This is a genomic window from Paraburkholderia sediminicola (genome assembly GCF_046026895.1).
Classification (GTDB): Bacteria; Pseudomonadota; Gammaproteobacteria; order Burkholderiales; family Burkholderiaceae; genus Paraburkholderia; species Paraburkholderia sediminicola_C.
This window is the reverse complement of record NZ_JAQQEU010000027.1, coordinates 1-105336: the sequence shown is the minus strand read 5'-3', so window position 1 is coordinate 105336 and position 105336 is coordinate 1. Positions and strand designations below refer to the sequence as shown.

The window sequence follows — 105336 nt, the reverse complement described above, 5'->3', positions numbered from 1 at the left end:
GTCACCGTTTCCTGCGCTTTAAATGTGCCGTCGTCCACGTTGGCATGCGAGGTGTTTAGCAAACGGGTCATCAAGGCGCTGTGATTTGCATTACTCCGGGATTCCATAACTTCCTCGCATAGCATAAAAGGTCAGTTCACTGCATACGGGCGGTCTCTGTCCGCTCGCCAGGCGGTCGGTCGTATGTTCACAGGTTAACAGTCGATTCAGATTGAGCTCGCTACCAGACGCCCTTGACGAACTACCAATTGCTCTATATCGCAGGAAGATGCCGTCGGCACATCCAATTCTACGAATTACGTAGAGATTCGGCAAGCGAATCCTACGATATTCGTAGAATGACAATCCAACAATCAGCCTCACTTTTCGGTCGGCGACTTCGGGGTGCCCGGCGTCAGGCGGAAATTCCACAAGACAAATTGGGCATCCAAATTGGGCTTGATGAACATACGGCGAGTGCTCGCATTAGTCGTTATGAGACAGGCGTGCACGAACCACCGTTTGAAATCGCTATGAAGCTGGCCAAAGCGCTGCGCGTCCCAGTGGCGTATTTCTACTGCGAGGACGAGGACCTCGCGGAATTAGTGCTGGCTTGGGGCCGCTTATCAAAGTTGGAGCGTAAGCATCTTAGAAAACTGCTCGACACGCAGCGCGCTGAAGGTCTCACCAGATAAGACCTTAACGAACGAGCAGGTTCCAGACATGTCTCAGCGTGCGGCAGTGACGCCGTTTCGGCAGTTCCCCGTGTGCACAACTTCGCTGCCCACACCACAAGGGTGTGGACAGCCGCCCTAAGGGCGGTTCCGAAGTTGCACACACTTGAGACTGACGCGCCGGCTACGCCGGCTTGCCCAAGTTAAAGAAAATGAAAACGAACCCCACATTCAAATTGACAAGGTAGAGCTTGTAAACGCTGCAGAAAGCTAACTGCCCGAATTCGATCGCGTGGTCCTCGAAACGCTGCGCGAGCCCCTCGAAGCTGGCCGCATCACGATCTCGCGCGCCGCCTTGCAGGCGGATTTCCCGGCGGCCTGCCAACTGATCGCCGCGATGAACCCCTGTCCATGCGGCTGGCGCGGCGACCCAAGCGGCCGCTGCCGCTGTACGGCGGAGATCGCGGCACGCTATCTGCGCAAGCTGTCCGGCCCGCTGCTCGACCGGATCGACATCCAGCTCGAGATTCCGGCGCTCACGCCGGCTGAGTTGTCGGCGCGGGCGACCACGACGGGCGAAGCGAGCGCCGTCATCGCGCGGCGCGTCTGCGTCGCGCGCGAGCGGCAATGGCTTAGGCAAGGCAAAACCAATCATGAACTGGCCGGACGGGACGTGGACGAAGTCTGCCGTCCCGACCCGGCGGGTGAATCTCTGCTGCGCGAAGCCGGCGAGCGCTTCGGCTGGTCAGCGCGTGCTTACTACCGGGTGCTCAAGGTCGCGCGCAGCATCGCCGATCTAGCCGGTTCTGCGATGCCGGGCGCCGCGCAGATCGCGGAAGCGATCCAATATCGCCGGGCTTTTGGCTCGGGATGAAGAGAAAAATATGCTGTCAAGACTTGACTTATGCACATGTACGCCCTTCTGATAGATTTGGATACATCTGAAAGGCATATCGAAGGGCGCGCCAAAAAGGCTTTGATTTGATTGAGTTTTTTAAAACGACCCCAGCGGGCGGCCACTGACAGAAGGCCCACGGCATGGGCATCTACGGCAAATGGAGCCGAGTTCTCAACAGAGTTATCCACAGGCTCGTCACGGAAGCAGAAAACTTCAACGTAAACCGGGAATTAGCGCGTGATGCTGCGAAGGAACTTTCACTGCCTGTGGCAATCTATCGCGCGCCGAATCGGCCAAAAATGCCGATTTCAATAAAGCTGGAACGACGAAAAAAACTGGTCGACCTGTTCCTGCGGCAACGGTTTGGAAGCGATGATCGCCGCCTGGTAGACATGCCGTCCGTGCGCCGCGAGACGCGCGTAGACGGTACGCATTTCGTGCTGCAAGCCTGCCTCGCCAGTCAGCTTCATTTCCAGGCCCGGCACCTTGCCGCCTGCGGCCAGCGGGATTTGTATCGCATGCGGGTCCGGCGCCGCGCCTACGTTACGGGCGAGGCCGTCGCGCAGAAAATCGAGCGCGGCGCGCTGGGTGGCCTCGCGGTCGTCCGGCAACATCACCGTACCGACCGCGAACACCGCGTTGCCCGCCTCGGCTGTCTGCATCGCCATCTGCATCGGCGCGCCGTCGATTTGCACCGCGCGCTGATCGTTGCCCGGCTTCGCCGGGAAGTCGACGGTGTAGCCGTTGTCGTTGTTCATGATGGTGCGCCAGTCGAAGGTCGGCGAGCAGGCGCTCAGCGCGACGCCAAGCGCCAGCGTGCCGGCCGCCATGCCGAGCACCGCAAGCCCCCGCGGCAGTCGCGAAGAAGCGTCTGGAAAACCGGGCGGCCTCATCTCAGCGGACGGCTCAGGCCGGCAACGGCTACCCACGGCAAAACACAAAGCGATTCGGCACAGAAAACGGCAAACGCGGCGGCAAACGCGGCAAGGACCTAGGAACATGGGGACAGATCGGACTGACCAGAACGTAAAACCCTATTATCCGCTGCCGACCGCGCTCCTGCCGCCCTAGCGGAATGGAGCTACAATAGCGACGCCATTCAGCACCGGGGCTGGCGCCCCAACCGACCCACTGTCCCGCGCCGTCCGCGCGACTCCCGAGGTTCTGTTCATGAACTCCAATCCCTCCGCCGCGCGGCGCGCGAACCCGCTTCGCTACCTGATCGCGGCTGCCGTGGCCATCGCGCTGGCCGTCGCCGGGTACTTCGCGTTTGCCGGTCAACAGCGCGTGCCCGATGCGACCTTTACGCTGCTGTCCGGCCAGAAAGTCACGACCGCCGACCTCAAAGGCAAGGTGTATCTCGTCAACTTCTGGGCGACGAATTGCGACACCTGCATGAAAGAGATGCCGCAGATGGTGGAGACCTATAACCGCTTCAAGGGCCAGGGCCTCGAATTCGTCGCCGTCGCAATGAATTACGACGCGCCGATGTACGTGACCAATTACACGCAAACGCGCCAGTTGCCGTTCAAGGTTGCGATGGACGACGGCTCGGCCGCCAAGCAGTTCGGCAACGTCCAGCTCACGCCGACCACGTTCCTGATCGACAAGGACGGCAAGATTCTGAAGCGCTACGTCGGTGAGCCGCAGTTCGCAGAACTCAACCAGTTGCTGGAAAAAGCGCTGAAGGCGTAACGCCAGCCAGCCCATTCTGAACCGATCAGATTCAAACGCGCCGGCCTCGCCTCTCGTGCCGCCGGCGCCCTCACTCCTCAGCGCTCCCCTTCCCCTTTGGCCGCGAGGCCATATCGCTTGATCTTCTCGTAGAGCGTGGCTTTGCCAAGCTGCAGCTTGTCCGCCGCCACCGCGACCACGCCCCCCGCCTGCTCCAGCGCTTGCGCAATCATCGCCCGCTCGAATTGCTCGACGCGCTCCTTCAACGGCTGCGTGGCCGCGCTGTCATCGGCGAAAGACATGACCGGATCGTCGGCGACGCCGAGCACGAAGCGATCGGCGGCATTGCGCAGTTCCCGCACGTTGCCGGGCCAGTCGCGCTGCATCAGGCTCGCGCGCTGGCGATCGGTGAGGATCGGCGCGGCCCGCTGATAGCGCACCGCCGCATCCAGCAGGAAGTGTTCGAAGAGCGGCACGATGTCCTCGCGACGCTCGCCCAGCGGCGGCAACGCGATTGTCACCACATTCAGCCGGTACAGCAGATCGCGCCTGAACGACCCGTCCGCGACATGCTCGGCCATGTCGCCTTTGGCTGCGGCGACGATGCGGCAATTCACGCGAATCGGCTGGTTCGAGCCGAGCCGCTCCAGCACGCCGTCCTGCAACACACGCAGCAGCTTGACCTGCAACGCGAGCGGCGTGCTCTCGATCTCGTCGAGAAACAGCGTGCCGCCGGATGCATGTTCGAGCTTGCCGATCCGCCGTTTTGCCGCGCCGGTGAAAGCGCCCGGCTCGTAGCCGAACATCTCCGACTCGAACATCGGCTCCGGCAGCGCGCCGCAGTTCACCGCGATGAACGGCTTGTCACGCCGCGGCGACAACTCGTGCAGACTGCGCGCGATCAACTCCTTGCCCGCGCCGGTGTCGCCATTGATCAGCACGGACGCGTCGGTCGGCGCGATGTTCGCGATCAGCCTGCGCACCTGTTCGATCGCGGGACTGCGGCCGATGATCCGCGGCGCCACCGTGCCCTGCCCGGCCAACTCCCGGCGCAACGCAAGGTTTTCCAGCACCAGCTTGCGGCGCTCCAGCGCGCGTCGCACGGTTTCGATCAGCCGCTCGGACGCGAATGGCTTTTCGATGAAGTCATACGCGCCGTCGCGCATCGCCTGCACGGCCATCGAAATATCGCCGTGGCCCGTGACGAGGATCACCGGCACATCGGGCGCGCGCTCGTGGCACTGCGCGAGCAGATCGAGACCGCTTGCGCCGGGCAGGCGAATGTCGCTGACGATCACGCCGGAGAAATCCGCGCTGATCATCTTCGCCGCGGCCTCCACCGACGCATGGCCGATCACCTCGAAGCCCGCCAGTTGCAGACTCTGCACGCTGGCGCGCCGCACCAGTTCGTCGTCTTCGATATACAGCACTTGCAGGCCGTCGTTCATCGCGTTTTCCATCTTGATTCAGGTGCCGGTGGTCAGCGGGTCCGCCGGTGTGTTCGTCTGCACGCGCGCGCGGCGCAGCGTCAACACGAATAGTGCGCCGCCGTCCGACGCGTTGCGCGCGACCAGCGAGCCACCGCAATCGCGTGCGATCGACGAGGAGATGGCCAAACCGAGGCCCAGCCCCTGGCCCATCTCCTTGGTCGTGAAGAACGGTTCGAACAGGCGCGGCAGGACATCGTCGGGAATGCCGGGGCCGTTGTCGCTCACCGCGAACAACAGGTTCGCCTCCGCGACTTCGATGTCGACCACGATGCGCGGCGCGCTCATGCCGGCGGTCGCGTCGAGCGCATTGCCGAGCAGGTTGATCAGCACCTGTTCGAGCCGCAGATCGTCGCAATTCGCAATCAGTTCGGGATGGTCGTCGGCGAGACTGAGCGGTGTGCGCGTGCCGCTCGCCGCATCAAGCAAGGTGAACTCGACTTCGACACCCTGCAAGCGCTTCTGCAGCAATCCGACGACGTTGCGCAGCGCCCGCACGACCGGCGCGCGCGCATTGCGCGGCCGCGCCCGGCCGACGAACAGCTTCAACTGATTGGTGATCTTGCCCATGCGCTCGGTGAGCGCCGCGATCGCTTCGAGATTCTCGCGCGCCGACGCCTGGTCGCCGCGTTCGAGCAGCACCCGCGTGTTGTCCGAGAACCCGCGCAACGCGGCAAGCGGCTGATTCAGTTCATGCGTGATGCCGGCCGCCATCTGACCGAGCGCCGCGAGTTTGCTCGCCTGGATCAGCTCGTCGTGCGCGGCGCGCAATTCCTGTTCGGCGCGCGTGCGCTCGGCCACTTCCTTCTGCAACTGTTCGTTCGCCTCGGAAAGGTCCGCGGTGCGTTCGGCGACACGCTGGTTCAGTTCCGCGTAGGCCTTTTGCAGCAACGTGCGGCTGCGCATCACTTCGCGCACCCGAGCACGGCGCATGCGCCAGTAGAACGCGAGCAGCACGATCGAGATATAGCCGAAACCGGTGACGATGGTCGCCTTGCGCGCGTCGGCGTCGACCGGATCGACGGGCGACATCGTGATTAGATGCCAGTCCGGCTCGCCCATGCTGCGCCGCGACGCGAGATAGCGCGGCGCCTGGCGGCCGCCGCCGATGCGCACGATCTGCGCGTTGCCTTCGAGCGTGCGCTCGATCGTCACCGGCAGCGGAGCGATCGGCTGCTGCGCGTATTGACGCGCCTGGTAGATCGAATCGGCGACCGGCCCGGAGAGCGGCCGTATCGTGTGGTACTTCCACGCCGGCACCGAGGACAGAAAGATCACCCCGTGATCGTCGGTGACGACGAGCGGCTCGGACGCATCCGCGCCCTGAAACCATTCGAGATCGAGTTTCACCACCGCCACGCCGACGATCTCGCCGTTGCGCCGCACCGGCTGCGAGATGTAATAGCCCGGCGCCTGCGAAATCGTGCCGATGCCGAAAAAGCGCCCCACGCGGCCGTCGATCGCATCGAGAAAATACGGCCGGAACTGATAGCCCGCGCCGATGAAGCTGCCCGGCCCGCGCCAGTTGCTCGCGGCGACGCAGTAACCGTCGCGCGGAATGATGTACGTCACCGTCGCGCGCGCATGACGGTTGAGGTCTTCGAGATAGAGATTGGCGCGCTCGACGTTGGCCGCACTGGGATCGACGAGCACGTCCTGCACGATGGGATGCTCGGCGAGCAGATACGGCAGCGATTCGTAGCGCTCGAGCGTGCTCTTCAGCGCGCTGGCCGTGCGCTCGACGCGCACGGCGGCATTGCGCCGCAAGTTGTCGATCCCGCTTTGCCACGCGATGCTGTAGGTCAGCCAGCATGCCGCCGCGAGCCCGGCAGCGAGCGCGAAGAGGATCAGCAGGCGGCGCGTCACGTTGGTCATGTCCGTTCGGTAGGGATCGGACATTGTGGCATAAGGCGGCGCGCCGTCGGCGCCAGCTTCGCTGGCCGGCGGCGGCGCAGTGGATCGGCGCGGAGCACCCGGTTTCATGGCGGGCGTCCGCGGCCGTTACGGTGGGAGTCTGAACCGGCGCGCGGCTTAGGCGGCGCTGGCCGGTTCTTTGACCGCTACGTCACCGCGCAACGCGGCATTCAGCTTGTTGCGGTCCAGCTCCTTTTCCCACGCCGACACCACCACCGTCGCCACGCCGTTGCCGACGATGTTGGTCAGCGCGCGGCATTCGCTCATGAAGCGGTCGATGCCGAGAATCAGCACCATGCCCGACAGCGGAATGGTCGGCACCACCGCCAGCGTCGCGGCCAGCGTGATGAAGCCCGCGCCCGTCACGCCGCTCGCCCCCTTCGACGTCAGCATCGTCACCGCCAGCAGCGTGAGCTGCTGCATCCACGTGAGCTCGGTGTTGGTCGCCTGGGCGATGAACAGCACGGCCATCGTCATGTAGATGTTGGTGCCGTCGAGATTGAACGAATAGCCGGTCGGCACCACGAGGCCCACCACCGAGCGCGAGCAACCGAGCTTTTCGAGCTTCAACATCAGTTGAGGCAGCGCGGCTTCGGACGAACTCGTGCCGAGCACGATCAGCATCTCTTCCTTGATGTACGCAACGAAGCGCAGGATGTTGAAGCCCACGATGCGCGCGATGATGCCGAGCACCACCACCACGAACACGATCGAGGTCAGATAGAACGTGCCGATCAGCTTGAGCATCGGCAGCAGCGAGCCGATGCCGTACTTGCCGATGGTGAACGCCATCGCGCCGAACGCGCCGATCGGCGCCAGCTTCGTGATGATGCGCACGATGCCGAACAGGATGTGCGAGAGACCCTCGATGAAGTTCGTCACGACCTTGCCCTTCTCCCCGGCCGTCGCGAGCACCGAGCCGAACAGCAGCGCGATCAGCAGGATCTGCAGGATTTCGCCTTGTGCGAAAGCCGACGACAGCGTGTCCGGGATCAGATGCATCAGGAAGTCGACTGTTGTCTGGCCGTGCGCCTTCGCGGCATAGGACGCAACTGCCTTACCGTCGAGCGTGGCCGGGTCGATGTTGAAGCCGGCGCCGGGCCGCAGCACGTGCGTGGCGACGAGGCCGAGCACCAGCGCGAAGGTCGAGACGACTTCGAAGTACAGCAGCGCCTTGCCGCCCACGCGCCCAACCTTCTTCATGTCTTCCATGCCGGCGATACCCGTCACCACCGTGCAGAAGATGATCGGCCCGATCACCATCTTGATCAGCTTGATGAAGCCATCGCCGAGCGGTTTCATGTCGACGGCGAGGTTCGGGTAGTAGTGCCCGAGTGCAATACCGATGATGATGGCCACGATCACCTGGACGTACAGCACTTTATAGAAAGGTTTCTTCACGATGGTTCCTGCTGGGTGGAGATGAGCTCAAGGCCTGCCACACTGCGCATCACGCGAACGAGGATTCGTTACGCCCGTGCACGGCAATAGGCCGCGACAAGACGACGAATCTAGAAATACCGGGAAGGGAAATCGGACATCATTGTCTCCTTGCTTTAGTTGTCGGACCGTTGCGGCCGCGTGATCTATTTCGCAAGGTCGATGCCAGCTCGGTACCGAGACTATCTATTTGATTTCTATCATGTTTTTATATTCCAAAGGCGGATGCCGTCCGGGATTCCGGAAATCCGGACGGGCGCTGTCGGGGAATCCGGAATTCATCGAAGCGATGTCCCAGGGAAAACCCCGGCCGGCTTGAGCAGGCGTGCCCGGTGGGTCTGCCGCTGCGTTGGCATATCGACGACGCTCGGCACGCTGCGCCGGCTCGATCGACTCCGGCATTTCATGGACGCATGGCCAGCATGTCGTGCGGCAGCAGGTCGAGGCGATCCGTGCAGATCATATCGACGCCCCATTGTGCAAGCAGCTGCGCACGCGCCGGATCGTTCACCGTGTAGGCCAGCACACGCAGCCCAGCGGCTCGGATTTGCGCGACCAACGGCTCGCTCAAATACCGGTGGCTCGCGTGCAACGACACGCAGTCCAGTTCGCGCACGATCCGCAACCAGTCCGCCGGCACCTGTTCGAACAGCATGCCGCGCGGCAGCGACGGCGCGGCGTCGCGCGCCGCGGCCAGCGCGTCGAACGAAAACGCCGACAGCAGCGGTGGCGTTTGCCCTTGCCACAGTGTCAACGCGCCACCCGCCACCAGTGACCCGGTGAGTGCGTCGCGACCCGGACACGGCTTGATTTCGATGTTGGCGGCAATGCGGTCGCGCGCGCATCGCCGCGCCGCATCCGCGAGAGTCGCGAGGCGCGTGCCGGCGAATTGCGCTGCGCGCCAGGCGCCGGCGTCGAGCTCGGCGAGTTGCTGCCACGTGCGCTCGGCGGCGGCGCCGTGGCCGTTGGTGGTGCGGTCGAGCGTGTCGTCGTGCAACAGGAAGAGCTGGTTGTCGGCGGACAGCTTGGCGTCGAATTCGACCATCCGGTAGCCGTGGCGCACACAGGCGTCAAAGCCGGCCAGCGTGTTCTCCGGCGCCAGCGTGCCGCCGCAGCGATGCGCGACCAGGCGCGGATACGGCCATTGTGCGGATGAACCGCGATCAATCCCATTTGCCACGTCTCGTTACCTTCCAGTTAGAGCGGTTGAGTTTGCTCTCGACGCGTTGCCGGCCACCGCAATCACCATGGCTTCCAGCACGGCCATGCGTGATGCGCGCGCCGCGGCGTGCCGGTTTCACGCGCGAGTCCCGGCCGTAGTATCGCGCGTCGGCAAACGCGGCGATAGCAACCGCCGCGCCTCGATCCTTGAAATTCGGGCTGAATGCCAGCTTGAAATGGACAAAATCTACCGGCTGCCCAAAAATACAACGCAGACCACTTCCATACTGCACGGTATCCGGTCCGTTCGCCGCGGGCGTGAACGGGGTATGCGGTCCTGTTCCGCTCTCATAGCGATCTGAACAGCGGGCTTTTCGCCAACGCTTGCGCAGCGCCCGCACTGTCAGGGAACTTCTCCGTATAGATGTCGCGTTGGAACAGTTGCCCTCGCATCAGCGTTCTGATGGACGCTTCGATCATCACCGGCGGCCCGCACAGACACGCCTTATGGCCACGGAAATCGTTGGCGAAATGCGCTTTCACGGCTTCGTGAACGAAGCCGTGAAAGCCATCCCACGCGGAATCTTCAGCCCTCGCTGGAAAGCGCGGGGACGTTGGTGAAGTTCGCGTGCCGCGCGGTCAACTCGACGAAAAATTCGTGGTTGTAAAGCTCCGCCCGATCGCGCGCGACGGTCCTGTTTCTCGGCAGAGCGGCGTGGACAAGGAAGGATGCGCGCGCACGCTACACCGCATCAGCGCGTGCAGCAACGGTCCCTTCATCGCGGTCAACTGTGCCGCGATTCCGGAAGCACTGGTCGAGTCGGAATTGTTCGGCATTGAACGGGGCGACTTCACATCAGAGTGACGTCACCGGCTTTATCGGCCGTGCCATCGACGCGATGCTGAACTACGGCTGGCCCGGCAATATCCGCGAGATGGAAAACGTCGTCGAGCGCGGCGTGATTCTCGCGCCGGATGGCGGCGCAATCGATATCAGCCATCTTTTCACAAGCGGCGAAACGATCGACGCGCAGATGTTCGGCCTCGGCACCAACGGCGCGTTGACACCGACAGGTTCCTTGCTGGACCAGACAGCCGCCACGCCCGACGCGGAAATCGAGCGCGTCGCAAGAAAGGTGAACAGTCTGCTGATGGGGATCAGCGGCGATATCGAACCGACCTCGCTCGACGATATTGAAACGGCTTTGCTCAAGGCGTCGTGCAGCGCGCGCAAGGCAATCTGTCGGCTGCGGCGCGCACGCTGGGGATTACGCGACCCCAGCTTGTTTATCGGCTCAAGAGCCGAGGTCTGCGGATGTAGGTCATTGCGCCTACGATGCCGCCCGCGTCCGCAGCCTGCCTGCACCGAGTTCAGGTAGAAGCAGCGTGCTCACCACGCCGATCAACAGGCTGAACAGCACGTAGTACAACGGCGCGGCATTGCTGCCCGTCATCTTGACCAGCCACGTGTTGATGAACGGCGCGAGCCCGCCGAACAGCAGCACGGCCAGGTTGTACGTCAGCGCAGCGCCGGTCGAGCGCACGCCCACCGGAAATACTTCCGTCAATACAATAGGCACGGGCGCCCAGATAAAGCTCATGAAGAACGAGACGCCCACTTGCAACATCAGCAGCGATTGGAACGAAGGCGCAGCGATGAAATGGTGGAAGAAGAACCACGCAGCCACGCCGTAGCCGAGCATGCCGGGCAGCAACACCGCCTTGCGTCCGTAGCGGTCGGACAGATAACCCGCCAGCGGACAGCACAGCAGGATCACCGCCGTGCCGAGGAAGGTGGCGAGATTGGCGTCCGCCGCCGCGATGCCGAGCCGCTGCTTCGCGAAGATCGGCAGGAAGAACACGAACACGTACGCGGAGACCGTGCCCACCACGCAAATGCCGGTGCTGGAAATCATCTCGCGTGGATACTTTCGCACGAGGTCGCGCAGCGGCGTGCGCGTGGCCTTCTCTGTCGCAGTGATCGCGGAGCGGCGATAAGCGAGAAACTCCGGCGATTCGTCGACCTTCGAACGGATGATCCACCCCACCGGTCCGATCAGGATGCCGACCAGAAACGGCAGGCGCCAGCCCCAGCTTTCCAGTTGCGCCGCGTCGAGCCGCGTGGTGAGCAGATACGCCACCGCCGCCCCCAGCGAAAACGCCAGCGCCTGCGAACACATCTGGAAGCTGCCGAAGAAACCGCGGCGGTGAGCCGGTGCGAATTCCACCAGCATGGTGGTCGCGCCGCTAAACTCGCCGCCGGCAGAAATGCCCTGGATCATCCGCGCCAACACCATCAGAATCGGCGCGGCGACGCCGATTGCAGCATACGTCGGCAGCAAGCCGATCATGCCGGTGCCGACCGCCATTAGCGCGATCGTGATCGACAGCGCCTTCTTGCGCCCCACTCTGTCTCCATACAAGCCCAACAGCACGCCGCCGAGCGGACGCACGGCAAACCCGATGCCGAAGGTCGCCAGCGTCAGCATCAGGGAGGCGAGCGGATTGTCGGCCGGGAAATACAGCCGCGCGATGGTCGCCGCAAACAGCCCGTAGATGGCGAAGTCGAACCACTCGAACGCATTGCCGAGAATGGAGGCAATCACCACCTTTCTGACCATCGCCGGTGACGGCATGGGGTTTGTGGACATTCCTGTTCTCCTTGATGGGGTGATTGACACGCGGGTCTAACCCAGCCGACGCCGCACGATTTCGATGAACACCGCCGCGCCAGCCGGCGCGGTGTCGTCGTCGAAATCGAATTCCGGGTGATGGCAGGTCAAACCGTCGTGGCCCAGGAAGAAGTACGAGCCCGGGCGCTGCTGCAACATGAACGCGAAGTCTTCGGATGCCATCAGCGGCGCCACGTTTGGGATCACGTTGTCGACGCCCAGCACGTGTTGCGCGGCGGCTCGCACCACTTCGGTCTGCTCGGGCGTGTTGACGGTGGGGGGTGAGGTTTGCAGATGCTCGAATTCCACCGTGCATCCGTACATGCGCGCCGCACCGTCGCAGATGTCGCGCAGGCGCTTTAACGTCAACGCCTGCGCGGCGACCGATAGCGTGCGCACGGTCCCTTCCAGCACCGCCGTATCCGCGATCACGTTGATCGCGGTACCCGCGTTGAACTTGCAGACGCTGACGACAGCCGTATCCAGTGGATCGATATTGCGGCTCACGATGCTCTGAATCGATTGCACGATGGCCGCGCCGATCATCAGCGGATCGACCGACCGATGCGGCATCGCGGCGTGGCTGCCGACACCCTGAATAGTGATCCTGAAGAGATCGCAGGCCGACAGAATCGCCCCGCTGCGCACGCCGACCTTGCCCGTCGGCAGCGCGTTGTTGTTGTGCAGTGCGTAGATTTCGTCGCAATGAAAGCGCCCGAACAGGCCGTCGCGGATCATCTCCGAGCCGCCGCGCAACGTTTCTTCGGCGGGCTGGAAGATCAGATGGACAGTGCCGCGAAACGCGCGATGCGCCGACAGGTGCTTCGCGACGCCCAGCAGAATGGCCGTGTGGCCGTCGTGACCGCAGCCGTGGAAGATGTTGTCGTGCGTCGAGCGGTGCGCCACGGTGCCCTTCTCCTGCATCGGCAGCGCGTCCATGTCCGCGCGCAGCCCGATCGACGGACCCGCCCCCAGCGTGCCGCGAATCGTGCCGACCACGCCCGTGCCGCCGACCCCGGTCTTGACCTCGAGGTCCCAACCGGTCAGCAGGTTGGCAACCATTTCGGCGGTGCGATGCTCGTGAAAGCCAAGCTCCGGATGCCGGTGAATCTCGCGCCGCCACGTCCGCATCGATTCAGCGAGCGCACCCCACTCCACATTTGTCTGCATGCCTGCATCCCTTGAAACATGATGTACGTGGCTTCCCGCCCTCACCGTAGCGGGGCGAAACCCGTTTCACAAAGATACTTTAATAGTTGAAACTTTCAACTAGTGATTTTACGTACAGATCGCTACGGCAACGAAGGTTCGTCTATCATCGGGATTCATGCGGGCGCCAGCACGCGCGGCGCCCTGGACGCTCCCACCCACCCCGAACCGGATAACCCGAAGCGGTATGCCCTCTGCCAAACCGAAAACCAGCGTCGCTGCCCAAGACATGAAGTTTGCGCAATACCTCACGTTCAAACTGGACCTGATCAAGACCGAGATGATCAGCCGCGCCAATGCGGTGTACAAACCCGCGTGCGGTTTCGACGTGCGCTCGCTGCGCGTGCTGCGGATCATCTGCGATCAACCCGGCATCACGGCGACGGCCGTGAGGGAGCAAACCCTGATTGAAAAGACGCTGCTGTCCAAGGTGATGGCGGACCTGATCGAGCGCAAGCAGGTGCGGCGGACCATCCATCCGGACGATGCACGCCATTTGCAGCTATGGCCGACTGCCACCGGCAAGCGCACGCGCGCGGCCAGCGACGAACTGGGGCGGGAGCTGGAAGCGGAGTTGCTGTCGGTACTCAGCGACGACGAGCACGTGGCGCTCGACCAGATCGTCGACAAGCTTGTCGGAGCGTTTCGCGCTTCGGCTCAACGTGAAGGCGCAAAATCCGCCGACTGACGGATTCGCCGCGCGATAATTTCGGCTGGCGCACTCCGGGCAGAGACGCCGAGCCATAAAAAAAACCCGCACACGTGCGGGCCTTTTTGACACTTGAAGCAGCGAGTTAAACCCTTCAGACCACACCCGCTCCATGCGCCTGCAAATCGGCGTGGTAGCTCGAACGGACCATCGCGCCCACTGCCGCGTGCGTGAAGCCCATCTTGTACGCTTCTTCCTCGTACATTTTGAAGGTGTCCGGATGCACGTACGAGCGCACCGGCAGATGGTGTTCCGACGGCTGCAGATACTGGCCGATCGTCAGCATGTCCACGTTGTGCTCGCGCAGATCGCGCATCACTTGCAGGATTTCTTCCTCGGTTTCGCCGAGGCCGACCATCAGGCCCGACTTGGTGGCGACATCCGGATGCAGCGCCTTGAAGTCCTTCAGCAGCTTCAGCGAATGCGCGTAGTCCGAACCCGGACGCGCTTCCTTGTACAGACGCGGCACCGTTTCGAGGTTGTGGTTCATCACATCGGGCGGAGCCGCGTTCAGAATGCCGATCGCGCGATCCAGACGGCCGCGGAAATCCGGCGTCAGAATTTCAATGCGCGTGTCCGGCGACAGCTCACGCGTCTGCCGAATGCACTCGACGAAGTGCGCGGCGCCGCCGTCACGCAGATCGTCGCGGTCGACGCTGGTGATCACCACGTACTTCAGCTTCAGCGCGGCGATGGTAAGCGCGAGGTTGCCCGGTTCTTCCGTATCGAGCGGATCGGGACGGCCGTGACCGACATCGCAGAACGGGCAACGGCGCGTGCACTTGTCGCCCATGATCATGAAGGTCGCGGTGCCCTTGCCGAAGCATTCGCCGATGTTCGGGCAGCTCGCCTCTTCGCACACCGTGTGCAGATTGTGCTCGCGCAGAATCTGTTTGATTTCGTAGAAGCGGGAATTGCCGGTTGCCGCTTTGACGCGAATCCAGTCCGGCTTCTTCAGCTTTTCGATCGGGACGATCTTGATCGGGATGCGGGCGGTTTTGGCTTGCGCCTTCTGCTTCGCGGTGGCGTCGTAGGCCGGCACGCCTTCGGGCGCGGGAGAAGCTGCGAGGTTCGCGGTAACGTCAGTCATTCGTTCGGGTCCAGTCAGGCGGTGAGCGCACCGGCCTGTGATTGGGCGACGGCCTCGGGACTGCCGTCGAGGTTTGCGGTGAGGCATGCTGCCAGGGTGCGGGCCACGTCGTCCCAGCCGGCGGCGACGCCGAGCGTTGCCATGTCGACCGTTTCGAGCCCCGCGTAGCCGCATGGATTGATGGCCAGAAACGGCCGCAAGTCCATCTTCACGTTCAGGCTCACGCCGTGATAGCTGCAGCCGTTGCGGATTTTCAGACCCAGCGCCGCTATCTTGGCGCCGGCGTGGAGCCCGGCGGCCGGCCCTGGCGCTACGTAGATGCCGGGGGCGCCCGTCTTGCGTTCTCCGGCGAGATTATACGCCGCCAAGGTGTCGATCACGGCCTGCTCGATCCGCGTGACCATCTCGCGCACCATGAGCTTGCGGCGGCGCAAATCGAGCAGCAGGTAGGCCACCACCTGCCCGGGCCCGTGATACGTGATCTGGCCGCCGCGGTCGACCTTGACCAGCGGGATGCCGCTGTCGGCGGCCAGCAGGTGGGCCGGATCGCCGGCCTGGCCTAGCGTGAAGACGGGAGGGTGTTCGACCAGCCAGATTTCATCGGGGGTGTCGGCGGTGCGGGCGTCGGTGAACGCGCGCATTGCTTCGAAACTGACTTCGTAGGGTTCGCTGCCGCGCCAGCGCAGCGTAAGCGGCGCCGTGACGGGCAAGGGAGACGGGGAAACCTGGGTGGCGCACATGATCCCGGCAGTTTACCGAAAACTCGGAATCGGCGCCGGGCCGGACCGCATCGAGGGTGCCAGGCGGCGACGGCGGTGGCGCGGTGCGGGTTGACTAGCGTGCGGATGATGGGCGGGCGTTTCATGGCTGGGAAGACGCAGACGCGCGCCGCCCATGGCCACACTCGCCGCGCCGTCACACCGACCCGCGCGGCGCCGCCCGACCGCCTCAAACCGTGCGCCAGCCGCCTCGCAAGCGCATCATTAGCCGTTCGCCGATCCGCGCGAGCCAGTTCAGCGCGCGCTCGTCGCAACGCGTCGGCACGGAAAACGCGACTTTCGCGTGCGTGGTGCCCTCGGCGCTCAGCCAGAGCCGCTCGCCGCGCCGCAACCGCAGCGTGTGGCCGGGCTGCAGCCAGTAGTCTTCGACATCGTCGCTGCGCGTGACCCAGATTGCCCCGCCGTGCACGACCAGCTTGGTACTGCGGGCGACCTTCATCGGCAGCGTTTCGCCGTTACGGATTTCAAACGCGATGCTAGAGGAAATTTCTCGCATGATGCCCTCGCCAAAAATCGTTTCATGGCTACAATCGTAGGCGTAGCAAGGGTTGACGCAAAACGATCAATTTTCACCGCTATGTGAGAAATATTGCGATGGACCTCCGTCAACTTCCCGCGCTGAACGCGATCAAGGCATTCGAGGCCGCCGCCCGTCACGAGAGCTTCTCGCGCGCCGCCGACGAGCTGTTCGTCACCCACGGCGCGGTCAGCCATCAGATTCGCGCGCTCGAGGCCGAACTGGGCGTCTCGCTGTTCGCGCGCGACGGCAAACGCGTGCGGCTCACCGAAACCGGCCGGCGCTACGCCACGCACGTGCGCGGCGCGCTGATGGCGCTCGCCGACGCCACCCGCGAAATCCGCGCCGGCGATCGCGAACGGCGCCTCGTGGTGTCGATGCTGTCGTCGTTCGCCGCGCGCTGGGTGACGCCGCGCATCGGCAGCTTTATCGAGGCGCATCCGCAATGGGATCTCGAACTGCTCTCCACCAATGCGCTAATGGACTTCGCGCGCGACGACGTCGACGTGGCGATCCGTTTCGGCTTCGGCAAATATTCGGGGCTGCACGCGGAACTGTTACTGGAGGAGATTTTCTTTCCGGCCTGCGCGCCGAATTTCAACGGCGGCAAGCTGCCGAAAACGCCGGCGGATCTCGCCCGGGTCACGCTACTGCGTTCCGACGACGAACTCTGGCGCCCGTGGTTCGACGCCGCCGGCCTCAGCGACTGGCCGGAACCGAAGCGCGGCGTGCTGTACCAGGATTCGTCGAATCTGCTGCAGGCCGCGATCGACGGTCAGGGGGTCGCGCTCACGCGCCGCTCGCTGGCGATGCACGAGATCGCCGCGGGCCGCCTCGTGCGGCTATTCGATGTGGATGGCCCGAGCCCATGGCAGTACTACTTCATCTGCCCGCCGCAAATGCTGGAAACCGCCCGGGTCAAGGCGTTCCGCGACTGGGTGTTCGACGAGGTGGGAAGGTTCAAGCAGTTGTTCGACCGGGCTTGTGAGGCGGGGCCCGCCGCATGCGCCGGTCTCGCGGCGGACGCGTTGCGCGTCGCGCCGTGACACGGAATAATGCGCGCTGCGTTAGAGCACCACTTTGACCATCGGATGGCCGGTCAGCGCGCGATAGATATCGTCGAGATGCTCGCGGCTCGTGGCGCGCACCGTGACTGTCAGACCGGTGTAGTTGCCACCGCTGGACGGCCGCGTTTCGACGCGCGACGTGTCGACTTCCCCGTCGAACTGGCGCACCACCGTGATGATGGTTTCGGCGAACTCCGGGTGCGATTTGCCCATGATCTTGATCGGGAAATCGCAGGGGAAATCAAACAATGAGTCGTTCGCGGAATTCATTCTTTACTCCTTGCTGCGCTTGTTGCGCTTCCTTGGCCTTGGCTCGCTGATACGCCGAATACAGCGCCGCAAAGACCGAACCCGGCTTGCCCTCGCCAACCGGCTGGCCGTCGAGCCTCGTGACCGGCAGCACTTCCTTGGTGGCCGAACTGACGATGATCTCGTCGGCCGCGCGCAACTCGGCTTCGGCGATCTCACGCGCTTCGAAGCGGATCCCGCATTCGCCCGTCAGCTCTTCGATCAGACCGTAGCGAATCCCTTCGAGAATCTTGTAGCTGCGCGGCGGCGCCGACAGCACGCCGTCCTTCACCATCCACACATTCGACGACGACCCTTCGGTCAGCATGCCGTCGCGAAACTGGATCGTCTCGAACGCGTCGTTTTCGGCCGCGTATTGCGCCATCAATACGTTGCCCAGCAGCGACACCGATTTGATGTCGCAATTGAGCCAGCGGCGATCCTCGGCGCTCACGCAGGGAACCCCTTGCGCGCGCTGCCCGGCGTCAGGCAGATGCAGCGGCGTGACCATCACGAACACGGTCGGCTGGATGCCGGCCGGAAACGCGTGGCCGCGCTTCGCGACTCCGCGCGTTACCTGAATATAGGCAATCGCGTCCTGGTCTGCCGGCAAGCCGCCGTCCGCCTCGTTGGCCGCGACCACGCGCTCGATCAGTTCACGCCAGCCGGTGTCGTCGAACGGATTGGCGATGCCGATCTTGCCGACCGGACGCGCGAGCCGCGCGAGGTGCTGCGGGAAGCGAAACGCCGTGCGGCCGCCCGGATGCCCGAGCAGCGGTGCGTACAGCGGCGCGACTTCGTAAATACCGTCGCCGAAAATAAAGCCGCGGTCGAGAACCGGCACGCGCGCTTCGGACAACGGCACCAGCTCGCCATTCAGATAAACGATCGGGTCCAACGACACAGCGGAAACATCGGAAACAGCGGTCATTGCGAACGGGCTCTTACTTCTTCTTGTTGACCATCAGCATCAGCGAATCCCACACGCGACCCACCACGCCGGCTTGCGGCACGGCCTGCAACGCGACCACCGGGAATTGCGCGAGCACCTTGCCGTCGGCCACCAGCTTCGCGGTGCCGACCTGCTGACCGTTCGCGATCGGCGCGATCAGCGGATCGATCTGCTCGATCTGCGGCTTGATCTTGTCGGCCATGCCCTTCGGCACGGTGATGTACTGGTCGCCCTTCACTCCGATCTGCACGCTGTCCTGCGCACCCTTGTAGACGCGCGGCGTGCCGACCACCTGATTCGCCTTGTACAGCCGCACCGTGTCATATGCGGTGTAGCCGTAGTTCAGCATCTTCAGGCTGTCCTGCACGCGGTCGTGCTCCTTGGTCTCGCCCATCATCACCGAGACGAGGCGGCGCGACGCGTCGGTCGCGCCCGGCAGCGAACGCTTGGCGCTCGCGATCAGGCAGTAGCCCGCCGCTTGCGTGTGGCCGGTCTTCAGGCCGTCCACGGTCGGGTCGATCCACAGCAGACGATTGCGGTTCGGCTGCTTGATCTTGTTGTACGTGAATTCCTTGACCGAGAAGATGTTGTAGTAGTCGGGGAAGTCGCGAATCAGGCGCGCCGACAGCACCGCGAGGTCGCCCGCCGTGGTGTAGTGCTGCGCGTCGGGCATGCCGTTCACGTCGGCGAAATGGGTGTTCTTCATGCCGAGGCGCTGCGCTTCGGTATTCATCATGTTGACGAACTGCGCTTCGCTGCCGCCGACCAGTTCGGCCAGCGCGATCGCCGCGTCGTTACCCGACTGGACGATCATGCCGTACACCAGATCGTGCACGGTCACCGGCTTGTTCGCTTCGATGAACATGCGCGACTCGTCGGTGCGCACGCGGCGCACCCCTTCGCTCGGCATCACCGTCTGGTCCATCGTGATCTTCTTCGTCTGCAGTGCTTCGAAGACGAGATACGCGGTCATCAGCTTGGTCAGCGAGGCCGGCTCCACGCGCTCGTCGGCATTGCCGGACGCGAGCACCTGGTTGCTGGTGGCGTCGACGAGCACCCATGAGCGCGCGTTCACCGCCGGCGGCGGCACTTGCGCGAACGCGCTGCTGGCGGCGAGGGTCGCCGGCAGCAGGATGCCGAGGGTGACGGCGCGGCTAAACTTGACGGGAACGAAAGAAACAACTGACGGGAATGACGTGCGGCCGGTGGTGGAGAAACGCATAGGGTCGATTCGTGCGGAAAAATACTTCGCGCGCAGGGCGCATAGTTTGGAAGAGCCGGTCAGCGGACGTCTGGCCGTAAAACGGCGCGGCGCCCATTGGACTTCCGGCGACGCGATCGGTTCACGCAGCACGCCCCGCACCGGCACCGCTGCGCGCGAATAGCACGCTACACGACGCGCGAACTGCCGGCTGGGCGGCGCTGCGCCCAAAAAAGAGCGCTCATTATACGCGTGCTATTCCGCCAATCTTGCGCAACGGTCGGCGATTAATTTGAGATTTCGCGTACCTGTACCCCGGAAAACGTGCGCGGCGCCCGGCTCATCGCCATGCGTCGACGATGATCCGCTTCAGCACGTGCAACTTCCGATGCAGAAAATGTTCCGCCCCCGGAATCACGACCACCGGCAATTCCTGCGGACGCGCCCAGTCGTAAACGGATTGAATGGGAACCGTCTCGTCGGTTTCGCCGTGGATCACGAGCGTGTTTTCCGGCACGGGCGCGACGTCCCAACGGCTCGCCGCGGTGCCGACCAACACCATTCGCTCGATCTCCTGACCTTCCTCGCGGAGTTGCGCGGCCACATGCGACAGCACGAACGTGCCGAACGAAAAGCCCGCAAGCACGAGCGGCAAGTCGCTCTGCCCGGGTTCGGCGCGCATGTGATCCAGCACGGCGCGCAGATCGTCGCGCTCGCCGATGCCCGCGTCATGTTCGCCTTGCGTTTCGCCGACGCCGCGAAAATTCGAGCGATACGTCACGTAGTTCAACTGCACGAGCGTGCGCGCGAGCGTCTGCGCGACCTTGTTGTCCATCGTGCCGCCGAATAGCGGATGCGGATGCGCGACCAGCGCGATGCCGCGCGGCGCGGCGCCGTTCTCGCGCATCTCGTCGGGCAGATCCAGCGCGACCTCGATCTTGCCCACCGGGCCGTCGATCAGATATTTCTTCGTGTGTACGTTCATGGCAATGCTTATTGATCGATTTTCAGACGCTCGACGATCTTCCCGTTCGCGAGGTGCGAGTCGACGATCTCGTCGATGTCGCTCGCGTCGACATACGTGTACCAGACGCCTTCCGGATACACGACTAGGGTCGGGCCAAGCTCGCAGCGATCAAGACAGCCGGCCTTGTTGATGCGCACCTGACCGGGGCCGGCGAGGCCGAGTTTCTTCACGCGTTTTTTCGCGTACTCCTGCATCTCCTGAGCGTTGCAGTTCGCGCAGCTCGGGCGCTCGGCGCCGGGGTCGCGCTGATTCAGGCAGAAGAAGACGTGGTACTTGTAGAAGGAGTCCATGATGTCCGGGGGCGAGACTGTAAGGGAAGGCAACGGCGCTATCAGCACGCCTGGTGTGCGGACGATTATAGCGAGCGGGGCTGATGACCGCCGGCGCGGGCCAGGCCCGCGGTGCCGCTCAGGTGGGCTTCATGCGCGCTTCAAACGCGCGTCACGTACGCGTCACGCACATCTCACACGCACATCTCACACGCGCTTCGTGCGCCGCCTGAGCCACGCCTGCTCGACGACAAACGCGAGCCACACGAGCACCGTGTACGGCCAGATCCACGCGAGCCAGCGCGCCAGCCCGTTGAAGTGCAGATACCGCCCTTGCCGCCAGTCAGCCAGCACCACATCGAAATACGGATTCACCGGTAGCAGATTGACGAACACCAGCGCAACCGCCAACGCCACGCCCGCCAGCGCCGCGCGCGTCCTGCGCCGCAAAGGCAGCGCGACGAGCGCGCCCGCCGTGCCGCCCACCAGCCCCGCGAGCGCGCCAGGTGTCGCCCAGTCGAATGCAAGGCCTGACTGCGATTGCAGGAACGTGGCGCCCACCTTCACGCACAAGGTCATGACGATGAACAGCAGCAGCAGACGCACGCGCGGCGCATGGCGGCGCACCGGCAGCGACGCCAGCGCGAGCGCGGCGAATAGGTTGAGCGTGGTGATCACGGCTTCCCATGCGTCGTCGGGCAGCCACGCGGCGGCCAGCGCCGGCCATGCGCCGACGTGCCAGCCCGGTGGCGTCCACGTGAGCAGCGCGTCCTGCGTCGTCGTATCGAAACGCTGCCACAACGCGCGCGGCCAGTTGCCGAGACCGAACAGGAGCGGCGCCGGGTACATCGTCGCGAACGGCCATGCGGCAACCAGGCACGCGAGCGCCGCGTGGTCGCGCTCGAACCACAGCAGCCGCACGCGCCTCAGCAAGCCGCGATCGAGCAGCGCGCCGGTCGCCGGTGACATGATTGCCGCGCCGAGCAGCGCGCCGAGCGTGTTGGCGGCCAGATCGAGGTTGGAAGCGACGCGCGTCGGCAAATACGTTTGCACCGCCTCCATCGTGCCGGACAGCAGCGCGCCGAGCACGAACGCCGCCGCGACCGCCAGCGGACCACGCCAGCGCGGATAGACCGCGAGCACCACCAGCGCGCCGAACGGCATATAGCCGACCACGTTGGTGAGGACGTCGAACGCCGTCAGGTACTGCGGCATGGGATCGAACAGATAGGCGAACGGCGCGAGACCGAGCGAGCGCCAGCCCGAAAACGGATACCACGAACCGTAGACGATCAGCGCGGCATACAGCAGCAGCGCTTGCCGCGCCAGCACCGACGGACGGCGCAGCCAGGGTCTTTCGCTCATGCAGCGCTCCGTTGCGTGCGCTGCCGGCCGGTCATTGCGCGGCGACCGTCGCCTGCGCGCCGAGCCACGCCGCGATCTGCGCGACCAGATCGTCGCTGGCCGTGGCGAGCGCGCGCGCGCCGCCGAGCGCGTCGGCCGAAGCGGCAGGCGCGCGCGTGCTGAACGTGCGCTGGCCGACGACCTTGCCGCTACGCGTGAGGGTGGCGCGCGCGCTGATCGCCGCGTGGCTTTCCATCTGGCTGTCGAAAACCTGTTCGAACTCCATCAGATCGACTCTCAGCACCGGCGCGGCCACGCCGTCGGCGCCCGTCAACACGGTGCCATGCGAACCGAGCACGCCACGCAGACGCTGGGTCAGCAACTGCGACGGCATCATGGTCCAGTGGCTGTTCGCGTACGACGCCGTTTGCTGTGCGTCGACGTAGCTGAGCCGGTAGATGAGCCGGTCGGACTCAAGCACCGGGGGCGCGGTCACGTCGAGCACCTTCACGGCGGGCAGCGAATCTGCCGACGCCACCGCGCCCGGCGGCCCGAAATCGTAGCGAATGTCCGAGACCACCGCGGACCTGCCCGCGCAACCCGCAGCCAGCACGCCGAACGCGAGCAGCACCGCCGCAGCGGCGCCCGAGGACCACAACCGTTGAATCGAGCGTGACATGAGAACGTTCCTTTCTTCAAACCTTCGGATTCAGCGCGCGGCGCCGGCGGCGGGCCACGTGAAGCCGGCCTCGCCCGGGCCGGGCGCCGCAGCCGGCGCGCCGAACAGCACGCTGCGCGGACTGGTGCTGAACGTGTCCGCCGCGCGGTCCACCGAGCGGGCCGCCGAACGCACGTCCTCCGCGAGCGAGTTGACGCGCGGCAAGGTGTCGTAACCGACCCGCGCCGACAACTCCTGCAACGTGCCGTTCATCGACGTGAGCGCTTCGCCGGCCTGCTGCGCCGCCGTGCCGACCTTGTTCAGGTTGGTCTCCAACGGGCCGTTCGGGCGGTTCAGGCCGGTGACCAGCTGGTTGGTCGATGCCAGCGTGCGATTCAGTTGATCGATCGTCGCGGGCAGCTTGGCGGTGGCCGGCGCGATCTGCTGGGTCAGCGTGGCGACGCCGTCGGCGGCTTTCTGCAGGCTCGCCGCCGTGCCCCGCAACTGCGCGGCCATCTCCGGCGACAGCATATTGTTCACGTCGTCGGCAACCTTTTCGAGCTTGCGCAGCAATATGTCGCCGCGCTGCTGCAACTGGTCGAGCAGGCCGGGGCGCATCGGCAGCTGCGCCACATTGTGAATCGACGACGGCAGCGGCCGCGGATCGCGCCCGTTGTCATCGAGCTGGATGAAGGCGATCCCCGTCACCCCCTGGAAGCCCAGGCTGCCGAACGTCGAATGGGTGATCGGCGCGCGCGTATCGACGAGGATGCGGACCAGAATCTGGCCCGGATGACTCGGATCGAATTTGATCGACTGCACCTTGCCGACGTCGAGCCCGCGATAGCGCACGGCGGCATCGGCAAAGAGCCCGGTCACGTTGGTGCGCGCGATCAGATCGTAGGGCACCCGCACGGAACGGTCGACGTTGAACAGAAAAGCCGCCACCGCGATGGCCAGCAGCAGGACGATCGTGAACAGTCCGGCCCAGAAGGCGTGCGATTTGTTTTCCATTGTCAGTGTTCCTGGTTCACAGCGGCAATTCGGACGACGCCGGCGCGAGCGCCGCGCGCGGCAGCTTCGCGCGGCGCTCCGGCGGCAGCGCCTGCAACGCGCGGCGCCCACGCAGGCCGAGGAAATATTCGCGGATAAACGGATGATCGACGCCCGCCGCCTCTTCGACCGGCGCGGCGACCAGCACCTTGCGATCGGCCAGCACGGCGACGCGGGTGGACAGCGCCACCATCGTGTCGAGGTCGTGCGTGACCATCACCACCGTCAAACCCAGCGCGCGATGCAACGCGGAGATCAGTTCGACGAATTCATCGGATGCCTCGGGGTCGAGCCCGGCGGTCGGTTCGTCGAGGAACAGCAGTTCGGGTTCGAGCGCGATCGCGCGAGCAATGCCGACGCGCTTGATCATCCCGCCCGACAGCGCCGACGGCATCTTCGACGCATGCTTGCACGGCAGGCCGACCATCTCGAGCTTGAGCATCACGATGTCGCGCATCAGGTCTTCGGGCACCGTGCCGAGTTCGCGCACCGGCTGCGCGATGTTGTCGAACACCGACAGCGACGAGAACAGCGCGCCGCGCTGAAACAGCATGCCGGAGCGGCTGCGCATCAACAGCGCGGTTTCCGGCGAGACGGTCGCGAGGTCCTCGCCGAACAGCTTGATGGTGCCGGACGACGGCCGCTCCAGGCCGAGAATCTGCCGTATCAGCGTGGTCTTGCCGGAGCCCGAGCCACCGACGATCGACACGATCTCGCCGCGCCGCACGTCCAGGCTCAGATGCTGATGCACGATGTTGCGGCCGTAGCGCTTGGTGATGTCGATCACCTCGATCACCGGCTCGGCGATCGATGGCACGGGCTGGCCGCGCACGGCCTGGGTGAGTGGCGCGATCATCCGAGCCCCACTTTCTGGAAGAGAATCGCGAACACCGCGTCCGCGAGAATCACGATGGTGATCGAAGTCACCACCGAGGTCGTCGTGCCTTCGCCGAGACTCTGCGAGTTGGCCTTGATGCGGAAGCCGAAGTGACAGCCGGCGATCGCGATCAGCATGCCAAACGCGGCGCCCTTGCCGAGGCCGATCCACAGATTGGCGATCGGCACCACGCCCGGCAGCGCGCGCGCGAAGTAGCTCATGTCGATGCCGAGCACGATCTTGGCGGCGAGCGCGCCGCCCGTCAGCGCGATGATGTTGGTCCACATCACGAGCAGCGGCATCGCCACGCCGAGCGCGACCACGCGCGGCAGGATCAGGCGCAAGCCATGCGGGATGCCCATCACGCGCATCGCGTCGAGTTCCTCGGTCACGCGCATCACGCCGATCTGCGCGGTGATCGCCGAGCCCGAGCGGCCGGCCACCAGAATCGCCGAGAGCACCGGGCCCAGTTCGCGGATCACCGCCAGCCCGAGAATATTGACGATGAACTGGTTGGCGCCGAAGAGCCGCAACTGCTGCGCGGACAGATAGCTGAGCACGATGCCGATCAGGAACGCGACCAGCGCGGTGATCGGCAGCGCGCGGGCGCCGGCGTTGTAGATGTTCGCCGAGATTTCGGTCCACGGCGTGATTTTCGGCTTGCGCAGGATCGCCAGCAGATCGAGCACGACGCGCCCGAGCATGGCGACGCCGCCGTACAGGTGTTCGAAGAACGAGAAGATCCCGAGGCCCAGGCGCGTGAACGGGTCGTACTTGACCACCGGCTCGGCCTTCTCGCGCACCGTGTCGAGCAACGCGATGCGCTCGAAGATGTCGCGCTGCGTATCGTTGAGCGTGGTGTCGGGCGGCATCCTGCGGCCCCACACGCGCCACAGCGCCTGGCCGCCGACGTGATCCATCCGGTCGACCCGCGACAGGTCCCACTGGCCGATGCCCTCGGCGCCCGTCAGCGAGCGCAGCAGTGGGATCACATGCCCAGTGTCGCGGTCGCGCGCGAGCGCGAGCGCCGTCCACTGGCCCGAGAGCCGGACGATCTTGCCTTGGCTGCCGGCCACGACTTCAAGGCCAGGCGGAGTGTCGTAGTTCAAGGATCGCGAGAATCTGGTTATCGGTTTAGGGGCCATTGTAGCGAACGCGCGGCGGATAGGCCGTGCTCGAAACCTCAGGGAGTTCGCTGTCGCTACAATATGCGCTATGAACGCTTCCAAGACTCCATCCCAGGCCGCGCCCGCGGCTGCAACGGGCGCCGACTGGCGCATCGACCGCGAGCGCGCCGTCGCGCTGTTCGGCGCGCACGCGCATGACTGGCCGATCGAAATCGTCGAGGAAACCGGCTCGACCAACGCCGACCTGATGGCGCGCGTGAAGGCGCTGCCGCGTCGAGCCGGGGCGCTGCCGCGGCCGATCGTGCGGGTCGCGTATCTGCAAACCGCCGGCCGTGGCCGTCGGGGCCGTCCATGGTATGCGGAGCCGGGCAATGCGCTGCTGTTTTCGGTCGCGTGCGTGCTGCCGCGTCCGCTCGAAGGGCTGGCGGGCCTGAGTCTCGCCGTCGGGGTCGCGCTGGTCGACGCACTGCGCTCGCTGCCGGTCGCCGGCCCTGGCCAGATTGCGCTGAAGTGGCCGAACGACGTTCTGCTCGAAGGCGACAAGCTGGCCGGCATCCTGATCGAAACCGCGTGGAGCACCGACGACGCGAGCGCCGTGGTGATCGGCATCGGCACCAATGTGAAGGGCGCCGACGAGCTGGCGGCCAAGGTCGGCGCGCTGAACGCCGGCGCACCGCCGCACGCGCGCGGCACCGTGCCGACCGCGCTGCAACGGGCGCTGCCCAACGCCAATCTGACCGACACGCTCGCCGCCGAACTGAACGCGCTCGAACCGGCGCTGCAACGCTTCGGCGCGGAAGGCTTCGCGCCCTTCCAGGCGCGCTGGAACGCCGTACATGCGTACGCGGGCCGCGAAGTGGTGCTACTGGAACAAGGCGAGGAACTGACGCGCGGCGTGGCGTCGGGCGTCGACGAGCGCGGCCAGTTGCTGCTCGATACCGCCAGCGGCCGCCAGACCATTGCGACCGGCGACGTCTCGCTGCGCCTGTCCGACGGTGCCGCATGACGAGCGGCGCGCCTCATCTGCTGATCGACGCGGGCAATAGCCGGATCAAGTGGGCACTGGTGCGAGCCGACGGCACGCAGCTCGCGGCCGGCGCGCTCACCCATGTCACGCATGGCGGCGCCGATCAACCCGACTGGTCGCGCTTGCCGACGCCCGTCGGCGCCTGGTTGTCCAACGTCGCCGGCGAAGGCGTGGCCGCCCGGATTACGGCGCTGCTCGACGCGCACTGGCCGCAATTGCCGCTCACGACGATCCGCGCTCGCGCGCAGCAATGCGGCGTGACCAATCGCTACACCACGCCGCAGGCGCTCGGCAGCGACCGCTGGGCCGGCATGATCGGCGCGCACGCGGCGTTTCCCGGCGAACATCTGCTGATCGCGACGTTCGGCACGGCGACCACGCTCGAGGCGTTGCGGGCGGACGGCTGCTTTGTCGGCGGTCTGATCGCGCCTGGCTGGACGCTGATGATGCGTTCGCTCGGCGAGCACACCGCGCAACTGCCGACGCTCGACGCCGCCGCGGCCCGCGGCCTGCTCGATGACGGCAGTGCGCCCGACGCGTCGCGCCGCGGCCCGTTCTTCGCGACCGATACGCCGCGCTCCTTGTCCGCCGGTTGCACGCTGGCACAAGCGGGTTTGATCGAGCGGACCTGGCGCGACTTGCGGGATGAGTGGCAGGTGCCGGTGCGGCTGGTGGTCGGCGGCGGCGCGGTGGACGAAGTGGCGAGCGCGCTCAAAGTACCGCATACTCGCCACGATTCGCTCGTGCTGTCCGGCCTGGCGCTGATCGCCGCCGAACGCGCGACACAACACGGCGTCTGAGTCGCGGCCTGCGGACGGCAGCGGCTTACTTTTTTCTCGACGGGGACAACCGACAATGCTTCGCTGGCCGATCGCCATATTGTTACTTGCCAACATCCTGGCATTCGTCGCGGTGCGCGGCGTTTTCGGCCCCCCGCCCACCGCCGGAGGACGTGAGCCTGTGCACCTGAATCGCGAAGTTCACCCGGACTGGTTGAAAGTGCAAGCGGTCGCGACTGCGCAAGCGGCCGATCAGCCGGTGGTCGGTGGTCCGGCGCCGGCAGCGCCGATCGCGGCATCCGAATTGCCGCAGTAACGAGGCATGCGCGGCCAGGTTCGAGCGGGCGGCGTGGCACGCCCGGCCTCGGGCTCCCCTCTAGATGACGACGTGACGACATCGCCACAGCACGTCCGCAGCGGCGGCTAATCAGCCTTGCGCACGAACCTTCTTTAGCAGCGCGGTGGTCGAGCGATCATGCTCGAACGGAATGGCCAGCGCCTTGCCGCCCCAGCCGCGCACGATGGCCGACTCGGGCAGTGCGTCCATATCGTAGTCGCCGCCCTTGACCAGCACGTCCGGCCGCAGCGCCGAAATCAACTCGACAGGCGTCTTCTCGCCGAAGCACACCACGTAGTCGACACTCTCCAGCGCCGCCAGCAACGCCATCCGGTCGGCTTCGTTGTTGATCGGCCGGTCGTCGCCCTTGCCGAGCATGCGCACCGAAGCATCGCTGTTCACGCCGACGATCAAACAGGCGCCCAGGGCCTTGGCATCGGCGAGATATGTCACATGCCCGCGATGCAGGATATCGAACACACCGTTGGTGAACACGACTGGCGCGTTCAACGACGGACGCAGTTTCGCCAGTGCATCGCGCGTAAGAATTTTGCGTTCGAAAGTAGCAGCCATCACAGAGCGGAAGAAAGAGAGAAAATGCCGTCACGATACACGGCGCACGCCATCAAGCAAAACGGTCCGGCAAGCTCACGCCTGCCGGACCGTTTTCTGAAACCGCAAAAACCTTGCTCAGCGCGGCCGCCGAAGCGGGCCTGAGTTCCCGCACCCATCGCGCGAACTCACCCGCATCAATCGCCTCAAGCCAGTTGTTCCGCCGACTTCTGCTCCGCCTGCAAGCGCGTCACCACTTCCTTGCGATAACGGTTCAATTCCTGCGCGGTATTGAACGTGCGCTCGAACAGAATCGACAGATTGTGCAGAATGCGCTCGACCACCTTCTTTTCCCAACCGTCGTCGAAACGGATCTGCTCGTCGAGCCAGCGTTCGAGCCATTCCGGGTCCGGCAGGCGCGATTGGATCGTGTCGCGCGGGAACAGCGCCTGATTCACGTGCAGATTGGTGGGATGCAGCGGCTTTTCCGTGCGGCGCGCCGATGCCATCAGCACGCCGATCTTCGCAAACGCAGCACGCGCGATGTCGCCGGTTTGCGCCATCGCTTTCTTCATGTAGCGCAGATACGCGCCGCCATGCCGCGCTTCGTCGCGCGAAATGGTTTCGTAGATCTGCTTGATGACCGGCTCCGTGTGCCATTCGGCCGCGCGGCGGTACCAGTGATTCAGGCGGATTTCGCCGCAGAAGTGCAGCATCAGCGTTTCGAGCGGCGGCGCCGGATCGAACTCGAAGCGCACCGCGTGCAGTTCTTCTTCGGTCGGGCACAGTTCGGGCTTGAAGCGGCGCAGATATTCCATCAGCACCAACGAATGCTTCTGTTCTTCGAAGAACCACACGCTCATGAACGCGGAGAAATCGCTGTCGTGATGGTTGTCGCGCAGAAACATTTCCGTGGCGGGCAACGCCGACCATTCGGTGATCGCGTTCATCTTGATCGTCGCGGCCTGCTCGTCGGTCAATAGCGATGCATCGAACTTGTCCCAGGGAATGTCTTTCTCCATGTCCCATCGAACGGATTCGAGCGATTTATAAAGTTCCGGATAAAGCATGGTGTTCATAGTCCCACCCCTGTTCTGCGCATACTGTCTGTGTCTGTCACTACTACGTGTCGCAATTCTTGTTCACGACGAACGAAAAACGCCGTCTGTCGGCCAAGCGTTCAATTTTACGCGGTAATCGGCTGCCCAGATGCACCGGGCAGCAAAGAAGTCCGGGCGCGTGCGCCAGCGCGGTCAACTCTGGATAAGTTATGCGCTGGGCGGCCAACCGTGGGTGAGGGATACCCTATGCCTGAGGTCGAGCCAGTTTGCGATGAAAACCCGCACCGTCCAGCCCTGCGCCGGTGATTCCCGGCGTCGAATCAAGCGAGGGCGGCTGGAGTGGTTCTTTTCAGCGCACGCCCAAAAGCCAAATTAAGCTTACACAATGATAGCACGCTGACTTGTCCCAACCCGCGCGACAACGGCCGCAAATGCGCTAGTTGATTGACATTTTTCAACACATCGCGCGATCCGCGCAGTGTCGCGGACAAACGGGGGCAAAACCATGACACGCGGCCAACTTATCGTTTCGAGTCGTGCGGTTGCATGGCTTGCTCCCCCGCTTTTCGTTCTGACTTTCGTTCCTGCCGTTAAGTGGACTTTTTCGAGCCTGAACCGCTCGCGCTCGTGCTACCCGCGCGCTTGGCGGCTGCCGGCGCCCGCTTCGCAGCCGGTCGTTTCGTGGCGGCCTTCGCGTCGTCGGTCGACGCAGGCGAGGCGCCAGCCGCCGAACTGCCCGCCGGCGGCGCGCCCGCCGCATCTTGTGCGGCGTCCGTTGCCGACCGTCCACCCGCTGCGGCCACAGCCACTGACGGTTGCGTCACCGCGAATTGGGCGATCTGGTTGAACTGGGATTGCAGCAGGTTCCACCATGCGGACGCGTCGAACGCGGGCGTGGCGGGCGTCTCTTCCTCGCCGTTCCCGGCTGAAGCCTCGTTGTCCGCTTGCGGCGCGGCGCTTTCCGGCGACGCGGCACTTGGCGCGGCCGGAGCGGCCGGATGCGGCCAGCCCCTCGCCGGCGCCGGACTCGGCGCGGCGGGCACCGCAGCCGGCTGCGCCATCGATGACTGCGCGAACGCGCCGAACGCGCGCAGTGCCGCGAGCGTCGCGCGCTGCACTTCGAGCGCCTGGATCGCGGACTGCAGCATGCTCAGATTCAGCTTTAGCCATTGTTCGACCGCGCGCATGTCGGTGATGCGCTTGTCGAGTTCTTCGATGTTGGTGAGCGGCGCCATCATGTCGGACATCATCGACAGCGACGGCCCGAGGCTGCCGCCAGATTGCGCGCCGGTGAGCGCGGAACCGAACGGCGAGAGCCGCATCATGCCCCACATCTGATCGAGTATTTCAGCGGGCGGAAAACCCGGAAAGCCGGGAAACGGCGGCGTGGAATCAGTCGTGTCGGTCATGCTTGTCGCCTCGCTGCATAAGGGGAAGGAGTGAGCGCGATGCGCGCGCTGTTGAGTCGATCATACCTTGCGGAACACGGCGTCAGGGCCGCTCGTGGCTCGCTGCGCCGTTGTCGGCGCCGTTGTCGGGGCTGTTGTTTGCACCATTCCCCGGCGGTTGCTGCGGCGGTTCGCGCCACGGGTCGGTTGCACCAAAATCGGGGGCGCGGCGCTCGCGCAGTGAGTTCACGCCTTCGCGCACGTCCGGCCCGGCAAAACCCATGAATTCCAGCGCGAGCGACGTATCGAATGCGGGCCCCGCCGAACGCAGCCAGTTGTTCAACGCGTACTTGGTCCAGCGGATCGCCGTTTGCGAACCATTGGCGAGCTTGCGCGCGACTTCGAATGCCTTGGGCAGCAGATCGTTTTCATCGACGGCGAGCGACACCAGGCCGATCCGTTCCGCTTCTTCACCGCTCACCGGCTCGCACAGCATCAGGTAGTACTTGGCCTTCGCCATCCCGCACAGCAGCGGCCAGACGATCGCCGCGTGATCGCCGGCGGCGACGCCCAGACGCGTATGCCCGTCGATGATCCGCGCGCCCTTCGTCGCGATCGAAATATCGGCGAGCAGCCCCGCCACGAGTCCCGCGCCGACCGCCGGACCGTGCATCGCCGAAACGATCGGCTTGCTGCAGTTGATCACGTTGTAGACGAGATCGCGCGCCTCGCGCCACACGCGCGCGCGCACGTCGAAATCGGTCGCCATGTCCTCGACCAGTTGCAGATCGCCGCCCGCCGAAAAGCCCTTGCCCGCGCCGCGAATGATCGCGACCCGCGTGTCGGGATCGCGGTCGATGTCGCGCCAGATCTCGGCGAGTTCGAAGTGCATCCGCGCGTTGGCGGTGGCGAGCCCGCTTTTGTTCGCGCCCTCGCCGCTCATCACGACTTCGAGCACGCCATGCGGATGACGATGCAACTGGAGCGACTGGTAGTGCGCGTAATACGCGTCGTTACTGTATGGTGCGTGAGACATGATAAGCAATCCGTATGTTGCTGCGGCGGTTGAGCCGGTTGAACCGGGGCCAGGCCGGCAAGCGCATGGGCTGCGCATTCAACGCGGCTGATAAACCCACTTCGCGTTCCTGATTTCGACCATCACGCGCGCCCGTTGATCGAGCCCGAGATGATCGGTGGCGCTCATGTTGACCACGCCGTTGGTGTCCGCGAGTCCATGCGTCGCTTCGAGCGCGTCGCGCAGCGCGCGGCGAAATTCCGGCGTGCCCGGCGCGCCCGCCTTCAGCGCGATCGGCACGGCCTGGTTGAGCAACGCACCCGCGTCCGAGGTGTACGAGCCGAACGCCGACACGCTGCCCACTCCGCGCAGCGCCTCGAAGCGCGCGATGTAGTCGAGCGCGAGGCGCCTGGCCGGATGGTCCGCCGGCAATTGCGCGGCGACCAGCACCGGGCTCGCGGGCAGGAAGGTGCCGTTGCAATCGGCGCCGCACACGCGCAGGAAGTCGTTATTGCCGACCCCGTGATTGTGATAGATCAGCCCTTTGTAGCCGCGTTCGCGCAGTGTCTTCGGCGGCAGCGCGGCGGGTGTGCCCGCGGCGCCCACCACCACCGCATCGGGATGGGTCGCGAGGATCTTGAGAACCTGGCCGGTCACGCTCGGATCGGTGCGATTGAAGCGCTCGCTCGCCACCATGTCCATATGATGCAGTTGCGCAAACTTCGCGACTTCGGCGTAGAAGGTCTCGCCGAGCGCGTCGGCCTGGCCGATGAACGCAATGGTTTTGACGCCGTGCGTGCTCGCGTGTTCGGCGATCGCCGAGGCCATCATCGCATCGGTCTGCGGCGTCTTGAATACCCAGTGGCGTTTCGCGTCGACCGGCTCGATGATCTTCGCCGACGACGCCAGCGAGATCATCGGCGTTTGACCGTCGGCGACCACGTTGATCATCGCCAGCGAATTCGGCGTGATCGACGAACCGATGATCGCATCGACGTGATTCTCGGAGATCAGCTTCTTGGTGTCCTGCACGGCCTGGGTGGTGTCGGAGGCGTCGTCGAGCACGATGTACTCGACGGTCTGTCCGCCGATCTGTTTGGGCAGCAACGCGACCGTGTCGCGTGCGGGAATGCCGAGTGACGCGGCCGGTCCGGTGAGCGACAGCACGAGGCCGATCTTGACCTGGGCGGACGCCATCAGGGGCAATGCGCAAGCGAGCGCCGCGCACAGCGTGGCGGCGCGCCGCGCGAGCCGGCCGCGCGGCAGGCCCGCACTCGCGTTCGCGCGCACGTTTCCAGATTCAAGAGATTCCAATCGCGGCATGCTGTCTCCTCACGTCGGTTTTTCGTTTTGATGGACTGCCGATGCCCGCTCACGGCCCGCTGGTCGCGGGTCTCGGGTCTTGGGTTTCAACGGGTCTGAAGCGGGTTTTTCCAACACCCAGCGGCCAGCCACCCCGGCCCTGCCGCCGCGCAAGTCAGTGTAGCCGCGCGCCGGGGCGGCGGCATCGGGCGAAACCCTTTCGCCCGTACGAGGGTTTGCGTCGAGGTTCGCGCGGATGCGCTCACCGGTCGCATGCCCCGTTGCGCCCGACAAGCCAGCTTCAAACCCGGCCTCAAGCCCAACTTCAATCCAGCGGCGCGATGCCCTGCTCGATCGACCCGAAAATCGACTTGCCCGCGTCGTCGAGCATTTCGATCTTCACGACATCGCCGTACTTCATGAACTCGGTTTGCGGCGCACCGTGCTCGATGGTTTCGAGGCAGCGCTTCTCGGCGATACAGCAGTAGCCGCGCTTCGCGTCCTTGTTCGACACCGTGCCCGAGCCGACGATCGCCCCGGCGCGCAGGTTGCGCGTTTTCGCCGCGTGCGCGATCAGTTGGCCGAAGTGGAACACCATGTCGGTGCCAGCGTCCGGCTGGCCGACCTTTTTGCCGTTCCAGTGCACGATCATCGGCCGGTGGACGCGGCCTTCGCGCCAATGCTCGCCCAGTTCGTCGGGCGTGACCGCGACTGGCGCGAACGACGTGGCCGGCTTGCTCTGGAAAAAACCGAAGCCCTTCGCGAGTTCGGCGGGAATCAGATTGCGCAGCGACACGTCGTTGGCGAGTGTGATCAAACGCACGCTTCTGAGCGCCTGGTCGGGCGTGACGCCCATTGCCACGTCGGCGGTGATCACGGCGACTTCCGCTTCGAAGTCGATGCCGAACGCTTCGGATGCGCACACCACGTCGTCTTTCGGACCGATGAAGTCGTCGCTGCCGCCCTGGTACATCAACGGGTCGGTCCAGAATTCCGGCGGCATGTCGGCGCCGCGCGCGCGCCGCACCAGTTCGACATGGTTCACGTACGACGAGCCGTCGGCCCATTGAAACGCGCGCGGCAGCGGCGCCATGCATTCCTTCGCGTCGAAAGAAAAGGTGTTGCGCGCACGGCCCTGATTGAGCGCGTCGTACAGGTCCTGCAGTTGCGGCGCGTAGAAGGCCCAGTCATCGAGCACGCGCTGCATGGTGGGCGCGATCGCGTCGGCGATGCCCGCGGTGTGCAGGTCGCGGGACACGACGATCAGTTGGCCGTCGCGCGTGCCGTCCTTCAGCGTGGCAAGTTTCATAGAGGAGTGAACCGTGTTAGTGACGATAGAGGGAATCTATTCTACGATGGTGAATCGGCGTGACCCAAGTGGACGAGGGCCTGTGCGGGTAGAGGCGGCTGCGGCGCGCAGGCTACGAGTCGTGCGTTGCCAGGCGTGATGGCAGGCGCGCTCGCGAGTGTCGCTGCGCGGCTGCGCTTGCCAACCCTGGTTGTTGACCACGCGTGTAAGCCCGCTTGCAAGCCCCCTTGTCACGCGCAGCCACTCATTTCTTTCCGTCATTTTTTGAACGCGCTCGATGCGCCCTGCTCATGCCCTCAACTGCCCGCTCCGGCGCGATCCGCCCCTCCGCCGACAACGCCACCGCTGAACCGCTCGACGTCCGCGAAGCCGACGACGAAAGCATCGAGGCTGGCGAAGAGAAACTGCGCTCGGGCATCCAGTCGATCGAGGTCGGTTTCAGACTGCTCGACGTGCTGACCCGCGAACCGCGCGCCATGATGCTGCGCGATCTTGCGCAACGCGCCGGCATGAGTCCGGCGAAAGCGCATCGCTATCTGGTGAGTTTCCTGCGCCTCGGCGTGGTCGCGCAGGACCCGCTGTCGGGCCGCTACGAGTTGGGCGGCTTCGCGTTGCAACTGGGGCTCGCGCGGCTTGCGCGCGTCGATGGCGTGAAGCTCGCGCGTATCGCGCTCGCCGAACTGCGCGACCGGCTCGATCTGACGGTGGGCATCGCGGTATGGGGCAATCAGGGGCCGACCATGGTCCACTGGATGGAATCGAGCCATCCGGAGAAGGCATCGTTGAAACTGGGCGACGTGATGCCGCTGCTCAGTTCCGCCACCGGCCTGCTGTTCGCCGCGTATCTGCCGGCAAGCAAGACCGCCGCGATGCTCGAGCGCGAACTGGCCGACTCACGTCGCTCGTCACACATGAGCGGCCCGCGCACGCGTGAGGAGGTGGACAAGGTTCTGGCCGAGGTGCGCGAGCACCAGGCCGCGCGCGTGGAAGGAATGTTGCTGCCGACCATCCACGCGTTCTGCATGCCTGTGTTCGACTCAACCGGCGAACTCGCGCTCGGGCTCGTCACGCTTGGTCAGGAAGGCGTGTTCGATATCAGTTGGGGCGGCGAGATGGACAGGGCGCTGCGTGAATGCGCGGAAAAGCTTTCGTACGAGCTGGGGTATAGTGCCGCGCCGCGTCACGCGGATTGAGTCGCGGTCGCGCCCCGGTCAAAGGCGTTGAAACTTGAAGCTGGCGGCACTACGCAGTACGTGCCGTGCAAACGTTTGGCTTGCGCGCGTTTTCGCCGGCGCGGAACATCGTGCGTGACCAGGCGGTCGAAACCGTTCGCGGCAAGATCACGCGCCCGATCACGTGCTAGCGCATCGGATCAGGCGGCTTTTGCGGGCAACCGCTGCAAGCGCGCCACGCTCAGCAATCCCAACCCTTTCGGTCCCACACATTCAATCGCCGATGGCCACTGCTTCCACCACACGCCGTACCAATCGACCGCCGCCCAACGGGCCGCGCGATGGTTCGCGCACATGGCGGTGGCTTGCGGTACTCGCGGCGGTGGCCGTTGTGCACTGGATCGCCGCGCAGTGGTTCGAGCGCAACCGCGCGACCCTAAATCCTGCGGACCATGGGCGCGTGCCGGTGCAAGTTGCGCTGTTGACGCCCGAGCGGATCGACACCCAACCCGCCGCCGCCGCGCCGCCCAAGCCTGCCCCGGCGCCGGCGCGCAAGGCCGTCGCGAGTCCGCCGCGCGAGCATGTGCTGACCGCGCTACAGCCGGCCACGCAAGCCGCGCCGCCGGCTGTAGCGGCATCGGACGCGGCGGCCAGTGCGCCGCCGGCCGCGACGCCCGGACCCGATGCGAACGCTGGGGCCAATGCGGCCGCCACCGCCGCAGCCAGCGCACCCGCCGCGGCCAGCGCGCCGCAAGCGTCGACTGGCGTGAAGTTTTCGGTCCCGCCATCCGGCGAATTGCAGTACGACACGTTCTACAACGGCGTGCGCAACCCGCCCGGTACGATCCACTGGACCAGCAACGGGCAAAGCTACGAAATGATTGTCTCGGTGCCGGTGCCTTTCGTCGGCCCCTTCGTCTATTCGAGCCATGGCCGCATCGACGCGTTCGGCCTCGCGCCGGACCAGTACGTCGAAAAGCGCGGCCGTCGCGCGGAAGACATCGCGATCTTCAATCGCAACGAAAAAAAGATCGCGTTCACGCGCACGCCTGCCTCGCTGCCGTTGCCAGACGGCGCCCAGGACCGCTTCAGCATGGTGATGCAGCTCGCCAGCCTCGTGCGCGGCGATCCGGCCGCCTACAAGCCTGGCGTGACACGGCAGTTCTTCGTGGTCGATAACGACAGCGGCGAAAACTGGCCGGTCGAGACGATCGGCGACGAAACGATCCGCACCACCGAAGGCTTTCTCGACGCGCGTCATTTCAAACGCCTGCCTCGCCATGATGGCGATATGCGCCGCATCGACGTGTGGCTCGCACCGTCGCTCGGCTGGCTGCCGGCGCGCATCGTGCAAACGGAACCGAACGGCACGCAATTCGAGCTGTTATGGCACGGCAAGCTCGATCTCGACAGCACGGGCTCGGCTGATGGCAACGGCGCAGCCGCGGGCTCCCCTTCTTCGCCGGACAATTCGGCCAACCCACAGGCCGCCGACGCATCGGCAACTACGCCCGGCGTCACGCCCGCTTCGCCGGTCGATTCGACCGGGCCAGGCGTCATCAAGCCCTGACATCCCTTTGATGAGCAGGGTCTTCCAAAGATCGCCGAAACTTCAGCGTCAACGCTGACTCGCACGCATTGCTGCAACAGTTCGCGTGGCTGCCGCGTATACGGCCGAAGCAACACACGGCGGGCGCGAACGAACCCTTCCACTGCGTTCCCTTTAAGGAGCCCGCATGCAAGTGAACATCAATGGAATCGAAACGCGCTACGTGCTGAGCAATGAGGGCGGCGGCCCGTGGCTGACGTTCATTCATCAACTCGGCGGCGACCTGTCCGTCTGGGACCAGCTTGCCGGCTATTTCCGCGACGACTACACCGTGCTGCGCTACGACGTGCGCGGCCACGGCGAGACGGCCCTATCAGATAAACGGTTCGGCGTGAGCGATCTGTCAGACGATCTCGCCGCGCTGCTCGATGCGCTCGGTGCGCCGACGACGCATCTGGTCGGCATGTCGATGGGCGGCATGATCGCCCAGCAGTTCGCGCTAAACCAGCCTTCGCGCGTGGACAGTTTGACAATTGCCGACAGCACGAGCGGCACTTTGCCGGAAAACCGCGCGGTATGGGACCAGCGCGCCCATGCGGCGCGCAGCGATGGCATGGCCGCGCTGCTGTCCTCGACGATGAACCGGTGGCTCACGCCCGACTTTCAGGCCGCGCATCCCGAAGCAGTCGAACAGATTCGCGACGTGCTCGCGCATACGTTGCCAGAAGGCTACGCAATGGCGTGCGAAGCGCTGCGCGATTTCGACATAGGCAGTAAGCTGGGAAGCATCCGTTGCCCAACTCTCGCTGTGGCGGGCCGCCACGACTCGGGCACGTTACCTGCTGCTACGCAGGCAATAGCAGATGCCATCGAAGGCGCACAGTTCGACCTTCTCGACGCCGCACACCTCGCGCCCATCGAGCAATCTCACCGTTTTGCTGCACTGCTTGAAACGTTTCTTGAAAGGCCGGTCTAACCGGTAGGTTCGGAACTTTTACAAGCGTCTATCCGGACCCACCCCTTGAATTCCACAACATACGCTCCACGTATGGCGCAGAAACGGCCAGGAGCCAACGGAAATAAGGAGTGTCGCCATGCAAATGATCTACAACAGCCCCAACTATTGTGTCGTCGAGTTTCCGCCGCAGGAAGGTCTGCTGGCCATGAAGTCGGGTGGCTACGAGATCGTCGACAAGAACTTGCAGCGTGAGATCTACATTGACGGTGCTATGGCCGCGCGTTTTCGCGAGCACGTCCAGAAGCTGATCGAAGAAGAACCGTCGCTGGACGAAGTCGACGAATTTCTCGGCCAGTTCGACAGCCTGATGCATCAGCCGGTGATCCTTCACTAACCACGGGGATATAAGATTTAACTCGACGTTCTTGGCGACCCACATTGATTGACCGCGCCGCCGCTCCAGCCGGCGGCCCTTTGCTAAGACGGTCAGCAATCATGAAGCGGCCCAGCAGGCTTTCGCCTCGCTGGGCCGTTTTCTATGCAGGCGCTCGTGCGCGTGCGTGTCAAGGCGGTGGTCGCCCGCGATGGTGACCCACGCGCTTCTGGATTCGCGTTCTCTTTTCCTCACCGCCCCCGTCACGACAGCCGAGGCGGCCGCTTCGCCCATGCCGGGCGCATCCGGCCGGCAGCGGCTACAATGACAGGTTTTCCGAAAAAGCCGGCGCAAGCCCTCGTCCGCCATGAACCAGCCTGCTCAAACCGCCACGCCAGTCCGTCCCGAGTCCGCCTATACGCGCGGCACGGCGCTGCCCGCGCTGCTCAAGTCGCGCATCCTGATCCTGGACGGCGCAATGGGCACGATGATCCAGCGCTACAAGCTCGACGAAGCCCGCTATCGCGGCGAGCGCTTCAAGGACTACGGGCGCGACATCAAGGGCAACAACGAGTTGCTGTCGATCACGCAGCCGCAAATCATCGCCGAGATTCACGAGCAGTATCTGGCCGCCGGTGCCGACATCATCGAAACCAACACGTTCGGCGCGACCACGGTGGCGCAAGCGGACTACGGCATGGAAGCGCTGGCCGTCGAGATGAATCTGGAGTCGGCGAAACTGGCGCGCGCCGCGTGCGACAAGTATTCGACGCCGAACAAGCCGCGCTTCGTCGCCGGCGCGATCGGACCGACGCCGAAGACTGCGAGCATCTCCCCTGACGTGAACGATCCGGGCGCGCGCAACGTGACCTTCGACGAATTGCGCACGGCCTACTACGAGCAGGCCAAGGCGCTGCTCGACGGCGGCGTGGACCTGTTCCTCGTCGAAACCATCTTCGACACACTCAACGCAAAGGCCGCGCTGTTCGCGCTCGACGAACTGTTCGAGGACACCGGCGAGCGTCTGCCGATCATGATCTCCGGCACCGTCACGGACGCGTCCGGGCGGATTCTGTCGGGGCAAACCGTCGAGGCGTTCTGGAACTCGCTGCGTCACGCGAAGCCGCTCACGTTCGGGCTGAACTGCGCGTTGGGCGCGGCGCTGATGCGGCCGTACATCGCCGAGCTGGCGAAGCTGTGCGACACCTACGTGTCGTGCTATCCGAACGCCGGTTTGCCGAATCCGATGAGCGATACGGGTTTCGACGAATTGCCCGCGGATACCTCGGGCCTGCTCAAGGAATTCGCCCAGGCCGGTCTCGTGAATATCGCCGGGGGCTGCTGCGGCACGACGCCGGAGCACATTGCGGCGATCGCCCAGGCGCTCGCCGAAGTGAAGCCGCGCCAGTGGCCAACCCAGTATCGCGACGCCGCTTGAGTCGCATGAGTCGGGCGGCCTGAACACGGGCCGCCGCTCCCGCATCATCGCAGCAGACGCACCCAAGCCGCACCTCAACGCATCAATCGACTCGCACATACGCCATGACCGATCACACCATGCGCCTTGCCGGCCTCGAGCCGTTCAACGTCACGTCCGGGACGCTCTTCATCAACGTCGGTGAACGCACCAACGTGACGGGCTCGAAAGCGTTCGCGCGAATGATCCTGAACGACCAGTTCGACGATGCCGTCGCCGTCGCGCGCCAGCAGGTCGAAAACGGCGCGCAGGTCATCGACGTCAACATGGACGAGGCGATGCTCGATTCGAAAGCGGCGATGGTTCGCTTCATGAATCTGATCGCGTCGGAACCGGACATCGCGCGCGTGCCGATCATGATCGACTCGTCGAAGTGGGAAGTGATCGAAGCGGGCCTGAAGTGCGTGCAAGGCAAGGCGATCGTCAACTCGATCTCGCTGAAGGAAGGCGAGGAGGCGTTCCGTCATCACGCGAACCTGATTCGCCGCTACGGCGCGGCCGCCGTGGTGATGGCGTTCGACGAACAAGGCCAGGCCGACACCTTCGAGCGCAAGACGCAAATCTGCAAGCGCTCGTACGACTTCCTCGTGAACGAAGTGGGCTTTGCGCCGGAAGACATCATCTTCGATCCGAACATCTTCGCGATTGCCACCGGCATCGAGGAGCACAACAACTACGCGGTCGACTTCATCAACGCGACGCGCTGGATCAAGCAGAACCTGCCGTACGCGAAGGTGAGCGGCGGCGTGTCGAACGTGTCGTTCTCGTTCCGCGGCAACGACCCGGTGCGCGAGGCGATCCACACCGTGTTCCTCTATCACGCGATCCAGGCGGGGATGGACATGGGCATCGTCAACGCGGGGCAGCTCGGCGTGTATGCCGAACTCGATCCGGAGTTGCGCGAGCGCGTGGAAGACGTCGTGCTGAACCGTCGCGAAGACGGCACTGACCGGCTGCTCGAAATCGCCGACAAGTTCAAGACCGGCGCCGCCAGAAAGGAAGAGAACCTCGAGTGGCGCAACCAGCCGGTCGAGAAGCGTCTGTCGCACGCGCTCGTGCACGGCATTACCAACTTCATCGTCGACGACACCGAGGAAGTGCGCGCGAAGATCGCCGCCGACGGCGGCCGGCCGATCAACGTGATCGAAGGCCCGTTGATGGACGGCATGAATATCGTCGGCGACCTGTTCGGCCAGGGCAAGATGTTCCTGCCGCAAGTCGTGAAGTCGGCGCGCGTGATGAAGCAGGCGGTCGCGCATCTGATCCCGTTCATCGAAGAAGAAAAGAAGCAGCTCGCAGCGGCCGGCGGCGACGTGCGCGCGAAGGGCAAGATCGTCATCGCCACCGTGAAGGGCGACGTGCACGACATCGGCAAGAACATCGTGTCGGTGGTGCTTCAGTGCAATAACTTCGAAGTGGTCAACATGGGCGTGATGGTCTCGTGCAACGACATTCTCGCGAAGGCGAAGGTCGAAGGCGCGGACATCATCGGGCTGTCGGGTCTGATCACGCCGAGCCTCGAAGAGATGGCCTACGTCGCATCGGAGATGCAGCGCGACGACTACTTCCGCGTAAAGAAGATTCCGCTGCTGATCGGCGGCGCGACCACCTCGCGCGTACATACGGCTGTGAAGATCGCGCCGCATTACGAAGGCCCGGTGGTGTACGTGCCGGACGCGTCGCGCTCGGTGTCGGTGGCGTCGAGCCTGCTGTCCGACGAAGGGGCGGCGAAGTACGTCGACGAACTGAAGGCCGACTACGACCGCATCCGCGAGCAGCACGCCAACAAGAAAGCGCAGCCGATGGTCACGCTCGCCGAAGCGCGCGCGAACAAGACCAAGGTCGACTGGGCGAGCTACCAGCCGGTCAAGCCGAAGTTCATCGGCCGCCGCGTGTTCAGGAACTTCGATCTGAGCGACCTCGCGAACTATATCGACTGGGGTCCGTTCTTCCAGACGTGGGACCTGGCGGGCCCATATCCGGCGATCCTGAACGACGAGATCGTCGGCGAATCGGCGCGGCGCGTGTTCTCCGACGGCAAGTCGATGCTCGCGCGTCTGATCCAGGGCCGCTGGCTGCAGGCCAACGGCGTGATCGCGCTGTTGCCGGCCAACACCGTGAATGACGACGACATCGAAATCTACACGGACGAATCACGCTCGGAAGTTGCGCTCACGTGGCGCAATCTGCGCCAGCAAAGCGTGCGCCCGGTGGTGAACGGCGTGATGCGGCCGAACCGGTCGCTCGCCGATTTCATCGCGCCGAAGGACTCGGGCGTGGCCGACTACATCGGCATGTTCGCGGTGACCGCGGGCCTAGGCGTCGATGTGAAGGAAAAGCAGTTCGAAAAGGATCACGACGACTACAGCGCGATCATGCTGAAGGCACTCGCGGACCGCTTTGCGGAAGCGTTCGCCGAAGCGATGCACGCGCGCGTGCGGCGCGACCTGTGGGGCTACGCGAACGCCGAAACCCTCTCCAACGTCGACCTGATCGCCGAAAAATATCGCGGCATCCGCCCGGCGCCCGGCTATCCGGCCTGCCCGGATCACCTGGTGAAGCGCGACATGTTCGACGTGCTGCAAGCCACCGAAATCGGCATGAGCGTGACCGAATCGCTGGCGATGCTGCCGGCGGCGAGCGTGTCGGGCTTCTATCTGGCGCACCCGGACAGCACGTATTTCTCGGTCGGCAAGATAGGCCAGGATCAGCTCGAAGACTACGCGCAGCGCATGTCGCTGTCGAAACAGGATGCCGAGCGGGCGTTGGCGCCGTTGCTGTGAGCCATGTGGCGGGAAACCCACTATATCGAGTCTGAAAGACTGAATATTTGCGGCAACGCAATTTTCGGCTTTGTAGACTGAAGCGGCTTTATCCCGCCAGACGCGGCCAAAACGCGTCGGCTCATCCAATTGCAATCGCCAACGGAGAAAATCGTATGAAGAAGCTGACGCTGTTATTGACTGCTGTTTCGCTCGCGGTGGGCGCCTCGGCGGCGCTGGCCCAGCCCGCTGCCCCGGGCGGCTCCAGCGCGGTGAGCTCGTATTCGCCGCCGACGGAGAAACACGTCAAGAAGCCGAAGAAGCAGAAAACGACGAAAGGCGCGTCGGCTCCGATGGCCGCGCCGGCGGACGCCGCGAGCCAGTAACAGCCCGGCCCATCGATCGGAACAGCGCGTTGAACGACAAAGAGCCCGCATCGAGCGGGCTCTTTTCATTGGGTGCTTTGATGCGCCGTGGTTGGATCACGAGGCGTTGCCGTGGCAGCACATGCCCTCGCCCGCCATCACTGCAATCACAGCCCCCAGACGATGTCCGCGTTTTGCTTCTGCGCCGCGCGCAGCATGTCGAGGAACGGATACGCGCGCTGCGCGAGCCCCGGCGGAATCTCGTGATGGTCGCGGCCTTCCTCGCCCTCATGGAAGTGGCCGTCGTGTTCGGCGCGCTCCTGCTTGTCGAAGGTGATCGCCGCCTCTAGTTTCTCGATGGCCGGGCCCAGTTCGTCGTAAGTGATGACGCCCCGCGCCCCAAGGCGCTTGCCGACAATGCCGACCAGATACTGAGCCAGATTCTCCAGCATCATCACGTCTGGGCAGGCGCGGCATTTGAAAGTAATCAGCATGACTGTTCCCTTTTTCGTTATGTCGGATTCACGCGCGAGCGACCCAAAGGCGGCCGCCGGCGCGCGCTACGTTGACTCGCCAATCAGGTGCGGCGGCCACGGCCCTTGCTGGGCATCCCATTGAACATATTAGCACCTGCTAAAATCCGTCTGGACGGAAAAGCGCGCCGCAATGCGCCGCGCGCGGCGAAGCGCAAGCAGCGTGGCCGGGCCGATGGGACGCAACCCCGCAAGCCGCGGCAGTCACCGCCGCGGCTTGCTGCCATGCACCGTCAAGCGCGTTGCAGGCAACGTGCCCGACCGCTGCGCCGCGCCGGGCGCATCGCCGCTTTCCACGCTTCTGACGAATCGGCTGCGCCCGCCGCGCGGCCGGCGCCTCTTCCGCATCACCGGATTGCCTCACTGGACTCGCAACAAGCATGCTGCCCGCACATAAACATACCCTCGAAACACTGCTCGCCGACACCGTGAAGCAGGTCGCGCTCGCCACGCAAGGCGCGACCGAAGCCGCGTTCGTGTCGCCCACCATCACGCTGGAGCGCCCCAAGGTCGCCGCGCACGGCGACGTCGCGTGCAATGTGGCGATGCAACTGGCCAAGCCGCTGCGCGCCAATCCGCGCCAGCTGGCCCAACAGATCGTCGACGCGCTGCTCGCGCAGCCGCAAGCCAAGGGGCTGATCGAGGCGGCCGAAGTGGCCGGCCCCGGCTTCATCAACCTGCGTCTCGCGGCCTCGGCCAAGCAGGCGGTGATCGCCGCCGTGTTCGCGGAGAAAGAGGCCTTCGGCCGCTCGCAACGCGACGCCGGCAAGCATGTGCTGATCGAATTCGTGTCGGCCAACCCGACCGGCCCGCTGCACGTCGGCCATGGCCGCCAGGCCGCGCTCGGCGACGCGCTGTCGAACGTGCTGGCTTCGCAGGGCTGGGACGTCCATCGCGAGTTCTACTACAACGACGCCGGCGTGCAGATCCACACGCTCGCACTGTCGACCCAGGCGCGCGCCCGCGGCCTCGCGCCGGGCGACGAAGGCTGGCCGGCTTCGGCGTATAACGGCGAATACATCGCCGACATCGCCAAGGACTATCTGAACGGCGCCACGGTGGCCGCGAGCGACGGCGAGCCGGTCACCGGCGCGGGCGACGTCGAGAACCTCGAGGCGATCCGCCGCTTCGCGGTGGCCTACCTGCGCCGCGAGCAGGACATGGACCTGCAGGCGTTCGGCGTGAAGTTCGACCAGTACTACCTGGAGTCGTCGCTGTACACGGAAGGCCGGGTCGAGAAAACCGTCGATGCGCTGATCGCCGCCGGCAAGACCTACGAACAGGAAGGCGCGCTGTGGCTGCGCACCACCGACGACGGCGACGACAAAGACCGCGTGATGCGCAAGACCGACGGCACCTACACGTACTTCGTGCCGGACGTCGCCTATCACGTCGCCAAGTGGGAGCGCGGCTTCACGAAGGTCATCAACATCCAGGGCTCGGACCACCACGGCACGATCGCGCGGGTGCGCGCCGGCCTGCAGGGTCTCGGCATCGGCATTCCGAAGGGCTATCCCGACTACATCCTGCACAAGATGGTCACGGTGATGCGCAACGGCGAAGAGGTGAAGATCTCCAAGCGCGCCGGCAGCTACGTGACGGTGCGCGATCTGATCGAATGGTCGGGCGGCGCGACGCCGGGCTCGGAAGCGGCTATCGACCTGATCGATGAGGAGACGATTCGCCGCGGCCGCGACGCCGTGCGCTTCTTCCTGATCTCGCGCAAGGCGGATACGGAATTCGTGTTCGACATCGACCTCGCGCTGAAGCAGAACGACGAAAATCCGGTGCATTACGTTCAGTATGCGCACGCGCGCATCTGCTCGGTGATCGCCGAATGCAAGGCGCGCTATGGCTCGGACATCAACATCGACGAGAGCACGCTCGCCAGCGTCGATGTGTCTCCGCTCATGAGCGAACGCGCAATGGCCCTGCTGAATAAGCTCGCCGAGTTCCCGGACATGCTGCAACACGCCGCCGACGAACTCGCGCCGCACGCGGTCGCGTTCTACCTGCGCGACCTCGCCGGGGAATTCCACTCGTTCTACAATGACAGAGCCGAACGCGTGCTGGTCGACGATGCGGCTGAGCGCAATGCACGCGTCGCGCTACTCGCCGCCACGCGTCAGGTGCTGGCCAATGGTCTCGCGACGATCGGCGTCTCCGCTCCCGTCAAGATGTAATTCCTCCGGCGCAACATGCACGCGGCCGTCGCTATAATCGGCGGCCGTTCCTGGATTCTTTTTGCAGGTGATTCATACGATGGCAAAACCACGCCGCACAACAAAGCAATCGAAACAAACCGGGGGGACTTTTCTCGGCATCGTGCTGGGCCTGATCGTCGGCCTTGCGATCGCGGTAGTGGTGGCGCTGTATATCACCCGTGCGCCTACGCCGTTCGTATCCAAGGTGGCGCCGCCCGCGGCGTCCGACACCGGCACCGGCACGGGCCAGGCGCAATACGATCCGAACCGTCCGCTGCAAGGCAAGACGCCGGGTCAGCCGGTGCCGCAAGCCGCGCAGCCCGCGCCGCCGAACACTGCGCCGGGCCAGACCAATTCGCAAACCCAGTCGGGCATGCTCGAAGAACCGCAGATCGTCGAAGTGCCGCCGTCGGGGGGCAATGCGAACGGCACGGCGGTCGCACCGAAGCCATCGCCGGATAACGGCACCGGCGCCAGCGTCGCGCAGGCTCCGGCGAAGAAGCCGCAAGCGTCCAGCGCGCCGGCCGCCACTGCGGCGGGCTCGGCGCCGAAGAGCACGTCGGCTGCCACGGCCGCGAACGGCAAGCCGAGCTCGGGCGCAGCGCCCGCGCCAGCTGACGCGAATACCGGCTACTTCCTGCAAGTGGGCGCGTACAAGACCGCCGCCGATGCCGAACAGCAGCGCGCGCGTCTCGCGTTCCAGGGCTTCGAATCGAAGGTCACCCAGCGGGATGCGGGCGGCGTCACGTACTATCGCGTGCGCATCGGACCGTTCTCGAAGTTCGAGGACATGAATTCGAGCCGTCAGCGTCTGTCGGACGCGGGCGTGGATACCGCCGTGATCCGCTTTACCAAACAATAAACAAACGGTAATCGTCGGCACGCGCAGCCACCGAACTATCGGCGCGCGGCGCGTGTCACAAGCACGTCGGACGACTGCAACGTCTCATGCCGAAACTAAAAACGGTGACGGGCAATTGTGTGGCGCCACCGTTTCATCGCCTATTCGAGTCAACCCAACATGAAAAAACTGCTGAGCATCCTGTTTCTCTCGCTGGGCCTGGTCGCCGCCACGGCGCAGGCCTCGCCCGCCGCGCCGGTATCGGGCAAGGACTACACCGTGCTGGCCACGCCGCAGCCCACCGACGTGCCGGCCGGCAAGATCGAAGTCACCGAGTTCTTCTGGTACGGCTGCCCGCACTGCAACGAATTCAACCCGTACCTCGAAGCATGGGTCAAGAAGCAGGGTCCGGACGTGGTGTTCCGGCGCGTGCCGGTTGCCTTCCGCGACGACTTCATCCCGCATTCGAAGATGTATCACGCGCTCGACGCGCTGGGCCTCGCCACGGAGCTGACGCCGAAAGTCTTCAATGAAATCCACGTCAACAAGAACTACCTGATGACGCCGGAAGATCAGGCCAAATACCTCGCGAAGAACGGTGTCGATCCGAAGAAGTACATGGAAGCGTACAACTCGTTCTCGGTGCAAAGCGCGCTGCAGAAAGACAAGAAGCTGCTCGACGACTACAAGATCGACGGTGTGCCGACGCTGGCCGTACAAGGCAAGTACGAAACCGGGCCGGCCGCGACCAACAGCCTGCCGGGCACGATCCAGGTACTCGACTACCTGGTGCAGCAGGTCCGCGCCAAGAAGATGTAAAGACGAGGCGCCGGTATGAGTTCACCACTGAAGGTTTTCATTACCGGCGCTTCGAGCGGCATCGGCCTCGCGCTCGCCGACGAGTACGCCAGGCGCGGCGCAATCCTCGGCCTCGTTGCCCGCCGCGGCGACGCCCTCGCCGCGTTCCAGCAGTCCCATCCGCACAACGCCGTCGCCCTTTATTCCGTCGACGTTCGCGACGCCGAAGCGCTCGCCGACGCGGCCGCGCGCTTCATCGCGCACCACGGCTTGCCCGACGTCGTGATCGCCAATGCCGGCATCAGCCGTGGCGCCGTTACCGGCCAGGGCGATCTGCGCGCCTTCCGCGAAGTGATGGACGTCAACTACTTCGGCATGGTCGCCACCTTCGAGCCGTTCGCCGCCGCGATGATCGCCGCGAAGCGCGGCACGCTGGTCGGCATCGCCAGCGTCGCCAGTGTGCGCGGCTTGCCGGGCTCCGGCGCATACAGCGCGTCGAAGTCGGCGGCGCTCAAGTATCTCGAAGCGTTGCGGGTCGAGATGCGGCCTTACGGCATCGGCGTGGTCACTATCGCGCCCGGCTATATCCGCACGCCGATGACCGAGCACAATCCGTACACCATGCCGTTCCTGATGGACGCGGACCGCTTCGCGGTGAAGGCCGTGCATGCGATTCGGCGGCAGACCGCTTTCGCCGTGTTCCCCTGGCAGATGCGCATCGTCGCGATGCTGCTGCATGTACTGCCGCGCTGGCTCTACGACTACGCGTTCGAACGCGCGCCGCGCAAGCCGCGCGTCACCGCCGAATAAATCATGCAGCCCCGTGCGTTCGATGCAGCCGGCGTCGCGCACGAAACAGCGGGTGTCCACGCGCGCATCGTGTCGTTGGTGCCGAGCATTACCGAAACCCTCTTCGCACTTCACCTCGACGGGCAGATCGTCGGGCGCACCGGCTTTTGCGTGCATCCACGCGACAAGGTGCGCGCAGTGCGCAAAGTCGGCGGCACCAAGGCTGTGAATCTGGACGCCGTTCGCGCGCTGCGCCCTACTCATCTGATCGTCAATATCGACGAAAACGAGCGCGATACCGTCGAGCAATTGCGGGCATACGTGCCGCACATCGTCGTGACCCACCCGCAGACACCGCAAGACAACCTCGCGCTGTACGCGCTGCTGGGCGCGATCTTCGACCGCGTACAGGAAGCGCACCGCCTGAGCGAAATGCTAGAAGAGCGGTTGCGCGCCGCCGCGACACACGCGTTCGCGGCGCAGAACGTGCTGTATCTGATCTGGCGCGAGCCATGGATGACCGTCGCGCGCGACACGTATATCGCCGCCATGCTGCGGCTCGTGAACTGGCGCACGCTGCCCGACGGGCAAGGCGGAGCGGCAGGCGCCGCGCGCTATCCGACGTTCGACTTCGACGCCGCGCCGTGGCTCGCCGGCGTCGATCGCATCCTGCTGTCCAGCGAGCCGTATCGCTTCACATCGACGCATCGCGATGCGCTCGCGCGCGATCCGCGCCTGGCCGGCAAACGCATCGAGTTGATCGACGGGGAGAGCGTGTCGTGGTACGGCGTGCGCGCGATCGAGGGCGTCGACTATCTGATGCGGCGAGCGAGCGCGGCATGACCATATGGATATGCGGATTATGTTGTTGTCGTCGCCATCCCCCTTCGATAAGCTTTCGCGAAGGCCGGGACGCGCATGGGCTGGCTTACCCGACCCTGCGCAAGCGCCGCAAACGTATCACAATCGGTGACGACGCCAACGCCCTGCCCGCGTCACCGGAATAACCACACAACCAGACGCACTGCCTGACTGCGCTTGTTATGGGAGAACCTATGCGCTTCAAACTGCTCGCAGCCGCCGTACTGTTCACGGCGCCCGCGCTCGTACTCGCCAAACCGCTGACTGTCTGTACCGAGTCGAGCCCCGACGGCTTCGACGTGGTGCAGTTCAATTCGCTCGTCACGACCAATGCGTCGGCGGATGTGATCTTCAATTCACTGGTCTCGTACGACGAGGCCGCGAAGAAAGTGGCGCCGGCGCTGGCCGACAAATGGGACGTGAGCGCCGACGGCCTCACCTATACGTTCCATCTGCGCCCGAACGTGCAGTTCCAGACTACCGACTACTTCAAGCCCACGCGCGCGCTGAACGCGGACGACGTCGTCTTCACCTTCGAGCGCATGCTCGATGACAGCAACCCGTGGCACAAGGTGGCGGGCGCGAGCGGCTTCCCGCATGCGCAGTCGATGGGCTTGCCGAAGCTCATCAAGTCGGTCAGCAAGGTGGACGACAACACCGTCAGGTTCGAACTGAACGCGCCGAACGCGACCTTCGTGCCGATCCTCACCATGGGTTTCGCGTCGATCTATTCGGCCGAATACGCCGACCAGTTGCTCAAGGCCGGCAAGCAGGTCGATCTGAATGCGAAGCCGGTCGGCACCGGCCCGTTCGTGTTGAAGAGCTACACGAAAGACGCGGTGATCCGCTATGACGTGAACCCGACCTACTGGGGGCCGAAGCCGAAAATCGATCGCCTGATCTACGCGATCACGCCGGACGCGACGGTTCGTGCGCAGAAGGTGAAAGCGGGCGAATGCCAGATCGCGCTGTCACCGAAGCCGCAGGATCTGGCCGACGCCAAGGGCGACAAGGCGCTCGCCATCGTGCAGACGCCGGCGTTCATGACGGCGTTCGTCGCGTTGAATACGGACAAGAAACCGCTCGACAATCAGAAGGTGCGCGCCGCGCTGAACATGGCGTTCGACCGCACCACGTATCTGAAGACCGTGTTCGACAACACCGCGACGCCGGCCACGAACCCGTATCCGCCGAATACATGGAGCTATAACAAATCGATCAAGGGATGGCCGTACGATCCGGTGAAGGCGAAGAAGCTGCTCGCCGACGCGGGCTATCCGAACGGCTTCGAAACGACGATCTGGGTGCGGCCGAACGGCAGCGTGCTGAATCCGAATCCGAAGGCGGGCGCCGAGCTGCTCCAGGCCGACTTCGCGAAGATCGGCGTCAAGGCGGACGTGAAGGTGATCGAATGGGGCGAATTGATCAAGCAGGCCAAGCAAGGCCAGCATGATTCGCTGTTCATGGGCTGGGCCGGCGACAATGGCGATCCGGACAACTATCTGTCGCCGCTCTTCAGTTGCAACGCGGTGAAGTCCGGGATCAACTTCGCGCGCTTCTGCGATCAGGATCTGGACAAGCTGATCTCCGACGGCAAGGCCACGCCTGACCAGGCCAAACGCACCAAAGCGTATGAACAGGCGCAGCAGATCATCCACGATCAGGCGCTGTGGATTCCGCTCGGCTACCCGACCGCCGCAGCGATCACGCGCACGAACGTGAGCGGCTATCACGTGAGTCCGTTTGGACGGCAGAACTTCGGGACGGTGGCGGTGCAATAACTTCGCGCGCGCGGGAAGGTACACAAAGGCGTACGAACAGCAAAAAGCCCGGTTTGCGCAACAGCGCAAACCGGGCTTTTTTATCCGCGTATCAGAACGATCACGCCACCAAAAAACGGATCACGCCGTCCGCGTCCTGCGTGCGCTTCAGCTCGCCCGCGAGCCACAGCAGATGCAGATGCGCGAGCGCCTCACCCAGCGCGAACGTCATCTGATGGATATCGAGCTGGCGCTTGAACATCAACGGCACGATGTCCGCGGCGCTACGCGGCTTCTCCCTGCACGCTTCGCGCACTTCGGCGAGGCGCGCATCGTGATGCTCGCGCAACTGTTGGATACGGGTGCGCACGCCGCGAAACGGCTTGCCATGCGACGGCAGCACGAGCGTGTCTTCTGGCATCCCCTCGTAGCGCTTGAGCGATTCCAGATACAGCGCGAGCGGCGTGCCTTCCGGCTCGATGTCGAACACCGACACGTTGGTCGAAATGCGCGGCAACACCATGTCGCCTGAGATCAGCACGCCGGTCTCTTCACAATGCAACGCGCAATGCTCCGGCGAATGACCGAAGCCCGTCACCACCCGCCACGTCTTGCCGCCGATCTTCACGCCGTCCGCTTCGCGCAGACGCCGGTATTGCGCGGGAATCGCCGGCACGAGGCTCGAGTAGTAGCTCTTGCGATTGCGCAGTTGTTCGAGGGAGTCCGGATCGTTCAGGCCATGCCGCGCGAAGTGCCGCGCCGCCGCCTCGCCGCCCGCATTCGAACCGTCGCCGGTGGCCATCACGCGGGCCTGCATGTATTCGCCGAGCGTCATCCAGAGCCGCGCGTCCCAGCGCTGCTTGTCGCCGCCGCTGCACACCCAGTGCGCGAGGCCGATGTGGTCCGGATGGCAGTGCGTGACGATCACACGCAGCACCGGCAAGCCGTCCAGCAGCGAGTCGAACACGGTCTCCCAGTTCTGCTTGATGGTGTCCGACGTGATGCCGCAGTCCACCACCGTCCAGCCCTGCTTGTCGTCGATCTCGTCGCGCAGCAGCCACAGGTTGATGTGGTCGAGCGCAAAGGGCAGCGGCATACGCAGCCAGAACACGCCGGGCGCGACCTCCATCGTGTGGCCCGCTTCCGGCAAGCGGTCGTTGAATGGGTACTGGAGTTGATGTTCGAGTACATTCATTGGGGATGTCTTCCTCCGTCGGCCGTCCGTCATGGCAAGGTATGCGATGCCGGCCGGCGTGGTTGTGGCACGGTAGTGGCGTTATGGTGGCTGTACCTGCCCTCTCGCGCCGTGGTTGCAGCAATGGTTGCGTTCAGCTCAAGTTGACGATAACGTAAACGTCGATTCTATCGTTCAATCCGATTTTCTGCCCGGCCACGGGATGCCCCGATGAACACGCAATACACGATCACCGAGCTCGCGCGGGAATTCGACGTCACGCCGCGCGCGATCCGCTTCTACGAGGATCAGGGTTTACTCTCGCCAAGCCGCGAAGGGTCAAGCGGTCTGCGCCGGGTCTATTCGGGCCGCGACCGAACCCGGCTGAAGCTCACGCTGCGCGGCAAGCGGCTTGGCTTCACGCTGTCGGAAATCCGCGAGTTGCTGGATGTGTACGAATCGCCGACCGACACCGTGCCGCAATTGCATGCGTTCCTTGCCACGGTGGCGCGTCACCGCGAGGTGCTGGAGCGTCAACTGGAAGACCTCAACGCGACGCTCGAAGATCTCGCGCAATATGAAGCGCAGGCGCGTGCGCTACTCGATAGCGGGGCACGTGAGGCTCGGCCCGCGTGAGCGCGGCACGCTGCAGAGGAAACGCAACGTATCGCAGTGAAGCGCCGTGAAGTAAAGCGCAACGCGAATTTTTTTGCTGGAAGTTACGCCGGTGAACCCGAACCGAACCGGCGCAATGAGCGGAGATAGTCTGAAAGTCGGCCAACGCCCGAGAACGCCCACACGGCGTCGAGGCGCGAGCCGAGCGGCGCGATGCGTCGCGGGCCCACCCGGACGATACAATCACGGGTGTCTTCACGACACGGGACGAATGCACGGTCGACATGAATCACTTCCCAAAACTGCTGTCGTCGCAAATCGGCTTTGACGTCGCCCAGACGATGCTCGAAGGATTCGACCGCCATTACCGGATCTTCCGCGACGCAGCGATCCGCGCGAAGACGCTTTTCGAAGCCGGCGACTGGCACGCCCTGCAAAAGCTCGCGCGCGAGCGCATCACTTCGTACGACGAGCGCGTCGAGGAATGCGTCGAAGCGCTCGAAGACGAATACGACGCCGAAAACATCGACGACGAAGTGTGGCAGCAGATCAAGCTGCACTACATCGGCCTCCTCACCACGCACCGCCAGCCCGAGTGCGCGGAGACGTTTTTCAATTCGGTGTGCTGCAAGATCCTGCACCGCTCGTATTTCAACAACGATTTCATTTTCGTGCGCCCGGCGATATCGACCGAATACCTCGAGAACGACGAGCCGGCCGCGAAGCCGACCTTTCGCGCGTACTACCCCGGCAAGGATGGCCTCGCCGCGACGCTCGAACGCATCGTCACGAACTTCCAGCTCGAACCGCCGTTCGAAGACCTGACGCGCGACGTCGGCTGCGTGGTGCAGACGATTCACGACACGTTCGGCGCATTCGACGAAGCACCGAACTTCCAGATTCACGTGCTCGCGTCGCTATTCTTTCGGAACAAGTCGGCCTATATCGTCGGACGGATCATCAACGGCGATGCGCTGCTGCCGTTCGCGGTGGCGCTGCGTCATGTGAAGCCGGGCGTGCTTGCGCTCGATACGGTGCTGCTCACGCGCGAGCAACTGCAGATCATATTCAGCTTCGCGCACTCGTATTTCCTCGTCGACATGGAAGTGCCGTCCGCCTACGTCGAATTTCTCGGCACCATCATGCTGGGCAAACCGAAGGCGGAAATCTATACATCGGTGGGTTTGCAGAAGCAGGGCAAGAATCTGTTCTATCGCGATCTGCTGCATCACCTGTCGCATTCGAGCGATCAGTTCATCGTCGCACCCGGCATCAAGGGACTCGTGATGCTGGTGTTCACGCTGCCGTCATTCCCCTATGTGTTCAAGCTGATCAAGGACAGCTTTCCACCGCCGAAGGAAACCACGCGCGCGCAGATCAAGGAAAAGTATCAGCTCGTCAAACGACACGATCGCCTCGGCCGCATGGCCGACACGCTCGAATATTCGAGCGTCGCGCTGCCGGTGTCGCGGCTCGATGAAGCGCTTGTGCGCGAACTCGAAAAGGAAGTGCCGTCGCTGATCGAATACGACGGTGCGAACCTGGTGATTCGCCATATGTATATCGAGCGCCGCATGGTGCCGCTCAATCTGTTCCTGCAAAACGGCAACGACAGCGACGTCGAGCACGGCATCAAGGAATACGGCAACGCGGTGAAGGAACTGATCCAGGCGAACATCTTCCCCGGCGACATGCTGTACAAGAACTTCGGCGTCACGCGCCATGGCCGCGTCGTGTTCTACGACTACGATGAGATCGAATATCTGACCGACTGCAACGTGCGCGCCGTGCCGGCGCCACGTAACGAGGAGGACGAAATGTCGTGCGAGCCGTGGTATTCGGTCGGCCCGCACGACATTTTCCCGGAAACGTATGGCACTTTCCTCCTCGGCGACCCACGCGTGCGCCGTTCCTTCATGGAGCATCACGCGGACTTCTTCGATCCTGCGCTGTGGCAACGGTACAAGGATCATCTATTGAAAGGCGAACTGCCCGACTTTTTCCCGTACGACAGCAGCGTGCGCTTCTGCGTGCGCTATCCGGAGCGCTTTGCCGATGCGCGTTTTGCTGCATCGACTGCATCGGCCGCACCGGATGCGCGCGCAGACGTGCCGAGCGCGCGCGTGGCGTGAAGCGCCTGCGCCGCCCGCATCAGCGACTGCATCGTCCGGATCTTATGTAACGACTTCGACCTGTCAATGGGTCGAGCAACCGCCAAGACGCATCATGAACACGAACGCTTCCATCTCTTCCAACCCGCTCTCGCATCTGTTCGACAACAACGACGCCTGGGTCACACGCAAGCTGTCCGAAGACCCCGAATTTTTCTCGCGCCTCGCGCATCAACAGGCGCCGGAGTATCTGTGGATCGGTTGCTCCGATTCTCGGGTGCCGGCCAACCAGATCATCGGCTTGCCGCCGGGCGAAGTGTTCGTGCACAGAAACATCGCCAACGTGGTGGTGCATACCGATCTGAACTGCCTGTCGGTGATCCAGTTCGCCGTCGATCTGCTGAAGGTCAAGCACATCATGGTGGTCGGCCATTACGGCTGCTCGGGCGTGGCCGCGGCACTGCACGGCCGCCGCGTGGGTCTCGCCGACAACTGGCTCGCGCACGTGCAGGACGTGCGCAGCAAGCACGCCGCGTTGATCGAGGAGTGGCCGCTCGGTGAAGCCCGGCATCGGCGGCTGGTGGAGTTGAACACGATCGAACAGGTGGTGAACGTGTGCCGCACCACCATTGTCAACGACGCATGGGCGCGCGGCCAGGAACTGACCGTGCACGGCTGGGCGTACGGCGTGCATGACGGCAAGATGCGCAACCTCGGCATGACGATCAGCGACGCGGCCGCGCTGGACGCGACCTACAAGGAGTGCGTGGCCGCGGTGTCGGCGAGCGGCCCGCGCAACGCGGACAACGACGTGGTGGCCGCCGACGCGGCGCAGCTCGGCGACGTGCCGGCCATCGTCGCAGGTGTGATCAAGGAGCTTAAATATGAGTGAGACGAACATGAACGACAAGCGAACCGAAGCACAGGCCGATCCGGTTGTGATCGTGAGTGTCGCGCGCACGCCGATGGCGGCCTTTCAGGGCGACTTCGCATCGCTCACCGCGCCGCAGTTGGGCTCGGTGGCGATCGAGGCCGCCGTGCAGCGCGCGGGCCTCAAACCCGAACAGATCGACGAAGTGGTGATGGGCTGCGTGCTGCCCGCCGGCCTCGGCCAGGCGCCCGCGCGGCAGGCCGCGCTCGGCGCCGGCTTGCCGCTCGCCACCGGTAGCACGACGGTCAACAAGATGTGCGGCTCGGGCATGCGCGCGGCGATGTTCGCGCACGACATGCTGCTCGCGGGTTCGGTCGACGTGATCGTCGCGGGCGGCATGGAGAGCATGACGAATGCGCCGTATCTGCTGCCGAAGGCGCGGGGCGGCATGCGCATGGGCCACGGGCAGGTGATCGATCACATGTTCTATGACGGCCTCGAAGACGCCTACGAAAAAGGCCGTCTGATGGGCACCTTCGCCGAGGAATGCGCGGCGTCGTTCGACTTCACGCGCGAGGCGCAAGATGCGTTCGCCGTCGAATCGCTCAACCGCGCGAAGCGCGCGAACGAGGACGGCTCGTTCGGGTGGGAGATCGCGCCGGTGAAAGTGGCGGGCCGCAAGGGCGACGTGACCATCGATCAGGACGAGCAGCCGTTCAAGGCCAACCTCGAAAAGATTCCGACGCTCAAGCCCGCCTTCAGCAAAACCGGCACGGTGACGGCGGCGAATTCGTCGTCGATTTCCGACGGCGCCGCCGCGCTCGTCATGATGCGCGAATCGACGGCGAAGCGCCTCGGCGTCGAACCGATCGCGCGCGTGGTCGGCCACTCGACCTTCGCGCAGGAACCGGCGAAGTTCACCACCGCGCCGGTCGGCGCGATTCGCAAGCTGTTCGAGAAGAACGGCTGGCGTGCCGACGACGTCGATCTGTACGAAGTCAACGAAGCGTTCGCGGTCGTGACGATGGCCGCGATGAAGGAGCATCATCTGCCGCACGAAAAGGTCAACGTGAACGGCGGCGCTTGCGCGCTCGGCCATCCGATCGGCGCATCCGGCGCGCGGATTCTGGTCACGCTGATCGGCGCATTGAAGAAGCGCGGCCTGAAGCGCGGCGTCGCGACGCTGTGCATCGGCGGCGGCGAGGCGACGGCGATGGGTGTCGAACTGGTTTGACGCGCTTGACCGCGTCGTCTGAACGCTGAGGTATTCGATGAAGACAGTGTTGATTGTCGGTGCGTCGCGCGGCGTCGGCCAGGAGTTCGCGCGGCAGTACAAGAAAAGCGGCTGGCGCGTGCTCGCCACCGCGCGCGACGACGCGGCGCTCGATGCGCTGAACGCACTCGGTGCGCAAACCTTCGCGGTGGACGTGACCGCGCCCGAGCAGATCGCCGCGCTCGGCTGGAAGCTCGACGGCGAACGGCTCGATGCGGCGATCGTGGTGTCGGGCGTGTACGGCCCGCGAACCGAGCGCATCGAGACGATCACCGCCGAGGACTTCGATCACGTGATGCACACCAACGTGCGCGGCCCGATGCAATTGGTGCCGATCCTGCTGCCGCTCGTCGAAGAAGCCGGCGGCGTCTTCGCGGTGATCTCCAGCAAGATGGGCAGCATCGCCGACACGAGCGGCACGAGCGGCTGGCTGTATCGCGTGAGCAAGGCGGCGCTGAACGACGCGCTGAAGCTCGCGTCGCTCGAAGCGTCGCGCGCCACGTGCGTGTCGTTGCATCCCGGCTGGGTGCGCACCGACATGGGCGGCGCGCAGGCGGCAATCGACCCGGAGCGCAGCGTCGCCGGCATGCGCGACGTGCTCGCGCAGGCGGCGGCCGCGCGCGACGCGTTCAACGGCCGCTTCTATCAATACGACGGCACGCCGCTCGACTGGTAAGGGGAGACAACTTTATGGTGCTGGATCAGGATCACCTGATGGTCCGCGACGCGCTGCGTAGCTTCGTGCGCGAAGCGATCACGCCGTATGCGGCCGCGTGGGACCGCGAGCGCACGTTCCCGCGCGACGTGCACCGGCAGCTCGCCGGACTCGGCGCCTACGGCGTGCTGGTGCCAGAAGCGTATGGCGGCGCGGGCATGGATGCGCTGGCGCTCGCGCTGATTCTCGAAGAGATCGCCGCGGGCGACGGCGGCACGTCGACGGCCATCTCGGTCAACAACTGCCCGGTGTGCAGCATTCTGCTGACTTATGGCAACGACGCGCAGAAACGCGACTGGCTGACGCCGCTCGCGCGCGGCGAGATGCTCGGCGCGTTTTGCCTGACCGAACCGCAAGCCGGCTCGGACGCGTCCGCGCTGCGCACCACCGCGACGCGCGACGGCGACTCGTACGTGTTGAACGGCGTCAAACAGTTCATCACCAGCGGCAAGAACGGCAACGTCGCGATCGTGATGGCCGTGACCGACAAGACGGCGGGCAAGCGCGGCATCAGCGCGTTCATCGTGCCCACCGATGCGAAGGGCTACGTGGCCGCGCGAGTCGAGGAGAAGCTCGGCCAGCATTCGTCGGATACGGCGCAGATCGTCTTCGAAGACTGCCGCGTGCCGGCCGCGAACCTGATCGGCGCGGAAGGCGAAGGCTATCGGATCGCGCTGTCTGGGCTCGAAGGCGGGCGCATCGGCATTGCCGCGCAAAGCGTCGGCATGGCGCGCGCGGCGTTCGAGGCCGCGTTGAGTTATGCGAAGGAACGCGAGAGCTTCGGCGCGCCGCTGTTTTCGCACCAGGCGGTGCAATTCCGTCTCGCCGACATGGCGACGCAACTCGAAGCCGCGCGTCAACTGATCTGGCACGCGGCGGCGCTGAAAGACGCTGGCCAGCCGTGCCTGACCGAAGCGGCGATGGCCAAGCTGTTCGCGTCCGAAGCCGCCGAGCGCATCTGTTCGGCGGCCTTGCAGATTCACGGCGGCTACGGGTATCTGAGCGACTTCCCGGTCGAACGGATTTATCGCGACGTGCGCGTGTGCCAGATTTACGAGGGCACGAGCGACATCCAGAAAATTCTGATTGCTCGCGGTTTGAATTAAAAGCTTGATGAATACGATGCAACGACCTACCGACTGCCCTTGCGGCGGCGCCGCGCCCGACCAGCACAGCGGCGCCAGGGCGCCCCGCTTCGCGCAATGCTGCGGCCGCTATATCGACGGCGGCGAGCCCGCGCCGCGTGCGCTCGAACTGATGCGCTCGCGTTATAGCGCCTACGTGGTCGGCGCAACGGATTATCTGCGCGCCACCTGGGCGCCGCACACCTGCCCCGCCGATCTCGATGCGGACCCCGCGTCGTCAGGCGCGCCCCGTTGGCTCGGACTGCAGATCAAAGCGTTCGCCGAAATCGACGCCGATCACGCTACCGTCGAATTCGTCGCACGTTACAAGTTGGGCGGGCGCGCGCACCGGCTGCACGAGCTGAGCCGCTTCCTGCGCGGCGACGACGGCCTCTGGCGCTATGTCGACGGCGAGGTCAGCGACTAGCGCAGGGTCCCGCGCGCTGCCCGTTCAGGGATCTTTCACGATTCAGCGGCGCGCAATGCGCCGCACCTGCCTTACTGTGCCTTCGGAACCGAGGCCGTGTGCAGCATCTGCGCGGGACGCGGCGATCCCCACCGACGATTCAATACTCGGCGCAAGGTGCTTCTAAGAGGCGCGACGATCCTTTCCTGGAACAGTATCGACCCGACGAGAATCGTGGCCAGATAGGCCGGATACGCTGAAAAATGCGCCGGCACCCGGCTGGCTGCCTCGGCGCACACATGCAGTCTGTGAACGCAGGACAAAAGCGGATAAGGAATGCCAAGCACCTTCTGGACTTTTAAAAAACCGATAAAAAGCGGTATTTGCAGAGCGAAGATCGACAAGGAAGCGTTACCGAGCCGCCTCGTCCAACCGACAACGCGTGGTGACGCGCGTTGGAGCAAGCTCGCAGAAACAAATATCACCGCCACTTGCGCGGGCAACATCGCACCGTTGTGAAGAAGGACTTCCCAGAATGACGGCCCCTCCGCGAACAGAAAAGCGGCGCCGATGAAAAGCACTGCTAGCGTTCCTATCAGAATTCGCCGGTGACGCGCGACGAGTCCGGTGATTTGTCGATTGTGTCCCGCGAATATGCCGTAAGCGAGAATGCCCGCCAAAAATTCCGGCAGCCGTATCAGCGGATTGGTGTGGAGCATCCCTATCGTCCCCACGCCGTACCACCCATTTACGACGACGATGACCGCCGGGAGAAGGCAGGCGGCCCACATCGCCGTCAGCATCGGCCACTTGCGGCGCATGGACAGCAAGCGAGGTGCGGCGGCCGGAAATAGCAGATAAAAAAAGAACAGCGTCGACAGCGACCACGATGGAATATTGAACGACAGGTAAAAGGGATTCCACGCCTGAAGCAGCAGGATTTGCAAAATCGCATTGATGGACACTTCCACGGCGCTCATTGTGTGAATTATCGGCGGCGCGGAATCGAGATTACTTAGTTCAACGTCGAATGGACGAGAATTAACGATCATCAGTCCCACCGTCAACATTAACGTAATAATGTGAATAGGATAAAGATTGGTGAACCGGTTGATAAAGAATCGTGATGCTGAAACCTTTTTCACTTCGCCCGGCATCATTTCTACGGAAACGTGCGACAGAATAAATCCGGACAATATAAAGAAAATACTGGTCGCGCCGCCGCCCAACTTGAATAGGTCAGCCCAAAGCATTGCCTGCGCCGCCGGGTAATAGACCAACGTATGGTAGATGACCAGATAGCAGGCCAGCAGGAACCGCAGAACGTCCAGACCCGGAAGCATTCCCTTCATTTTCTTTCCCCTGCCTTACGGACAAATTTGGAATTTTTCTGTGCTTCCTTTCATTTTTATTCGATCTATATTCTCGAATGAAAGGATTTCGCACAACCCGACGTGCATCAGAGATTTATTGATCGTTGGTAGGCAGTATGTGCGGCTTCGCACGTTGCCATATTGCAAAGAGGGTTTGCATCGACCGATGGAAGTCCGCCGGTCTGATTTACCGCACGCATTGCCTTTTCTACCGCCCTATTGAGAAAGGTAATGAGAACCCTTCTGTTGTTTATCCCTGTCGATTTGTAAACTGAAAGGCACATGAAAGGTTTTTCTCGGTCGAAAGTCATTGGATTCGCGAAGCACCCCTGAATTTGTTGCACCGGCAGGTTTTCAACACCAGTTCGGCCAGGCGATACGTTGTCGCCCTCTTCTTGCACCACCGGGCAGGGCTTCCGCGCAACACCTCGTGATGGCGATTGAGCACGATTTACGCCCTCTCACCCCCATGCACAAGACCGCTCAAACTCACAGAAACGGGCTCCTTGACTGAGCACGCAATTTTTTCGGCGCGGGTTCTCCTTGATTGCACAAAACAAAATTGTCGTGCCAGGATGAGGCCTTAGCTTCATGACGTCACGTTGCGAGAGCGGATCGATACCGGCTCCGCAAAATGCGCAGGAGCCCTGCCGATCACCAGACAGTTTGGGTTCGGCGTCAGGTTTCAGCGGCATGAGTGGCGTTCACCATCGGCGCGTGGGGTCGCGTCGGCCGTTTGGGTTCATCCCGTGCGATCTCGATTGGCGTACGTGCGCTTCGCGCACTGCGTACGCGAATGTGTTTTTGTTTGTCGAAAACGCGGACGAAAGGCAAATGTCAGCCATGAATCCGGCAAACAGACATCACGGTGTTCAGGGCAGGTCTTTAAGGCAGGTGCGTGAATGGTGTTCAGCAAGGTTCTGACCAAGTGTGCGGTGATCTGTGCAGCGGCTACATGCGCTGTCGCAATCGCGCATGCCGATCCGCTCGCCGACACGCAGGCGGGACCACTGACACGCGCGCACGTGCCGCGTATCGCGCTCGACGACGACCTCTACCTGCCGACCGCCCGCCTGAATGAACAGATCATTCGCGTGCCGGTCGACGCCGACGGCACGGTCACGCTCGAAACAACGATCTACAAGCCGGACGGCGCAGGCCCGTTTCCGATGATCGTGTTCAACCACGGCAAGATTCCCGGCGACCCGCATACGCAGGAGCGCAGCGACCCGCTGCCGCTGGCGCGCGAATTCGTGCGCCGCGGCTACGTCGTGGTCGCGCCGAACCGCCAGGGCTTCGGCCATTCGAACGGCGTGTATCAGCAGGACGGTTGCGATGTCGAACGCAACGGCCTCGGCCAGGCAGGCGACGTGGCGGCGACCGTGAACTACATGTCGAAGCAGTCTTACGTGGACGCGGCGCATATCGTCGTGGCCGGCACGTCGCACGGCGGCCTTGCAACGATGGCCTACGGCACCGAGGCGGCTCCCGGCGTGCGGGCGCTGATCAATTTTTCGGGCGGCTTGCGGCAGGACGCCTGCACCGACTGGCAGGGCAACCTGACGCACGCATTCGGCGCGTATGGCGAGAAGACCAAGGTGCCGTCGCTGTGGATGTACGGCGACAACGATTCGGTCTGGACCGCGCCGCTGGTGGCCGCGATGTACTCGGCTTACGGCGCGCACGGTGCGAGCGCGAAGATGGTTGATTTCGGCAACTACAAGAACGACGCGCATCGGCTGGTCGGCGACCGCGACGGCGTGCGGGTGTGGTGGCCGGCTGTCGAGGCTTTCCTTGCTCGCGTGGGGATGCCGACGGGCGTGCAATATCGCGTCGCCGATCCTTCGGCGCCGAAGGCAAGTGGCTTCGCCGCGCTCGATGCGGTGGACGCGGTGCCGTTCGTCGATGAAGCCGGGCGCAATGGGTATCGGAACTTCCTGCATCAGTATCCTAGCCGCGCGTTTGCCGTGTCGGACTCGGGTGCTTGGTCGTGGGCCGAGGGCGGGGATGATCCGATGTCGGTGGCGGTCGCCAATTGCCAGAAGCAGAGCTCGGACCCTTGCCGGTTGTATGCGGTGGATGACTCGGTTGTTTGGGGCGCGCAGGGTTCGCAGACGGCGGATGGCGGGCAGGGTTCTTCCGCTGCTGGTGATGAAGGGCGGCGGGCTATTGCTAGCCGCGAGTAGCGGTCAGGTTTGGGACTGCAGGGCGGCTGATGGGTCGCGTGCCGCGAGGCAGATGCGTCAATTCAATTCCCTGGTCTGCTCGATATTCTTTGAGGGAGCCACAGCCGGTTTGGTCGCACTCCGTCTACCGGGCACTCCGTCGATAAACTCAATAGCCTTGATGAGTGTTAGCGCGTCAGGCTACAAGTCAATTTTCCTATAGTCTGGTCTCGCAATGTGTGGACTGCTACCGCACAGCACCGCTGGTGAATGGATCAGGCAGAAGGCGCAATCGCGCGTGCCTCGCGCACTCCTGCGCACGAGTCGCCTGCCGGCACGACGGTATTGCCGGGCGCGGCCTCAGCCCTATTTCCTACGGCCCGCGACTCGGCCGGTGACGGAAACGAAGGGCTGATTATCTCGATGCCATCGCTAAGCCTCCATAGGATCAATGCGAAGAAGCGCCCCCATGGCGAAGCCGCGAAGGCGTAGCCCGTCGCCTTAGCACCATCCAAGAAGACGCACCTTGCCGCCGAAAGAGCGAACGCTCGCCAAGCCTCGCAACCCGTCGGCCCAGCCAAATTCCCGCCCGGCGGCCCACTTCCCGTCCACACCCCACAACTACTTTGTCGTCGTCAACTCCGCCGATCCGCTACCTTCGCGCGCAAACACAAACCACCTGCACCGAACAGCGCCAAACCCCGACTCCGCAAGCAAATCCGCCGCCCCAACCCCTAGTGCACTGCGCCAAATAAACCGCTAATCTCGACCCCGCACGCCCGCCAAGGCACCGCGCAGCGCGCCCGAAAGGGCCCTAAAAAGCCACTCGCGCAGCGGCAAGAAAAGCACCCTGGAGTACCCTTTGGAAAAGTCAGCAGCATCCTCAGTCGCCCCTGAAGACTGGGTCGCCCGCAGCCTGCGTGCCGTGTGGCACCCCTGCACCCAGATGAAGCACCACGAGCGTTTGCCGCTCGTCCCCGTCGCGCGCGGTCAAGGCGCGTGGCTCTACGATCGCGCCGGCCATCGCTATCTCGACGCCATCAGCTCGTGGTGGGTCAACCTGTTCGGTCACGCGAACCCGCGCATCAACGCGGCGCTGAAAGACCAGCTCGACACGCTCGAACACGCGATGCTCGCCGGTTGCACGCACGAGCCGGCGATCGAACTCGCGGAGCGTCTCGGCGCGCTCACCGGTAACACGCTCGGCCACGCGTTCTTCGCCTCGGACGGCGCATCCGCGGTCGAAATCGCGTTGAAGATGAGCTTCCACTCCTGGCGCAACCGGGGTTTCTCGGACAAGCAGGAATTCGTCTGCATTGCCAACAGCTACCACGGCGAGACCATCGGCGCGCTCGGCGTCACCGATGTCGCGCTCTTCAAGGACGCCTACGACCCGTTGATCCGCCAGGCGCATGTCGTGGCGTCGCCGGACGCGCGTCTCGCGCAACCCGGCGAAACCGCTGCGGATGTCGCACGCCGCGCGCTCGATCGCGTTCGCTCACTGTTCGAAGCACGCGCCGCGCGAATCGCCGCGCTGATCGTCGAGCCGCTCGTGCAATGCGCGGCCGGCATGGCCATGCACGACGCGTCGTATCTCGCGGGTCTGCGCGCACTGTGCGATCAATACGGCGTGCATCTGATCGCCGATGAAATCGCCGTCGGCTGCGGCCGCACCGGCACTTTCTTCGCGTGTGAACAAGCCGGCATCTGGCCGGACTTCCTGTGTCTGTCGAAAGGCATTAGCGGCGGCTATCTGCCGCTTTCCATCGTGCTGTCACGCAATGAAATCTTCGCCGCCTTCTATCACGACGACACCGCGCGCGGCTTCCTGCATTCGCATTCGTACACCGGCAATCCGCTCGCGTGCCGCGCGGCGCTCGCCACGCTCGATCTGTTCGCCAGCGACAACGTGCTTGCTGCGAACGCGGAGAAGTCGGCAAAACTGAAGGCCGCACTCGCGCCGCTGGCCGCACACCAACAGGTCCGCAACCTGCGTCAGTGCGGCACGATCTTCGCATTCGACGCCGTGATCGACGACGCCCCGCATGCCAGGACTTTCTCGCGCCGCTTCTTCGAAAACGCGTTGCAACGCGAACTGCTGCTGCGCCCGATTGCGACCACCGTCTATCTGATGCCCCCTTACATCCTCGACGACGAAGAACTCGCGCTGCTTGCATCGCGCACGCGCGAGACTTTCGAAGCCACGCTCGCGGAGACCCGCTAATGCATTTGCTCGACACACTCAACGAAGGGCTGAAGGAAATCGACGAGCGCGGCCTGCGCCGCCGCCGCCGCACCGCCGACACGCCATGCGCCGCGCACATGACCGTGGACGGCCGCTCGATCATCGGCTTCGCCAGCAACGACTATCTCGGCCTCGCCGCGCATCCGCAGCTGATTGAAGCGATCGCCGAAGGCGCGCGGCGCTACGGCGCGGGCAGCGGCGGTTCGCATCTGCTCGGCGGCCACTCGCGCGCGCATGCGCAACTCGAAGACGATCTCGCGGAATTCGCCGGCGGCTTCCTGGATGCGCCGCGCGCGCTCTACTTCAGCACCGGCTACATGGCGAATCTCGCCACGCTCACCGCGCTCGCGGGACGCGGCACGACGCTCTTCTCCGACGCGCTGAATCACGCGTCGCTGATCGACGGCGCGCGCCTGTCCCGCGCCGACGTGCAGATCTATCCGCACTGCGATCTGGACGCGTTGAGCGCGATGCTCGACGCGTCGGATGCCAACGTGAAGATGATCGTCTCCGACACCGTGTTCAGCATGGACGGCGACATCGCCCCGCTGCCGCGCCTGCTCGAACTCGCGGAGCGGCACGGCGCGTGGCTGATCGTCGACGACGCGCACGGCTTCGGCGTGCTCGGCCCACAAGGCCGCGGCGCAATCGCGCAAGCTGCGCTGCGTTCGCCGAACCTGATTTCGATTGGCACGCTCGGCAAGGCGGCGGGCGTCTCGGGTGCGTTCGTCGCGGCGCATGCGACCGTGATCGAATGGCTCGTGCAGCGCGCGCGTCCGTACATCTTCACGACGGCGTCCGTGCCTGCCGCCGCGCACGCGGTGTCGGCGAGCCTGCGCATCATCGGCAGCGACGAAGGCGATCAGCGCCGCGCGCATCTTCAGCAGTTGATCGAACGCACGCGCGCCATGCTGAAAGCGACGCCATGGATTCCGGTCGATTCGCACACCGCCGTGCAGCCGCTCATCATCGGCGCGAACGAGGCGACGCTCGAGATCGCGGCCACGCTCGATCGCGCGGGGCTGTGGGTGCCCGCGATCCGTCCGCCGACCGTGCCCGCCGGCACCTCGCGCTTGCGCATTTCGCTGTCCGCCGCGCACTCGCACGCGGACCTCGACCGGCTCGAAGCCGGCCTGCAACAACTCGGAGCGAACGCGGCATGAGCAGCGCGAATCAACCCGCCCTGTCCCTGTTCGTCACCGGCACCGATACGGAAATCGGCAAGACCCTCGTATCCGCGGCACTGTTGCGCGGCTTCGTTCGCGCAGGCCTGCAAGCCGCCGCGATGAAGCCGATCGCCGCCGGTGCATTCGAACTGAACGGCGTGCTGCATAACGAGGACGCCGATCAACTCGACGCCGCGTCCAACGTGCTGCTGCCGCCGGCCATGCGCACGCCGTATCTGCTGAAGGAACCGGCCGCGCCGCACATCGCGGCCGCGCTGGAAAACGTCACGCTCGACCTCGATCACATCGTCGCGTGTCATGCACAGGCTGTAGAGCGCGCGGAGATCGTCGTCGTGGAGGGCGTCGGCGGTTTTCGCGTGCCGCTGACCGCGACGCAGGACACCGCCGACCTCGCCGTCGCGCTGAGGCTGCCGGTCGTGCTGGTGGTCGGCATGCGCCTCGGCTGCATCAGCCATGCGTTGCTGAGCGCCGAAGCAATCGCCGCGCGCGGGCTCACGCTCGCCGGCTGGGTCGCGAACCGCGTCGATCCGGACATGACGTTTCCCGACGAAAACATCGCGTCGATCCGCGAGCATCTCGCTCGCGCATATGACGCGCCGCTGCTCGGCATCGTGCCGCATCTGAGCCCGGCTTCGCCCGAACTCGCCGCCGATCAGCTCGACATCAACCGGCTTTTGCAGACGCTGCGTCAAACGCAACGCTGAGCCACACCATCATATCCATCCATGAGGATCGACCCCATGACGCAACTGAACATCGCTCCAGCGTCCGCCGACGCCAGCCACCATGCCAACTCCGCAGCAAGCAGCGCAAAGCCGCTCGCGCGCTGGCGTGTCGCCGACATCGTCGCGTTGTACGAACTGCCGTTCAACGACCTGATGTTTCGCGCGCAGCAAACGCACCGCGAGCACTTCGACGCGAACACCGTGCAACTGTCGACGCTGCTGTCGATCAAGACCGGCGGCTGCGAGGAAGATTGCGCGTACTGTCCGCAGTCGGTGCATCACGACACGGGCCTGCAAGCCGACAAGCTGATGCCGGTCGACGAAGTGCTCGCCGCCGCGAAGGTCGCGAAAGAAAACGGCGCGACGCGCTTCTGCATGGGCGCCGCGTGGCGCAATCCGAAAGATCGTCACCTCGAACCGATCAAGGACATGATTCGCGGGGTGAAGGCGATGGGCCTCGAAACCTGCGTGACGCTCGGCATGCTCGAAGCACATCAGGCGCAAGGTCTGCGCGAAGCGGGACTCGATTACTACAACCATAACCTCGACACGTCGCCGGAGTTCTATGGCCAGATCATCTCGACGCGCACTTACCAGGACCGTCTCGACACGCTCGAACGCGTGCGCGACGCGGGCATCAACGTGTGCTGCGGCGGGATCGTCGGGCTGGGTGAATCGCGCCGCGAACGCGCGGGACTGATCGCGCAACTGGCGAACATGGAGCCGTATCCGGAATCGGTTCCCATCAACAATCTGGTGCAGGTGGAAGGCACACCGTTGACCGGCACGGAAGCGATCGATCCGTTCGAATTCGTGCGCACGATCGCGATCGCGCGCATCACGATGCCGAAGGCGATGGTGCGTCTGTCGGCGGGCCGCGAGCAGATGAACGAAGCGTTGCAGGCGATGTGCTTCCTCGCCGGCGCGAATTCGATTTTCTACGGCGACCAGTTGCTGACCACGAGCAATCCGCAAGCGGAAGCCGACCGCAAACTGCTGGAGCGCCTCGGCATTCGCGCCGAAGCCGCGCAGCAGATGCCGCTGGATCAGAGCGGCTGCGAGCACGGCTGCGACAAGCACGTTGCGCCGAACTGAGCGCGGGCCTCATCGCATGCGATGAAGCAATGCGCTCGATGAAGCGCGTGCAATTGCAAAGGCCGCCTGTTTCACAACGGGCGGCCTTTTTAACATCGAGCTAGAAACTCATTTCTTGTCGACGATGATCTGATCGAACGTCCCGCCATCGGAGAAATGCGTCTGTTGCGCTTTCTGCCAGCTGCCGAACATCTCTTCGACGGTGAACGTCCTGATCGGCTTGAACTCCGCCGCATGCCTGGCCAGCACGTTCTTGTCGCGCGGACGCAGATGATGCTGCGCGATGATTTCCTGCGCGGCCGGCGACCACAGATAGTCGAGATACGCCTGCGCCTCTTTGCGCGTGCCGCGCTTGTCGACCACCTTGTCGACGATCGACACCGGCGGCGCCGCCAGCAGGCTCACCGACGGATACACCGCTTCGAAGCTGCCCGCGCCCACGCCCGAGGCGATCAACGACACTTCGTTTTCGAACGTCACCAGCACGTCGCCGATGCCGCGTTGCGTGAACGTGGTCGTCGCTCCCCGGCCGCCCGTGTCGAGCACCGGCACGTTTCTGAAGATCGCCTTTTCGAAGTCGAGCGCCTGCGCGTCGGTGCCGCCGTGCTGCTTGCGATAACCCCACGCGGCCAGATACGCATAGCGTCCGTTACCCGAGGTCTTCGGATTGGCGATCACCACCTGCATGCCGGGCTTCGCGAGATCGTCCCAATCCTTGATGTGCTTCGGGTTGCCCTTGCGCACGAGGAACACCATCGTGGTGGTGTACGGCGCGCTGTCGTCCGGCAAACGCGCCCGCCAGTTGGCCGGCACGAGTTGGCCCTTTTCGGCGAGCAGATCGATGTCGTTGGGCTGATTCATCGTCACGACATCGGCCTGCAGACCTTGCAGCACCGACAACGCCTGCGCGCTCGACGCGCCATGCGACTGGCGGATCGCCACGCTCTCGCCGCTCTTCTGCTTGTACGCCGTGATGAAGCTCGCGTTGATGTCCTTGTACAGCTCGCGCGTCACGTCGTACGACACGTTGAGCAACGACGCGTCGGCATGCGCCGTCGATACGGTGCCCAGTGCGAGCGTGATTGCCGTCATGCCGGCTGCCAGCCAGCGCGATGTCCCCGTTTTGCCTGCCATCTTGTCCCGCCCGTTTTTAATGAATTCCGTGGCCACACCAGCGTGCGGCGTGAAGCGCGATTCTAACGGATCGCTTTGCGGGCCAAAGGCGCGCGTCGAGACCGCTCACGCTGCGCAGGCGTTGTGTGCGCGACTCGCATGGCAGGCCGCACGGCTCGCCACATCGCTCACACGAACGCGTGCTGCGGGGCCTCGAACGGCTCTTCGCGAAAGCGCAGCGGCGCCGCGCAATGCACGAGCGTATCGATGAAATATTTGGCGCGCGGCCACGGGCCGAAACCGGCCGCGGTGTTGATATGCCCCGCGTCGCCGAGATTGACGAACGCACTGCCGAACCGCTGCGCGAGCTCGCGCGCACCGGCGAGCGGCATCCACGGATCGGTTTCGCTGCCGATCAGGATCGACGGCACGCCGAGACGGCGCGCGTCGAACGGTCCCGCGCATGCGAATTTCCGCGGGCTGGCGGGGGCCACGAAGAGCACGCCGACCACATCGTTCGCATACGACGCCTCCTGCAACGCATGCGCGGTCGCGAGGCAGCCGAAGCTATGCGCGGCCAGCACGAACGGCCCGCGCTCGCGCGCGAGCAGATCGCGCAGCGACTGCGCCCAGCGCACGACATCCGGCGCATCCCAGTCGGCCTGTTCGACCCGCAGCGAGCGCGCGAACTGCCGCTCCAGCCATGATTGCCAATGCGCGCCCTCGCTGCCGTGCAAGCCGGGAACGGTGACGAGCCGTGGCGGCCATGTCGATCTGGTGCATGAAAGCATAGGTGCCTCATCGCGGGAATCCGGGCAGCCATTGTCGCGCCGCGAGCCTGACGGACGAACCAAGTTTTTGTGCTTTGGTTATGGCTCGGCGTATGGGCAAATCCGGCGGCCAACACGGCCAGACTCCGCGAGCGCGTGAACCCGAATCCCGCGCGCCCGTGCGCAAGCGCGCGCGATCCGTGTCGAAAAAGTAGAATGAAGCCTATCCATCAACGAGGAGGCCCCATGCAGCAAGCGTCGTCAGAAGCGCGGCAGCCGTCGCGACGTGGCTCTCTCGTCACCCGACCCGACAACCCACGCGCCTTTCGGACCGTATGAAAATCCTCTTCTACATGCCGCATGCCGACCCCGCCGCGTGGTTACACGACTTCGCCCGCGCGCTGCCCGAGGCCGATCTGCGTGAATGGCAACCGGGCGACACCGCACCCGCCGATTTCGCGGTCGTGTGGCGTCCGCCACATGAGATGCTGGCCGGCCGCGACGATCTGCGCGCCATTTTCAATCTCGGCGCGGGCGTCGACGCGATCCTCGCGCTCGAACACGAACAACCCGGCACGCTGCCGCGCAACGTCCCGTTGATCCGCCTCGAAGACACCGGCATGGGTCCGCAAATGGCCGAGTATGTGACGCACGCGGTGCTGCGTTACCTGCGCCGTTTCGACGAATACCAGACGCTGCAAAACGAACGCCGCTGGCACGTGCTCGATCCGCATCCGCGCGAAACCTTCACGGTCGGCGTGCTCGGTCTGGGCGTGCTCGGCGCTCAGGTGGCGCAAGCGGTCGCGGCGTTCGGCATGCCGGTGCGCGGCTACAGCCGAGGCGCGCGGCAAATCGATGGCATCACCACGTTCGCCGGCGCGGCGCAGTTCGACGCGTTTCTCGACGGCGCGAAGGTGCTGGTGAATCTGTTGCCGCATACGCCGGATACCCGCGACGTGCTGAACGCGCGGACCTTCTCGAAGCTCGCGCGCGGCGCGTATCTGATCAATGTCGCGCGCGGCGGCCATCTGGTCGAAGCGGATCTGCTCGACGCGCTCGCGAGCGGCCAGCTCGCCGCCGCCACGCTCGACGTGTTCCGCGAAGAGCCGCTGCCCGCCGATCATCCGTTCTGGCAGGCGCCGCGCATCACGATCACACCGCACACGTCCGCACTGACGCTGCGTGAAGAAAGCGTCGAACAGGTTGCGCGGAAAATCGCGGCGCTCATGCGGCGCGAGACCGTCAGCGGCGTGGTGAGCCTCGAACGCGGCTACTGATGGGATTGAACCGGATTGATCGAGCGAACTGAACAAGCGAATTGAAAAAGCGCCGCCTCGCGCGGCAGGAGACAGATCATGGCCTTACCGCAGCAAGTGAAAATCGTCGAAGTCGGTCCGCGCGACGGACTGCAGAACGAAAAGGAATTCGTGTCGACCGCGACCAAGATCGAGTTGATCAACCGTTTGTCCGCGGCGGGTTTCCGCAATGTCGAAGCGGCCTCGTTCGTATCGCCGAAATGGGTGCCGCAGATGGCCGACGGCGCCGACGTGATGGCCGGTATCGAACGCCGGCCGGGCACGATCTACTCGGTGCTGACGCCGAACCTGCGCGGCTTCGAAGGCGCGCTCGCCGCGCGGGCGGACGAGATCGTGATCTTCGGCGCCGCCAGTGAAGCGTTTTCGCAGAAGAACATCAATTGCAGCATCGCGGAAAGCATCGATCGATTCGCGCCGGTCGCAGCGGCCGCCAAACAACATGGCGTGCGGATTCGCGGCAGCGTGTCGTGCTCGCTCGGCTGTCCGTATCAGGGCGAAGTGCCGGTTGCGTCGGTGGTGGATGTGGTCGAACGCTTCGCGGCGCTCGGCTGCGATGAAATCGATATCGCCGATACGATCGGCGTGGGCACCGCGAAGCGCACCCGCGAAGTGTTCGAAGCGGTGACCCGCGTGTTTCCGCGCGAGCGTCTGTCGGGCCATTTCCACGACACCTACGGCCAGGCGCTCGCGAACATCTACGCGGCGTTGCAGGAAGGCATCGAGATTTATCATGCGTCGGTGGCGGGGCTGGGCGGCTGCCCGTATGCGAAGGGCGCGACCGGCAACGTCGCCACCGAAGACGTGCTGTATCTGATGAACGGCCTCGGCATCGAGACCGGCGTCGATCTTGCGCAGGTCGTGGCGATCGGCGATTTCATCTCGACGGAGATCGGCCGGCCCAACGTGTCGCGCGCCGGAAAAGCGCTGCTCGCCAAGGCGCGCAGTGACGCGGCGAACTGCGTTTGAGGGTATCCCGGCGAATCGAGGCGTCTCTGGATTTCACCCGGCTCGCCCATCGAACCCATTCAACTATCAATCAGGACCTGAAGCGATGACCGACCACGTGTCCCTCGAATCCGACGATCTCACCACGTTGCCCGACTCGGCACGCCGCGTCGCGCTGTTGTTGCGCGAACGTGGCCACGCCGGGCGAGTCGTGATGTTGCCGGAGACCGGCAAGACTTCCGCCGAGGCCGCCGCCGGACTCGGCTGCTCGGTCGCGCAGATCGCCAAATCGATCCTGTTTCGCCGCCGCGACGACGATGCGCCGGTGCTGGTGATCGCGAGCGGCGCGAATCGCGTCGATGAAAAAAAGGTGGCCGCGCAGGTCGGCGAGATCGGCCGGGCGGACGCGAAATTCGTCCGCGAAAAAACCGGCTATGCGATTGGCGGGGTCTGCCCGATCGGTCACGCCACTGAGCCGGTCACGCTGATCGACGCCGACCTGCTCGTGCTGGAGAGCCTGTGGGCCGCGGCAGGGCATCCGCATGCGGTGTTCAATCTGACGGCGCAGGAATTGATCGCCTTGACGGACGCACCGGTCGTGGATGTGGCGTTGCGCGAAACGGCGTGACGCGATGACCGCCCGCATGGATCACGCAGACGAACACGGCGCCGTGTTGTCGCCCTGCATCGGCGTGTGCGCGATGGATGCGTCGACCGGCTGGTGCGAAGGGTGCCTGCGCACCATCGACGAGATCGCCGGCTGGTCGCTGTTCGACGACGACGAGAAGCGCGCGGTATGGGACGCCATCGAGCTACGCCACGCGCAGTGCATGGCGAACCAGACCAACGTGAAGCGATGAACGCGCCGCCGCGCATCGTCACGATCGGCGAGACGTTCAGCTCGATGTTCGAGTTGTCGGCGGACTCGGTGAAATCGTTCGCCACGCTCGTCAACGATCTCAACCCGCTGCACCACGACGAGACCTATGCCGCGCAAAGCCGCTTCGGCGGTCTGATCGCGTCCGGCACGCAGCCAACCGCGCATTTCATGGCGCTGCTGGCGACGCATTTCTCGACCTACGCGCAACCGCTGGGCCTTGAGTTCGAAATCAAGCTGAAAAAGGCCGTCCATGCGCACGACTCGCTGACCATCCGCTGGCGCGTGCGTGACGCTTATTGGAAGCCGAGCCTGAACGGCGATCTGACGCATCTCGAAGGCACTGTCGTGAACCAGCGCGGCGAGACGGTGTTGATGGGCAGCTCGACCATTCTCGTGATGCCGAAGCCCGAAGCGTCCGCGCACGCGAACGCGCAGGTCCCTGCCCCATGATCACGCTGCCGGAATCGATCCGGGTCTTCGAACGCGGCTGGCTTTCGTCGAACAACGTGCTGCTGGTCGACGACGCCTGCGCCGCGCTCGTCGACACCGGCTATGCGACGCACGCGCCGCAAACGCTGGCGCTGCTGCGGCAAACGCTCGGCGCGCGGCCGCTCGATCTGATCGTCAACACGCATCTGCATTCGGACCATTGCGGCGGCAATGCGCTGTTGCAGGCGACGTGGCCGTGCCGCACCGTGATTCCCGCATCCGAAGCCGACGCCGTGCGCGACTGGGACGAAGCGCGCCTCACCTTTCGCGCGACCGGTCAAACGTGCGAGCGCTTCAGCTTCACCGGCACGATGGCGCCCGGAGCGCAATTGCGGCTCGGCGCGCTGGACTGGCAGATACTCGGCGCGCCCGGCCACGATCCGCATTCGCTGATGCTGTACTGCGCGCACGAGCGCATCCTGATCAGCGCGGACGCACTGTGGGAAAACGGCTTCGGTGTAATTTTTCCCGAGCTGGAAGGCGAAAGCGGGTTCGCCGAAGAACAGGCGGTGCTCGACGCGATTGCCGGGCTGGACGTGCGCCTCGTGATCCCAGGTCATGGTGCGCCGTTCACGAACGTCGAACAGGCCCTTGAACGGGCCTTTTCGCGCGTCGCGTGGCTGCGCGCCGACCCCGCGCGCAACGCGAGGAACGCGTTGAAGGTGCTGATCGTGTTCAAGCTGCTCGAAGTCCGCGCGATGAGTTTCGACACGCTGCGGCAAATGCTCGACGACGCCGCCGTGATGCGCGCCGCGGCGTCGATGCTCAAGCCGCGTGGCCAATGGCCTGCGCTGGTGAAGGATATCGTCGGTGAGTTGGCGGCGAAAAATGGACCGCTGGAGATGGATGGCACGCGGATCGTCGCGCGCCGGGCGTAGTGCGCTGCGCGCTAGCGCATGAGCTTGTGCGGGAAAGCGCCGTCGGACCCTCTGCGCGAAAAACAGTGCCACAAAAAGAAAGCCGCTCGACCTTCGAGGCGAGCGGCGGAAATTCTGTCGGACGTGATCAGCGTCGGTATGAATGATACGCGTGGCGGTTTTTTCACCGCATCGGTGATTTCCCTACAGATGTTTGACGCCGTCATTTAAAGCCGCATACACACGGTGTTATGGCACCCCCAATATCGTGCGCAATAGCCCTCATAGCACGCCCAAGTTATTCCGGAATCCGTAGCGTTGCCGCTAACCAGAAAAACATGGTGCTTACCACGTCGACGAAAAGCGCTTCTGCGGCACGATTCGCCAACCGAGATTGACGCCCGCGGCTGCCAGCAGAATCAGCACTGCACCGAGCACCTGAATCCAGGCTAGCGTCTGCCCGAATGCGATGCGATCGACGATGATCGCGACTACCGGATAGATGAACGACAGCGCGCCGGTCATCAAAGTCGGCAACTTCTGGATTGCGCCGTACAACAGCACATACATGAGGCCGGTATTGATGACACCGAGCACGACCAGCTCGAGCCACTGCGCGCCGCTCGCCGGCAGCGCGTCGAAGCGCACGAACGGCGCGAGCATCACTACGCCGAGCGAAACCTGGATCAACGCGATCAGATGCGGTGGCGTGCCCTTGAGCCGCTTCGTGATGATCGACGACACCGCGTACATCGCCGCCGCGCCCACGGCATAAGCGACCCCGACGAGATAGTGGCCCGGCACCGCGAGCACCGCTGGCTCGACCTTCACGACGAACACGAGCCCGATGAACGCGACCACCAGCCACACCACCGTCGACGCGCTGATGCGTTCGCGAAACACCAGCGCACCGAGCGCGACCAGCATGAAGGGCTGGGTGTTGTAGACGGCCGTCGCCATCGAGATCGACGCGCGCGAATATGCGGCGAACAGCAACACCCAGTTGATGACGATCGCCGCACCGCCGAGCAGCGCGAGGCCGACCATCTGCCAAGAGAACAGCTTGCGCCTGAAGAGGCCGAGCACCGCGCACACCAGGGCCAGCGTCGCGCCACCGAAAATGCAGCGGAAAAACACCACGTTGAACGGGCTTTGCTGCGAGGACACCAGCAGCCAGCCGATGGTGCCGGACATCAGCATCGCCATGCTCATCTCCGCGGCCCCGCGGCGAATTTCATCGGATGCCATGATTCGATCCTCGAATTGATTCCTGCATGACCAGCAGTGTAATTAATCCGATTGCGCGAATACATGGCTAAACTTAGGCCATCCGCTGATGCAACCTAATAATCGAAGGCCATCATGAGCAAACGCCTTGCCCCGTCCACGCCGGCGTCGCTCGACGACACGGACCGCGCGCTTCTCGCCGCGCTCGCTGACGACGCCCGCCAGGCGGTCAGCGAACTGGCTCGCGCGGTGGGACTCTCGGCGCCGAGCACCGCCGAACGCATCCGGCGGCTCGAAGCACAAGGGGTGATCGAGCGCTTCACGGTGCAGATCAATCCGCGCGCGCTCGGTTTCACGCTGCAGGCGATCGTGCGCGTGAAGCCCTTACCCGGTCAGCTGCATCTGGTGGAAGAGGTGATCCGGCGCATTCCGGAGTTCGTCGAATGCGACAAGGTGACCGGCGACGATTGCTTCATCTGCCGCCTGTATCTGCATTCGATCGAGCAACTCGACGAGATTCTGTCGAAAGTGAGCGAGCGCGCGGAGACCAGCACCGCGATCGTCAAATCGACGCCGGTCGCGCGCCGTCTGCCGCCGCTCGGTTGAGCGACGCGCGCCGCCGCGCTCGCGACGGCGCATGAAACAAGCCGCCGGCCGCTACTATTCGACCGCTTCGAAGAACGACAGCATTTCAGCAATCAGTTCGTCCGGCGCTTCTTCGGGAATGTAATGCCCGCACGACAGCGCACGCCCACTCACGTCGCGCGCCACGTGACGCCACTCGGCGAGCGCGTCGAAGCACTTCTCGATCACACCTTTATCGCCCCACAACACGCGCAGCGGACAGCCGATCTTGTTGCCCCGTTCGATGTCGGCACGATCGTGTTCGAGGTCGATGCTCGCCGACGCGCGGTAGTCCTCGCACATCGCATGCACGGCGCCCGGTTGCGCGAGCGCCGCGCGATAGGCTTCGAGTGCGGCGGGCTCGAACGGCGCGAGGCCCGCATGGCGACCGCCCATCACTGCATCGACATAAGCGGCCGGGTTCGCGCCGATCAGCGTTTCGGGCAACGGCTCCGGTTGGATCAGGAAGAACCAGTGGTAGTAGTGCGTCGCGAACGTGCGGTCGGTGGCTTCGTACATCGCGAGTGTGGGCGCGATGTCGAGCAGCATCAGACGCTCGACCGCGTCCGCGTGATCCAGCGCCATCCGGTGCGCGACGCGCGCGCCGCGATCGTGCGCGCACACGAGGAATTTCGCAAAGCCGAAATGGCGCATCACAGCCACCTGCTCGGCAGCCATCGCGCGTTTGGAATACGGCGCGTGCGTGGGGTCGCTCGGGGGTTTGCCCGACGCGCCATAACCACGCAGATCGGTTGCGATGACAGTGAAATGCGCAGCCAACTGCGCGGCGCAGCGCTGCCAGATCAGATGCGACTGCGGATGACCGTGCAACAACAACAGAGGCGGCCCTGCTCCGCCCTTCACTCCGAAAATATCGACATCGCCCACGGCGACGCGAAAGGACGTGAAATTCTCGAAGGCCATGGCGTCTCTCTCTTTTGTCATTTGTGAGTGACTGCATTGTAGAAGCCCCAAATGCCTGCACGGGGTGGGATATCCCACGCAAGCATAGAACCTGAACACTCCTTCCAATCGTACGAAACCAAGCCGCCGGCGCGAAATCCGCGCTTCACTTATAATCGAACGACCGTTCTTAAATAACCGAGCGGCCTTGGCCGATGCGTGCGGAATCGTCGGGGCAGCGTGAACCCGTTCGCTGCGACACGCCGCAACCCCTGTGCCGCTAAACTTCAAACACCGGGCGCTCAAGCTCGCACCAGTCCGCCCAAATCAGGAGACTCGCACCATGGCATTGCCCGCCGTCCTGCAAAATCTTGCGCTGCCCGTCGTCGCTTCGCCGATGTTCATCGTCAGCTATCCCGAACTCGTGCTGGCCCAATGCAAGGCCGGCATCGTCGGCTCGTTCCCCGCGCTGAATGCGCGCCCCGCCGAACTGCTCGACGAATGGCTCACACAGATCCAGACGCAGCTCGCCGCGCACACGGCGGCCAACCCCGATGCGATCGTCGGGCCGATCGCCGTCAACCAGATCGTCCATCAGTCGAACACACGGCTCGAACAGGATGTGCGTGTGTGCGTCGAACACAAGGTGCCGATTTTCATCACGAGCCTGCGCGCGCCCGCGCGCGAAATCGTCGATGCGGTGCATAGCTACGGCGGCATCCTGCTGCACGACGTGATCAATCTGCGTCACGCGCAGAAGGCGCTGGAAGCGGGCGTCGACGGCCTGATCCTGGTGGCGTCCGGCGCGGGCGGCCATGCGGGCACGACCTCGCCGTTCGCGCTGGTCGGCGAAGTACGGCGCATCTTCGACGGCCCGATCGTGCTGTCCGGCTCGATCGCCAACGGCGGCTCGATCCTCGCGGCCCAGGCAATGGGCGCGGATCTCGCCTACATGGGCACGCGCTTCATCGCGACGAAGGAAGCGCACGCGGTCGACAGCTACAAGCAGGCGATCGTCAACTCAACGGCGTCGGACATCATTTATACGAATCTGTTTACCGGCGTGCATGGCAACTACATCCGCGAAAGCATTCTGAACGCGGGGCTCGACCCCGACGCGCTGCCTGAGTCGGACAAGAGCAAGATGAACTTCGGCAGCGACAAGGCGAAGGCGTGGAAAGACATCTGGGGCGCAGGCCAGGGTGTCGGCCTGATGGACGATGTGCCGAGCGTCAGCGAACTGGTGCAGCGTTTGTCGAAGGAATATGAGGACGCGAAGGCGCGGCTGGGAATTGCGCGCCAGGCTGCGCGCTAACGCGCGGACTCAAGGGAGCGCTGGCGCTCCGTCGCTGCGGCTCGCCCCACGCCGGGCCGCAGCGCATGCCGTGCATCCGCTGCAAGCGTTGCAGTGCGCGCCTACATGTTGCGGCGGTACTGTCCGCCCACCTCGAACAACGCGTGGGTGATCTGCCCGAGCGAACACACGCGCACCACGTCCATCAACACCGCGAACACGTTGTCATCGTCGATCACCGCGCGCTTCAGACGTTCGAGCGCCGCCGGCGCCGCTTCGCGATGCCGGGCCTGGAAAGCGCGCAGACGTTGCAACTGGCTCTGCTTTTCAGCGTCGGTGGAGCGGGCCAGCACGATCGGCTGTGGTGCTTCATGCGGATGCGCGCTCAAGAACGTATTCACGCCGACGATCGGATACGAGCCGTCATGCTTGCGATGCTCGTACAGCATCGACTCGTCCTGGATGCGCCCGCGCTGGTAACCGGTCTCCATCGCGCCGAGCACGCCGCCGCGCTCGGTCAGCCGGTCGAATTCGGCGAGCACCGCCGCCTCCACCAGATCGGTCAATTCGTCGATCACGAAGCTGCCCTGGTTCGGATTCTGGTTCTTCGCGAGTCCCCATTCGCGGTTGATGATCAGCTGGATCGCCACCGCGCGGCGCACCGAATCCTCGGTCGGCGTGGTGATCGCTTCGTCGAAGGCATTGGTGTGCAGCGAATTGCAGTTGTCGTAGATCGCGATCAGCGCCTGCAGCGTGGTGCGGATGTCGTTGAAGTCGATCTCCTGCGCGTGCAGGCTGCGGCCCGAAGTCTGCACGTGATACTTGAGCTTCTGGCTGCGCTCGTTCGCGCCGTAGCGCTCGCGCATCGCGATCGCCCAGATGCGCCGCGCCACGCGGCCCAGCACCGTGTATTCGGGGTCCATGCCGTTCGAAAAGAAGAACGACAGATTCGGCGCGAAGTCGTCGATCGACATGCCGCGCGCCAGATAGGCCTCGACGTAGGTGAAGCCGTTCGCCAGCGTGTAGGCGAGTTGCGAAATCGGATTCGCGCCGGCCTCCGCGATGTGATAGCCGGAGATGGACACCGAATAGAAATTGCGCACGCCGTGCTCGACGAAGTACGCCTGAATATCGCCCATCACTTTCAGGCTGAACTCGGTAGAAAAAATGCAGGTGTTCTGGCCTTGGTCCTCCTTCAGGATGTCGGCCTGCACGGTGCCGCGCACGTTCTCCAATGCCGCGCGGCAGGTCGCCGCGAGCTCGTCGTCGGTGAGCTGGCGGCCTTGCTGCGCTTGCCTGCGCGCGATCTGCTGATCGATGGCGACGTTGAAGAACATCGCGAGGATGGTCGGCGCGGGGCCGTTGATCGTCATCGAGACCGAGGTTTGCGGCGAGCACAGGTCGAAGCCGTCGTACAGCGCTTTCATGTCGTCGAGCGTCGCGACCGAGACGCCCGAGTTGCCGACCTTGCCGTAGATGTCCGGTCGCTCGTGCGGTTCTTCGCCGTATAGCGTGACAGAGTCGAACGCGGTCGAAAGACGTTTGGCCGGCATGCCCTCGGAGAGCAGTTTGAAGCGGCGGTTGGTGCGTTGCGGATCGCCTTCGCCGGCGAACATGCGGGTGGGGTCTTCGTTCTCGCGGCGGAATGGGAACACGCCGGCGGTGAAAGGGAAGTAGCCCGGCAGATTGTCGAGCATCAGCCAGCGCAGGATTTCGCCGTGGTCGACGAATTTCGGCAACGCGACTTTGCGGACTTCAGAGCCGGAGAGCGTCGTCACGGTGAGCGCGGTGCGAAATTCGCGCTCGCGAATGCGGACGACGTGTTCGGCGCCGGAATAGGCGGCCACGGTCTGCGGCCAGGCGTCGAGGAGATTGCGCTCGCGCTCGCCTAGCGCGGCGGTGCGTTGGGCGATCAAGGTGTCGAGGGGGGAGTCTGCGGCAGTGACACTCGCCTCCTCAAGCATGCGTCGCGCCTCGATCAGTTGCCAACGCTCGCGCGCGATGCGCGCTTGCGCATCGGCTCGCTCGCGGTAACCGTGAACCGTCTGCGCGATGTCGGCCAGATAGCGCACGCGCGCCGGCGGCACGATCGCGTTGCGGCCGCTCGAAAAGCGCAGACCGTCAGGCGCCACCAGATGCCCGCCGCCGGCGCGCAGCCCGTGCGCCCGCAGCGCGTCGGCGATGTGCCGGTACAACGCGGTCACGCCGTCGTCGTTGAAGCGCGAAGCGATCGTGCCGAACACCGGCATCTCCTCGGGCGATTTCGCGAAGTCGGCGCGATTGCGCTGCACCTGCTTGGCGACGTCGCGCAATGCGTCCGGCGCGCCTTTGCGATCGAACTTGTTGATTGCGACGAAGCCGGCGAAGTCGAGCATGTCGATCTTCTCCAGCTGGCTCGCCGCGCCGAACTCGGGCGTCATCACGTACAGCGATGCGTCGACGAACGGCACGATCGCCGCATCGCCCTGCCCGATTCCGGATGTCTCGACGATGATCAGATCGAAGCCCGCCGCTTTGCACAGCATCAGCGCGTCGGGCAGCGCGTCGGAGAGTTCGCTCGACGCTTCGCGCGTCGCCATCGAACGCATGTAGACGCGCGCGCCGTTGCCCCAGTCTCCGATCGCGTTCATGCGGATGCGGTCGCCCAGAAGCGCGCCACCGGACTTGCGGCGCGACGGATCGATGGCCAGCACGGCAATGGTGAGCGCGTCGTCGTAGTCGAGCCGGAAACGGCGGATCAGCTCGTCGGTGAGCGACGATTTGCCCGCGCCGCCCGTGCCGGTGATGCCGAGGACGGGAATCGCGGCGGCTTTGGCGAGGGCTGACAGCGCTGCGCGGCTGGTGGGATCGACAGCGTTTGCTTCGAAGGCGCTGATTAGTTGCGCGAGACGGCGGAAAGTGGGGGATGCGAGGTCGGGAGAGTTGGCGGTGCTCGCGGTGCGATTAGCATCTGCGCTGCGGTTCGTCGCGTTGGCCGCATCGCCCACCTGGCTCGGTTCCCCAGCGGAACCACCGGTGCCGTCCACCTGATCGTCGCCACGCTTCGCACCGCGCGCTTCGAACCTCGGCAGCCGCCGCGCCGACAGATCCGCGACCCACTCGTCGAGCGCCGAGCGCCCCGCGTCCATCGCCGCACGCGCGCCTTGCGCGCAGCGCCCGATCATGTCGTCGATCATCCCTTGCAGGCCGAGCCGCTGGCCGTCGTGCGGCGAATAGATCTTTTCGACGCCATAGCGCTCGAGTTCGGCGATCTCTTCGGGGACGATCACTCCGCCGCCGCCGCCGAAAACCTTGATGCGCTCGCCGCCGCGCGCGCGCAGCAAGTCGACCAGATACCGGAAATATTCGTTGTGACCGCCCTGATAGCTGGACACGGCGACGCCGTCGGCGTCCTCGTGCAGCGCCGCGTTGGCGACTTCAGCGACGGAGCGGTTGTGGCCGAGGTGAATCACCTCGACGCCGCTCGACTGCAGGATGCGCCGCATGATGTTGATCGACGCATCGTGGCCGTCGAACAACGCGGCGGCGGTGACAAAGCGCAGGCGCCGGGCCGCGGGCAGCTTCTGGCCGCCCACGTGCTGCGGCGTGGACAGATCGGTCATGTCTCCCCCAGATCGTTACGCGTATGGGTGCTGGCAACCAGTATAGCGAAATGGGTTGCGGCGCCTGGGCCGGTCTTACGGCGCTTTGGGACGCGGTGGGCGTTGGCTAACGTGCGCCCGGCGCGAATCAACACCGCCCGCCCATCAAGCTTGACTTGATCGCGCGAGCAACCCGCCCGCGACCGTCGACGCCCCCAGCTAACGCCCCGCCAGCGCCCTGATCTGCTCCAGCGACGGCCACAGCGATTCATTCGAGAACCGCTCAGCCAGAAAGTCGACGAACGAGCGCACTTTGGCCGACAGATGCCGCCGGCTCGCGTACACCACATGGATCGGCAATTCACGCGGCGGCACTTCTTCGACGAGCAGCGGCACCAGACGCCCCGCGGCCAGGTCGTCGCCGATCACCTCGGTGCCGAGCATCGCGATCCCCGCGCCATGCAGCACGATCACGCGCTGCGCTTCCAGATGGTTGACGATGAGATTGCCCGACAGACGCACGCGCGGCGACGCGTCGCCGGTCGCGATTTCGAGCGCCGACACGCCCGCGTACTGCAAGTAGTTGTGGTTCGCGAGATCGGCGACGCTCTTCGGCGTGCCGTGCCGCCGCAGATAGGCGGGCGACGCGCACAGCACGAGGTGCGCGGTCGCGATCTGCCGCGCGATCAGCGACGACGACTTCAAACCGCCCGGTGACGCGCGGATCGCGACGTCGAAGCCTTCGTCGATCAGTTCGACGACGCGGTCGGACAAGGTCATGTCGACGGTGACTTGCGGATACTGCGCGGCATAGTCCGCCACCGCGGCCATCACGTGGCTCAGGCCGAACGCCGACAGCGACGACACCCGCAAGCGCCCTTGCGGCACGACACTGGCCGCGCCGACGGCCTGCTCGGCTTCCTCGAGTTCGGTCAGCACCTGGCTCAGCCGTTCGTAGTATTCGCGGCCCGCCTCGGTCGGCGCGACGCGCCGCGTGGTGCGGTTCAGCAAGCGCGCGCCGAGCTGCTGTTCGAGGTGCATCACATGCTTGCTCGCCATGGCCGCCGACATCTCCATCCGCTCGGCCGCGCCGACGAAGCTGCCGACTTCGACCACCTGGCGGAACACTTTCATGCTAACGAGGGTATCCATCTCAATCGCTCGCTCCAGGAATCAATCGCCGTCATTTTGCCGGGTTTATCAAAAGGCGGTCGGCAAACTCGAGCGATGTGAAGGCCAGAAGCGGCAAAGCCCGCCTTCGGCGGAAGGAGGGCTTTGCTGTTGATGCTGCTGTCCGTGGCGAATCGCCAGGGCCTGCGCTTGTCCGGGCTGACGGCGCCCATCATCGCCTAAGAGCAGGCCCCCCAGCAGCCTCCAGACGACGCCTAGAACTTCGCGCGCAAGCCAGCGCCGTACGTGTTACCGCTCGACTGACCGGTGATGTGGTCATACAGGTAAGCCGCATACACGTCCGTGCGCTTGGACAGCGGGTAGTCGTAGCCGACCGCGGCCGTCTGACGGGTCTGGTTGGAACCGCCGCCGTTACGTGAATACGCGTAGGACGCCATCACCGAGCCCGGGCCGAACGGCACAGTGACGCCACCCTGTCCCGTGTTCACATGCCAGCTCGTGACCTGCTGGTTGTTGTACGTGTACATGTACTGGCCGTAGAACTTCACGAACTTCAGGTCGTACGACACGCCGGCTTGCGCGACGCTCTGGCTGCGCAGCCCAGGAACACCCGACGTTTCGAAGCTGCCGAGGTCGCCGGGGACGTTGTTGAAGTTCACGTACTGATAGACCGCGGTCGCCGCGAACGGGCCGTGGAAGTACAGCACCTGGCCGCTCCACTTCTTCGCGCCATTCTGCGTCGTGTTGCCGAGCGCGTACATCGCGGTGGCCGACAGGCCGCTGAAGTTCGGCGACGCATACGACACCGCGTTGTTCCAGCCCGAGTCGCCGGTCACGCCCTGATCGGTCGTGTAGGTCGGGAACGTGCCGAGGCCGAGGTACGTGTGGTAGACCATCGGCGAGAACACATACGAGTCGACGAACGGGTTGAACAGGATCGTCGAAACGAACAGCGGCGTGGTCAGGCGGCCGGCCGTCACCGTACCGTACGGCGACTCGATCCCGACGTAGGCATTGCGTGAGAACGTGGTGTCGCCCGTGAAGCGGCCGTACTGGCCGTTCTGTGCGCGGAAGAAGCCTTCCAGCGTGAAGATCGCCTTGTAGCCGTTGCCCAGATCTTCAGCCCCCTTCATACCCCAGTACGATGTCGACATGCCCCCGCCGGACACCACCACAGCGGTCTTCCCCCCGGGGAATTTCTGCGACCCGACCCATTCGTCGACCTGGCCGTAAAGTTGCACGCTCGATTGCGCAAAAGCAGACGATGCACTGGCCAGCAAAGCGGCACACGCGGCTGCCTTGAGGGTGGTCTTCAGCGCACGGCTGATGCTTGTTTTCATGGGTTCTCCAGTCTTTGTCAAAAGGGGTGTGGCTGTGCGAAAGGGGGGCTCGCGCGAAGCAGTGTTGTCGTCCGCTCGATCATCGAGCCGATCAGGGCGGGACCATCTTTGCGGACCATTTTTATGGACAAAAATATTGCTGGTTATTGCGGGTATATCGGTTCGGTTAGTTTTGTCGCTTATCGGCCTGCTATTGCGCTGCTCATCGGCGTTGTTATCGGATTGACGCTGGCGTCGCGAGCGGACGAGCGGCGCGAACACCGCGCCAGCCGGCGATTACGCACTTCGATGACATGGAAATGACGCGCCGCCGCAGAAAAGCCCCGATTTGACGACGATGGGGTTTTGCCTGCGAGCGTTTTCAAAAAAAGTGTGGCGTCGAAACGTCACATTGGGCGGGTCAAGGGGGTGCACGCGTTAAAGCGGCGACCGAAGACAAGGCAGTTGGGAAACGCAGGCGAGGGTCCGGCAGGAATGCCGAACGAGATTTGGCAGGCGGTGAGCGGGCGGGGATCGCTTGGTGGCTGGGTTGCCCGCGAGACTGAACTGCCCGTATTGCGAACTGCTGGCGGCTACTTGCTCGCCGTTGGTCGCACGCCGGCGGCCTCGTCAGCCGCTAGTTGCGGCCAGCTAGCGCTAGTTGCGATATGGCGAGCCTTCTGGCGGACGCGGGTCGTCGGCCGGGCGCTGCGTGGCGCGCGCCGAGCCGCGTTCTTCGTTGTAGCGCGCGACGTCGGCGCGAATCGAACCGCTGCGCACGGGTCCGTTGGGTGGCGGCCGCGGCACCGAGCGCGATTCGGCGCTGACCGGCGTAATGGCGCCCGCGTACTGCATGCGGCCAACACCATCGCCGGCATAACCGGACGGTCCGGCCACACGCCGCATGCCGGGGCGATAGATATTGAAGCCGTCCGCATAAGTGAGGCCCGCAAATTCACGGCCGCGCTCTGACATCGGATTACGCGGGGGTCTTGCCGCAGACGTGCTGTAGTCGTGGCCGCCGTGACGCGCTTCCCCGCGCATCGCGCGGTCTGAAGCGACATGCGAGTGACCGGCTCCGCCACCGCCATGGGGCATTCCCGGCGCCTTTGCAAAGGCGAACGAACACAGCGCAGCGATGACCGCGCCCAACGCCCAGTGCCTAGTTCTCGACAACCCGTCCACCTGGTGACTCTCATGCCCGAAGACTTGCCTGAAGACCACCGTTCGAGCTGCGATGGACTTGTTCTGGGACTGGCAGAGACGCCGCGTTCATGTCGCGACGCGGGTGATCCCGACGGCCTTTGAACCGTAATTTATGGGCGGCGGCAGAGGGTGTCGAGCCAAAAAGTGTTAGGCCTCCGCCGTGGATGTAACACGTTGTTACTGCGACGTTTTTCTGCGACACAGCCCGTGCGCGCGAGCGTCGACACATCCTGCGCGGCGGGCGTTTGCGAGCTTCGCGAACCTCCTTGCCTATGACAAACCGGCGCGTGCCTGGTCGTCTGCATTGTTAACTCGCGATGGACCAATGAGGGGCCGTCACCGATACTGACATTCAGGCAACGGCGGCATTCAGCCACCGCCAGGACGCCTTTTGATGCACGCTAATCATTAATCAATTCGGCAAATGAATTTGCCTATTTAATCGAACTTCAGCAACAATAGTCGTTTCCGATAAACGGCGGCGCCTCCTTCACGCGTGTGTCATGCGTACGCGCCGCTATTGCGCATCACCGAATCGAGATTCCGACATGGCTCGCCCGAAACTGCTTCCCGACAACTTCACCCTGTGCCTCGTCGGCACTGTGGTCCTTGCCAGCCTCCTGCCAGTTCATGGCCAGGCCGCCGCCGGATTCAACTGGGTGACCAACGTGGCAGTCGGCCTGCTGTTCTTCCTGCATGGCGCCAAGCTCTCACGCGAAGCGATCATTGCGGGCGCGACGCATTGGCGCCTGCATCTGGTCGTACTTCTCAGCACGTTCGCGCTCTTCCCGCTGCTCGGCCTCGCGCTTAAGCCGCTCCTTTCGCCACTTGTCACGCCGGCGCTCTATGCGGGGGTCCTCTTCCTCTGCACATTGCCGTCGACGGTTCAGTCGTCGATTGCGTTCACGTCCATTGCCAAAGGCAACGTGCCGGCCGCCGTATGCAGCGCGTCCGCGTCGAGCCTGCTCGGCATCTTCATCACCCCCGCGCTCGTCAGTCTCGTCGTCACCAATCAGGCCGCCGCCGGCGGGGCCTCGCCGTGGCACACGGTGGGCAACATCGTGCTGCAACTGCTGGTGCCGTTCGTGGCCGGCCAGCTCCTGCGCCCGCTGATCGGCAAATGGATCGAGCGCCATCGCGGCGTGCTGAAGTTCGTCGACCAGGGCTCGATCCTGCTGGTGGTGTACGGCGCGTTCAGCGAGGCGGTCGCCGAAGGCCTGTGGCACCAGATTCCGCTGTCCGCGCTGGGCGGCTTGCTGCTCTTCTGCGTCGTGCTGCTCGCGCTCGCGCTGGCCGTGACGATCTTCGTCAGCAAGCGCCTGGGCTTTAACCGCGCGGACCAGATCACGATCATCTTCTGCGGTTCGAAGAAAAGCCTCGCCGCCGGCGTGCCGATGGCCAAGGTCATTTTCGCCTCGCATGCGGTCGGCGCCGTAGTCTTGCCGCTCATGCTGTTCCACCAGATCCAGCTGATGGTGTGCGCCGCGCTCGCGCAACGCTGGGGCGCGCGCGACACCAGCGGCGAGACCCAGCTCGCCTCGCGCGAGCGGGCCGCCACCGCCGTGGCACGCCGGTGAATACGCGCGCAATGCAAACAGGACATTCATAAGCGCCCTCCCTGAGCGTCGTTTGAAGAAAGCCGCCTTGTGCGGCTTTTTTGTTATTTCACGCGCAAACGCGGGCGCTGTCGCCTCAGCCGGACGGCATAGGACGATTCCTGGCCGCGCACCATCCCGGTGCCGAGCGTCGCCAGAAGTTCACTTAATTCGGGGCCGGTCCGGCCGATAGGCCGAAGGTCGATCGCTACGTCCTTCTGCCCTGCACCTTTGCTCGCCCTCGCGATCCGCCGGGCCGCGCATCGAGGAGCTGATCGCCCGGCGCGAGCTGTCCGCCGTCTTCCAGCCCATCGTCGACGTCGAAGGCGGGGCGATTCCCGGCTACGAGGGTCTGATCCGCGGTCCGGCCGGCACGCCGCTCAAAACGCCGTTCGCGCTGTTCTCGCAGGCGCCCGCCGAGGGCTGCGCGATCGAACTCGAACGCGCGGCCGCGCACACCTGCGTCGACGCGTTTGCGCGGCTTGCTGTGGACGGCAAGCTGTTCCTGAACTTCAGCGCGGGCGCGCTGCGCCGCCTCGCCGACGACCGCGACGACACGCTCGCGCTGCTGCGCCGTCGCGGCGTCGATCCGCGGCGGATCGTGGTCGAGTTGACCGAGCGGAGCACGCTGCTGGATGCCGCCGAATTCCTGCCGGTGATCGTGGCGCTGCGCGCGGCCGGCGCACAATTCGCGCTCGACGACTATGGCACCGCGAATGCCAGCATGAGACTGTGGGTCCGTCTGCGACCGGACGTGGTGAAGATCGAGCGCATCTTCATCCACGACATCGCCAGCGATCCGCTCAAATTCGAGGCCGTACGCGCGGTGCAGCACTTCGCGCAGGCGAGCGGCGCGCAACTGGTGGCCGAAGGTATCGAAAACGAAGCGGATCTGATCGTGGTGCGCGACATGGGGAGGGTGCGCAGCGCTTTTGCGCGCCGGCCGAGCGGCTTGCCGGCGGCATCCAAGGCGAGGACCGGCGCGGCAATCCGACCTTTTTCGGCTTTGTGACGATGGCGATCGGCTGCGTGCGCGTCGAGCCGGCCGGCGGCCCGTCGGAGTATGGCAGCGAGCAGATCGCGTCGGTCGCGGCGCTCGCCAAGCGCCGCGCGAAGCACGCGGCGAGCGGCTTCGTACTGATCGACGCCGACGAAAGCGCGGCGTTGATGCGAGGACAGGCCGAGGCGAGCCTACGGGCTTCCGACTGAGCGCCCGCCGGCCCACGCCGAAGTCTGGAAATCGGCACTTGTTTAGCGCGTTTTACTAAACAGTATATATTGGGCCAACCTCAGCCTCTACGGGTATTTCCGGGTATTTGTCCAAGTCGCGAAGGGCGGTTCTAGCGTCGTTTTACTATACAATCGCCCGAACCCAAACACCCGTGCGGCCGCATTCCGGCGGCCGCTTCATTCGATGGCCACCACCATCCGCGACGTCGCCCGCGCGGCGAGCGTGTCGATCGGCACCGTCTCACGCGCACTGAAGAACCAGCCCGGCCTGTCCGACGCCACCCGCGAGCGCGTCGTCGAAGCGGCTCGGCAGCTCGGTTACGACGCTGCCCAGTTGCGTCCGCGCATCCGCCGGCTGACCTTCCTGCTGCACCGTCAGCACAACAACTTCGCCGCTAGTCCGTTCTTTTCGCATGTGCTGCATGGCGTGGAGGACGCGTGCCGCGAGCGCGGCATCGTCCCTTCCGTACTGACCGCCGGCCCCACCGAAGACGTGATCCAGCAGATGCGCCTGCATGCGCCGGACGCGGTCGCGGTGGCCGGCTTCGTCGAGCCGGAAACGCTGACCACGCTAATGGCGATGCAACGCCCGCTCGTGCTGATCGATCTGTGGGCGCCCGGTCTGCGCTCGGTGAATCTCGACAACGCCGCGGGCGCCACGCTCGCCATGCGGCATCTGTTCGAACAGCAGCGCAAGCGCGTCGCGTTCATCGGCGGCTCGCTCGCGCACTTCAGCATTGCGCAGCGCGCGCTCGGTTACCGCCAGGCGTTCTTCGAAGCGGGGCTGCTGTTCGACCCGTCGCTCGAAGTGACCATCGACGCCGGCCTCGACCCCGACACCGGCACCGCGCGCGCCATGTTGCGCCTGCTCGACGCGCCCGGCTCGCGGCCGGACGCCGTGTTTGCCTACAACGACGCCGCCGCGCTCGCCGCGCTGCGCGCGTGCCTCGCGCGCGGCCTGCGCGTGCCCCAGGACATCGCGATCATCGGCTTCGACGATATTCCTGCCGCCGCCCATGCCACCCCCCCGCTGTCGACAATTTCGGTCGACAAGGAGGCGCTCGGCCGGCGCGGCGTCGAGTTGCTGCTTGAAGACGCACCCGCCGAGCTCGAAGTCCGCTTGCCCGTTCAACTGATTGTCCGTGCCAGTACTTTGGTGAAAACGCCATGACGCAACCCGACCCGCTTCAACCCGCCAATGACGCCGCCGTTGTGCCGCCTGTCGACAGCTTCCGCAGCCGCCAGTTTCTGCTCGCGCACGTGCAGGACACGCTGCGCTTCTATGCGCCCAACGTGCTCGATCCGAGCGGCGGCTTCTTCCATTTCTTCCGCGACGACGGTTCCATCTACGACAAAACCACCCGCCATCTGGTAAGCAGTTGCCGCTATATCTTCAACTACGCGATGGCGTATCGGCAGTTCGGCGACCCGCAGCATCTGGAATACGCGCGCCACGGTTTGCGCTTCCTGCGCGAAGCGCATTGGGACGCTCAGAACGCAGGCTACGACTGGGAACTCGAATGGCGCGACGGCAAAAAGCGCACGCTCGACGCGACGCGCCACTGCTACGGCCTCGCGTTCGTGCTGCTCGCGTATTCGCATGCGGCGATGGCCGGCATCGAGGAAGCGAAACCGATGATCGGCGCAACCTTCGAGCTGATGGAGCACCGCTTCTGGGATGCCGCCGCCGGTCTCTACGCCGACGAGGCATCGCCCGAGTGGCGGGTCAGCTCGTACCGCGGGCAAAACGCGAACATGCACACCACCGAGGCGCTGCTGGCCGCGCATGAAGCGACCGGCCACCTCGTCTACCTGGACCGCGCCGAACGCGTGGCGTCGAACATCACGCTGCGGCAGGCCAAGCTGTCACAAGGTCTGGTGTGGGAGCATTTTCACGCGGACTGGTCGGTCGACTGGCACTACAACGAGGAAGACAGTTCGAACATCTTCCGCCCGTGGGGTTTCCAGCCGGGACATCAGACCGAATGGGCGAAGCTGCTGCTGATACTCGAACGTTTCCGGCCGTTGCCATGGCTGCTGCCCCGCGCGATCGAACTGTTCGACGCCGCGATGACGCATGCGTGGGACGAAGACCACGGCGGCCTTTACTACGGCTTCGGCCCGGACCGCACCGTGTGCGACCACGACAAGTATTTCTGGGTCCAGGCCGAAACCTTCGCGACCGCCGCTCTGCTCGGCAAGCGCACCCGCAACGAACGCTTCTGGGACTGGTACGACGAACTCTGGCGCTATAGCTGGGCGCACTTCGTCGATCACAAATACGGCGCGTGGTATCGCATCCTCACCTGCGACAATCGCAAGTACAGCGACGAAAAAAGTCCGGCCGGCAAGACCGACTATCACACGATGGGCGCATGCTACGAAGTGCTGGCTCATGCGCTGCCCGACGGCGCGGCCGCCGCGTCCGCCACGTCCGAATCAGCGGAGAAAACACAATGAGCAATCCCAGCGCAAGCCCCGAATTTCCCCTCTTCGTTTCCGCCGGCGACATCCTCACCGATCTCGTGCGCACCGGCGCGTCGCAATGGCTCTCGCGGCCCGGCGGCGCGGGCTGGAATGTGGCGCGCTGCGTCGCGCGGCTCGGCTTGCCGACTGCGTGCGCCGGCTCGCTCGGCGTCGACAACTTCTCCGACGACCTGTGGAACGCGAGCGTCACCGCGGGTCTCGACATGCGCTTCATGCAGCGCGTCGAGCGCCCGCCTCTGCTTGCGATCGTGCATCAGACCCATCCGCCCGCGTACTTCTTCATGGGCGAGAACGGCGCCGATCTCGCGTTCGATCCGGCGCATTTGCCGGCGGGCTGGATCGGCCACGTGAAGTGGGCGCACTTCGGTTGCATCAGTCTCGTGCGGCAACCGCTCGGCGATACGCTCGCCACGTTGGCGGCCGAGTTGCGTTCGCGCGGCGTGAAGATCAGTTTCGATCCGAACTACCGCAATCTGATGGAGCACGGCTACGAGCCGACGCTGCGCAAAATGGCGGCGCTCGCCGATCTGATCAAGGTCTCCGACGAGGATCTGCGCCTGCTGTTCAAGACCGATGACGAAGCCGCCGCCCTCGCGCAGTTGCGCGCGATGAATCCGGCCGCCACCGTGATGGTGACGCGCGGACCGGAGTCGGCCATGGTGATCGATGGCGCGTCGGTGATCGAGGCGCGCCCGCCGCGGGTCGAGGTGGTCGATACAGTGGGGGCGGGCGACGCGTCGATCGGCGGTCTGCTGTTCAGCCTCATGACCGCGCCGCAGCGCGCGTGGCCCGACCATCTCGCATTCGCGCTGGCGGCCGGCGCGGCCGCGTGCCGGCATGCCGGCGCGCACGCGCCGTCGCTGGATGAGGTCGTCGCGCTGCTGTAATTGTCCTGCCTTGTGCGGCGCGCATTGTCGCGAAGATGGCGCGCCGCCGGGGCATGAAACCGAAGCGCCATCATCGTGCTAGGATGAAAAACCGAAACCGTTGGAAGGAGCGGCGCCATGGACGACATCACCTATACCAAGGGCATCTACACGGCGACGGCTTCGACAAGGGAAGTCCGCTCGGATACGTGGCAGGGCGTCGTGACCCTCGCACGCGACGAAGGCGCTCCCAACGACGATCAGGAGACCACGCTCTACGAAGTGGAAGCAACTTCGTCGACGCCGGAGGAAGCGCTCGAGGAAGCGAAGGCGCTCGCTCACAGGATCCTCGGAGAAATCGAACTCTAGGCAGACCGGCGCCGCGCGCTGTCGCGCCGCGCCACCTTGAATCAACCGGCAGGAGGCGTTCATGGACGAACAGCTCTTCCTCTACGGCGTGTATTCGATACACGTCCGCCCTCTGGAACTCAGCGGCGCGCGCTGGGACGCGGAATACGAAATCCGCCATCGCGAGAAAGCGGTGAAATCGTGGACCACGGTCGGCGGCGACGGCGGCTATGCCGACGAAGCCGAAGCGGTGGCGTCCGCGCATCAGCAAGCGGTCGACGATATCGAGCACGGGGCCGGGATTCCAAAGCCGCGAGCTTTTCCGTAGGCGGTGTTCGCGCGAGGCGGGTGTCCGGCATGACGCGACGCGACGCCCCGCTGGGGCGGCGGCCGGAGTTCCGCGCACAAGTGCGCAACCTCAGCGCGCGGCGGCACAGCGATAAGCGAGCGATCCCGTAGCGCGCGCCCGACGCATGCGGCGCACGCTGCGCCCACGCGAGCACGAATGGAGTTGCATGCGCCTCGCGAACATAACCGCAGCCCCGTTGCGCGCGCCACACCAACGCAAGCATTAACCCCGCTGCCCACACTGCGCCAACACAACCGCAAACACCACGACACCGCCACTTCACCCGCCGAAAATCACCCTCCACACGCCGAGCGCCATGCTACGCTTGGCCCGTTTTCATCTCCCCGAGCGCGCGATGGCCACTGAACCGTCAGATCGTTTTTCCGGCATCGGCGACGTCGAAGCGGGCGCGCAAAATCGTCGTGCGCGCGGCAGCCGTGAACTGCGTCTGGACGATCGCGTGGTGATCGCGCACGGCATGCCGACACCGTTCTGGCAGGACCTCTATCACCGCACGCTGGTGGTGAGCTGGCCGACGTTTTTCATCTCGCTCGCGATGCTGTTCGTGCTGCTCAACACCACGTTCGCCGCGCTCTACATGCTCGGCCGGGCGCCGATCGCCAATCAGTTTCCGGCGGGCTTCGGCGGCGCGTTTTTCTTCAGCGTCGAAACGCTCGCGACGGTCGGCTACGGCGACATGCACCCGCAAACCGTCTACGCGCACTGGATCTCAACGCTGGAAATCTTCGTCGGCATGTCGAGCATCGCGTTGGCGACCGGCCTGATCTTCGCGCGCTTTTCACGCCCGCACGCGAAGATCATGTTCGCCCGCTACGCGATCGTCCGTCCGCTCGACGGCCGCATGACGCTGATGGTGCGCGCGGCCAACGCGCGTCAGAATGTAATCGCCGAGGCCCGCGCGAGGCTGCGCATTCTGCGCACGGAAACCTCCGCCGAAGGCTATACGTTGCGCAAGCTCTACGACCTCACGCTGGTGCGCGATCAGCACCCGGTGTTCAAGCTGGGCTGGACGCTGATGCACATCATCGACGAAAACAGTCCGCTGTTCGGCGAAACCGCCGAGACGCTCAAAGGAAGCGACACGTCGCTGCTGCTCACGCTCGAAGGGGTCGACGAGTCGACTTCGCAAACCATGCAGGCGCGCCACATGTGGACCTGCGACCAGATCTTCTGGCAACACCGTTTCGTCGACATCATGAGCGAGCAGGACGGCGTGAGCCACATCGACTACTCGCATTTCGACGAAGTCGTGCCATTCGACGCCGCGCCACTTCAGCAGGACTTGGCGGCCGGCGCGGCGGTGCGCTGAGTGGCGAAATAGGCGGCACGCCCAGTCACGCGCCGAGCCGCGGCCAGCGCCGCGCTGTACGGCACTGAAACACCCAGGGCATACCCGTACCGCGCCGCGGCATGGGAAATTCAACTCAAAACGTCATTGAAACGCGCGACTCGTCGCGCCCATTCGCCAGCGGCCCGGCAAAGTAGAAAAAATCCTCTCTCATCGGCGCTGAAAAATAGAGTCTCTTCCGCAGCCGCATTTTGTGGTCCCCACCCTCGCGCGCGGATGCGAAACAGCAACCATCTTGCCTGGGACGGGAGTAAGCGCTACAGCGCCAACTCGGCAACCAGTTTATGGGATCGGAGTAAGCGCTAAAGCGCCAACTCCCATCGACCGCTTTGCATGGGATCGGAGTAAGCGCTAAAGCGCCAACTCCGATCGACAATGGAGACTCACCTATGACCGCTCGCCTGCCCACCGACGGCACGCCCGCTCTGGCCGACTACAAACTGTCCGACAATCTCACCGCGACGCGCGGCCGGATCTTCCTGACCGGCACGCAGGCGTTGGTGCGCCTCGCGCTGATGCAGCGCGCGCTCGACAAAACGCGCGGCATGAACACCGCCGGCTTCATCAGCGGCTATCGCGGCTCGCCGCTCGGCATGGTCGACCAGCAGTTGTGGAAAGCAAACAAGCTGCTCGCGGCAAGCGATATCCGCTTCCTGCCGGCGATCAACGAAGAACTCGGCGGCACTGCCGTGCTCGGCACGCAGCGGGTGGAAGCGGACCCCGAGCGGACCGTCGAAGGCGTGTTCGCGATGTGGTACGGCAAGGGCCCGGGCGTGGATCGCGCGGGCGACGCGCTCAAGCACGGCAACGCGTATGGCTCGTCGCCGCATGGCGGCGTGCTGGTGGTGGCAGGTGACGATCACGGCTGCGTGTCGTCGTCGATGCCGCATCAGAGCGACTTCGCGATGATGGCCTGGCACATGCCGGTGGTGAATCCGTCGAACATCGCCGACATGCTCGAATTTGGCCTGTACGGCTGGGCGCTGTCGCGCTTTTCGGGCGCGTGGGTCGGCTACAAGGCAATCTCCGAAACGGTCGAATCGGGCTCGACGGTCGATCTCGATGCGCTGCAAACCACATGGACCATGCTGCAGGATTTCACGGTCCCCGCCGGCGGCCTGCACAATCGCTGGCCTGATCTGCCGAGCCTGACGATCGAGTCGCGGATGCACGCGAAGCTCGACGCGGTGCGACACTTCGCGCGCGTGAACAGCATCGACAAATGGATCGCGCCGAGCCCGCACGCGAATGTCGGGATCGTCACGTGCGGCAAGGCGCATCTGGATCTGATGGAAACGCTGCGCCGCCTCGATCTGACGGTCGCCGATCTCGACGCGGCCGGCGTGCGGATCTACAAGGTCGGCTTGTCGTTTCCGCTGGAGATGACGCGCATCGACGCGTTCGTTAGCGGCTTGTCCGAAGTGCTGGTGATCGAGGAGAAAGGCCCGGTCATCGAGCAGCAGATCAAGGACTATCTGTACAACCGCACGCACGGCGCGCGGCCGGTCGTGATCGGCAAGCACGCCGAGGACGGCACGCTGCTGCTGTCGTCGCTCGGCGAATTGCGGCCGTCGCGCATCCTGCCGGTGTTCGCGAACTGGCTCGCGAAACACAAGCCCGCGCTCGATCGACGCGAACGCGTGGTCGATCTGGTCGCCCCGCAAATCCTCTCGAACGCGGCGGACAGCGTGAAGCGCACGCCGTACTTCTGCTCGGGCTGCCCGCACAACACGTCGACCAAAGTACCGGAAGGGTCGATCGCGCAGGCGGGCATCGGCTGTCACTTCATGGCCTCGTGGATGGAGCGCGACACGACCGGCCTGATCCAGATGGGTGGCGAAGGCGTGGACTGGGCCTCGCATTCCATGTTCACGAAAACGCGCCACGTGTTCCAGAATCTCGGCGACGGCACTTACTTCCATTCCGGCATTCTCGCGATTCGCCAGGCGGTCGCCGCGAAAGCCACCATCACGTACAAGATCCTCTATAACGACGCGGTCGCAATGACGGGCGGCCAACCGGTCGACGGCAGTATCTCGGTGCCGCAGATCGCGCGTCAGGTGGAAGCCGAAGGCGTGTCGCGCTTCGTCGTGGTCAGCGACGAGCCGGAGAAATACGACGGCCATCACGATCTCTTTCCGAAGGGCACCACGTTCCACCATCGCGGCGAAATGGACGCGGTGCAGCGCCAGCTGCGAGACACCGACGGCGTGACCGTGCTGATCTACGACCAGACCTGCGCGGCGGAAAAACGGCGGCGCCGCAAAAAAGGCGAATTCCCCGACCCGGACAAGCGTCTCTTCATCAACGAGGAAGTCTGCGAAGGCTGCGGCGACTGCGGCGTGCAGTCGAATTGCCTGTCGGTGGAACCGGTTGAAACGGCGCTGGGCCGCAAGCGCCGGATCGATCAATCGTCATGCAACAAGGACTACTCATGCGTGAATGGGTTCTGCCCGAGCTTCGTCACCGTGGAAGGCGGCAAGCTGAAGAAGGCCGCGGGCGCCGCGTTCGATCCGCAAGCGCTGGCCGCCCGCGTCGACGCGCTGCCGGTTCCCGCGACGCAGCTCGATGCCGCGCCCTATGACATCCTGGTGACGGGCGTCGGCGGCACGGGCGTCGTGACGGTCGGCGCGTTGATCAGCATGGCCGCGCATCTGGAAGGCAAGAGCGCGTCGGTGCTGGACTTCATGGGCTTCGCGCAAAAGGGCGGCTCGGTGCTGTCGTTCGTGCGCTTCGCCGCGCGCGACGAGTGGCTCAACCAGGTTCGCATCGACACGCAACAGGCCGACCTGCTGCTCGCCTGCGACATGGTGGTCGGCGCGAGCGCCGATGCGTTGCAAACGGTACGTCACGGCCGCACGCGCATCGTCGTCAACACGCATGCGATTCCGAACGCGACGTTCGTGCAGAATCCGGACGCGACGCTGCACGCCGATGCGCTGATCGACAAGATGCGTCACGCGGCGGGCGCCGAGCGCATGTCCACGTGCGACGCGCAGGCGCTGGCGACGCGTTTTCTCGGCGACACCATCGGCGCGAATATCCTGATGCTCGGTTACGCGTGGCAACTCGGTCTGGTGCCGGTGTCGTTCGGCGCGATGATGCGCGCGATCGAATTGAACAACGTCGCGGTGCCGATGAACCAGCTGGCGTTTTCGATCGGCCGGCTGGCCGCCGCAGATCCCGCCGCGCTCGAATCGCTGTGGCAGGCACGGCACCTGGCGAAGCAGGCCGTGCGCGTCGATACGCTCGACGAACTGATCGCGCATCGCGAAGGACGTCTGCAGACTTATGGCGGCGCTGCCTACGTGAAGCGTTATCGCACGCTGGTCGACGCGGCGCGCCGCGCGGAAACCGCCGTGGATGCGAAGAGCGAACGTGTGACACGCGCGGTGGCCACGACGTTCTATCGTCTGCTTGCGGTGAAGGACGAATACGAAGTCGCTCGTCTGCATACGGATGCCGCGTTCCGTGAAGCGCTCGAAGCACAATTCGAAGGCGTGGCGGGCAAGGACTTCGGCATCAAGTTCAACCTCGCGCCGCCGACGCTCACGCGCGCGCAACCCGGCGTCAATCCCAGCAAGAAAACGTTTGGCCAATGGATGTGGCCGGTACTCGGGATGCTGGCGAAATGGCGCGGCCTGCGCGGCACGCCGCTCGATCCGTTCGGCCGCACGCTGGAGCGCAAGATGGAGCGCGAACTCGCGAGCGATTACGAAACCACGTTGCAGCGCGCGCTCGCGAAGCTCGATGCGAGCAATCTGGAAGACGTCGCGAAGCTCGCCGATCTGCATGCGCGCGTGCGCGGCTACGGTCACGTGAAGCTGGCGAATCTGGCGGGTGTGAAGCGCGGCGAACGTGATCTGGCGACGCGCTTGCAGATCGATGCGGCGACGGGTGATGCCGTGAAGAAGTCGCTTGAGGAGATGAAGGGCGCGGGTCAGTTGCGCGGGATTCCGGTGGTGGTGGCGAAGTAGCCTTTGCTGGCGAAACCGCGCTGCGCAGCGTGAATGGGAAAAGCCGCTTCGCGTGTGAGCTCGAAGCGGCTTTTTCTTTATCGGCTGATCCGGTTATGCGGTGTCGGCCATGCTGGCGTTAGCCGTGTGGGGTGGCGCTCGGGTTCGCGTTCAGCAATGCCCTGACCTGCGCGACTTTTTCCGTATCGACCGGCGCAAGTCCTTTGCCGCCCACCCGCACGCCCGAGCCGACATGCACCGCCTCGACTGCCGTTCTGCTCACGAAGCCGGCCACCGCATCGACCGTCAAACCCGCACCGGCCAGCACCGTGCAATGCGAACCGTGGGCCTGTCGTACCAGTTCGCGAATCTGAACCTCCGCGTGCAGCACCGATGGCTTTCCGCCCGACGTCAGCACGTTCGTCACCGCGTCGAAACCGAGTAGCACGTCGAGCGCTTCGCGCAGATCGCGCGTTTCGTCGAACGCACGATGGAAGGTGATCGCCAGACCATCGGCCGCATCGATCGCGCGCGCGAGCCCTTCGCGGTCGATCGCGCCATCGGCATTCAGCATGCCGATCACGATGCCGTTCGCGCCCGCAGACCTGACCGCGCGCACGTCGCGCAGCATCACCGCATAGTCGTCGGCGTCGTACACGAACGAGCGGCTATGCGGGCGCACGATCACGTTCACCGGAATCCGGACAGCGGCCACCCCTGCTTCGATCAAACCGACGCTCGGCGTCAGGCCGCCCTCGCCCATCGCGGTGACGAGTTCGATACGGTCGGCGCCCGATTGTGCGGCGATGCGCGCATCGGCGACGGTCGTGGCAATGACTTCGAGCAGGATGGACATGAGCGCAGACGGGTGTCGTTAAAACGACATCATCTCAGAACCGCTCTTCCTCCACCCAATCGATGTCGCCGCACAACACGCAGGTCTGCTCGCCGACACGCGTCGCCACCGACAGCGTCACGCACGGCAATGCCTCGTTGATCGACAGATACGGGCGCGTCACATGCACGCGCTCCGGCGCATTGATCGCTTCCCGGAAGTACGGGCGGCGCAGCCAGTTCGCCCCTTGCGCGTCGGCGAGCGGCAGAAAGCGCGTCTCATGCGCGGCGCGATCGGCGCGCAGCACCACGTTGCGGCCCGCCTGCTTGCCCCTCGCGTCGAGCAGGAAGCAGCGCGCGGCGTGATCGAGCGCGAGGAAGTTCCAGCACACTTCCTCGAGCGGCTCGCCCGCGGCAAGCCGCTCGGCGGCGCGCTCGAAGGCCCGCAGGTACGGCGCCAGACGGCTCGCGTTGCGGCGCTCGCGCGCTTCGGTCTGATCGCGATAGCGCTCGGTGAGTTCGTCGATGCAGGCCACCGCGTGCACTGCGTCGACTGCGCCGGGGTTCGGCCGGCCGAAGAAAAAGCCCTGTACGAAGTCCGCGTTGCAGCCGAGCGCCATCTGCGCTTCATGCTCCGTTTCCACGCCTTCGATCAGCACCAGCTTGCCCGCTTCGTGCAGCAACGCGACCAGTCCCGGCAGAATCGTCGCCATGTCGGAGCGATGCGCGGCGTGCGACAGCATGATGCGGTCGAGCTTCACGATGTCGGGATTCAACTGCCAGATGCGCTCGACGTTCGAGTGCCCCGCGCCGAAATCGTCGAGTGCGATCAGGAAGCCGCGCTCGCGGAACTGGCGCACCGCGTCGGCGAGACGTTCGAGGTCTTCTGCGCGCTGTTCGAGCACTTCGAGCACGATGCGCCGGGGCGGCAGATCGAGCCGGCGCAGATTGGCCAGCAACGCGGCGGCATGATAGGGATCGGTGAGCGCACCGGGCTGAATGTTCAGAAACAGCCACTCGCGCTCGGCGCCGAGCACCTTGAAGTTTTCCAGATGCAGCGTCTGCGCGAGCCGGTCCACGTGCAGCACGTCGCCCAGACGCGCGGCCTCGCCGAATACGTCGAGCGGCGACACGGCGCGGTCGAGCGCGTCGTGCGCGCGCAAGAGCGCCTCGTAGCCGACCGCCCGCATATGCGAGAGGCTGAAGATGGGCTGGAACACGCTGGTCAGCGTCAGTTCGCCATGCTGCACCGAAAAACGTTGCAGCCCCGACGTCACCTCGACGTCGAAGCCATGCGGCGCGCTGGCCGTTCTATCCTGTTGCGCAATCGTCATGCAATCCTCTCACACGAGAGCCGGCCCGGTTCGGACGCGGAAGCGAACAACCCTCGGCGCCGTTTCTAAAATGTGCGTTATCGCTACTGCTTAAGCAAGCTCCATGCGCACGCTGCCGCACATTCGAATGAAGTTTCCTCCAAAGACTGCACCGGCAGACGAGCCGATGCGCCGTGCGGGGGCGTATTGCGCACCATCGAGGTGCGTGGCCGCAGGTGCCCCGGACGCCAGTTCGGTACTGCGTGTCTCTCCCGTACGCGCCGCCGTCCTGCCGGGCTGGCGATAGCGCAAGCCGCCGCCGGGCTACACTTTGGCCCTGGCGCCTCGCGAACGCCACGCGGCGAGATCGCCATCACTCTGCGCGGAAACCCGTTATATCCCCACGCATAGGCCGATGGAAATAGTCTTCACCGTATTGATTCTCCTGCTCGCAGTCGCAGCTTCCGGCATGCTGACCCGCACGCTGCCGTTCAAGTTGCCGTTGCCGCTCGTGCAGATCGCAATCGGCGCACTGCTCGCGTGGCCGAGACTCGGCTTGCACGTCACGTTCAATCCGGAAATTTTCATGGTGCTGTTCATCCCGCCGCTGCTGTTCGCGGATGGCTGGCGCATCCCGAAGCGCGAGTTCTTCATGGCGCGCCGCGCGATCCTGATGCTCGCGCTCGGCCTCGTGTTCATGACGGTGCTGGCCGTCGGCTACTTCGTGCATGCGCTGGTGCCGGCCATCTCGCTGCCAGTCGCATTCGCGCTGGCCGCCGTTTTGTCGCCTACCGATGCGGTGGCGCTATCCGGCATCGTCGGCAAGGACAGGATTCCTGGCAGTCTGATGCATATCCTCGAAGGCGAAGCGCTGATGAACGACGCGTCCGGTCTGGTCGCGCTGAAGTTCGCGATCGCCGCGATGCTCACGGGTGTGTTCTCGCTGCGCGACGCGTCGATCAGCTTCGTGGTGATCGCCGTGGGCGGCCTCGCGGTGGGCGCGGCGGTCAGCGCGCTGTTCAGCTTCGTGTCGGTGCACTTTCTGAGTCTCAGCGAAGGGGGCGACCCCGCGCCCGGCGTCGTGATGACGCTGCTGATTCCGTTCGCCGCTTATCTGACCGCCGAGCGCTTCGAGGTATCCGGCATTCTGGCGGCGGTCTCGGCCGGCATGATGATGAACTACGCGAACGTGGCGAACGTGGGATCGGTGGCGTCGCGCGTGCGCGGCAACAGCACGTGGACGATGATCGAGTTCGTCTTCAACGGCATGGTGTTCATTCTGCTCGGGCTGCAGTTTCCGCATATTCTGGGCCGTGCACTGCTCGACGCGCACGAAACCAGCAACGCGCAAGTGGGGCTGCTGATCGGCTACATCGCCGCGGTAGCGGCCGCGCTGTACGCGATGCGCTTCGCGTGGGTCTGGCTGCTGCGCTGGTTCGCAAGCCGCGGGGCGGCAAAGCACGGCATGGCGAGCGCGGTGCCTGGCCTGCGCATGGTCACGGTGACGACAGTGGCCGGCGTGCGCGGCGCGGTGACGCTGGCGGGCGTGTTGTCGTTGCCGGAATTGTTGCCGGATGGCGCGCCGCTGCCGGGCCGCGATCTGGCGATTTTCATCGCATCGGGCGTGATCCTGCTGTCGCTGCTGGTGGCGGTCGGTGCGTTGCCGGTGTTGCTGCGCGGCTGGCGGCGCGGCAGTGACCCGCATGCGGCCGACGAAGCGCTCGCGCGCAAGATGGCCGCGCAAGCCGCGATTCGCGCGGTCGACCAGGTGCACGACAAAGAGTGCGGGGATCTGGACGAATCGGCGTCGGCGTATGCAGCGGATGTCACCGCGCGGGTGATGGACCTGTATCGGCGCCGGCTTGCGACGCTCCATGAAGAAAAGGAGCCGCGCGAATTGGCGCGCCGCGCCGATGCATTGGAGTTCAGGATGAAATTGGCGGCGATGCGTGCCGAGCGCAAAACGCTGCTCGCGCTGCGCGCCAGTCAGGAGATCAACGACGAGACCTTGAACAAGCTGATGCGCGAGGTGGACTTGTCGGAGACGGCGCTGACGGCGCGGAAAAAATAGAGCTTTGGTTGCGGCAGCGGCGGCCCGGCTTTTTCCCGATCACGAGACAGGAGCAGAAGCCGGCGCAGCTGGCGAACTGGCGCTCACCGCCGCCCGGCAGACCGAATCAGGCGACCGGCCCCTGCGCCGGCTTCCTGCGCAGCAGCGCATACAGAATGATCGCGCCGAACGTCGCGGTGCCGATCCCGCCCAGGCCAAAGCCGCCGAGTTTCAACGAAAAATCGCCCGCACCCAGCACGAGCGTCACCGCGGCGACGATCAGATTCCGGTTGTCGGAGAAGTCCACTTTGTTGACCACCCAGATGCGCGCACCGGTCACCGCGATCAGCCCGAACACGACGATCGACACACCGCCCAGCACCGGTCCCGGAATGGTCTGGATCACCGCGCCGAACTTCGGCGAGAAGCCCAGCACCAGCGCGATCACTGCGGCGATCACGAACACCAGCGTCGAGTAGATCTTGGTCACGGCCATCACGCCGATGTTCTCGGCGTAAGTCGTCACGCCCGTGCCGCCGGCGAAACCCGAAACGATCGTCGCGAGTCCGTCGCCGAGAAACGCGCGGCCGATATAGCGGTCGAGGTTCTGGCCGGTCATCGCGCTCACCGCTTTGATGTGGCCGAGATTTTCCGCCACCAGGATCACGGCGATCGGCGTGAGCAGGGCCATCGCGTGCGGTTCGAACACCGGCGCCGTGAAATGCGGCATGCCGAACCATGCGGCGTTCGCCACGATCGAGAAGTCGATCGGCTTGCCCATGCCGAGGCCGTTCGTGACGATCGCGTAGATCACGTACGCGATCAGCAAGCCGATCAGAATCAGCAGACGCTGCAGCATGCCGCGCGCAAACACCGCGACCGCGCCCACGCACAGCACCGTCACGAGCGCCATCCACGAATCGAAGTTGCTGCCGCTCACGCCGCGCACCGCGATCGGCGCGAGGTTCAGGCCGATCACGCAGACGATCGCGCCAGTCACCACCGGCGGCATCAGCGTCTCGATCCAGCGGGTGCCGACCGCCGACACGATCAGCCCGATGATCGCGTACGCCACGCCGCACGCGATGATCCCGCCCAACGCCACCGGAATGTTCGGATTCGGACCTTGACCGCCGTACCCCGTCACCGCGATCACGAGACCGATGAACGCGAAGCTCGACCCCAGATAGCTCGGCACGCGGCCGCCCACCAGCACGAAGAACAACAGCGTGCCGATGCCGGACATGAAGATGCACAGGTTCGGATCAAAGCCCATCAGCAGCGGCGCGAGCACGGTCGAACCGAACATCGCGACGACGTGCTGGATGCCCATCGCGAACATCTGCGGCCAGGCGAGGCGCTCGTCGGTGGCGACGATGCTGCCCTCGGCGGCGACAGGCTGGCGGCGCCAGCGGGGGAAATAGGAATCGGCCATGGCGGGGGTTCTCCTCTGTTCGGCGTGATGGGTGCCGGACGGCGCGTGCAAAGGCGCGGCCCGGGAATTACGCGCGAGTGTACGGAGTGGGATTGGGCCTGGCAAGCGCGGCAAAAAGCGGGTGTGGAAGCGAGTGATGACCGGATGTAAAGGCATCGCGAATACTGGGCTCGTTAATGTGGCAAACCGGCGCTTCAGACTCATCCGATACTTTTTCTCATGGGCGGCCCTTAAACTGCATTTGCTGCGCCCCCTATAAGCGCATGCAATGTTGTAATACTCTCCGACTTTCGCTCACGCCTCGGCGTGAGCTTTTTTTTGTCCGTGCGTTTGTGTTTTCGTCGCGCAGCGCATGCAGCACTCCACGCGCCCCGCCGCATCGACCAGCGCGCGGCGGGCCGCCACCGCCTTGCCCTGCGCGGTGGCAACGCCGATGCTTACCGTCAGCACATGATGCGCGCTCGCCACATGGCGGCGCCGCAACGCCTGCGCCGCGTGCGAATATGCTCGGCGATACGCGTCGCACCGGCTTCGTCCGTAGCCGGCAGCAGCACCGCGAATTCTTCGCCACCGTAGCGCGCCGCCGTATCGCCAGGACGCCGCACATTGCGCGCAATGCTGCGCGCCACATCGATCAGCGCGTCGTCGCCCGCGGAATGGCCGTACAGATCGTTGAAGCCCTTGAAGCTGTCCACATCGATCAGCAGCATCGACAGCGGCGTCCCGTTACGCTGTGCGCGGCGCCACTCGTCCTGCAGGACTTCCTCGAAGGCACGGCGATTGTTCAGGCCGGTCAGCCCGTCGGTGCGCGCCAGTTCGCGCAGCTCGTCCTCGGCCGCGCGGCGATGACGCAGTTGCTGCGCGAACAGAATCGCCAGCGCGGTGATCGTCAGGTCGAGCCCGGTGATCAGCGAGCGATGATCCACGCGCGATGCCGCCATTGCACGTAGATATCGCGCGTGGACAGCGCGACGTCGAGGATCAGCGGATACATGTCGATATGACGGAACGCATACCAGCGCTCGACACCGTCGATCGCCGCAGTGCCGAAGAATTCCCCGCTCGGCTGCTGCACGAAGCGTGAATAGTTGGCGGTTCCGGTCAGGTTGATGCCGATCACTTTCGGATCGTAAGGACGCCGCATCAGCATCGTGCCGTCGCTTAGCATCAGCGCCATCGATCCGCTGGGGCCGACGTGCATGCCGTCGAACAGTCTGCGGAAGTACGCGAGCCGCATGGTGCCGACCACCACGCCGCCGAAGCTTCCGTCCGGCCGCGCAATGCGCCGGCTCAGCGCGATGCTGAGGTCCTTGCCTGTCACCCTCGGGATAAATGGTGACTGACGTATAGGTCCACGTCCGGCGAATCGCGGTGCACCTTGAAGTAGTCGCGATCGGCGAGATTGAGGTGGCGCGGCGGCGAGGCTTGCGAATCGAAGCGCACGTTGCCGGCTTCGTCCACGACGAAGACCGAGCCGATGTCTTTGGCGCTC

At 64.5% G+C, this 105336-nt stretch carries 91 protein-coding genes and 5 pseudogenes; 53 read left to right on the top strand and 43 right to left on the bottom strand.

Annotated features, from left to right (window positions below):
• Nucleotides 1-338: 338 nt before the first annotated feature.
• Nucleotides 339-674, top strand: coding sequence for a helix-turn-helix domain-containing protein (locus PQR02_RS20145; protein ID WP_408234709.1), 336 nt, complete (start codon nucleotides 339-341; stop codon nucleotides 672-674).
• Nucleotides 675-927: 253 nt separating this feature from the next.
• Nucleotides 928-1527: pseudogene (locus PQR02_RS20140) on the top strand (ATP-binding protein); the annotation flags it as partial.
• A 332-nt stretch (nucleotides 1528-1859) separates the two neighbouring features.
• On the opposite strand, the gene PQR02_RS20135 reads toward PQR02_RS20140, so the two are convergent.
• The gene (locus PQR02_RS20135; protein ID WP_408234703.1) at nucleotides 1860-2381 is read right to left on the bottom strand and encodes a hypothetical protein; all 522 of its coding nucleotides are present in this window, start codon (nucleotides 2379-2381) and stop codon (nucleotides 1860-1862) included.
• A gap of 340 nt (nucleotides 2382-2721) precedes the next feature.
• On the opposite strand from PQR02_RS20135, the gene PQR02_RS20130 reads away from it, so the two are divergent.
• On the top strand, nucleotides 2722-3246 hold the full coding sequence (locus PQR02_RS20130; RefSeq protein WP_408234700.1) for a TlpA disulfide reductase family protein: 525 nt from the start codon (nucleotides 2722-2724) through the stop codon (nucleotides 3244-3246).
• 77 nt (nucleotides 3247-3323) lie between these two features.
• Here PQR02_RS20130 and PQR02_RS20125 read toward each other — a convergent pair whose 3' ends face one another.
• The 6 genes from PQR02_RS20125 to PQR02_RS20100 form a co-directional block, all read right to left on the bottom strand.
• The gene (locus PQR02_RS20125) at nucleotides 3324-4673 is read right to left on the bottom strand and encodes a sigma-54-dependent transcriptional regulator (protein WP_408234697.1); all 1350 of its coding nucleotides are present in this window, start codon (nucleotides 4671-4673) and stop codon (nucleotides 3324-3326) included.
• Between the two features lie 18 nt (nucleotides 4674-4691).
• Nucleotides 4692-6695, bottom strand: a complete 2004-nt coding sequence (locus PQR02_RS20120) for a sensor histidine kinase (protein ID WP_408234694.1) — start codon at nucleotides 6693-6695, stop codon at nucleotides 4692-4694.
• 48 nt (nucleotides 6696-6743) lie between these two features.
• Complete coding sequence (locus PQR02_RS20115) at nucleotides 6744-8027, bottom strand: dicarboxylate/amino acid:cation symporter (RefSeq protein WP_408234691.1); 1284 nt, start codon at nucleotides 8025-8027, stop codon at nucleotides 6744-6746.
• A 225-nt stretch (nucleotides 8028-8252) separates the two neighbouring features.
• Nucleotides 8253-8468 carry a hypothetical protein gene (locus tag PQR02_RS20110; protein WP_408234688.1) on the bottom strand — a complete coding sequence of 72 codons (216 nt, stop codon included), beginning with the start codon at nucleotides 8466-8468 and terminating at the stop codon, nucleotides 8253-8255.
• Nucleotide 8469: 1 nt separating this feature from the next.
• Nucleotides 8470-9246 carry a glycerophosphodiester phosphodiesterase gene (gene ugpQ / locus PQR02_RS20105; protein ID WP_408234685.1) on the bottom strand — a complete coding sequence of 259 codons (777 nt, stop codon included), beginning with the start codon at nucleotides 9244-9246 and terminating at the stop codon, nucleotides 8470-8472.
• Nucleotides 9230-9520, bottom strand: coding sequence for a hypothetical protein (locus PQR02_RS20100; RefSeq protein ID WP_408234682.1), 291 nt, complete (start codon nucleotides 9518-9520; stop codon nucleotides 9230-9232). Before PQR02_RS20100 ends, ugpQ begins: the two co-directional genes overlap by 17 nt.
• A 381-nt stretch (nucleotides 9521-9901) precedes the next feature.
• On the opposite strand from PQR02_RS20100, the pseudogene PQR02_RS41035 reads away from it, so the two are divergent.
• Nucleotides 9902-10548 (top strand): annotated as a pseudogene (locus PQR02_RS41035) (sigma 54-interacting transcriptional regulator); the annotation flags it as partial.
• A 10-nt stretch (nucleotides 10549-10558) separates the two neighbouring features.
• On the opposite strand, the gene PQR02_RS20075 reads toward PQR02_RS41035, so the two are convergent.
• Complete coding sequence (locus tag PQR02_RS20075; protein ID WP_408234667.1) at nucleotides 10559-11878, bottom strand: MFS transporter; 1320 nt, start codon at nucleotides 11876-11878, stop codon at nucleotides 10559-10561.
• 36 nt (nucleotides 11879-11914) lie between these two features.
• Nucleotides 11915-13069 (bottom strand): M20 aminoacylase family protein, encoded by a 1155-nt coding sequence (locus tag PQR02_RS20070; protein WP_408234664.1) that lies wholly within the window; start codon nucleotides 13067-13069, stop codon nucleotides 11915-11917.
• 226 nt (nucleotides 13070-13295) lie between these two features.
• Here PQR02_RS20070 and PQR02_RS20065 point away from each other — a divergent pair, with 226 nt between their 5' ends.
• Complete coding sequence (locus PQR02_RS20065; RefSeq protein WP_408234661.1) at nucleotides 13296-13796, top strand: MarR family winged helix-turn-helix transcriptional regulator; 501 nt, start codon at nucleotides 13296-13298, stop codon at nucleotides 13794-13796.
• Between the two features lie 115 nt (nucleotides 13797-13911).
• On the opposite strand, the gene lipA is transcribed toward PQR02_RS20065, so the two are convergent.
• The 3 genes from lipA to PQR02_RS20050 all read right to left on the bottom strand — a co-directional run bounded on the left by lipA (nucleotide 13912) and on the right by PQR02_RS20050 (nucleotide 16182).
• Entirely contained in the window at nucleotides 13912-14907 is a 996-nt protein-coding gene (gene lipA, locus PQR02_RS20060) for a lipoyl synthase (protein ID WP_408234658.1), read from the bottom strand.
• Between the two features lie 14 nt (nucleotides 14908-14921).
• Nucleotides 14922-15647: a lipoyl(octanoyl) transferase LipB gene (gene lipB, locus PQR02_RS20055; protein ID WP_408234655.1), complete on the bottom strand. Its 726-nt coding sequence runs from the start codon at nucleotides 15645-15647 to the stop codon at nucleotides 14922-14924.
• Nucleotides 15648-15855: 208 nt separating this feature from the next.
• Nucleotides 15856-16182, bottom strand: coding sequence for a DUF2917 domain-containing protein (locus PQR02_RS20050; protein ID WP_408234652.1), 327 nt, complete (start codon nucleotides 16180-16182; stop codon nucleotides 15856-15858).
• 98 nt (nucleotides 16183-16280) lie between these two features.
• Here PQR02_RS20050 and PQR02_RS20045 point away from each other — a divergent pair, with 98 nt between their 5' ends.
• Nucleotides 16281-17249 carry a transcriptional regulator GcvA gene (locus PQR02_RS20045; RefSeq protein WP_408234649.1) on the top strand — a complete coding sequence of 323 codons (969 nt, stop codon included), beginning with the start codon at nucleotides 16281-16283 and terminating at the stop codon, nucleotides 17247-17249.
• 21 nt (nucleotides 17250-17270) lie between these two features.
• Here PQR02_RS20045 and PQR02_RS20040 read toward each other — a convergent pair whose 3' ends face one another.
• The 10 genes from PQR02_RS20040 to PQR02_RS19995 all read right to left on the bottom strand — a co-directional run bounded on the left by PQR02_RS20040 (nucleotide 17271) and on the right by PQR02_RS19995 (nucleotide 26048).
• The gene (locus PQR02_RS20040; RefSeq protein WP_408234646.1) at nucleotides 17271-17540 is read right to left on the bottom strand and encodes a DUF493 family protein; all 270 of its coding nucleotides are present in this window, start codon (nucleotides 17538-17540) and stop codon (nucleotides 17271-17273) included.
• Nucleotides 17512-18489 carry a D-amino acid aminotransferase gene (locus tag PQR02_RS20035; protein ID WP_408234643.1) on the bottom strand — a complete coding sequence of 326 codons (978 nt, stop codon included), beginning with the start codon at nucleotides 18487-18489 and terminating at the stop codon, nucleotides 17512-17514. Before PQR02_RS20035 ends, PQR02_RS20040 begins: the two co-directional genes overlap by 29 nt.
• Nucleotides 18490-18502: 13 nt before the next feature.
• Complete coding sequence (locus tag PQR02_RS20030; RefSeq protein WP_408234640.1) at nucleotides 18503-19732, bottom strand: D-alanyl-D-alanine carboxypeptidase family protein; 1230 nt, start codon at nucleotides 19730-19732, stop codon at nucleotides 18503-18505.
• 319 nt (nucleotides 19733-20051) lie between these two features.
• Nucleotides 20052-20696: an alpha/beta hydrolase gene (locus tag PQR02_RS20025; RefSeq protein ID WP_408234637.1), complete on the bottom strand. Its 645-nt coding sequence runs from the start codon at nucleotides 20694-20696 to the stop codon at nucleotides 20052-20054.
• A gap of 8 nt (nucleotides 20697-20704) precedes the next feature.
• Nucleotides 20705-21028 carry a (2Fe-2S) ferredoxin domain-containing protein gene (locus PQR02_RS20020; protein WP_408234634.1) on the bottom strand — a complete coding sequence of 108 codons (324 nt, stop codon included), beginning with the start codon at nucleotides 21026-21028 and terminating at the stop codon, nucleotides 20705-20707.
• A gap of 186 nt (nucleotides 21029-21214) precedes the next feature.
• On the bottom strand, nucleotides 21215-22372 hold the full coding sequence (locus PQR02_RS20015) for a VanZ family protein (RefSeq protein ID WP_408234631.1): 1158 nt from the start codon (nucleotides 22370-22372) through the stop codon (nucleotides 21215-21217).
• A 31-nt stretch (nucleotides 22373-22403) separates the two neighbouring features.
• Nucleotides 22404-23030: an ABC-type transport auxiliary lipoprotein family protein gene (locus PQR02_RS20010; protein WP_408234628.1), complete on the bottom strand. Its 627-nt coding sequence runs from the start codon at nucleotides 23028-23030 to the stop codon at nucleotides 22404-22406.
• A gap of 30 nt (nucleotides 23031-23060) precedes the next feature.
• Nucleotides 23061-24023, bottom strand: coding sequence for an MlaD family protein (locus PQR02_RS20005; RefSeq protein WP_408234625.1), 963 nt, complete (start codon nucleotides 24021-24023; stop codon nucleotides 23061-23063).
• A gap of 16 nt (nucleotides 24024-24039) precedes the next feature.
• Nucleotides 24040-24918 (bottom strand): ABC transporter ATP-binding protein, encoded by an 879-nt coding sequence (locus PQR02_RS20000; protein ID WP_408234622.1) that lies wholly within the window; start codon nucleotides 24916-24918, stop codon nucleotides 24040-24042.
• Nucleotides 24915-26048, bottom strand: coding sequence for an MlaE family ABC transporter permease (locus PQR02_RS19995; RefSeq protein ID WP_408234619.1), 1134 nt, complete (start codon nucleotides 26046-26048; stop codon nucleotides 24915-24917). The genes PQR02_RS20000 and PQR02_RS19995 overlap by 4 nt, the downstream gene beginning before the upstream one ends.
• Nucleotides 26049-26154: 106 nt before the next feature.
• On the opposite strand from PQR02_RS19995, the gene PQR02_RS19990 reads away from it, so the two are divergent.
• Genes PQR02_RS19990 through PQR02_RS19980 form a run of 3 tightly spaced genes read left to right on the top strand, consistent with a single transcriptional unit; the run spans nucleotide 26155 to nucleotide 28188 of the window.
• Nucleotides 26155-27072, top strand: coding sequence for a biotin--[acetyl-CoA-carboxylase] ligase (locus PQR02_RS19990; RefSeq protein ID WP_408234616.1), 918 nt, complete (start codon nucleotides 26155-26157; stop codon nucleotides 27070-27072).
• Entirely contained in the window at nucleotides 27069-27893 is an 825-nt protein-coding gene (locus PQR02_RS19985; RefSeq protein ID WP_408234613.1) for a type III pantothenate kinase, read from the top strand. Before PQR02_RS19990 ends, PQR02_RS19985 begins: the two co-directional genes overlap by 4 nt.
• A gap of 55 nt (nucleotides 27894-27948) precedes the next feature.
• Complete coding sequence (locus PQR02_RS19980; RefSeq protein ID WP_408234610.1) at nucleotides 27949-28188, top strand: hypothetical protein; 240 nt, start codon at nucleotides 27949-27951, stop codon at nucleotides 28186-28188.
• Between the two features lie 111 nt (nucleotides 28189-28299).
• Here the strand turns inward: PQR02_RS19980 and rfaE2 are convergent, their stop codons facing one another.
• The 6 genes from rfaE2 to PQR02_RS19950 form a co-directional block, all read right to left on the bottom strand.
• On the bottom strand, nucleotides 28300-28782 hold the full coding sequence (gene rfaE2, locus PQR02_RS19975) for a D-glycero-beta-D-manno-heptose 1-phosphate adenylyltransferase (RefSeq protein WP_408234607.1): 483 nt from the start codon (nucleotides 28780-28782) through the stop codon (nucleotides 28300-28302).
• A 185-nt stretch (nucleotides 28783-28967) separates the two neighbouring features.
• Nucleotides 28968-29840, bottom strand: a complete 873-nt coding sequence (locus PQR02_RS19970; protein WP_408234605.1) for a ferritin family protein — start codon at nucleotides 29838-29840, stop codon at nucleotides 28968-28970.
• 572 nt (nucleotides 29841-30412) lie between these two features.
• Nucleotides 30413-31231, bottom strand: a complete 819-nt coding sequence (locus PQR02_RS19965; RefSeq protein WP_408234602.1) for a PhaM family polyhydroxyalkanoate granule multifunctional regulatory protein — start codon at nucleotides 31229-31231, stop codon at nucleotides 30413-30415.
• A gap of 82 nt (nucleotides 31232-31313) precedes the next feature.
• Nucleotides 31314-32246 carry an enoyl-CoA hydratase/isomerase family protein gene (locus tag PQR02_RS19960; RefSeq protein WP_408234599.1) on the bottom strand — a complete coding sequence of 311 codons (933 nt, stop codon included), beginning with the start codon at nucleotides 32244-32246 and terminating at the stop codon, nucleotides 31314-31316.
• Between the two features lie 78 nt (nucleotides 32247-32324).
• A complete protein-coding gene (locus PQR02_RS19955) occupies nucleotides 32325-33548 on the bottom strand; it encodes an ABC transporter substrate-binding protein (protein WP_408234596.1) in 1224 nt (407 codons plus the stop codon).
• 304 nt (nucleotides 33549-33852) lie between these two features.
• A complete protein-coding gene (locus PQR02_RS19950; RefSeq protein WP_408234593.1) occupies nucleotides 33853-34836 on the bottom strand; it encodes a fumarylacetoacetate hydrolase family protein in 984 nt (327 codons plus the stop codon).
• Between the two features lie 290 nt (nucleotides 34837-35126).
• On the opposite strand from PQR02_RS19950, the gene PQR02_RS19945 reads away from it, so the two are divergent.
• The 7 genes and pseudogenes from PQR02_RS19945 (at nucleotide 35127) to PQR02_RS19915 (ending at nucleotide 43513) form a co-directional block, all read left to right on the top strand.
• A complete protein-coding gene (locus PQR02_RS19945) occupies nucleotides 35127-36029 on the top strand; it encodes an IclR family transcriptional regulator (protein WP_408234590.1) in 903 nt (300 codons plus the stop codon).
• Between the two features lie 262 nt (nucleotides 36030-36291).
• Nucleotides 36292-37578: a DUF3108 domain-containing protein gene (locus PQR02_RS19940; RefSeq protein WP_408234587.1), complete on the top strand. Its 1287-nt coding sequence runs from the start codon at nucleotides 36292-36294 to the stop codon at nucleotides 37576-37578.
• Between the two features lie 166 nt (nucleotides 37579-37744).
• Nucleotides 37745-38533 carry an alpha/beta fold hydrolase gene (locus tag PQR02_RS19935; protein WP_408234584.1) on the top strand — a complete coding sequence of 263 codons (789 nt, stop codon included), beginning with the start codon at nucleotides 37745-37747 and terminating at the stop codon, nucleotides 38531-38533.
• A gap of 118 nt (nucleotides 38534-38651) precedes the next feature.
• Entirely contained in the window at nucleotides 38652-38909 is a 258-nt protein-coding gene (locus tag PQR02_RS19930) for a BTH_I0359 family protein (RefSeq protein ID WP_149668579.1), read from the top strand.
• Nucleotides 38910-39255: 346 nt separating this feature from the next.
• Nucleotides 39256-40326 carry a homocysteine S-methyltransferase family protein gene (locus PQR02_RS19925; protein ID WP_408234580.1) on the top strand — a complete coding sequence of 357 codons (1071 nt, stop codon included), beginning with the start codon at nucleotides 39256-39258 and terminating at the stop codon, nucleotides 40324-40326.
• A 38-nt stretch (nucleotides 40327-40364) separates the two neighbouring features.
• Nucleotides 40365-43148: pseudogene (metH, locus tag PQR02_RS19920) on the top strand (methionine synthase); the annotation flags it as partial.
• A gap of 155 nt (nucleotides 43149-43303) precedes the next feature.
• Nucleotides 43304-43513, top strand: a complete 210-nt coding sequence (locus PQR02_RS19915) for an acid-shock protein (RefSeq protein WP_408234577.1) — start codon at nucleotides 43304-43306, stop codon at nucleotides 43511-43513.
• 146 nt (nucleotides 43514-43659) lie between these two features.
• Here the strand turns inward: PQR02_RS19915 and PQR02_RS19910 are convergent, their stop codons facing one another.
• Nucleotides 43660-43986 carry a DUF1840 domain-containing protein gene (locus PQR02_RS19910; RefSeq protein ID WP_408234574.1) on the bottom strand — a complete coding sequence of 109 codons (327 nt, stop codon included), beginning with the start codon at nucleotides 43984-43986 and terminating at the stop codon, nucleotides 43660-43662.
• 419 nt (nucleotides 43987-44405) lie between these two features.
• Between PQR02_RS19910 and argS the strand changes: the two genes are divergently transcribed.
• The 6 genes from argS (at nucleotide 44406) to PQR02_RS19880 (ending at nucleotide 51299) form a co-directional block, all read left to right on the top strand.
• Entirely contained in the window at nucleotides 44406-46208 is a 1803-nt protein-coding gene (argS, locus tag PQR02_RS19905; RefSeq protein WP_408234571.1) for an arginine--tRNA ligase, read from the top strand.
• Nucleotides 46209-46269: 61 nt separating this feature from the next.
• On the top strand, nucleotides 46270-47091 hold the full coding sequence (locus tag PQR02_RS19900; protein WP_408234568.1) for an SPOR domain-containing protein: 822 nt from the start codon (nucleotides 46270-46272) through the stop codon (nucleotides 47089-47091).
• Nucleotides 47092-47250: 159 nt separating this feature from the next.
• Complete coding sequence (locus PQR02_RS19895; RefSeq protein WP_408234565.1) at nucleotides 47251-47889, top strand: thiol:disulfide interchange protein DsbA/DsbL; 639 nt, start codon at nucleotides 47251-47253, stop codon at nucleotides 47887-47889.
• A gap of 15 nt (nucleotides 47890-47904) precedes the next feature.
• Nucleotides 47905-48678, top strand: a complete 774-nt coding sequence (locus tag PQR02_RS19890) for an SDR family oxidoreductase (protein WP_408234562.1) — start codon at nucleotides 47905-47907, stop codon at nucleotides 48676-48678.
• 3 nt (nucleotides 48679-48681) lie between these two features.
• Complete coding sequence (locus PQR02_RS19885) at nucleotides 48682-49500, top strand: helical backbone metal receptor (protein ID WP_408234559.1); 819 nt, start codon at nucleotides 48682-48684, stop codon at nucleotides 49498-49500.
• 212 nt (nucleotides 49501-49712) lie between these two features.
• The gene (locus PQR02_RS19880) at nucleotides 49713-51299 is read left to right on the top strand and encodes an ABC transporter substrate-binding protein (protein WP_408234556.1); all 1587 of its coding nucleotides are present in this window, start codon (nucleotides 49713-49715) and stop codon (nucleotides 51297-51299) included.
• Between the two features lie 100 nt (nucleotides 51300-51399).
• Here the strand turns inward: PQR02_RS19880 and PQR02_RS19875 are convergent, their stop codons facing one another.
• A complete protein-coding gene (locus PQR02_RS19875) occupies nucleotides 51400-52473 on the bottom strand; it encodes an MBL fold metallo-hydrolase (protein WP_408234553.1) in 1074 nt (357 codons plus the stop codon).
• 210 nt (nucleotides 52474-52683) lie between these two features.
• Between PQR02_RS19875 and PQR02_RS19870 the strand changes: the two genes are divergently transcribed.
• The 7 genes from PQR02_RS19870 to PQR02_RS19840 all read left to right on the top strand — a co-directional run bounded on the left by PQR02_RS19870 (nucleotide 52684) and on the right by PQR02_RS19840 (nucleotide 59588).
• A complete protein-coding gene (locus PQR02_RS19870; protein WP_408234551.1) occupies nucleotides 52684-53088 on the top strand; it encodes a MerR family transcriptional regulator in 405 nt (134 codons plus the stop codon).
• Between the two features lie 263 nt (nucleotides 53089-53351).
• Complete coding sequence (gene aceK, locus PQR02_RS19865; RefSeq protein WP_408234548.1) at nucleotides 53352-55199, top strand: bifunctional isocitrate dehydrogenase kinase/phosphatase; 1848 nt, start codon at nucleotides 53352-53354, stop codon at nucleotides 55197-55199.
• A gap of 94 nt (nucleotides 55200-55293) precedes the next feature.
• A complete protein-coding gene (gene can, locus PQR02_RS19860; RefSeq protein ID WP_408234545.1) occupies nucleotides 55294-56070 on the top strand; it encodes a carbonate dehydratase in 777 nt (258 codons plus the stop codon).
• Nucleotides 56063-57283, top strand: a complete 1221-nt coding sequence (locus tag PQR02_RS19855; protein WP_408234542.1) for an acetyl-CoA C-acetyltransferase — start codon at nucleotides 56063-56065, stop codon at nucleotides 57281-57283. The genes can and PQR02_RS19855 overlap by 8 nt, the downstream gene beginning before the upstream one ends.
• Nucleotides 57284-57320: 37 nt before the next feature.
• Nucleotides 57321-57998 carry an SDR family oxidoreductase gene (locus tag PQR02_RS19850; protein WP_408234539.1) on the top strand — a complete coding sequence of 226 codons (678 nt, stop codon included), beginning with the start codon at nucleotides 57321-57323 and terminating at the stop codon, nucleotides 57996-57998.
• 14 nt (nucleotides 57999-58012) lie between these two features.
• A complete protein-coding gene (locus PQR02_RS19845; protein WP_408234536.1) occupies nucleotides 58013-59143 on the top strand; it encodes an acyl-CoA dehydrogenase family protein in 1131 nt (376 codons plus the stop codon).
• A 7-nt stretch (nucleotides 59144-59150) separates the two neighbouring features.
• On the top strand, nucleotides 59151-59588 hold the full coding sequence (locus PQR02_RS19840; RefSeq protein WP_408234533.1) for a YchJ family protein: 438 nt from the start codon (nucleotides 59151-59153) through the stop codon (nucleotides 59586-59588).
• A gap of 71 nt (nucleotides 59589-59659) precedes the next feature.
• Here the strand turns inward: PQR02_RS19840 and PQR02_RS19835 are convergent, their stop codons facing one another.
• Nucleotides 59660-60919 carry an acyltransferase family protein gene (locus tag PQR02_RS19835; RefSeq protein WP_408234530.1) on the bottom strand — a complete coding sequence of 420 codons (1260 nt, stop codon included), beginning with the start codon at nucleotides 60917-60919 and terminating at the stop codon, nucleotides 59660-59662.
• Between the two features lie 923 nt (nucleotides 60920-61842).
• Between PQR02_RS19835 and PQR02_RS19830 the strand changes: the two genes are divergently transcribed.
• From PQR02_RS19830 to bioB, 5 genes are all read left to right on the top strand, one after another.
• Complete coding sequence (locus PQR02_RS19830) at nucleotides 61843-63126, top strand: dienelactone hydrolase family protein (RefSeq protein ID WP_408234527.1); 1284 nt, start codon at nucleotides 61843-61845, stop codon at nucleotides 63124-63126.
• An 841-nt stretch (nucleotides 63127-63967) separates the two neighbouring features.
• The gene (gene bioA, locus PQR02_RS19825; protein WP_408234524.1) at nucleotides 63968-65329 is read left to right on the top strand and encodes an adenosylmethionine--8-amino-7-oxononanoate transaminase; all 1362 of its coding nucleotides are present in this window, start codon (nucleotides 63968-63970) and stop codon (nucleotides 65327-65329) included.
• Entirely contained in the window at nucleotides 65329-66513 is a 1185-nt protein-coding gene (gene bioF, locus PQR02_RS19820; RefSeq protein WP_408234521.1) for an 8-amino-7-oxononanoate synthase, read from the top strand. Before bioA ends, bioF begins: the two co-directional genes overlap by 1 nt.
• Complete coding sequence (bioD, locus tag PQR02_RS19815; protein ID WP_408234518.1) at nucleotides 66510-67241, top strand: dethiobiotin synthase; 732 nt, start codon at nucleotides 66510-66512, stop codon at nucleotides 67239-67241. The genes bioF and bioD overlap by 4 nt, the downstream gene beginning before the upstream one ends.
• 36 nt (nucleotides 67242-67277) lie before the next feature.
• Nucleotides 67278-68357, top strand: coding sequence for a biotin synthase BioB (bioB, locus tag PQR02_RS19810; RefSeq protein WP_408234515.1), 1080 nt, complete (start codon nucleotides 67278-67280; stop codon nucleotides 68355-68357).
• 108 nt (nucleotides 68358-68465) lie between these two features.
• Here bioB and PQR02_RS19805 read toward each other — a convergent pair whose 3' ends face one another.
• Together PQR02_RS19805 and PQR02_RS19800 are read right to left on the bottom strand one after the other, a co-directional pair.
• Nucleotides 68466-69491 carry a sulfate ABC transporter substrate-binding protein gene (locus PQR02_RS19805; protein WP_408234512.1) on the bottom strand — a complete coding sequence of 342 codons (1026 nt, stop codon included), beginning with the start codon at nucleotides 69489-69491 and terminating at the stop codon, nucleotides 68466-68468.
• Nucleotides 69492-69658: 167 nt separating this feature from the next.
• Nucleotides 69659-70261: an RBBP9/YdeN family alpha/beta hydrolase gene (locus PQR02_RS19800; protein WP_408234509.1), complete on the bottom strand. Its 603-nt coding sequence runs from the start codon at nucleotides 70259-70261 to the stop codon at nucleotides 69659-69661.
• A 314-nt stretch (nucleotides 70262-70575) separates the two neighbouring features.
• Here PQR02_RS19800 and PQR02_RS19795 point away from each other — a divergent pair, with 314 nt between their 5' ends.
• The 6 genes from PQR02_RS19795 (at nucleotide 70576) to PQR02_RS19770 (ending at nucleotide 74748) form a co-directional block, all read left to right on the top strand.
• Entirely contained in the window at nucleotides 70576-71517 is a 942-nt protein-coding gene (locus PQR02_RS19795) for a 2-hydroxyacid dehydrogenase (RefSeq protein WP_408234506.1), read from the top strand.
• A 78-nt stretch (nucleotides 71518-71595) separates the two neighbouring features.
• The gene (locus tag PQR02_RS19790; protein WP_408234503.1) at nucleotides 71596-72522 is read left to right on the top strand and encodes a hydroxymethylglutaryl-CoA lyase; all 927 of its coding nucleotides are present in this window, start codon (nucleotides 71596-71598) and stop codon (nucleotides 72520-72522) included.
• An 85-nt stretch (nucleotides 72523-72607) separates the two neighbouring features.
• On the top strand, nucleotides 72608-73129 hold the full coding sequence (locus PQR02_RS19785) for a YbaK/EbsC family protein (protein WP_408234500.1): 522 nt from the start codon (nucleotides 72608-72610) through the stop codon (nucleotides 73127-73129).
• A gap of 4 nt (nucleotides 73130-73133) precedes the next feature.
• Entirely contained in the window at nucleotides 73134-73361 is a 228-nt protein-coding gene (locus tag PQR02_RS19780; RefSeq protein ID WP_408234497.1) for a DUF1289 domain-containing protein, read from the top strand.
• Nucleotides 73358-73831, top strand: a complete 474-nt coding sequence (locus tag PQR02_RS19775; protein WP_408234494.1) for a MaoC family dehydratase — start codon at nucleotides 73358-73360, stop codon at nucleotides 73829-73831. The genes PQR02_RS19780 and PQR02_RS19775 overlap by 4 nt, the downstream gene beginning before the upstream one ends.
• Nucleotides 73828-74748 carry an MBL fold metallo-hydrolase gene (locus tag PQR02_RS19770; protein WP_408234491.1) on the top strand — a complete coding sequence of 307 codons (921 nt, stop codon included), beginning with the start codon at nucleotides 73828-73830 and terminating at the stop codon, nucleotides 74746-74748. Before PQR02_RS19775 ends, PQR02_RS19770 begins: the two co-directional genes overlap by 4 nt.
• A gap of 324 nt (nucleotides 74749-75072) precedes the next feature.
• On the opposite strand, the gene PQR02_RS19765 is transcribed toward PQR02_RS19770, so the two are convergent.
• On the bottom strand, nucleotides 75073-75975 hold the full coding sequence (locus PQR02_RS19765) for a DMT family transporter (protein ID WP_408234488.1): 903 nt from the start codon (nucleotides 75973-75975) through the stop codon (nucleotides 75073-75075).
• Between the two features lie 114 nt (nucleotides 75976-76089).
• Here PQR02_RS19765 and PQR02_RS19760 point away from each other — a divergent pair, with 114 nt between their 5' ends.
• Nucleotides 76090-76560, top strand: coding sequence for an Lrp/AsnC family transcriptional regulator (locus PQR02_RS19760; RefSeq protein ID WP_408234485.1), 471 nt, complete (start codon nucleotides 76090-76092; stop codon nucleotides 76558-76560).
• 54 nt (nucleotides 76561-76614) lie between these two features.
• On the opposite strand, the gene PQR02_RS19755 is transcribed toward PQR02_RS19760, so the two are convergent.
• Nucleotides 76615-77502 carry an alpha/beta fold hydrolase gene (locus PQR02_RS19755; RefSeq protein WP_408234482.1) on the bottom strand — a complete coding sequence of 296 codons (888 nt, stop codon included), beginning with the start codon at nucleotides 77500-77502 and terminating at the stop codon, nucleotides 76615-76617.
• A 322-nt stretch (nucleotides 77503-77824) separates the two neighbouring features.
• On the opposite strand from PQR02_RS19755, the gene PQR02_RS19750 reads away from it, so the two are divergent.
• Nucleotides 77825-78796, top strand: coding sequence for an NAD(P)H-dependent flavin oxidoreductase (locus tag PQR02_RS19750; RefSeq protein ID WP_408234479.1), 972 nt, complete (start codon nucleotides 77825-77827; stop codon nucleotides 78794-78796).
• Nucleotides 78797-78897: 101 nt separating this feature from the next.
• On the opposite strand, the gene icmF is transcribed toward PQR02_RS19750, so the two are convergent.
• The 3 genes from icmF to PQR02_RS19735 all read right to left on the bottom strand — a co-directional run bounded on the left by icmF (nucleotide 78898) and on the right by PQR02_RS19735 (nucleotide 84827).
• Nucleotides 78898-82377, bottom strand: a complete 3480-nt coding sequence (gene icmF, locus PQR02_RS19745; RefSeq protein WP_408234476.1) for a fused isobutyryl-CoA mutase/GTPase IcmF — start codon at nucleotides 82375-82377, stop codon at nucleotides 78898-78900.
• A 198-nt stretch (nucleotides 82378-82575) separates the two neighbouring features.
• A complete protein-coding gene (locus PQR02_RS19740) occupies nucleotides 82576-83508 on the bottom strand; it encodes a LysR family transcriptional regulator (protein WP_408234473.1) in 933 nt (310 codons plus the stop codon).
• 233 nt (nucleotides 83509-83741) lie between these two features.
• Nucleotides 83742-84827 carry a porin gene (locus PQR02_RS19735; protein ID WP_408234470.1) on the bottom strand — a complete coding sequence of 362 codons (1086 nt, stop codon included), beginning with the start codon at nucleotides 84825-84827 and terminating at the stop codon, nucleotides 83742-83744.
• 123 nt (nucleotides 84828-84950) lie between these two features.
• Here PQR02_RS19735 and PQR02_RS19730 point away from each other — a divergent pair, with 123 nt between their 5' ends.
• A complete protein-coding gene (locus PQR02_RS19730) occupies nucleotides 84951-85130 on the top strand; it encodes a hypothetical protein (protein ID WP_408234467.1) in 180 nt (59 codons plus the stop codon).
• Between the two features lie 333 nt (nucleotides 85131-85463).
• Here the strand turns inward: PQR02_RS19730 and PQR02_RS19725 are convergent, their stop codons facing one another.
• Complete coding sequence (locus PQR02_RS19725; RefSeq protein WP_408234706.1) at nucleotides 85464-86045, bottom strand: hypothetical protein; 582 nt, start codon at nucleotides 86043-86045, stop codon at nucleotides 85464-85466.
• Between the two features lie 515 nt (nucleotides 86046-86560).
• On the opposite strand from PQR02_RS19725, the gene PQR02_RS19720 reads away from it, so the two are divergent.
• The 9 genes and pseudogenes from PQR02_RS19720 (at nucleotide 86561) to PQR02_RS19680 (ending at nucleotide 98233) form a co-directional block, all read left to right on the top strand.
• Nucleotides 86561-87589, top strand: a complete 1029-nt coding sequence (locus PQR02_RS19720; RefSeq protein ID WP_408234464.1) for a bile acid:sodium symporter family protein — start codon at nucleotides 86561-86563, stop codon at nucleotides 87587-87589.
• Between the two features lie 241 nt (nucleotides 87590-87830).
• Nucleotides 87831-88816 (top strand): annotated as a pseudogene (locus PQR02_RS19715) (EAL domain-containing protein).
• 205 nt (nucleotides 88817-89021) lie between these two features.
• Nucleotides 89022-90008 (top strand): LacI family DNA-binding transcriptional regulator, encoded by a 987-nt coding sequence (locus tag PQR02_RS19710; protein ID WP_408234461.1) that lies wholly within the window; start codon nucleotides 89022-89024, stop codon nucleotides 90006-90008.
• Nucleotides 90005-91297, top strand: coding sequence for an AGE family epimerase/isomerase (locus PQR02_RS19705; RefSeq protein ID WP_408234458.1), 1293 nt, complete (start codon nucleotides 90005-90007; stop codon nucleotides 91295-91297). The genes PQR02_RS19710 and PQR02_RS19705 overlap by 4 nt, the downstream gene beginning before the upstream one ends.
• Nucleotides 91294-92211, top strand: coding sequence for a carbohydrate kinase family protein (locus PQR02_RS19700; RefSeq protein WP_408234455.1), 918 nt, complete (start codon nucleotides 91294-91296; stop codon nucleotides 92209-92211). Before PQR02_RS19705 ends, PQR02_RS19700 begins: the two co-directional genes overlap by 4 nt.
• Nucleotides 92212-92328: 117 nt before the next feature.
• Nucleotides 92329-92559: a hypothetical protein gene (locus tag PQR02_RS19695; protein WP_408234452.1), complete on the top strand. Its 231-nt coding sequence runs from the start codon at nucleotides 92329-92331 to the stop codon at nucleotides 92557-92559.
• Between the two features lie 61 nt (nucleotides 92560-92620).
• Nucleotides 92621-92866, top strand: coding sequence for a hypothetical protein (locus PQR02_RS19690; RefSeq protein ID WP_408234449.1), 246 nt, complete (start codon nucleotides 92621-92623; stop codon nucleotides 92864-92866).
• Nucleotides 92867-93242: 376 nt separating this feature from the next.
• Nucleotides 93243-94217, top strand: a complete 975-nt coding sequence (locus PQR02_RS19685; RefSeq protein ID WP_408234446.1) for an ion channel — start codon at nucleotides 93243-93245, stop codon at nucleotides 94215-94217.
• Nucleotides 94218-94645: 428 nt separating this feature from the next.
• Entirely contained in the window at nucleotides 94646-98233 is a 3588-nt protein-coding gene (locus PQR02_RS19680) for an indolepyruvate ferredoxin oxidoreductase family protein (RefSeq protein WP_408234443.1), read from the top strand.
• Nucleotides 98234-98351: 118 nt separating this feature from the next.
• On the opposite strand, the gene PQR02_RS19675 is transcribed toward PQR02_RS19680, so the two are convergent.
• Nucleotides 98352-99068 (bottom strand): copper homeostasis protein CutC, encoded by a 717-nt coding sequence (locus PQR02_RS19675; RefSeq protein WP_408234440.1) that lies wholly within the window; start codon nucleotides 99066-99068, stop codon nucleotides 98352-98354.
• A gap of 34 nt (nucleotides 99069-99102) precedes the next feature.
• Nucleotides 99103-100380 carry a sensor domain-containing phosphodiesterase gene (locus PQR02_RS19670; protein ID WP_408234437.1) on the bottom strand — a complete coding sequence of 426 codons (1278 nt, stop codon included), beginning with the start codon at nucleotides 100378-100380 and terminating at the stop codon, nucleotides 99103-99105.
• 394 nt (nucleotides 100381-100774) lie between these two features.
• Here PQR02_RS19670 and PQR02_RS19665 point away from each other — a divergent pair, with 394 nt between their 5' ends.
• Nucleotides 100775-102430, top strand: coding sequence for a Na+/H+ antiporter (locus tag PQR02_RS19665; RefSeq protein WP_408234434.1), 1656 nt, complete (start codon nucleotides 100775-100777; stop codon nucleotides 102428-102430).
• Between the two features lie 106 nt (nucleotides 102431-102536).
• On the opposite strand, the gene PQR02_RS19660 is transcribed toward PQR02_RS19665, so the two are convergent.
• The gene (locus PQR02_RS19660) at nucleotides 102537-103844 is read right to left on the bottom strand and encodes a solute carrier family 23 protein (RefSeq protein ID WP_408234431.1); all 1308 of its coding nucleotides are present in this window, start codon (nucleotides 103842-103844) and stop codon (nucleotides 102537-102539) included.
• 294 nt (nucleotides 103845-104138) lie between these two features.
• Nucleotides 104139-105336 (bottom strand): annotated as a pseudogene (locus tag PQR02_RS19655) (sensor domain-containing diguanylate cyclase); the annotation flags it as partial.

Excerpts from the sequence above, each read along its gene's own strand:
- PQR02_RS20145 (WP_408234709.1), top strand. The coding sequence starts at position 339 with ATGACAATCCAACAATCAGCCTCACTTTTCGGTCGGCGACTTCGGGGT.
- PQR02_RS20135 (WP_408234703.1), bottom strand. The coding sequence starts at position 2,381 with ATGGCGGCCGGCACGCTGGCGCTTGGCGTCGCGCTGAGCGCCTGCTCG.
- PQR02_RS20130 (WP_408234700.1), top strand. The coding sequence starts at position 2,722 with ATGAACTCCAATCCCTCCGCCGCGCGGCGCGCGAACCCGCTTCGCTAC.
- PQR02_RS20125 (WP_408234697.1), bottom strand. The coding sequence starts at position 4,673 with ATGAACGACGGCCTGCAAGTGCTGTATATCGAAGACGACGAACTGGTG.
- PQR02_RS20120 (WP_408234694.1), bottom strand. The coding sequence starts at position 6,695 with ATGAAACCGGGTGCTCCGCGCCGATCCACTGCGCCGCCGCCGGCCAGC.
- PQR02_RS20110 (WP_408234688.1), bottom strand. The coding sequence starts at position 8,468 with ATGCCGGAGTCGATCGAGCCGGCGCAGCGTGCCGAGCGTCGTCGATAT.
- PQR02_RS20075 (WP_408234667.1), bottom strand. The coding sequence starts at position 11,878 with ATGTCCACAAACCCCATGCCGTCACCGGCGATGGTCAGAAAGGTGGTG.
- PQR02_RS20070 (WP_408234664.1), bottom strand. The coding sequence starts at position 13,069 with ATGCAGACAAATGTGGAGTGGGGTGCGCTCGCTGAATCGATGCGGACG.
- PQR02_RS20065 (WP_408234661.1), top strand. The coding sequence starts at position 13,296 with ATGCCCTCTGCCAAACCGAAAACCAGCGTCGCTGCCCAAGACATGAAG.
- lipA (WP_408234658.1), bottom strand. The coding sequence starts at position 14,907 with ATGACTGACGTTACCGCGAACCTCGCAGCTTCTCCCGCGCCCGAAGGC.
- lipB (WP_408234655.1), bottom strand. The coding sequence starts at position 15,647 with ATGTGCGCCACCCAGGTTTCCCCGTCTCCCTTGCCCGTCACGGCGCCG.
- PQR02_RS20050 (WP_408234652.1), bottom strand. The coding sequence starts at position 16,182 with ATGCGAGAAATTTCCTCTAGCATCGCGTTTGAAATCCGTAACGGCGAA.
- PQR02_RS20045 (WP_408234649.1), top strand. The coding sequence starts at position 16,281 with ATGGACCTCCGTCAACTTCCCGCGCTGAACGCGATCAAGGCATTCGAG.
- PQR02_RS20040 (WP_408234646.1), bottom strand. The coding sequence starts at position 17,540 with ATGAATTCCGCGAACGACTCATTGTTTGATTTCCCCTGCGATTTCCCG.
- PQR02_RS20035 (WP_408234643.1), bottom strand. The coding sequence starts at position 18,489 with ATGACCGCTGTTTCCGATGTTTCCGCTGTGTCGTTGGACCCGATCGTT.
- PQR02_RS20030 (WP_408234640.1), bottom strand. The coding sequence starts at position 19,732 with ATGCGTTTCTCCACCACCGGCCGCACGTCATTCCCGTCAGTTGTTTCT.
- PQR02_RS20025 (WP_408234637.1), bottom strand. The coding sequence starts at position 20,696 with ATGAACGTACACACGAAGAAATATCTGATCGACGGCCCGGTGGGCAAG.
- PQR02_RS20020 (WP_408234634.1), bottom strand. The coding sequence starts at position 21,028 with ATGGACTCCTTCTACAAGTACCACGTCTTCTTCTGCCTGAATCAGCGC.
- PQR02_RS20015 (WP_408234631.1), bottom strand. The coding sequence starts at position 22,372 with ATGAGCGAAAGACCCTGGCTGCGCCGTCCGTCGGTGCTGGCGCGGCAA.
- PQR02_RS20010 (WP_408234628.1), bottom strand. The coding sequence starts at position 23,030 with ATGTCACGCTCGATTCAACGGTTGTGGTCCTCGGGCGCCGCTGCGGCG.
- PQR02_RS20005 (WP_408234625.1), bottom strand. The coding sequence starts at position 24,023 with ATGGAAAACAAATCGCACGCCTTCTGGGCCGGACTGTTCACGATCGTC.
- PQR02_RS20000 (WP_408234622.1), bottom strand. The coding sequence starts at position 24,918 with ATGATCGCGCCACTCACCCAGGCCGTGCGCGGCCAGCCCGTGCCATCG.
- PQR02_RS19990 (WP_408234616.1), top strand. The coding sequence starts at position 26,155 with ATGAACGCTTCCAAGACTCCATCCCAGGCCGCGCCCGCGGCTGCAACG.
- PQR02_RS19985 (WP_408234613.1), top strand. The coding sequence starts at position 27,069 with ATGACGAGCGGCGCGCCTCATCTGCTGATCGACGCGGGCAATAGCCGG.
- PQR02_RS19980 (WP_408234610.1), top strand. The coding sequence starts at position 27,949 with ATGCTTCGCTGGCCGATCGCCATATTGTTACTTGCCAACATCCTGGCA.
- rfaE2 (WP_408234607.1), bottom strand. The coding sequence starts at position 28,782 with ATGGCTGCTACTTTCGAACGCAAAATTCTTACGCGCGATGCACTGGCG.
- PQR02_RS19970 (WP_408234605.1), bottom strand. The coding sequence starts at position 29,840 with ATGAACACCATGCTTTATCCGGAACTTTATAAATCGCTCGAATCCGTT.
- PQR02_RS19965 (WP_408234602.1), bottom strand. The coding sequence starts at position 31,231 with ATGACCGACACGACTGATTCCACGCCGCCGTTTCCCGGCTTTCCGGGT.
- PQR02_RS19960 (WP_408234599.1), bottom strand. The coding sequence starts at position 32,246 with ATGTCTCACGCACCATACAGTAACGACGCGTATTACGCGCACTACCAG.
- PQR02_RS19955 (WP_408234596.1), bottom strand. The coding sequence starts at position 33,548 with ATGCCGCGATTGGAATCTCTTGAATCTGGAAACGTGCGCGCGAACGCG.
- PQR02_RS19950 (WP_408234593.1), bottom strand. The coding sequence starts at position 34,836 with ATGAAACTTGCCACGCTGAAGGACGGCACGCGCGACGGCCAACTGATC.
- PQR02_RS19945 (WP_408234590.1), top strand. The coding sequence starts at position 35,127 with ATGCCCTCAACTGCCCGCTCCGGCGCGATCCGCCCCTCCGCCGACAAC.
- PQR02_RS19940 (WP_408234587.1), top strand. The coding sequence starts at position 36,292 with ATGGCCACTGCTTCCACCACACGCCGTACCAATCGACCGCCGCCCAAC.
- PQR02_RS19935 (WP_408234584.1), top strand. The coding sequence starts at position 37,745 with ATGCAAGTGAACATCAATGGAATCGAAACGCGCTACGTGCTGAGCAAT.
- PQR02_RS19930 (WP_149668579.1), top strand. The coding sequence starts at position 38,652 with ATGCAAATGATCTACAACAGCCCCAACTATTGTGTCGTCGAGTTTCCG.
- PQR02_RS19925 (WP_408234580.1), top strand. The coding sequence starts at position 39,256 with ATGAACCAGCCTGCTCAAACCGCCACGCCAGTCCGTCCCGAGTCCGCC.
- PQR02_RS19915 (WP_408234577.1), top strand. The coding sequence starts at position 43,304 with ATGAAGAAGCTGACGCTGTTATTGACTGCTGTTTCGCTCGCGGTGGGC.
- PQR02_RS19910 (WP_408234574.1), bottom strand. The coding sequence starts at position 43,986 with ATGCTGATTACTTTCAAATGCCGCGCCTGCCCAGACGTGATGATGCTG.
- argS (WP_408234571.1), top strand. The coding sequence starts at position 44,406 with ATGCTGCCCGCACATAAACATACCCTCGAAACACTGCTCGCCGACACC.
- PQR02_RS19895 (WP_408234565.1), top strand. The coding sequence starts at position 47,251 with ATGAAAAAACTGCTGAGCATCCTGTTTCTCTCGCTGGGCCTGGTCGCC.
- PQR02_RS19890 (WP_408234562.1), top strand. The coding sequence starts at position 47,905 with ATGAGTTCACCACTGAAGGTTTTCATTACCGGCGCTTCGAGCGGCATC.
- PQR02_RS19885 (WP_408234559.1), top strand. The coding sequence starts at position 48,682 with ATGCAGCCCCGTGCGTTCGATGCAGCCGGCGTCGCGCACGAAACAGCG.
- PQR02_RS19880 (WP_408234556.1), top strand. The coding sequence starts at position 49,713 with ATGCGCTTCAAACTGCTCGCAGCCGCCGTACTGTTCACGGCGCCCGCG.
- PQR02_RS19875 (WP_408234553.1), bottom strand. The coding sequence starts at position 52,473 with ATGAATGTACTCGAACATCAACTCCAGTACCCATTCAACGACCGCTTG.
- PQR02_RS19870 (WP_408234551.1), top strand. The coding sequence starts at position 52,684 with ATGAACACGCAATACACGATCACCGAGCTCGCGCGGGAATTCGACGTC.
- aceK (WP_408234548.1), top strand. The coding sequence starts at position 53,352 with ATGAATCACTTCCCAAAACTGCTGTCGTCGCAAATCGGCTTTGACGTC.
- can (WP_408234545.1), top strand. The coding sequence starts at position 55,294 with ATGAACACGAACGCTTCCATCTCTTCCAACCCGCTCTCGCATCTGTTC.
- PQR02_RS19855 (WP_408234542.1), top strand. The coding sequence starts at position 56,063 with ATGAGTGAGACGAACATGAACGACAAGCGAACCGAAGCACAGGCCGAT.
- PQR02_RS19850 (WP_408234539.1), top strand. The coding sequence starts at position 57,321 with ATGAAGACAGTGTTGATTGTCGGTGCGTCGCGCGGCGTCGGCCAGGAG.
- PQR02_RS19845 (WP_408234536.1), top strand. The coding sequence starts at position 58,013 with ATGGTGCTGGATCAGGATCACCTGATGGTCCGCGACGCGCTGCGTAGC.
- PQR02_RS19840 (WP_408234533.1), top strand. The coding sequence starts at position 59,151 with ATGAATACGATGCAACGACCTACCGACTGCCCTTGCGGCGGCGCCGCG.
- PQR02_RS19835 (WP_408234530.1), bottom strand. The coding sequence starts at position 60,919 with ATGAAGGGAATGCTTCCGGGTCTGGACGTTCTGCGGTTCCTGCTGGCC.
- PQR02_RS19830 (WP_408234527.1), top strand. The coding sequence starts at position 61,843 with ATGGTGTTCAGCAAGGTTCTGACCAAGTGTGCGGTGATCTGTGCAGCG.
- bioF (WP_408234521.1), top strand. The coding sequence starts at position 65,329 with ATGCATTTGCTCGACACACTCAACGAAGGGCTGAAGGAAATCGACGAG.
- bioD (WP_408234518.1), top strand. The coding sequence starts at position 66,510 with ATGAGCAGCGCGAATCAACCCGCCCTGTCCCTGTTCGTCACCGGCACC.
- bioB (WP_408234515.1), top strand. The coding sequence starts at position 67,278 with ATGACGCAACTGAACATCGCTCCAGCGTCCGCCGACGCCAGCCACCAT.
- PQR02_RS19805 (WP_408234512.1), bottom strand. The coding sequence starts at position 69,491 with ATGGCAGGCAAAACGGGGACATCGCGCTGGCTGGCAGCCGGCATGACG.
- PQR02_RS19800 (WP_408234509.1), bottom strand. The coding sequence starts at position 70,261 with ATGCTTTCATGCACCAGATCGACATGGCCGCCACGGCTCGTCACCGTT.
- PQR02_RS19795 (WP_408234506.1), top strand. The coding sequence starts at position 70,576 with ATGAAAATCCTCTTCTACATGCCGCATGCCGACCCCGCCGCGTGGTTA.
- PQR02_RS19790 (WP_408234503.1), top strand. The coding sequence starts at position 71,596 with ATGGCCTTACCGCAGCAAGTGAAAATCGTCGAAGTCGGTCCGCGCGAC.
- PQR02_RS19785 (WP_408234500.1), top strand. The coding sequence starts at position 72,608 with ATGACCGACCACGTGTCCCTCGAATCCGACGATCTCACCACGTTGCCC.
- PQR02_RS19780 (WP_408234497.1), top strand. The coding sequence starts at position 73,134 with ATGACCGCCCGCATGGATCACGCAGACGAACACGGCGCCGTGTTGTCG.
- PQR02_RS19775 (WP_408234494.1), top strand. The coding sequence starts at position 73,358 with ATGAACGCGCCGCCGCGCATCGTCACGATCGGCGAGACGTTCAGCTCG.
- PQR02_RS19770 (WP_408234491.1), top strand. The coding sequence starts at position 73,828 with ATGATCACGCTGCCGGAATCGATCCGGGTCTTCGAACGCGGCTGGCTT.
- PQR02_RS19765 (WP_408234488.1), bottom strand. The coding sequence starts at position 75,975 with ATGGCATCCGATGAAATTCGCCGCGGGGCCGCGGAGATGAGCATGGCG.
- PQR02_RS19760 (WP_408234485.1), top strand. The coding sequence starts at position 76,090 with ATGAGCAAACGCCTTGCCCCGTCCACGCCGGCGTCGCTCGACGACACG.
- PQR02_RS19755 (WP_408234482.1), bottom strand. The coding sequence starts at position 77,502 with ATGGCCTTCGAGAATTTCACGTCCTTTCGCGTCGCCGTGGGCGATGTC.
- PQR02_RS19750 (WP_408234479.1), top strand. The coding sequence starts at position 77,825 with ATGGCATTGCCCGCCGTCCTGCAAAATCTTGCGCTGCCCGTCGTCGCT.
- icmF (WP_408234476.1), bottom strand. The coding sequence starts at position 82,377 with ATGACCGATCTGTCCACGCCGCAGCACGTGGGCGGCCAGAAGCTGCCC.
- PQR02_RS19740 (WP_408234473.1), bottom strand. The coding sequence starts at position 83,508 with ATGGATACCCTCGTTAGCATGAAAGTGTTCCGCCAGGTGGTCGAAGTC.
- PQR02_RS19735 (WP_408234470.1), bottom strand. The coding sequence starts at position 84,827 with ATGAAAACAAGCATCAGCCGTGCGCTGAAGACCACCCTCAAGGCAGCC.
- PQR02_RS19730 (WP_408234467.1), top strand. The coding sequence starts at position 84,951 with ATGGACAAAAATATTGCTGGTTATTGCGGGTATATCGGTTCGGTTAGT.
- PQR02_RS19720 (WP_408234464.1), top strand. The coding sequence starts at position 86,561 with ATGGCTCGCCCGAAACTGCTTCCCGACAACTTCACCCTGTGCCTCGTC.
- PQR02_RS19710 (WP_408234461.1), top strand. The coding sequence starts at position 89,022 with ATGGCCACCACCATCCGCGACGTCGCCCGCGCGGCGAGCGTGTCGATC.
- PQR02_RS19705 (WP_408234458.1), top strand. The coding sequence starts at position 90,005 with ATGACGCAACCCGACCCGCTTCAACCCGCCAATGACGCCGCCGTTGTG.
- PQR02_RS19700 (WP_408234455.1), top strand. The coding sequence starts at position 91,294 with ATGAGCAATCCCAGCGCAAGCCCCGAATTTCCCCTCTTCGTTTCCGCC.
- PQR02_RS19695 (WP_408234452.1), top strand. The coding sequence starts at position 92,329 with ATGGACGACATCACCTATACCAAGGGCATCTACACGGCGACGGCTTCG.
- PQR02_RS19690 (WP_408234449.1), top strand. The coding sequence starts at position 92,621 with ATGGACGAACAGCTCTTCCTCTACGGCGTGTATTCGATACACGTCCGC.
- PQR02_RS19685 (WP_408234446.1), top strand. The coding sequence starts at position 93,243 with ATGGCCACTGAACCGTCAGATCGTTTTTCCGGCATCGGCGACGTCGAA.
- PQR02_RS19680 (WP_408234443.1), top strand. The coding sequence starts at position 94,646 with ATGACCGCTCGCCTGCCCACCGACGGCACGCCCGCTCTGGCCGACTAC.
- PQR02_RS19675 (WP_408234440.1), bottom strand. The coding sequence starts at position 99,068 with ATGTCCATCCTGCTCGAAGTCATTGCCACGACCGTCGCCGATGCGCGC.
- PQR02_RS19670 (WP_408234437.1), bottom strand. The coding sequence starts at position 100,380 with ATGACGATTGCGCAACAGGATAGAACGGCCAGCGCGCCGCATGGCTTC.
- PQR02_RS19665 (WP_408234434.1), top strand. The coding sequence starts at position 100,775 with ATGGAAATAGTCTTCACCGTATTGATTCTCCTGCTCGCAGTCGCAGCT.
- PQR02_RS19660 (WP_408234431.1), bottom strand. The coding sequence starts at position 103,844 with ATGGCCGATTCCTATTTCCCCCGCTGGCGCCGCCAGCCTGTCGCCGCC.